Annotated in this window: 76 protein-coding genes and 2 pseudogenes (1 of these 78 only partly in view); 41 read left to right on the forward strand and 37 right to left on the reverse strand. The window is 42.5% G+C overall.

Translation table 11 applies throughout. The annotated features are described in order from the left end of the window. The 7 genes from AAHJ11_RS02530 to AAHJ11_RS02560 form a co-directional block, all read right to left on the reverse strand. Positions 1-157, reverse strand: the 5' end (the start) of a protein-coding gene (locus tag AAHJ11_RS02530) for a GH92 family glycosyl hydrolase (RefSeq protein ID WP_148366376.1). It extends 2,039 nt beyond the left edge of the window; the window shows 157 of its 2,196 coding nt (coding positions 1-157); it begins with the start codon at positions 155-157; its stop codon lies beyond the left edge, outside the window. A gap of 17 nt (positions 158-174) precedes the next feature. Beyond that, positions 175-2,436 (reverse strand): alginate lyase family protein, encoded by a 2,262-nt coding sequence (locus AAHJ11_RS02535; RefSeq protein ID WP_297284693.1) that lies wholly within the window; start codon positions 2,434-2,436, stop codon positions 175-177. A 124-nt stretch (positions 2,437-2,560) separates the two neighbouring features. After that, entirely contained in the window at positions 2,561-4,276 is a 1,716-nt protein-coding gene (locus AAHJ11_RS02540) for a DUF4979 domain-containing protein (RefSeq protein WP_148366239.1), read from the reverse strand. A gap of 30 nt (positions 4,277-4,306) precedes the next feature. Then, entirely contained in the window at positions 4,307-6,130 is a 1,824-nt protein-coding gene (locus tag AAHJ11_RS02545) for a RagB/SusD family nutrient uptake outer membrane protein (protein ID WP_148366237.1), read from the reverse strand. Positions 6,131-6,140: 10 nt separating this feature from the next. After that, positions 6,141-9,467, reverse strand: a complete 3,327-nt coding sequence (locus AAHJ11_RS02550) for a TonB-dependent receptor (RefSeq protein ID WP_148366235.1) — start codon at positions 9,465-9,467, stop codon at positions 6,141-6,143. A gap of 168 nt (positions 9,468-9,635) precedes the next feature. After that, on the reverse strand, positions 9,636-10,613 hold the full coding sequence (locus AAHJ11_RS02555) for a FecR family protein (protein WP_148366233.1): 978 nt from the start codon (positions 10,611-10,613) through the stop codon (positions 9,636-9,638). A 126-nt stretch (positions 10,614-10,739) separates the two neighbouring features. Next, the gene (locus AAHJ11_RS02560; RefSeq protein WP_148366231.1) at positions 10,740-11,288 is read right to left on the reverse strand and encodes an RNA polymerase sigma-70 factor; all 549 of its coding nucleotides are present in this window, start codon (positions 11,286-11,288) and stop codon (positions 10,740-10,742) included. A gap of 254 nt (positions 11,289-11,542) precedes the next feature. Between AAHJ11_RS02560 and AAHJ11_RS02565 the strand changes: the two genes are divergently transcribed. The 21 genes from AAHJ11_RS02565 (at position 11,543) to AAHJ11_RS02665 (ending at position 40,298) form a co-directional block, all read left to right on the forward strand. Further along, a complete protein-coding gene (locus AAHJ11_RS02565; protein WP_008999149.1) occupies positions 11,543-11,824 on the forward strand; it encodes a tetratricopeptide repeat protein in 282 nt (93 codons plus the stop codon). Between the two features lie 34 nt (positions 11,825-11,858). After that, positions 11,859-12,086: a ferredoxin family protein gene (locus AAHJ11_RS02570; protein ID WP_004297419.1), complete on the forward strand. Its 228-nt coding sequence runs from the start codon at positions 11,859-11,861 to the stop codon at positions 12,084-12,086. An 11-nt stretch (positions 12,087-12,097) separates the two neighbouring features. Then, positions 12,098-13,177, forward strand: coding sequence for a 3-methyl-2-oxobutanoate dehydrogenase subunit VorB (locus tag AAHJ11_RS02575; RefSeq protein ID WP_148366229.1), 1,080 nt, complete (start codon positions 12,098-12,100; stop codon positions 13,175-13,177). An 86-nt stretch (positions 13,178-13,263) separates the two neighbouring features. Continuing rightward, entirely contained in the window at positions 13,264-13,437 is a 174-nt protein-coding gene (locus AAHJ11_RS02580) for a hypothetical protein (RefSeq protein ID WP_008999147.1), read from the forward strand. 12 nt (positions 13,438-13,449) lie between these two features. Then, a complete protein-coding gene (locus AAHJ11_RS02585) occupies positions 13,450-14,214 on the forward strand; it encodes a thiamine pyrophosphate-dependent enzyme (RefSeq protein WP_005677852.1) in 765 nt (254 codons plus the stop codon). A gap of 20 nt (positions 14,215-14,234) precedes the next feature. Next, complete coding sequence (locus AAHJ11_RS02590) at positions 14,235-14,777, forward strand: 2-oxoacid:acceptor oxidoreductase family protein (RefSeq protein ID WP_074556452.1); 543 nt, start codon at positions 14,235-14,237, stop codon at positions 14,775-14,777. Between the two features lie 120 nt (positions 14,778-14,897). Then, positions 14,898-16,949: a putative porin gene (locus AAHJ11_RS02595; protein ID WP_195649081.1), complete on the forward strand. Its 2,052-nt coding sequence runs from the start codon at positions 14,898-14,900 to the stop codon at positions 16,947-16,949. Between the two features lie 17 nt (positions 16,950-16,966). Continuing rightward, the gene (locus AAHJ11_RS02600; protein ID WP_148366225.1) at positions 16,967-17,806 is read left to right on the forward strand and encodes a transporter substrate-binding domain-containing protein; all 840 of its coding nucleotides are present in this window, start codon (positions 16,967-16,969) and stop codon (positions 17,804-17,806) included. Beyond that, on the forward strand, positions 17,793-22,028 hold the full coding sequence (locus AAHJ11_RS02605; protein ID WP_413579027.1) for a two-component regulator propeller domain-containing protein: 4,236 nt from the start codon (positions 17,793-17,795) through the stop codon (positions 22,026-22,028). Before AAHJ11_RS02600 ends, AAHJ11_RS02605 begins: the two co-directional genes overlap by 14 nt. Positions 22,029-22,194: 166 nt before the next feature. Further along, the gene (locus AAHJ11_RS02610) at positions 22,195-23,454 is read left to right on the forward strand and encodes a glycoside hydrolase family 88 protein (RefSeq protein ID WP_074637154.1); all 1,260 of its coding nucleotides are present in this window, start codon (positions 22,195-22,197) and stop codon (positions 23,452-23,454) included. Between the two features lie 64 nt (positions 23,455-23,518). Next, positions 23,519-26,008 (forward strand): glycoside hydrolase family 2 TIM barrel-domain containing protein, encoded by a 2,490-nt coding sequence (locus tag AAHJ11_RS02615; RefSeq protein ID WP_234131973.1) that lies wholly within the window; start codon positions 23,519-23,521, stop codon positions 26,006-26,008. A gap of 35 nt (positions 26,009-26,043) precedes the next feature. Then, complete coding sequence (locus AAHJ11_RS02620; RefSeq protein ID WP_297284682.1) at positions 26,044-27,213, forward strand: alginate lyase family protein; 1,170 nt, start codon at positions 26,044-26,046, stop codon at positions 27,211-27,213. 19 nt (positions 27,214-27,232) lie between these two features. Beyond that, positions 27,233-28,435: an alginate lyase family protein gene (locus tag AAHJ11_RS02625; protein ID WP_297284681.1), complete on the forward strand. Its 1,203-nt coding sequence runs from the start codon at positions 27,233-27,235 to the stop codon at positions 28,433-28,435. Between the two features lie 23 nt (positions 28,436-28,458). Beyond that, a complete protein-coding gene (locus tag AAHJ11_RS02630; protein WP_258980202.1) occupies positions 28,459-31,575 on the forward strand; it encodes a SusC/RagA family TonB-linked outer membrane protein in 3,117 nt (1,038 codons plus the stop codon). Between the two features lie 20 nt (positions 31,576-31,595). Next, positions 31,596-33,077 (forward strand): RagB/SusD family nutrient uptake outer membrane protein, encoded by a 1,482-nt coding sequence (locus AAHJ11_RS02635; RefSeq protein ID WP_297284680.1) that lies wholly within the window; start codon positions 31,596-31,598, stop codon positions 33,075-33,077. Positions 33,078-33,096: 19 nt separating this feature from the next. Next, complete coding sequence (locus AAHJ11_RS02640; protein ID WP_234131978.1) at positions 33,097-34,611, forward strand: IPT/TIG domain-containing protein; 1,515 nt, start codon at positions 33,097-33,099, stop codon at positions 34,609-34,611. Between the two features lie 15 nt (positions 34,612-34,626). After that, positions 34,627-36,051 (forward strand): hypothetical protein, encoded by a 1,425-nt coding sequence (locus tag AAHJ11_RS02645; protein ID WP_195649074.1) that lies wholly within the window; start codon positions 34,627-34,629, stop codon positions 36,049-36,051. Positions 36,052-36,092: 41 nt separating this feature from the next. Then, on the forward strand, positions 36,093-37,319 hold the full coding sequence (locus tag AAHJ11_RS02650) for an alginate lyase family protein (RefSeq protein WP_320979056.1): 1,227 nt from the start codon (positions 36,093-36,095) through the stop codon (positions 37,317-37,319). Between the two features lie 518 nt (positions 37,320-37,837). Next, positions 37,838-38,824: a Gfo/Idh/MocA family protein gene (locus AAHJ11_RS02655; protein WP_004325616.1), complete on the forward strand. Its 987-nt coding sequence runs from the start codon at positions 37,838-37,840 to the stop codon at positions 38,822-38,824. A gap of 154 nt (positions 38,825-38,978) precedes the next feature. Beyond that, positions 38,979-39,449 carry a nucleoside deaminase gene (locus tag AAHJ11_RS02660; RefSeq protein ID WP_148366205.1) on the forward strand — a complete coding sequence of 157 codons (471 nt, stop codon included), beginning with the start codon at positions 38,979-38,981 and terminating at the stop codon, positions 39,447-39,449. 42 nt (positions 39,450-39,491) lie between these two features. Further along, a complete protein-coding gene (locus AAHJ11_RS02665; protein WP_259022743.1) occupies positions 39,492-40,298 on the forward strand; it encodes a fimbrillin family protein in 807 nt (268 codons plus the stop codon). A 120-nt stretch (positions 40,299-40,418) separates the two neighbouring features. On the opposite strand, the gene AAHJ11_RS02670 is transcribed toward AAHJ11_RS02665, so the two are convergent. Together AAHJ11_RS02670 and AAHJ11_RS02675 are read right to left on the reverse strand one after the other, a co-directional pair. Further along, positions 40,419-42,062: a hypothetical protein gene (locus AAHJ11_RS02670; protein WP_148366201.1), complete on the reverse strand. Its 1,644-nt coding sequence runs from the start codon at positions 42,060-42,062 to the stop codon at positions 40,419-40,421. A 32-nt stretch (positions 42,063-42,094) separates the two neighbouring features. Then, positions 42,095-43,414 carry a hypothetical protein gene (locus AAHJ11_RS02675; protein ID WP_413579028.1) on the reverse strand — a complete coding sequence of 440 codons (1,320 nt, stop codon included), beginning with the start codon at positions 43,412-43,414 and terminating at the stop codon, positions 42,095-42,097. Between the two features lie 331 nt (positions 43,415-43,745). Between AAHJ11_RS02675 and prmA the strand changes: the two genes are divergently transcribed. Then, a complete protein-coding gene (gene prmA / locus AAHJ11_RS02680; RefSeq protein WP_413579029.1) occupies positions 43,746-44,612 on the forward strand; it encodes a 50S ribosomal protein L11 methyltransferase in 867 nt (288 codons plus the stop codon). Positions 44,613-44,788: 176 nt separating this feature from the next. Here the strand turns inward: prmA and AAHJ11_RS02685 are convergent, their stop codons facing one another. From AAHJ11_RS02685 to AAHJ11_RS02730, 10 genes are all read right to left on the reverse strand, one after another. Beyond that, positions 44,789-45,295 carry a flavodoxin gene (locus AAHJ11_RS02685; protein ID WP_234131984.1) on the reverse strand — a complete coding sequence of 169 codons (507 nt, stop codon included), beginning with the start codon at positions 45,293-45,295 and terminating at the stop codon, positions 44,789-44,791. Between the two features lie 12 nt (positions 45,296-45,307). Further along, positions 45,308-47,344, reverse strand: coding sequence for a thiamine pyrophosphate-dependent enzyme (locus AAHJ11_RS02690; protein WP_195649069.1), 2,037 nt, complete (start codon positions 47,342-47,344; stop codon positions 45,308-45,310). 37 nt (positions 47,345-47,381) lie between these two features. Then, positions 47,382-48,746, reverse strand: coding sequence for a dihydrolipoamide acetyltransferase family protein (locus AAHJ11_RS02695; RefSeq protein ID WP_217723305.1), 1,365 nt, complete (start codon positions 48,744-48,746; stop codon positions 47,382-47,384). 108 nt (positions 48,747-48,854) lie between these two features. Next, on the reverse strand, positions 48,855-49,577 hold the full coding sequence (locus tag AAHJ11_RS02700) for a biotin/lipoate A/B protein ligase family protein (protein WP_148366191.1): 723 nt from the start codon (positions 49,575-49,577) through the stop codon (positions 48,855-48,857). A 19-nt stretch (positions 49,578-49,596) separates the two neighbouring features. Beyond that, positions 49,597-50,940 (reverse strand): dihydrolipoyl dehydrogenase, encoded by a 1,344-nt coding sequence (gene lpdA / locus AAHJ11_RS02705; protein ID WP_234131987.1) that lies wholly within the window; start codon positions 50,938-50,940, stop codon positions 49,597-49,599. A gap of 75 nt (positions 50,941-51,015) precedes the next feature. Beyond that, the gene (locus AAHJ11_RS02710; protein WP_074556443.1) at positions 51,016-51,909 is read right to left on the reverse strand and encodes a glycoside hydrolase family 25 protein; all 894 of its coding nucleotides are present in this window, start codon (positions 51,907-51,909) and stop codon (positions 51,016-51,018) included. A 169-nt stretch (positions 51,910-52,078) separates the two neighbouring features. Then, the gene (locus tag AAHJ11_RS02715; RefSeq protein WP_074556442.1) at positions 52,079-53,725 is read right to left on the reverse strand and encodes a diphosphate--fructose-6-phosphate 1-phosphotransferase; all 1,647 of its coding nucleotides are present in this window, start codon (positions 53,723-53,725) and stop codon (positions 52,079-52,081) included. A 206-nt stretch (positions 53,726-53,931) separates the two neighbouring features. Continuing rightward, positions 53,932-55,311 carry an efflux transporter outer membrane subunit gene (locus AAHJ11_RS02720; protein ID WP_074556441.1) on the reverse strand — a complete coding sequence of 460 codons (1,380 nt, stop codon included), beginning with the start codon at positions 55,309-55,311 and terminating at the stop codon, positions 53,932-53,934. Further along, positions 55,311-58,415: an efflux RND transporter permease subunit gene (locus AAHJ11_RS02725; RefSeq protein WP_413579030.1), complete on the reverse strand. Its 3,105-nt coding sequence runs from the start codon at positions 58,413-58,415 to the stop codon at positions 55,311-55,313. Before AAHJ11_RS02725 ends, AAHJ11_RS02720 begins: the two co-directional genes overlap by 1 nt. 3 nt (positions 58,416-58,418) lie before the next feature. Beyond that, positions 58,419-59,675 (reverse strand): efflux RND transporter periplasmic adaptor subunit, encoded by a 1,257-nt coding sequence (locus tag AAHJ11_RS02730; protein ID WP_321020478.1) that lies wholly within the window; start codon positions 59,673-59,675, stop codon positions 58,419-58,421. A gap of 272 nt (positions 59,676-59,947) precedes the next feature. Between AAHJ11_RS02730 and AAHJ11_RS02735 the strand changes: the two genes are divergently transcribed. Next, positions 59,948-62,164: a patatin-like phospholipase family protein gene (locus AAHJ11_RS02735; protein ID WP_148366183.1), complete on the forward strand. Its 2,217-nt coding sequence runs from the start codon at positions 59,948-59,950 to the stop codon at positions 62,162-62,164. Between the two features lie 244 nt (positions 62,165-62,408). Here the strand turns inward: AAHJ11_RS02735 and AAHJ11_RS02740 are convergent. Next, a pseudogene (locus AAHJ11_RS02740) lies at positions 62,409-62,621 on the reverse strand (carboxypeptidase regulatory-like domain-containing protein); the annotation flags it as partial. Positions 62,622-63,331: 710 nt separating this feature from the next. Here AAHJ11_RS02740 and AAHJ11_RS02745 point away from each other — a divergent pair. From AAHJ11_RS02745 to AAHJ11_RS02780, 8 genes are all read left to right on the forward strand, one after another. Beyond that, complete coding sequence (locus AAHJ11_RS02745) at positions 63,332-63,601, forward strand: hypothetical protein (protein ID WP_074556508.1); 270 nt, start codon at positions 63,332-63,334, stop codon at positions 63,599-63,601. Positions 63,602-63,609: 8 nt separating this feature from the next. After that, positions 63,610-64,164: a 1-acyl-sn-glycerol-3-phosphate acyltransferase gene (locus tag AAHJ11_RS02750; RefSeq protein WP_074556433.1), complete on the forward strand. Its 555-nt coding sequence runs from the start codon at positions 63,610-63,612 to the stop codon at positions 64,162-64,164. Positions 64,165-64,270: 106 nt separating this feature from the next. After that, a complete protein-coding gene (locus AAHJ11_RS02755) occupies positions 64,271-65,047 on the forward strand; it encodes an amidohydrolase (protein ID WP_148366182.1) in 777 nt (258 codons plus the stop codon). A 148-nt stretch (positions 65,048-65,195) separates the two neighbouring features. After that, positions 65,196-67,187, forward strand: a complete 1,992-nt coding sequence (locus tag AAHJ11_RS02760; RefSeq protein WP_074556431.1) for a glucosamine-6-phosphate deaminase — start codon at positions 65,196-65,198, stop codon at positions 67,185-67,187. A gap of 226 nt (positions 67,188-67,413) precedes the next feature. Next, complete coding sequence (locus tag AAHJ11_RS02765; protein ID WP_413579031.1) at positions 67,414-70,323, forward strand: xanthan lyase; 2,910 nt, start codon at positions 67,414-67,416, stop codon at positions 70,321-70,323. Positions 70,324-70,402: 79 nt separating this feature from the next. Continuing rightward, a complete protein-coding gene (locus tag AAHJ11_RS02770) occupies positions 70,403-70,720 on the forward strand; it encodes a hypothetical protein (protein ID WP_074556429.1) in 318 nt (105 codons plus the stop codon). Beyond that, on the forward strand, positions 70,720-70,962 hold the full coding sequence (locus AAHJ11_RS02775; protein ID WP_074556428.1) for a sulfurtransferase TusA family protein: 243 nt from the start codon (positions 70,720-70,722) through the stop codon (positions 70,960-70,962). The genes AAHJ11_RS02770 and AAHJ11_RS02775 overlap by 1 nt, the downstream gene beginning before the upstream one ends. 87 nt (positions 70,963-71,049) lie before the next feature. Further along, complete coding sequence (locus AAHJ11_RS02780; RefSeq protein ID WP_413579266.1) at positions 71,050-72,936, forward strand: YgiQ family radical SAM protein; 1,887 nt, start codon at positions 71,050-71,052, stop codon at positions 72,934-72,936. 286 nt (positions 72,937-73,222) lie between these two features. Here AAHJ11_RS02780 and mfd read toward each other — a convergent pair whose 3' ends face one another. Further along, a complete protein-coding gene (mfd, locus tag AAHJ11_RS02785) occupies positions 73,223-76,597 on the reverse strand; it encodes a transcription-repair coupling factor (protein WP_148366178.1) in 3,375 nt (1,124 codons plus the stop codon). A 314-nt stretch (positions 76,598-76,911) separates the two neighbouring features. Between mfd and AAHJ11_RS02790 the strand changes: the two genes are divergently transcribed. The 4 genes from AAHJ11_RS02790 (at position 76,912) to AAHJ11_RS02805 (ending at position 80,648) form a co-directional block, all read left to right on the forward strand. Continuing rightward, positions 76,912-77,655: a polyprenol monophosphomannose synthase gene (locus AAHJ11_RS02790; RefSeq protein ID WP_148366176.1), complete on the forward strand. Its 744-nt coding sequence runs from the start codon at positions 76,912-76,914 to the stop codon at positions 77,653-77,655. Then, on the forward strand, positions 77,652-78,992 hold the full coding sequence (locus tag AAHJ11_RS02795) for a dihydroorotase (RefSeq protein WP_234131996.1): 1,341 nt from the start codon (positions 77,652-77,654) through the stop codon (positions 78,990-78,992). Before AAHJ11_RS02790 ends, AAHJ11_RS02795 begins: the two co-directional genes overlap by 4 nt. Before the next feature lie 172 nt (positions 78,993-79,164). After that, a complete protein-coding gene (locus tag AAHJ11_RS02800; protein WP_099146416.1) occupies positions 79,165-80,067 on the forward strand; it encodes a vitamin B12 dependent-methionine synthase activation domain-containing protein in 903 nt (300 codons plus the stop codon). 68 nt (positions 80,068-80,135) lie between these two features. Further along, a complete protein-coding gene (locus tag AAHJ11_RS02805) occupies positions 80,136-80,648 on the forward strand; it encodes an RNA polymerase sigma factor (protein ID WP_074637383.1) in 513 nt (170 codons plus the stop codon). Between the two features lie 72 nt (positions 80,649-80,720). Here AAHJ11_RS02805 and AAHJ11_RS02810 read toward each other — a convergent pair. The 3 genes and pseudogenes from AAHJ11_RS02810 to AAHJ11_RS02820 all read right to left on the reverse strand — a co-directional run. Then, positions 80,721-80,765: pseudogene (locus AAHJ11_RS02810) on the reverse strand (hypothetical protein); the annotation flags it as partial. Positions 80,766-81,276: 511 nt separating this feature from the next. After that, positions 81,277-84,144, reverse strand: a complete 2,868-nt coding sequence (locus tag AAHJ11_RS02815) for an AAA family ATPase (RefSeq protein WP_413579032.1) — start codon at positions 84,142-84,144, stop codon at positions 81,277-81,279. Then, positions 84,141-85,394, reverse strand: coding sequence for an exonuclease SbcCD subunit D (locus tag AAHJ11_RS02820; protein WP_320974261.1), 1,254 nt, complete (start codon positions 85,392-85,394; stop codon positions 84,141-84,143). The genes AAHJ11_RS02815 and AAHJ11_RS02820 overlap by 4 nt, the downstream gene beginning before the upstream one ends. 120 nt (positions 85,395-85,514) lie before the next feature. On the opposite strand from AAHJ11_RS02820, the gene AAHJ11_RS02825 reads away from it, so the two are divergent. After that, positions 85,515-86,273, forward strand: a complete 759-nt coding sequence (locus AAHJ11_RS02825; protein WP_004297350.1) for a lysophospholipid acyltransferase family protein — start codon at positions 85,515-85,517, stop codon at positions 86,271-86,273. Between the two features lie 99 nt (positions 86,274-86,372). On the opposite strand, the gene AAHJ11_RS02830 is transcribed toward AAHJ11_RS02825, so the two are convergent. The 3 genes from AAHJ11_RS02830 to AAHJ11_RS02840 form a co-directional block, all read right to left on the reverse strand. After that, positions 86,373-86,849, reverse strand: a complete 477-nt coding sequence (locus tag AAHJ11_RS02830) for a polysaccharide deacetylase (protein ID WP_148366165.1) — start codon at positions 86,847-86,849, stop codon at positions 86,373-86,375. A gap of 165 nt (positions 86,850-87,014) precedes the next feature. Further along, on the reverse strand, positions 87,015-88,769 hold the full coding sequence (locus AAHJ11_RS02835) for a hypothetical protein (RefSeq protein ID WP_148366163.1): 1,755 nt from the start codon (positions 88,767-88,769) through the stop codon (positions 87,015-87,017). Positions 88,770-88,811: 42 nt separating this feature from the next. Continuing rightward, positions 88,812-89,546 carry a DUF4369 domain-containing protein gene (locus AAHJ11_RS02840; RefSeq protein ID WP_074637391.1) on the reverse strand — a complete coding sequence of 245 codons (735 nt, stop codon included), beginning with the start codon at positions 89,544-89,546 and terminating at the stop codon, positions 88,812-88,814. Between the two features lie 157 nt (positions 89,547-89,703). Between AAHJ11_RS02840 and AAHJ11_RS02845 the strand changes: the two genes are divergently transcribed. Genes AAHJ11_RS02845 through AAHJ11_RS02855 form a run of 3 tightly spaced genes read left to right on the forward strand, consistent with a single transcriptional unit; the run spans position 89,704 to position 95,300 of the window. After that, positions 89,704-90,948 carry an anaerobic sulfatase-maturation protein gene (locus tag AAHJ11_RS02845; protein ID WP_074637393.1) on the forward strand — a complete coding sequence of 415 codons (1,245 nt, stop codon included), beginning with the start codon at positions 89,704-89,706 and terminating at the stop codon, positions 90,946-90,948. 32 nt (positions 90,949-90,980) lie between these two features. Then, positions 90,981-93,140, forward strand: a complete 2,160-nt coding sequence (locus tag AAHJ11_RS02850) for a S46 family peptidase (protein ID WP_217721526.1) — start codon at positions 90,981-90,983, stop codon at positions 93,138-93,140. Further along, positions 93,141-95,300 (forward strand): S46 family peptidase, encoded by a 2,160-nt coding sequence (locus tag AAHJ11_RS02855; RefSeq protein WP_195649055.1) that lies wholly within the window; start codon positions 93,141-93,143, stop codon positions 95,298-95,300. Positions 95,301-95,386: 86 nt separating this feature from the next. Here the strand turns inward: AAHJ11_RS02855 and AAHJ11_RS02860 are convergent, their stop codons facing one another. Further along, the gene (locus AAHJ11_RS02860; RefSeq protein WP_004297339.1) at positions 95,387-95,569 is read right to left on the reverse strand and encodes a type II toxin-antitoxin system HicB family antitoxin; all 183 of its coding nucleotides are present in this window, start codon (positions 95,567-95,569) and stop codon (positions 95,387-95,389) included. Continuing rightward, a complete protein-coding gene (locus tag AAHJ11_RS02865; protein WP_217721525.1) occupies positions 95,566-96,693 on the reverse strand; it encodes a glycosyltransferase family protein in 1,128 nt (375 codons plus the stop codon). Before AAHJ11_RS02865 ends, AAHJ11_RS02860 begins: the two co-directional genes overlap by 4 nt. 169 nt (positions 96,694-96,862) lie before the next feature. Between AAHJ11_RS02865 and trxA the strand changes: the two genes are divergently transcribed. Then, the gene (gene trxA / locus AAHJ11_RS02870) at positions 96,863-97,162 is read left to right on the forward strand and encodes a thioredoxin (protein ID WP_004306008.1); all 300 of its coding nucleotides are present in this window, start codon (positions 96,863-96,865) and stop codon (positions 97,160-97,162) included. Positions 97,163-97,179: 17 nt separating this feature from the next. Continuing rightward, positions 97,180-97,644, forward strand: coding sequence for a thioredoxin domain-containing protein (locus AAHJ11_RS02875; RefSeq protein ID WP_234132002.1), 465 nt, complete (start codon positions 97,180-97,182; stop codon positions 97,642-97,644). A 109-nt stretch (positions 97,645-97,753) separates the two neighbouring features. Here the strand turns inward: AAHJ11_RS02875 and AAHJ11_RS02880 are convergent, their stop codons facing one another. The 8 genes from AAHJ11_RS02880 to AAHJ11_RS02915 form a co-directional block, all read right to left on the reverse strand. Beyond that, entirely contained in the window at positions 97,754-98,389 is a 636-nt protein-coding gene (locus AAHJ11_RS02880) for a SagB/ThcOx family dehydrogenase (RefSeq protein WP_413579034.1), read from the reverse strand. Positions 98,390-98,483: 94 nt separating this feature from the next. Next, positions 98,484-99,044 carry an NADH peroxidase gene (locus tag AAHJ11_RS02885; protein ID WP_004297333.1) on the reverse strand — a complete coding sequence of 187 codons (561 nt, stop codon included), beginning with the start codon at positions 99,042-99,044 and terminating at the stop codon, positions 98,484-98,486. A 22-nt stretch (positions 99,045-99,066) separates the two neighbouring features. Then, positions 99,067-99,495, reverse strand: a complete 429-nt coding sequence (locus tag AAHJ11_RS02890; RefSeq protein ID WP_148366155.1) for a Fur family transcriptional regulator — start codon at positions 99,493-99,495, stop codon at positions 99,067-99,069. Between the two features lie 201 nt (positions 99,496-99,696). After that, the gene (locus AAHJ11_RS02895) at positions 99,697-100,191 is read right to left on the reverse strand and encodes a lipocalin family protein (RefSeq protein WP_413579036.1); all 495 of its coding nucleotides are present in this window, start codon (positions 100,189-100,191) and stop codon (positions 99,697-99,699) included. 31 nt (positions 100,192-100,222) lie between these two features. Beyond that, positions 100,223-101,029 carry a DUF1573 domain-containing protein gene (locus AAHJ11_RS02900; RefSeq protein ID WP_320974267.1) on the reverse strand — a complete coding sequence of 269 codons (807 nt, stop codon included), beginning with the start codon at positions 101,027-101,029 and terminating at the stop codon, positions 100,223-100,225. Positions 101,030-101,045: 16 nt separating this feature from the next. After that, positions 101,046-103,136, reverse strand: coding sequence for a S8 family peptidase (locus AAHJ11_RS02905; RefSeq protein ID WP_413579038.1), 2,091 nt, complete (start codon positions 103,134-103,136; stop codon positions 101,046-101,048). A gap of 2 nt (positions 103,137-103,138) precedes the next feature. Next, the gene (locus tag AAHJ11_RS02910) at positions 103,139-104,908 is read right to left on the reverse strand and encodes a BACON domain-containing protein (RefSeq protein ID WP_413579039.1); all 1,770 of its coding nucleotides are present in this window, start codon (positions 104,906-104,908) and stop codon (positions 103,139-103,141) included. Between the two features lie 31 nt (positions 104,909-104,939). After that, on the reverse strand, positions 104,940-107,123 hold the full coding sequence (locus tag AAHJ11_RS02915; RefSeq protein ID WP_413579040.1) for a leucine-rich repeat domain-containing protein: 2,184 nt from the start codon (positions 107,121-107,123) through the stop codon (positions 104,940-104,942). Positions 107,124-107,189: the final 66 nt, after the last annotated feature.

Genomic DNA, 107,189 nt, shown 5'->3' on the forward strand with positions numbered 1-107,189 from the left:
CACATGCTCCCGGAAAAGTATGTCCGTTATCCGCATTGCCTATAAACGGATTCACATATACCGAATAATCGGTATTTACTTTGGGTTGTGTAGTACAACTCAACACTAATAGTCCTCCAACTATATTTAATAATAGGATGGGGATCTTTATTGTCATCTTCATTTGTTTATTGTTCATTTTTCATTCATTTGTGTCCTGAAAAGTAATGTTCCATATCCGGGACCATCACACCATTTAGAGCCCCCCTCAATCGAGATTTTAGACATTACACGCCGGGTATAGGGCATATCCAACCCCTTGCGGGTGACATAGTGGTTGTATACAATCTCAAATATCGGGCGAAAAGCTCCTCGTTCTTTCTCCGAAATCACTTGCCAATCGCAATAACGTCCTGATATATCCGTCCAGACTTTGAAAGGAACCGATTCTCCCAGATTATACTTTACCGTATATTCGTAGCCGGTCAGCAAACGGTTGTCAAGTGCGGCATACATCTTTTCATCACCTTGATTATAGCCTGTTTCGCAAACTTCAGACAGATTACCCAATCCGAACATCACGTGGTCCTGATCGCGTCCACTCTCCTGGCACTGCCCGCTTTCACTGATATAATTTTTAATTGTACCATTATCGTGACCATTATAGTAGAAGTCAACAGCCTGATTATACAAAGATTCATCATCCAAGAAAATGCCAAAAGCCATATATGCTTTCGTTGCAGCGGCTCCCCAGTTTCCGTTTGTATAAGGCTTGGCTTTGAAAAAGGTATCCAGAACCGGAATAAATACCGTACGCAACATGTGCTCCCAGCTTGCAATATCTTTCTTTTCAACCTTGTCATACGTATGCTTGATAAGTTCGGCTGCATTGGCTAACATACTTCCTTGTAAAGAAGCACACAGGGGATCATCATTATCATTGGGGCCAATCAGTCTTAATACAGCGCTATACGCATTCAATATTTCGATTGATTTGCGGGCATGGGCTTCCTTTCCTGTAATCGTCCACATCAGAGCATTCAAATAAGCTGCTTTATGGTCATCTTCGCTCGGTCTTTTTGTATAGCTGTTCACTCCCAAGCGGGCTATAACCTCAAAAGGTCCCTGAAGCTGATAATCGGATGAAGCACAAGGATCGGCCTGCAACAATAAATAAGACTGATAAGCCGGATTTATCTTCTGGTCTACATAATGTCTGATTCGCTCCAGGCTCTCCCGGGTATGTAGAATACCCGGATGGATAAATTTATTCTCTTGTGACAGAGCTTGTTTTGCTTCTATTTTCTTCCACCTCATAAGTGCTTCTATATAGTAATAATCGGCATAAATGATAGAAGCATCTATTTCTTCCCCGGCAGGATAATGCCCGGTAGAATGTAATAGAAAGGAAGAGTTCTTCTTTCTACTCTGATAGTGCTCTGAAGATAAGCTATGAAGCATTTCTTTTGCTAATGCATAATATCGTTCGGATCGTTCCGGATCGTCTTCCAATGTTGACAGTTCCAATAAGGCGGACGCTGTTACCGCAGCAGCCGAAGCATCTTTGGGTATTGCCGGAATATCAGGTGCATCAAAATCCCAGAATGGAATCAGGTCGGCCGGCAAACGACTGATATAAAGATCGGCCACCTTTTCTGCAAATCGCAAGAAATCCTTATCACGGGTTTCACGATACACCATCGTATAGCCATAAATAGCCCATGCCTGTCCGCGTGCCCACATGGAACGGTCACTATATCCCTGGTGAGTGATTCCTTTTATAAGCTTGCCGGATATGGTATCATAAACGGCCACATGATAGCAAGAGCCGTCTTGACGAAAGTGATTTTCTTTAGTTACACGAGCATGTGACAATGCCATATCATAATACTTTTTACCTCCTCCATTTTTTGACGCCCAGAATAATAATTCCAGATTCATCATATTGTCTATGATTGTATTGTGCGGCCAACCATTTTCCGCAACTTTCCACGGCCATGACAGAATAGTCCCAACCCTGGAATTATACAGTTGGGACAGTTCTTCCGCACTTTTGAGAATAACGTCCTTATAATATTTATCCTTTGTCAGACGGTAGGCATTGCCATAACTACAGAATATCTGGAATCCCAGATCATGACTGGTAACTTTATGGGATAAAGGTTCTAACAGTCTGGTGAAATAAACGGCTTTTTCTTTTATCTCCGGTTCCCGGCTATATTCGTAATCATACCATAAAACTCCCGGAAAAAAACCACTCGTCCAATCATCGACACTCACCATATTCCAATGCAACTTATAAGCATCCATGGATCTCGGAATTTTAGAGGAAGCTCCAATTGCTTGCAATGTTTTATGTATCTGCTTATTACAGTAGGTCAGTTCTGTCTCTTGTGCATTGACTGCACACAGAATACACAGACTAGCCCACAAAGAGAATATTCTTTTCTTTATCAGGTTCATATCTATTTACCTATTATTTAAATGGATGTGTATATGACCATGCAATTATAATCAGCCCTGTCAAAAAGGGCTGACCATAATTACATTGTCTTCTTTCTACCTTAAAAACGGAAGGAGATTAATTCTCTTCCAGATAACTGTTCAGTTCATCAACATTTCTAAATGCTTTCATCCATTTGATAGTATAAGGTGATACTCCATCCGGATAAACAAGATCGGCAATCTTCAAGGTAATAGTTATATTGAATGATTTATCTGTGGACAGATATACATTCTTATCATCTTTAAAGAAGTTTCCTTCGCTAAAATTCCAATAGTAGACCGTTCCATAGTCTTTTTCAATACTTGATGCTGTATTCTGTCCCCATTGGTTGCCTACACTATTTTTATAATATCCATATTCGGAAGAGTCGAACGTAAACGCACGGGTAGCCGGCAGTCCTTTTATCACAACTGCAAGAATTGGATAATTACCGATATGCAATGCCAGTTGTCCTCGCTTCACATCACCTCTATACTTTCCGTTACCTTGCAAAGAAGGTGTTACAATGTAATCATCGCCTTCGGCTTTGCCAGTCGCATTATTAGTCACAACCTTCCAATCTGTACCCTTACCGTCAACAGCTCCTTCACTTGGCGGCATTCCACTTTCCGAACGGAACAGTAGCGTTCCATATCCCGGATGGTCACACCATTGTGCCTCCCCTTCCGGAGAAATTCTGGATATCACCTGCTGGGTATACGGCATCTTCAAGCCTTTACGAGTCACATAATGATTGTAGGCTATCTCAAACACGGGACGGAAGCTACCTCTGTCTGCCGTAGAGATGACCGTCCAGTTTGAATATCGTCCGGTAACATCCTGCCAGGTGACAAAAGGAACATCATTATATCCGAGATTATATTTAGCTGTATATTCATAACCCGTCAACAATCTATTTTCCGAGGCGCTATAGAGCGTTTCGTTTTTCTGATTATAAGCAATTTCACACGCTTCCGCCAAATGTCCCAATCCTAACATCGTATGATTCTGGTCACGTCCGCTCTCCTGACACTGTCCGGTTTCACTGATATAGTTTGTCAAACTACCATTGTCATTACCATTATAGAAAAAGTCAACAGCTTCATTATATAAACTTTCATCATCCAAGAAAACACCGAATCCCATAAAAGCTTTGATAGCAGCAGTACCCCAGTTGCCATTCGTATAAGCCGGTTTGGCAAAAAACTCCCTCAAAACCGGAATAAATACATTACGGAACATCTTCTCCCAAGCATCAATATCCGTTTGAGATACAGGTTCATAGGTATATCGAATCAGTTCGGCTGCATTTACTAAAAGAAATCCTTGCAAAGAAGCGCATAAAGGGTCGTCATTGGCATCAGGACCTATCTCACGCAATGTCCCGGCGTAGGCATTCAATATCTCTATCGTTTTCTTTGCATGTGCTTCGTTCCCTGTCAAGCACCACATAACCGCATTCAAATAGGCTGCCTTATGATCTTCTTCACTAGGCGTTTTAGTACTTGCATTAATTCCATCACGTGCAATGACAGTGAAAGGACCTTGTATTGCATAGCTGGAAGAAGCCAAACGGTTTGATTCAAGTTTCCTATAGCAGTCTATAGCCGGAGAAACATTGCCCATCACAAAGTTTTTCATCCGGTTCAAGCTACTTGTCGTATGCAGGATTCCCGGGTGGACAAAGTCCATAGAAGGGCCCGTTTCCGTATAATTCGGATTCGGATTAGCCGGTGGAGGCGTATTATCTTCCTGACATGAAACAAAAGCAAACAATAAAAATAGTATCGGTAAAATATATCTTAGTTTCATATAAGTTTCGTTTTAAAATTCAACATTCGGTTACCAACCGGGATTATTTCCCAATTCACTTCCATTGGATAAAGAATTTAACCATTGCAAAGGAATAGGGCGCAGAATAAATTTATTCTTAAAAGACTCTTCTGTCAGAGTAGTCTTGATTGTACCACCATGAATATTAGATACATCCCAGTTATATTTCAACACACGTTCTGCCAATTTACGAGTACGCTGCAAATCATTCCAACGTGATCCTTCGCCTAATAATTCCTTCGCCCTCTCATCAAGTATATCATCTAATGTTACAGTCCCGCTATAGCCTGTAAGACCTGCAACCGGAGCATTCTTGGCCGCACGTGAAGCAACATAATTAATATATTTGATCGCATTGTCATTATCATTATTCATAACTGCCGCTTCTGCTGCTATCAGACAGGTTTCTGCCAGACGGAACAGATAAATATCACGTGTGCCGGACCCCGATTCATCCTCTTTAAACTCTGTATTTCCATCTTTGAATTTCCAAATAGGAAGGAAAGTACGAGATGTTGAATTTGTCGTCTGATAAGCATACTTATAATAATCGTCATCGGACATATCGCTCGCGTCGCCAGCCGGGAAATTAAAGACCTTGTATCTTACCTTATCTTTATCTGAAGCAGACCATACCTTATATTCCGGATCGGTAGGAACCGGGAAGTAGATAATCTTATCACCTTTTGCAAAAACTCCATCCACAGGAGTAGTACACTGAAACCAGTTTTTGCCAGCGTCTTTTCCATCCACAGAAGTATTCTTGTCTCCATTCAGCGGACTCATATAAGTGACTGATGGGCGTCTGTCTTTCTGCCAGTCATACATGAGATAAGCATATTTAGTAGGAATTGCTTTTACATGCGCACTGGCATTACCATAATAGCTATCTTTCCCTAATCCTAACCAACCGCCGATAGAATATGGCATCATAAACCACTGATTCCAGATATTCGTATTATAGTTCGCCGCATCAGCAAAACCAATCGCAAAAACAATCTCGTCATTCATTTCGTTCGACTGACGATGTACCATAGCATAATCGTCCAATAATTTGTGTCCTGAATTAAGATAGACATCTTCCGCATCTTTAAAAGCATTCTCAAAATCTTTAGCATCTGCATAATCTTCATATCCACGTGTCAGATAAGCTAATGCCCGGATATGTTTGGCTGCAGCTTTAGACATACGGCCATAGCTGGAACCCGTCTGCCGATAAGGAAGCACTGCGATTGCTGCCTCCAGATCTTCAAATATTTGCTTATAAAAAGCGGCACCATCCGCATACTCAACGGTATAAGAAGGTTCTTTCGCTTCATGTATTTCCAACGGGGCCTTTCCCCAGTTTCTAATAATCTCTAATAAGTACCATGCCCGCAATGCCTTAGCCTCCGCTACTCGTTGCGCGAGAGTGTTCGGTTCCATGCCATCCGGATCATCTGTCCGTAGAATCACATTCTCCGAACGGTCGATAGCAGCATTCACATTCTTCAAAGCATTATAATAAGAGCTCCACATGGAATAAACCGTACCATTACTCGACTGATAAGTAGTGGTGTACTGGTTCATCGGAGTAATTTCCGTCGGATAATTCTGTGTAAACACATCTGTCCCCTGTTGAGTGAAAATCTGAAAGTTCGTATTATTATAAATATTCTTCAAGTTTGAATAACACCCTACAATCAAACTTTCATATCCACTTTTAGTCTGATAATATTTATCCGCTGATTGACTGGAATAATTCACTTCATCCAAAAAATCAGAACAAGAACTCATCCCTATACTTATAGTTAATGATAAAAGGACATATTTCAAATATTTTTTGTTTTTCATAAATCTGTTTTTAAAATGAAACATTAACACCTAATAGCGTATTCTTAGTCATACCATCCGTATCTCCGATATTTGTTATATCCGGCTGTTCCGGATCGAGTCCCCTGAATTTCGTCAGGATGAGAGGATTCTGTACTGTCACATAGATACGGGCATTGCTTAACCCCCATTTTGACAGTAGTTTCTTACTCAGCGAATATCCCAATGTGACATAGGATACTTTCAGGAAATCGGTCTTTTCATAAGCAATATTACCTCTGGAACCCATTTGTGAAGGTCGCCCCATTGTATTGGAAGGGTTCTCCGGTGTCCAGTAGTTTGTCCGCAAATTATTAAAGTTCTGACTGTTCCATTCCAATGCAAAGTTTTCAAAGAAACGGTCGTATTGAGTAGCGCCTAACTGGAAATACATGTGGAAAGATAAATCAAAATCACGGTATTTAAACATATTCGTCATACCTCCCGTCCAATCCGGAGTTCGTTTACCATCTATGATATAATCGTCATCAGTAAGTTTTCCGTCATTATTATAGTCTTTAATCTTGAAATTACCCGGTACACACCCATATTTCGCAGCTTCCTCTTCTTCTCCCAACTGCCACACACCAATCGTATTCTGATTCCAGTTAGTATCTACAGGCTTACCGATAAATCTTTTATCCGAATAACGGCCTCTCATTCCTTTCAGATTCACAGAATAGTTACTCAAATCTTCTTCATCGGCAAGACTTACAATCTCATTTTTATTGTAAGCTAAATTAATGGTCGTATTCCATGTAAAGTTCTTCGATGCAATATTTACCGTATTTAGCTGTAATTCAAATCCGCTGTTTCTCACTGAACCCACATTGGAAACTACCGATGAGTAACCTAAATGAACCGGAATATTACGCCCCATCAATAAATCATTCGTTGTCCGGTTATAATATTCAATATTACCGGAAATACACTGACCTAAAAAGCCGAAGTCAAATCCAACATTATATTCGGAAGTACGCTCCCATGTCAATAAGGGATTAGCTATATTAGCGGGAAGATTACCTACAGAAGTAGAAGTACCGAAAGGATAATAAACAGAACCCGAAATGTTCCCTTCAGAAGCGTAAGGGGAAACAGAATTGGCATTACCTGCCTGTCCATAACTCAAACGCAGTTTTAGATTAGACAGCCACTTCGAATCTTTGACAAAGCTTTCTTCTGTAATTCTCCATGCAACAGCCACTGAAGGAAACAGCGCCCATTTATGACCGTCAGCCAACCTAGATGAACCATCATAACGCAAACTAGCCGTCAACAAATATCTGTCTAAAAGCCCGTAGTTGACTCTACCGACGTAAGACATCATAGTCCACTGATTGAAATTAGAACTTAATCCTGTAATTTCTCCTCCATTCAAATTATACCACAACGAATTATATGACAGGTCTTTTGTCGCCCCATATAATCTGTCATACTGATATTTCTGTGCAGAAAAAACTCCGGTAGCAGTAATGGAATGTATCGCCTTCTTCCAAGTATAATTTATAATGTTATCCCAGATCCAACTCAACGAATTATCCTTTGTAGCATTAGCAATTGCTCCTTTGGCCGTACCTTGCTGCGCTTTAGTCCATACTCCGATATAATCGCCCATAGATGTCTGCGTGAAATACGGAGAAAAGGAAGAAGTCAACTCTAAATTTTCAATAGGAGTTATTTTCAGATAGATGTTACTTTGAAGATTTAAACTTTTCACTTGCGAACGCTGATTCTTTGAAGTAATCAGAGGATTGAAAAGATTATTACTCGAATACTTCCAGATTTCTTCACCTGTCACCAAACTGTTCGGATGTTGTGTAGGACGCATACGGAATACATCCCGCAATAAGTCCCAGTTACCTTTTTCACGAATACTGTGAGTAGCATACATACTTCCACCAAAAGACACATGTTTGTTGATAGTTATATCTACCACTGAACGCAAATTATAACGCGTATATTCTTGTGGCTGAATCATACCATCTTCATAATAGTATCCACCGGAGAAACCATATTTTACAGCTTCCGTACCTCCTACTGCCGACAGGCTATGGTTGGTTATAAAAGCAGGATCGGAAATAGCATCCAACCAATCATAATAGTTACCATCTTTTACCGCCTGAAGTTCGGAGGGATCTGTAAATATCTGCTCGTCTCTTTTATAAACATAATTGGGAGCCCCGCCACGAGTTGCTTCTCTGGCAAGCTGTACATATTCATCTCCGGACATCATATCCGGCAGGTTAGTATATGTTCTAAACCCCACATAGCCATTATACGAAATCTTGGGTTTACCGGTCTGGCCTCTCTTAGTTGTAACAATGATAACTCCATTGGCACCACTGGATCCATAAATAGCTGTTGCAGACGCATCTTTCAACACATCTATCTTTTCAATATCATCCGGATTCACAAAGTCCAGATTTCCACCCGGCACTCCGTCAATGACAATCAACGGAGAGGAAGAAGCTGTTATAGAATTAATACCACGGATTTTGATATCATACCCTCCACCCGGTTTGTTATTGGAACGTACAATCGTCACTCCGGAAAGTTCACCCTGCAAAGCACCGGCAGAGTTTGTATTGCCTCCCCTTACCAGATTTGCATTGGACACGGAAGCTACAGAACCTGTCAAATCAGATTTCTTCACAGCTCCATATCCCACAACCACCACTTCACTCAAGGCTTTTGCATTCTCCCGCAACACAATATTCAGTGACTTCTGATCTGTCACCTTAATTTCCTGTGTCATATATCCCAAATAGGAAATTTCAATTACATCTCCGGGAGTTACATTCAAGGAAAAAGCTCCATTTATATCTGTAATGACTCCTTTCTTCGTCTTGGGTATCACAATATTTGCCCCCACAACTGGGAAATCCGTTTCATCTTTTACTATACCCGTCACTGTTCTCTCCGACGGCTTGGCTGAAGCACTTCCACCCACAGCAGTCTTTTCAACCTTTTGCGTCAGAATGATATGACGACCTTTAATGGTATATGATAAATTGGCTTTAGCGGTAATTACTTCAAGTACATCTTTTAATGTGCTGTTTCTTTTATCGATTGTTATTTTTTGTTTCCTATTGATTTCATCTGAATTGTAAAAGAACAGATAATCCGTCTGTTTCTCAACCATTCTTATTACATTCTCCAGATTTTCATTCTTTACCGATATGGATACTTTTTTATCCTGCGCATAAATATTGCTTGTTGTGAGCTGCAAAATAAATAACAACAAAACGGTAAAAGTTATTTTTATGTTTTTTATGCTTCTTTTTGGGGGATACCCGTAAGTCATAGACTGTTTATTCATACATTTGTAAGTTTTAAGATTAAACACTATTCCATTCAAGAGGAAGTTTAATTTTTTGAGATGCAAACATCTCGGAGAGAAGAAAATCGGCCAAAATTTTCTTCTCTCTTTCTTATTATATAAGGTTAACTGCTATTCATTCTGTCGTTCTTAATTTAGATTAGTTATTCAATTTATAATCACATGTTGCTTATTTACCTGATATTGAATTGGAATTGAGACATTTATCACATCCAGAATATCCTTAATGCTTTGTCCCCGATAGAAGGTTCCGGTAAATTTACGTCCTTTCAAGTTATCCGACTGAACCCGGAAATCGACTCCGTAAATATGTCCCAGCCTGTTCAATATTCCGTCTAAACTTTCTTCATGAAAATAATAATAACCGGAAATCCATGATGTATAAAGAGAAGCTTCTACTTTATCTACTTTATAAGTTCCTTTATCTTTATTGTAGACATATTGTTGATTGGGTCTTAAAACAACCGGAGTATTTATATTTTCACTAGTCAAACGAATGGAGCCCTCCAATAAAGTAGTAACAGCAACAGAATCCGACGGATAAGCTTCCACATTGAATTTGGTGCCTAAAGCTTCTATCTCCTGCCCATTCACAACCACGATGAAAGGTTTACTTTTTTGCTTGGCTACATCAAAGAATGCTTCTCCCTCCAAATAAACCACACGTTTATCTTTTCCATAATGAGGATCATAACGGAATTTCGACTGACTGCCCATGCTCACCTGTGTACCGTCTGACAGTATTATCTTATCAGCAACAATTCCATCACCACTCACATATTCGGCTATCGGAGCAGGAGAAGTAGTATTTAACATCAAGAAGATAGTAGAAGTAAGGGCGATGGCGATAACAGCGACTGCCGCATAAGTCTGAATTCTCCGGAAAAGAGTGTATATTTTCTTTGGAGTCTGCTTCTGTTTCTTTTCCAATAAACGTTGCCAGCTCTTATCCATATCAATATCGCTTCCTTTAAACAAGCAAGCATCATAGACCATCTTCGCTTCGAAAAAAATCTTTTTATTTTCAGGTGTTTCATTCACCCAATCATAAAACTGATTGATCTCTTTCTCATTCAACGAACCTTTTAAAAACCCTATTATCAAATCTGAAATCATGTTTTCCATATATAAATAGATAATATTTACCTGTTTTTATATATGTAACGAACCATCGGCAAAAACTACTCACCGACTTCTTTATTTTTTTTAATTATATTTTTCTACGTGATGGAAAACGAGAATTCATGCAGGCTATACGAACATAAATAAATAGACAAAAGCCGTCTGAAGTTCCTTTCGCAAGAAAAGCAATGTTCTATATAATTGATTCTCTACTGTTCGCGTGGATAAATTCAATCTTTCAGCAATCTCTGCTGCCTTAAGTCCCTCCATATATGACAACAAGAAGATCTCGCGTCTTTTTTCGGGCAATTCATTTATTTTCGCCATCACATGTGCTATCAAGTCTTTCCTCATAAATAACTCATCAGCACCGTCGTAAAAGCTCAACTCATCTAATTTGAGCTGGATAGCACGCTTATCGGCAAACTCCTGTTCGAGACTAATACGACGCAAATGATCGATACAGGCATTCCGGACAGCAACAAACAATATATTTTTAACCTCTGATTCAGATAACAGAAAAACTTGTTTATCCCATATTCTAAGAAATACATCCTGCACAATATCTTCTGCAAAGAAAGGAGAAATAAACTTCCCAGCAAAACGCAACAACATGGGCGCATATTGCATATACAGTTTCTGATAATTATTTATATCATTCACATGTTCATCTTTCATTTCAGTATTCTACAAGGCCAAAGTGTATTAATAATCATCATCAGAGAAAACAAAACCAATCATGTTGGTGGTGACAAAAATAGATATATTCTCGTTATAAACAAAAAAGATGAGATCCGTTTTTTCTTTCATCCTGACTATATATTCATAGAATATACAATAAAGTCCAAACGTTGTAAATTTCCGTCTTCATTTGCCCCATTTACACAAATAAAAACTATCTTTGCGTTTCAGAATCCCGAAAGACGAAAGAAATGGAGCAAATAGACAACCTAAAAGAGCTTATCAATCAGGGGGATGTGGACACAGCGATTAAGCAATTGGACCAGCTTCTCCAGGACACTTCTGTCGAAAAAGAGAAAGATACTCTTTACTATTTACGGGGAAATGCCTACCGAAAAAAAGGAGATTGGAAGCGGGCACTGGACAACTACCAGTATGCCATCGAGCTCAATCCGGACAGCCCTGCCGTTCAGGCCAGGAAAATGGCAATTGATATCCTCAATTTCTACCACAAAGATATGTTTAATCAATAATCGAACTCAAAGATAACGTAATAAAATAAAGATTATGGCAAAAATCAAAGGAGCAATCGTAGTCGACACGGAGCGTTGCAAAGGATGCAACCTGTGTGTAGTGGCATGTCCGCTCGATGTAATCGCCCTCAATAAAGAGGTAAATATGAAAGGCTATAACTATGCCTGGCAAGTAAAAGAAGATACCTGCAACGGATGCAGCTCGTGTGCAACGGTTTGTCCGGACGGATGTATTTCAGTGTATAAAGTAAAAGTAGAATAAAAGAAAAGAATATGGCAGAAGAAGTTGTATTAATGAAAGGAAACGAAGCCATCGCCCATGCAGCTATCCGCTGCGGTGCGGATGGATACTTCGGATATCCTATTACTCCCCAATCGGAAGTGTTGGAAACGCTGGCCGAACTGAAACCGTGGGAAACAACCGGCATGGTAGTACTCCAGGCAGAAAGTGAAGTGGCAGCTATCAATATGGTATATGGAGGTGCAGGTAGTGGAAAAATGGTTATGACATCATCCTCAAGTCCTGGTGTAAGTCTGAAACAGGAAGGTATCTCTTACATCGCAGGTGCCGAACTTCCTTGTCTGATTGTGAACGTGATGCGTGGCGGTCCCGGACTGGGAACCATCCAACCGAGCCAGGCAGACTACTTCCAGACTGTAAAAGGTGGTGGTCATGGTGACTACAGACTGATAGCACTCGCACCGGCATCCGTACAGGAAATGGCGGATTTCGTAGCACTGGGATTCGAATTGGCATTCAAATACCGTAATCCGGCTATTATTCTTGCTGATGGTGTGATCGGACAGATGATGGAAAAAGTAGTTCTTCCTGTTCAAAAAGCACGCCGCACGGAAGCGGAAGTAATCGAACAATGCCCATGGGCTACTACCGGAAAGGCGAAAGGCCGCAAACCGAACATTATCACTTCTCTGGAACTGAAACCGGAAGCAATGGAAATCAACAACCTCCGCTTCCAGGCCAAGTATCGTAAAATCGAAGAAAACGAAGTACGTTTTGAAGAAATAAACTGCGAAGATGCAGAATATCTGATCATCGCCTTTGGTTCAATGGCACGCATTGGCCAAAAAGCAATGGAACTGGCTCGTGAAAAGGGTATCAAAGTAGGTATTCTGCGTCCGATCACCTTGTGGCCATTCCCGACAAAGGCAATTGCCTCTTATGCTGATAAAGTAAAGGGCATGCTTGTTACGGAACTGAATGCCGGACAGATGATTGAAGATGTCCGCCTGGCTGTTAACGGTAAAATAAAGGTAGAACATTTCGGACGCCTCGGCGGTATTGTGCCCGACCCGGATGAAATTGTAACTGCCTTGGAAGAAAAAATAATGTAATTAGACGATTTACGATTAAAGTAACTATGGTAAGTCGCAAAATAATCTTAATCGTAAATCGTAAATAAAAAATAGTAAATAAAGCGATGAATCCCGATAAAATAAGAAACGTACTGAATATCCTCTTTATGATATTGGCCGTCGCAGCCATCATCATCTATTTTGTAGCCAAAGAAGATTTCAAAATGTTTATCTACGTATGCGGCGCGGCAATCTTTGTCAAGCTGATGGAGTTTTTTATACGGTTCACCAACAGATAAGGAGAAGAAGTTATGACTAAAGAAGAAATAATCAAACCCGAGAATCTGGTTTACAAAAAACCGACTCTGATGAACGATAACGCCATGCACTACTGTCCGGGCTGCAGTCACGGCGTGGTACACAAACTCATTGCCGAAGTAATAGAGGAAATGGGCATGGAAGATAAAACAGTGGGAATCTCTCCGGTAGGATGTGCGGTTTTCGCCTATAACTATCTGGACATTGACTGGCAAGAAGCAGCACACGGGCGCGCTCCTGCTGTGGCAACCGCTGTCAAACGCTTGTGGCCGGACCGTCTCGTATTTACATACCAAGGCGACGGTGACTTGGCCTGTATCGGTACAGCTGAAACCATACATGCTTTGAACCGTGGCGAAAACATTACGATTATCTTTATCAACAATGCCATCTATGGTATGACAGGTGGTCAAATGGCCCCGACTACACTGGTAGGAATGAAGAGTTCGACTTGTCCTTACGGACGTGACGTGGAACTTCATGGCTATCCGCTGAAGATTACTGAAATCGCTGCCCAATTGGAAGGAACCGCTTACGTAACCCGCCAGTCCGTACAATCCGTACCGGCTATCCGCAAAGCTAAGAAAGCAATCCGTAAGGCGTTTGAGAATTCCATGAGCGGTAAAGGTTCCAACCTGGTGGAAATCGTTTCTACTTGCAGCTCCGGCTGGAAGATGACTCCCGAAAAAGCAAACAAATGGATGGAAGAACACATGTTCCCATTCTATCCGCTAGGTGATTTAAAAGATAAAGAATAACGCTAAAAGTCAACAGAACAATGAAAGAAGAAATTATTATAGCAGGCTTCGGTGGACAAGGCGTATTGTCTATGGGTAAGATTCTGGCATATTCCGGTCTGATGGAAGGCAAAGAAGTGAGCTGGATGCCGGCTTATGGTCCTGAACAACGAGGTGGAACGGCCAACGTTACAGTTATTGTAAGCGACGACAAGATATCTTCACCGATTCTAAGTAAATATGATGCTGCCATCATTCTGAACCAGCCTTCACTCGAGAAGTTCGAAAGCAAAGTGAAACCCGGCGGTATCCTGATTTATGACGGTTACGGAATTATCCACCCTCCTACTCGCAAGGATATCAAAGTATATCGTATTGACGCAATGGATGCAGCCAACGAGATGAACAATGCCAAAGCATTCAACATGATCGTACTTGGCGGTTTATTGAAACTTCGTCCGGTTGTAACTTTGGAGAATGTGGTTAAAGGATTGAAGAAAACCTTGCCGGAACGCCACCACCACTTGATTCCTATGAACGAGGAAGCTATCAAGAAAGGGATGGAGTTAATCCGTGAGGTTTAATAAATTAAAAATTAAGAATTGAGAATTAAGAAATAATTGCTCGCCAAGTAAAGGATGCAACATATTTTTCAATTCTCAATTCTCAATTCTCAATTAAAGTAAGTATCTTTGCCTCCAATTATGAGACGAATCTTACTATTATATATATTACTTTCCGTTATAGGTTTGACGACTGTTCAGGCACAGTTCGATAATGGTCGCCAGAGAGTAGACGAAAACGGATACGACCAATACGGAAATCAGGTAGACCCTGCCATGATTCCGGACAGATTGGATAGTGCAAATGTCGAAGTACAGGGATTGCCTCCAAAATTGTATATGTGGCGTATCAAAAACCAGTTGGGCGACCGGACCATAGTACCGGCAGATACAGCCTTTCATCATTTCCAGAATTCAAACCTGACCGAAGGACTTACCGGACATTACAATTATCTGGCCAATATGGGTTCTCCCCGTATGTCACGCATCTTCTTTGACCGCCGTGACCCGGAACCGACTATTTTCATGGAGCCTTTCTCCAGTTTCTTTATTCGTCCTACGGAATTTAATTTTACCAACAGTAACGTACCTTATACGAATCTGACGTATCACAAAGCCGGTAATAAAGTGAACGGGGAAGAGCGTTTCAAATCTTACTTCTCTGTCAATGTAAACAAGAAACTGGCTTTCGGCTTTAATATAGATTACCTGTACGGACGAGGATATTACAATAATCAGAATACGGCGTATTTTAACGCAGCTGTTTTCGGTAGCTATATCGGCGACAAATATCAGATGCAAGCTATATACAGCAACAATTACCTGAAAACAAACGAAAACGGAGGTATTGAGGACGACCGCTATATCACTGCACCGGAAGAAATGGCGCAAGGTCAAAGAGAATATGAGTCAACCAATATTCCTACCGTACTAAATGCAACGACCAACCGTAACCATGACTTTTATGTCTTCCTGACCCAACGATATAATCTGGGATTCAGTCGTGACATACCACAGGCTGAAAATGACACCACTCCCGCCAAACAGGAGTTTGTCCCCGTTACCAGTTTTATACACACCATCCAGGTAGAACGGGCACGGCATACCTTCAACTCGAATGATGATATGCGCGAGAAGAATTATTATCAAAACACTTATTTAGACCCAGATAATCCTACGGCCAGAGACAGTACCACCTATGTAGGAATCAAGAATACCATAGGTATTGCTCTATTGGAAGGCTTTAATAAATATGCCAAAGCCGGATTGACGGCATTCGCTTCCTATAAAATCAGCAAGTATACATTGATGAATATGGAAGGAAATCCGTTGCCCGACAAATACAACGAAAATGAAATATTTGTTGGAGGAGAATTATCCAAACGTGAAGGAAATGTACTTCATTACCATGCTATCGGAGAAGTGGGATTGGCAGGAAAAGCCATCGGACAATTTAATGTAAAAGGAGATATTGACCTGAACTTCCCGTTATGGAAAGATACCGTCAGTCTGATAGCCCGTGGTGAAGTCAGCAATAAGCTTGCTCCTTTCTATATGCGCCATTATCATTCCAAGCATTTTATGTGGGACGACGATATGGACAAGGAATTCCGTACCCGTATTGAGGGGGAATTGAGCATTGCACGTTGGAGGACACGCCTGAAAGCAGGAGTTGAAAACATCAAGAACTATACTTACTTCAACCAAGAAGCAACACCGGAACAGAACAGCGGAAGTATACAGGTATTATCTGCAAGTCTTAATCAGGACTTCAAGTTGGGAATCTTCCATCTGGACAATGAAGTGACCTGGCAGAAATCCAGTGACCAGACTGTACTTCCCCTACCTGATCTCTCGCTATATCATAACTTCTATATGCAGTTCAAACTGGCGAAGAAAGTACTTAGTGTGCAATTGGGAGCCGACGTGCGTTATTTCAGCAAATACAATGCACCTGCCTATATGCCGGCCATTCAGAATTTTCATCTGCAACCGACAGACGACCAAGTACAGATAGGAGGTTATCCGATTGTGAATGTATATGCAAATTTACATTTAAAGCGTACACGTTTCTATGTAATGATGTATCACGTGAACCAGGGCATGAGCAGTCCGAATTACTTTTTGTCTCCGCACTACCCCATCAACCCACGTGTGCTGAAATTCGGTCTTTCATGGAATTTCTATGATTAACAAAAACTATACGGCTTATGGTATCACGCCCCAAATTGAGACTGTTCAGATATTTAGTGCCAGTGATTGTTGTATTGGCATTTATCTCCTCTTTCCGTCAATGCGGCAAGCAGGAAAAACCTGCGGGACATCCGCGTGATTATGCTGCCATTGCCAAAGAGGGTATCATACGTGTAGCCACTGAATATAATTCCATCAGTTTTTATGTAGACAGTGACACTGTTTCCGGTTTTCATTACGAACTGATCCAGGCATTCGCCCGGGACAAAGGGCTCAAAGCCGAAATAACACCTATCATGAGTTTCGAAAAGCGGTTGGAAGGATTAAGCGAGGGACGTTATGATGTGATTGCTTATGGCATATTAGCCACCAGCAAGTTAAAAGACTCTCTGCTTCTCACCTCTCCCATTTTCCTCAACAAGCAAGTGCTGGTGCAACGCAAAGAAACTGGAGAGAATGATTCGCTCTATATCCGTACCCAGCTGGATTTAGCCCAGCGAACACTTCATGTCGTAAAAGGTTCTCCTTCTATTTTGCGTATTCAGAATTTAGGCAATGAGATCGGAGACACGATCTATATCAAAGAGATTGATAAATACGGTTCCGAACAATTGATATCAATGGTAGCGCATGGAGACATCGACTATGCCGTTTGTGACGAAAGTATCGCACTGGCAGCAGCAGATTCGTTGCCGCAAATAGATATTAATACAGCTATCAGCTTCACGCAGTTCTACTCATGGGCAGTCAGCAAACAATCCCCCGCCTTACTCGATAGTTTGAATACATGGCTGGATAAATTCCAAAAGGAAAAGGAATACCAAAAGATTTATAAGAAATACTATGATAAAGAATAACCTTATTTCTATTACACAAAAACTTCGATTCCACATACGTTCATTTTCTTTTATTGCTTTCCTGATTCTCCTGACTATCTGCTTTCCACGGACCCATGCCGCAGAAAGCGGGATATTCAATTTCTCGAATATCAATCTCAAGAATGGCTTGTCGCAACTATCAGTCCTTGCCATTGCCCAAGACTCCAAAGGGTATATCTGGTTTGCCACCCGCAATGGATTAAACAAATACGACGGGGAGAAATTTACTGTATACAAGCATGATAACGATGATCCTCATTCATTGTCGGACAATCATATCACCTGCCTGTTGCCGGACGATGCAAATGACGGATTGTGGGTAGGCACCAATAACGGGCTTAATTATATCAATCTCAAAACCAATCAGATTACCAAATATCAAACGGACGATTATCCAAGCATGGCAGGAAACAACATTGCCGTTCTTCAATTTGACCAGTCCGGAAATCTGTGGGTTGGTACCCGAACGGGGTTATGTATATGGTACCCCCGTTCCGGGGAATTCAAGAAGAAATATTCCGACCATATCCCGGAGAATGAAGCAATCATGCAGCTTTATATTGATGCAGAAAAACGGCTTTATATTGGTACCCACCGTCACGGATTATTTATCTGTACGCCTGAAATGGAGTTGATTCAGCAACTCAATAAAAGCACACTGCCTGCCCTGTCGGACGACGCAATCAGTTGTATTTTCGAAGACTCCCGACATCAGATATGGATAGGAACAGAAACCAGGGGACTGAATAAATGGAACCCGAAGACCAAAGACTTATCCATCTACAATCAGAAAAACAGCGGACTGACAAATGACTATATCCGTTGCATCACCGAGCAGGACCAGAAATTGATTATCGGGACGTTTGACGGACTTAGTATTCTGGATTTAAGAAACGATGATATATCCAAGTACAACCGGTTCGATGCCAACCAGAACAGCCTAAGTCATTTTTCCGTCCGCAGTATCTACATCGACCGGGAAAAAACGCTCTGGGTAGGTACCTACTCCGGTGGTGTGAACTACTATAACCCGCTCAATAACCGATTCATCTTTTACCATCCGGTAGAGAATAACAACCAGAAGTTATATAATATCTTTGGCACGATGGTGTATGATTCCACTTCATTGTGGATTGCAACAGAGGGAGGAGGATTAATGCAGTTCGATCCCATCACCAAGAAATATACCAACTTCCTGATTGAACAGACATCCCAAGGATTGTTCAACAAGAACATCATCAAATCCCTGTTACTGGACGGAGATTACATCTGGTGTGGCACAAGTACCGGAGGAGTCTATAGATTCCATATTCCCTCCAGAAAGTTCACATTAGTATATTCATTCGACCGGGAAAAAAATATAGCTATCTATACTTTTTATAAAGATGCAGAGAATAATCTATGGATTGGAACGACAGCCGACAAAGGACTGGTGAAACTGTCTCCGGACGGAAAAATCACGAATCAGTTCCCGTATGGCAAAGAGAAAAAGGAGTTTGTCAACTTCACCAGCCTCCGGAGTTTCCTGCCACTGAATGCCCATACCTTTCTGATAGGAACCCGGTCGTTCGGGCTCTACGAATATGATATGCAAAAAGGAACGGTGCTCCGTTGCAATATGTCAGAGACAAATCCCAATCAGAAACTCGAAAATAACTACATCACTTCCATGGTGCGCAAAGCGAACGGTGAAATCTGGTTCAGCACTTTCGGAGGGGGAATATACCTGTATAAACAAGGAACAGGCGTCGTCAAACATATTGGCAAGAAAGAGGGGCTACCCAATAATGAGGTATATGCCATGGTGGAGCACAATAATAACTTATGGATTAGTGTCGATAAGGAAATAGCCGAGCTGAATACCAAGACCGGGCAGATACGTAGTTATGACTGTTTTGTCGGTTCTGAAACGTTGGAGTTTACACCGCAGGGAGTCATCAGTCTGCCCCACGGTGAGATCTACTTTAGCGGAAGCAATGGTTTCCTTTCTTTTACCCCCGGCTCTCTCCTAAAGAATAACACCATGCCGCCGGTAGTACTGACCCAACTGACCGTAAACAATAAGGTTATCACACCGAATGATGATACTCATCTGCTGGATAGTGCCCCGGATGATACACAAACATTGGTACTTGCCTACAATCAGAATAATTTTTCCATTGCATACAGTGCCTTGAACTACATTCTGCATAAACAGAACCAATATGCCTATAAACTCTCCGGTCACGACGAAGACTGGAATTACGTAGGTAGTCGTAAAGAAGCATTCTATACCAACATCGCTCCGGGAAAATATACATTCCAGGTCATAGCATCCAACAATGACGGCGTATGGAATGAAACCGGAAAGAAAATGGAAATCATCATTCGCTCTCCGTGGTGGGGAACGCCACTGGCCTATATTCTCTATGTCCTATCCGCATTGGGAATCATGTTTACTATCGGCTATTATATGTACAGTAAGCATAAACTGGAACTGGACTTGCGCATGAAGCAAATGGAAAAACAACGCATGGAAGAATTCCATCAGACAAAGCTACACCTGTTCACCAACTTCTCGCATGAGTTACGTACTCCACTGACACTTATCATCAGTCCGTTGGAAGAGTTGATGAAACGGGCAGAAGTTCCCCAGTTTATCAGAACACAACTGGAAATGATTCTGAAAAATGCCCGCCGATTATTACTTCTCGTCAATCAATTGATGGATTTACAGAAGAACCAGAGTGGTAATCTTACTCTCCAACTGTCTCAAAGCGACCTGAATGCTTTCCTGCTCGAAATATTCTATACATTCAGGCAGATTGCCGAAAGCAAACGGATTCACTTTGAATATCAGCCCCCTCAAGGTGAGGTGACAGCCTGCTTCGATCAGGGCTTACTCGAAAAAGCTGTTTTCAATTTATTGTCGAATGCTTTCAAATTCACAGTACCGGGAGATACGATCACTCTGCGTTTATTGCTGATTACAGATATAGACACTCTCCGCCAAGAACATAGCGACTGGCTATCGGAACATTCTCCGCTTATCACCTCCCATCAGGGAAGTTATTTAGTGATTCAGGTAGCAGATACGGGAAAAGGAATTCCAGAAGATGAACGTACCCAAATCTTCACTCCCTTCTACCAGGTTGGTCACACGACAGGTAGCGAGAATATGAATGGCACAGGTATCGGATTAAGCCTGACTCAATCTGTTGTTCATCTGCATCACGGAGAAATTGGAGTCACAGCCAATACCCCCAAAGGAAGCGTATTCACTATCCTATTGCCAAACCACACCATGACAGAAGAAGAGGTAGCGGATGCCGTTGTTCTCCCGGAAGAAACCAATGAACAAGTAGAAAAAGGTATGTCCGGAGCCATTGATTCCGAAAATACCGTTTCCGGAGCCACTCCATCCCTACCCGGCAAAACAGTTCTATTGGTAGAAGACAACGAAGAGATACGAAGTTACGTAAAAGGACACTTGGAACAATATTACCATGTACTGGAAGCCGACAATGGTTCGGATGCTTTTGAAATTATCCTGAAAGAATTTCCCGACCTGGTGGTGACGGACATTATGATGCCCGGTATCGACGGACTGGAACTTTGTTCACTTATCAAGAACAATTTGCAGACAGGACATATTCCCGTTATTCTACTCACTGCCCGCACGATGGTGATGCATGTCAAAGAAGGATTCTTGTCGGGAGCAGACGATTATGTGGTCAAGCCATTTAATATTGATGTCCTGCTGGTACGTATCTACAATCTTCTGGCGCAGCGGGAGAAGCTAAAATCCGTATATAGCAAAAATTTCTCCCTGCAATCCATGGGAATTGAAGTGGAAACGACCTCCGCCGATGAGAAATTCATGCAGAAACTATTCAAAATCATTGAAAAGTATCTCACTGACCCCGATTTGAAAGTAGACAAAATCTGTGAAGAGATGGGATTCAGCCGGAGCAACCTTTACCGGAAACTGAAAGCTATCACCGACCTGCCGTTGAATGACCTTATCCGTCATAAACGTTTGGAAATAGCTACACAAATGCTGAAGCAAACAGAAATGAACATTACCGAAATTGCAACGGCTACGGGATTCAGTACTCTTGCCTATTTCACGAAATGTTTCAAATCAGCTTACGGTGTTTCTCCATCGGAATATCAAAAGTCACATTCAGGCCATACAGATATTGATACCATCCGGAAATAGCCGATTTACAAAATCGTCCCAAACAATAAAAAATGTCCCAACAAGGCTTACAGAGCGGATTTTTTTATTTGTTTGGGATGAAAATGCAAACATCTGGCATCATTAGACAAACCGATTCTACTCTGTTTCCATACATTTGCAATGTTGTTCTACTTAATATAATCATATGGAAACAAAGATTAAAAACTACTTGTTGGTCTTCGGACTTGGAATCATCACACTTACCAGTTGTAATCACTCTAAAGAGCAAGATATCGTTGCTTCTAACTTCGCATTTGCCGAACAGCAATTAAAATACGCACTGACTCAAATAGACGAGGCACGTGCCAATGAATCACAAGAGAGTAGAGAAAAGAGAGAAAACAAAGGCTGGGGGGAATTAACCAATCCCCGCAGTATCAAACCGGACGGTTCACTGGAACTGGTTGTTTCTAAAGACTGGACCAGTGGATTCTTCCCCGGTGAGCTTTGGTATCTATATGAGTACACGCACAATCCATATTGGAAAGAGCAGGCGCAGAAACATACAGAAATTCTGGAACGCGAAAAAAATAACGGAAAAACACACGACATGGGCTTCAAGATGTATTGCAGCTATGGAAACGGTTATCGTCTGACCGGAGATTCCACTTATAAAGATATTCTGTTGCAATCCGCACGCACCCTGATTACCCGTTACAAACCGGTAATCGGCTGTATCCGTTCCTGGGACCACCATGCAGACAAATGGCAATTCCCCGTTATCATCGATAATATGCTGAATCTTGAACTTCTGTTCTGGGCATTCCGCGAAACAAACGACTCCACCTATTATAATATAGCAGTCAACCATGCACTCACTACCATGAAGAATCACTTCCGTGAAGACAACAGCTGCTATCATGTAGTAGATTACGATACCATCAACGGAACGGTACGCAGCAAAATGACGCATCAGGGATATTCCGACGAATCGGCATGGGCACGCGGACAAGCATGGGCCTTATACGGATACACCATGTGTTATCGTGAAACCGGCAGACCCGAATTCCTGCAACAGGCGGAGAAAGTAGAGAAATACATCTTCAGTAATCCGACCCTGCCGGCAGACCTGATTCCTTATTGGGACTTCAACGCACCCGGAATACCGAACGAACCCCGTGACGCATCCGCTGCATCCTGTATGGCATCCGCTCTTTATGAACTAAGCACATACGTTCCCGAAAAGAAAGAACAATACAAGCAGGAAGCCGATAAGATTCTCCAGAATCTGACGCATAGCTATCGTGCGCAACTGAACGGGGATAAAGGATTCTTGCTGCTGCACAGCACAGGTTCCAAACCACACGACAGCGAAATAGATGTCCCGCTTTCATACGCCGACTATTATTTCCTAGAAGCCTTGCTCCGCAAAGCTAAATTGGAAAAGGAAGAAAGTCTTTTCTAAATCTTCCGGCAACTCTCACGATCACATCACTTTACTATTTATCCTTATTAGTACATTACTAATTATGAAAAGATTATCTTCCATATTCATCCTGTTCATTCTGCTGATACTCCCGTTAAATGCCATGATTCCGACTCAACAAAGAATCCGGCTGACAGACTCATGGGAATACCTGAAAGGTGACTTGGGAAGCATTTGGGAAGCAATACGTCCCGCCGACCCCGGTTCTTCCGAAGCAGTGCCTATCTGGCAACAGGTTACCCTGCCCCACTGTTTCAATGCAGAAGATGCAGTAGACCCGGATATCAATTATTATCAGGGCGCAGGATGGTATCGCACGCAGCTTTCTATCAAGAATCCATATCTCAATGGACGCATCCTGCTGGAGTTTGAGGGAGCAGGACAAAAAACGGAAGTGTATGTCTATACATATAAAGTAGCCAGTCACACAGGAGGCTACGACGGTTGGAGTGTCGATATCACCGAAGCTGTTCAACAAGCCCTTGCCAACCCGGATTGCGCAAAACGCTTCAATGGCAGAATTCCATTATCCGTTCGTTGCGATAATACCAGAGATACGGAGATGATTCCGTCCGACCTGTCGGATTTCAACTTATACGGTGGTCTTTACCGCTACGTGAATCTGATTTACCAGCCCGAAGTGTCCTTCAGTAATATACAGATAGAAACCCCTGTAGAGAAAGATATGAAAAGCGCTTCTCTAAAGATACAAGGAACATTTCATAACCCGAATGATATTCGCCAGGCAAGCATTCACCTTTTATTAAAGGCGCCTAATGGAGAAAAGGTATGGGAACAGACAACAACGATTCTTCCGTTGGGAACAAATCCTCTGTTCGAAACAACGATTAAGAATCCGATTCTGTGGAGTCCCGACCAGCCTCAACTCTATACCTGCGAACTGACATTGACTACTCCTCAAAGCAAACAGACTATTACAGAATCCGTCGGATTCCGTCACTTTGAATTCATTGAAAACGGACCTTTCCGGTTGAACGGAGAACGCCTGCTGTTAAGAGGAACCCATCGGCATGAAGACCATGCCGGAGTAGGCGCCGCTATGACAGAAGAACAAATGGAAGCGGAAATGAAACTGATTAAAGAGATGGGAGTCAACTTTATCCGTTTGGGACATTACCAACAATCGGACATCATTCTCCGTTTATGCGATCAGTTAGGCATTTTGGTATGGGAAGAAATCCCCTGGTGCAGAGGTGGACTGGGAGGAGAGAAATATCAGGCACAAGCCCGCCGGATGCTGACCAACATGATTACCCAGCACCACAATCATCCCTCCGTCATCCTTTGGGGATTGGGAAATGAAAATGACTGGCCCAATGATTTCTCAACATTCGAACAATCGGCCATCCGTGCTTTCATGAAAGAGTTGAATGACTTGTCACACCAACTCGATCCGTCACGTATGACTTCCATCCGCAGATGTGATTTCTGCAATGATATTGTAGATGTCTACTCTCCCTCCATTTGGGCAGGCTGGTATCGCGGACAATTCACAGACTACAAGAGCATTTCGGAGAACGAGATGAAACGGGTGAAACATTTCCTGCACGTAGAATGGGGAGGTGACTCACATGCCGGACGTCATTCCGAATATCCTTTCAACCCGCTACAGGCAATTACGAGTGGAAACAGTGCCGACGAACGGGCAGGCGACTTCGCCCTGCAAGGCGGAGATCCCCGTGCTTCCAGAGATGGCGACTGGTCGGAAACATACATCGTAAAACTATTCGACTGGCACTTGAAAGAGCAAGAAACAATGCCTTGGCTGACAGGAACCGCCTTTTGGGTATTCAAAGATTTCTCCACCCCTCTCCGCCCCGATAATCCGGTGCCATACGTCAATCAGAAAGGAGTGGTAGAACGGGATCTCACTAAAAAAGAAGCCTACTACGTCTTCCAGTCTTACTGGACTAAACAGCCTATGATTCATATTTACGGTCATAACTGGCGGACTCGATGGGGCAAAGTGAACGAAGAAAAAGAGATTCTAGTATATTCCAACTGTGCAGCAGTAGAGCTGTTCGTGAACGGCGTCAGTCAGGGAGTCAAGCAACGCAACAGCCAGGACTTTCCGGCAGCGGGACTTCACTGGAACTGCCTACTGAAAGCAGGAGAAAATAACATAAAAGCGGTCGCTGTGAAAGGCCCTGGTAAAGGTAACATGAAAGCAGCCATTACGGATGAAATAAGTTTCAACTACCAGACAGAAGAATGGGGCAATCCGAAACAACTGAAGTTGAAGACATACCCCGATAAAGGTTCTATCGTATGGGTGGAAGCCCAGCTGACTGACGACAAAGGGATCCCCTGCCTGGATGCTGCAAATGTAATCTCATTTGAAGCTGCGGGCGACGGAAAACTGATTCAGAACTTAGGAACATCCACCGGTTCCCGAAAAGTACAGGCTTATAATGGCAGAGCTGCGATTCGCGTTGACTTGAACGGTACATGCCAGATAGCCGTAAAATCACCGGGCATTCAAACTGCTTTCATCGAAGTGAAAGCTGAATAGCAGTGAAAGCTGAATAAGAAAAGGAGAAAAGTACCATGAGAAAGACAATAGTTTCAATAGGTTTCATTATATTCTTTGGCACTGCTACGGCAGTTGCCGGAGAAAACACAGCCGAACAGATCCGTCACCTTTTAGAAAAAGAAACGATACAACGGGCAGATGCCGCGCTTCATGAGAAACCGGTCACAGTGACCGCTACCCGCGCGACAAGAAGTGCCGGAGGTATCCATGACTTCTATTCGGAGGGTGACTACTGGTGGCCGAATCCGGAAGCTCCCGACGGTCCTTATATCCGCCGGGACGGAGAAACCAACCCGGAGAATTTCACAGCACACCGGCAGACCATGATTCGCATGAGCCAACTGGTAGGCGACCTTACTTCCGCCTGGATACTTACGGGTAAACAAGTATATTCCGATGCAGCCATGCAACATATCCGGGCATGGTTTATCACCCCGGATACACAGATGAATCCCAATCTGCTGTATGCACAGGCCATCAAGGGAGTAGCGACAGGACGAGGAATAGGAATTATCGATACGATTCACCTGATCGAAGTAGTGCAGTCGCTCCGGCTTATGGAAGCGAAAGGGATAATTGACAAGGAAGAACTGGGGACTATCAAACAATGGTTCTCCGATTATCTGACCTGGATGTCCACACACCGTTACGGAATCAAAGAAATGGAAGCGAAAAACAATCATGGTACCTGCTGGGTCATGCAAGTCGCTGCCTTTGCGTTGTTCACGGACAACCGGGAAATGATTCGTTTTTGCACGGAACGCTATAAAACAGTACTTTTACCTAATCAAATGGCTGCAGACGGCAGTTTCCCTTTAGAACTGGAACGCACCAAGCCCTATGGTTATTCTCTTTTCAACCTTGACGCAATGGCCACTATCTGCCAACTGCTCACTACCGAAGAAAAAAACATATGGAACTATACCACACCGGATGGCAAAAACATCGATAAGGGTATCGCTTGGCTTTATCCATACGTAAAAGACAAAAGTAGCTGGAAGAGACAACCCGACATCATGTTCTGGGAAGAATGGCCGGTGGCGCAACCGTTCCTGTTATTCGGCACATTACATCATTTCAACAAAGAATATTTCAAAACATGGATGCAACTGGAGCATTTCCCCACCAACGAAGAGGTGGTACGTAATCTTCCCATCCGTCACCCGTTATTATGGATTCAATAAACTAGAAAATCAATAGAATATGAAAAACTTATTAGTATGCACATTATTGTTCGCCTCTGCTTTCACACTGAACGCACAGGTAGCCAACACCCGCATCTATGCCGCGGAAAAATTAGCCAAAGTAAAAGAAAAAGCCGATTCACCTCTATATGCCCCTGCCGTCAAAACTCTTTTAAGAGATGCCGACAAGGCTTTGAAGATGACTCCGCCGTCCGTAATGGACAAAACAATGACAGCAGATAGCGGAGACAAACACGACTATATGAGCATGGGCCCTTACTGGTGGCCGGATCCATCCAAACCGGACGGTTTGCCCTATATCCGTAAAGACGGACTAAGAAATCCGGAATTGGATAAGCTCGACCGCAACAAACTGGGAGATATGTCGAAAGCAGTCACCACACTGGGACTTGCCTATTACTTCTCCAGTGATGAGAAATATGCGCAAAAAGCCGTAGACTTCCTGAATGTCTGGTTTCTGGATGCCAAGACAAAGATGAATCCGAACCTCACTTACGGACAAACCATCCCCGGAAAGAATAAAGGCATGGGACGTGGTGCAGGTATGATTGATATTTACTCATTCACAGAAATGATTGACGCCATGACATTGATGGAGAACTCGAAAGCATTTACTCCCAAAGTAAAGAAAGGGATGAAAGAATGGTTCACGCAACTAGTGGAATGGATGCAGACCAGTCCCGTAGCTGCCGAAGAACAGAGAGCAAAGAACAATCACGGTCTGGCTTATGACGTGCAACTGACAGCTTATGCTCTATATACAGGCAATCAAGATCTTGCAATGAAAACCATTCAGGAATTTCCCGAAAAGCGTTTGTTCGCGCAGATAGAACCGGACGGCAAGCAACCGTTGGAACTTGCACGCACCACCGCCCTAGGATATACCATCTTCAATCTGGGACATATGCTCGATATGTGTTCGATCGCCTCCACTTTGGGACAGGATATTTACACCGCCACCAGTCCGGACGGACGTTCCATTACGGCAGCACTGAAATTTCTGATTCCATATATCGGCAAACCACAGAGCGAATGGCCTTACCAACAAATCAAGGAATGGGACAAGAAACAGGAAGAAGCTTGCTGGATTCTTCGCCGTGCCTCCTTCTTTGATCCGAAAGCCGGATATGAAGCCATCGGCACTCAATTCCGCAAGACACCTGCCAACAAAAGAATTCATTTAATCTATAGTTTAGAATAAGAAACACTTAAAATACTAATCAGATGAAGAACAAATTTATTCATTACCCTTTGGTAATGGCATTGATGCTGTTATTCTGTGTTCCGTGCGTTACCGTCACTTATGCACAGTCGTTTACCGTCACCGGAACAGTGACCGACAGCCAGGGTGGAATCCCCGGAGCGAATGTGAAAGTAAAAGGTGGTACCGCAGGTACAATCACCAACATGGACGGTCAGTTTACGTTGAGTGTCCCCTCCTCCAAGTCTATCCTGGTGGTTTCATACATCGGATACATCCCACAGGAAGTTGCCATCAACGGTAAAAACAAATTGGATATTCACCTGCTGGAAGATACCAAGACACTGGATGAAGTGGTAGTCGTAGGTTATGGTGTGCAGAAAAAGTCTCACTTGACGGGATCTGTGTCCAAGATGGATATCAACAACCTGACAGATATTCCCGTGACCCAAGTAGACCAGTTATTACAAGGTAAAATTGCCGGTGTCAATATCCAGAACTCTACTTCCGAAGCGGGAGCCGCCCCACAAATCCGTGTGCGTGGTATGGGTTCTATCAGTGCCGACAGTTCTCCGTTGATTGTCATCGACGGCTACCCCACACCGGACGGTCTTTCCACACTCGATATGGCGGATATTTCTTCCATCGAAGTATTGAAAGATGCCGCTTCGGCAGCCATCTACGGTTCACGTGCCGCCAATGGCGTTATTTTGGTTACTACCAAGACAGGAAAAGCCAGTAAACCAAAATACAGCGTGAAAGCCTCCACTGGTTTGAAATGGGCTTATAAGTTACATCCCATCATGAGTTCACAGGATTATTGCAGCATGATCGGATATGAATCGGTATTGAAAAATAAAACAATGTCACAGACAGAGGAGGCTTTCGGCCTCATTGATAACTACACCGACTGGCAGAAAGAGGGATTGAACAGCAGTCCGCAGATTCACCAGGTGCAGCTCTCCGTATCGGGTGGCAAGAATGACATCACTTATTATATTTCGGGCAACTATGCACAGGAAGACGGTATCATGCTCAACAGCAACTATACCCGCCTGAACCTGCGTTCACGCATCACTGCCAAACTATCCAAGCGGGTAGACTTCAGCTTGAATCTGGCACCGTCGTACACCAAGACAGAAACTCCTGCCACCAACTTCATGGATTTCTATCGTACGCCCTCTTTCATGCCTGTACGCCATACAGCCGCCACCTCCGCACTGACCGGCAAACCTATCGGTTCGTATGCACGAGGCAGCGACTTCAGCAATGTCACTTATACCCGTGAAGACGGAACCACTTTCACCCCGACCAGCAGTCCTTTCGGTTCGAGCAACAACAATCCGCGTTCACTGATGGATACGGAAGAACGTTTCCGCGAGGATTACAACCTGCAGGCGAATGCCTCTTTCAATGTCCAACTGATGAAAGGACTGGTATTCACCACTTCCAACGGCTTCTTTATCAAGTATCGCCAGAACAATCAATATCGCGATTATGCAGCGAAGAAAGATGAAGAATCTGCTATGGGTACTTATACCAACCGTCTGTATATCGACTTATTGAGCGAGAACACGTTGAACTATACCGGAAAGACAGGGAAGCATGACTACTCCGTACTGGCCGGCTACACAGCGCAGACTACTTCTGAAAGAACTGCCGGTATCGTCGGACTGGGCTTCCCCACCGACTATATCCATACATTGAATGCCGCAACATCTTTCGACCTTGACGGAACTTACACCCAGAAATACCGTACGGCAATGATGTCCCTATTGGCACGTGCCACATACAGTTATGATGAGAAATACCTGTTCTCTGCCAGTATCCGTACAGACGGAAGTTCTCTCTTCGCCGACGGGCATCAATGGGGCTACTTCCCCTCGGTATCTGTGGGATGGCGTGCTTCGGAAGAGTCTTTCCTGAAACAATTCGGTTGGCTGAACCTGCTGAAAGTCCGTGCCAGTTTCGGTGTGACGGGTAATAACAGTATTCCCGCCAATTCATTCTATGACCTGCTCTATCCCAGCAACTATGCATTGGGAGAGGGAAACGGCAACCTGATCTCCGGACTCGCCAAAACTAGCGAAACCAAAGGTAACAACCGCATCACCTGGGAACAGACTTACGAATACAACGCCGGATTTGACTTGAGCATCCTGAACAACCGCATCAACCTGACAGTGGACGGATACTACTCCATCACCAAACAGTTATTATTCAAACAGCCGGTTCTTTCTTTCACCGGATTCAATAACTACTGGAATAATATCGGACGCATCCGCAACAGTGGTATTGAGATAGAACTGAACACTCATAATATCCGCACCAAGAATTTTGAATGGGAAAGCTCATTCAATATCTCTTCCAACTTCAACAAGTTACTGGAACTTTCGGGAGAAGAACGACTGATCTCTACGGGTGAACGTAACGAAACATATCTGGCACAGGTAGGCAAGAGAGCCATTTCTTTCTTCGGCTACAAGACAGACGGCATTTACAAAAGTCAGGAAGAGGTGGACGCTGTTCCCCACTTGGCCAGCGCCGTACCGGGCAGTCTCCGGATTGTAGATATCAACGATGACGGAGTGATTAATGACAAAGACCGTACAGAAATAGGCAACCCATTCCCGACAGCAACATGGGGATTCACCAATACACTGACCTGGAAAGGATTCGACCTTTACGTCATGATTCAGGGAGTTCACGGACTGGATGTATTCAACGGTGACGGTTACTTTACCGAAACCAAGAAGTTCAACCGCAACTACGTGAAAAACCGCTGGATCAGCGCAGACTACCCGGGTGACGGAAAAACTCCCTCTTTCGCAGCAAACGGCGGTGTCGCCTGGGAATTTACGGATTACCTGATCGAAGACGGCTCGTATGTGGCATTGCGCAACGTGACTTTAGGTTATAAGTTCAATAAGAAGCAATTGAAAAAGATCGGAATCAACTCACTCCGTCTCTATGCTTCAGGACAGAACCTGTTCTATATCTGGTCCAAGGACTACCGTGGTATTAATCCGGAAGCACGCAAGACGAGTGGTTCTTACAGTTCTCCCCTTATCAACGGTTACCAGTCCGGAGGGTTCCCCCTGCAATCGACAGTCACTTTCGGATTCGAACTTAATTTCTAACTCCTTAAAGACAAATAACAATGAAACTAAAACATACATTCATCGGTATTCTCTCGACCTGTGCGTTGGGACTCGCCTCCTGCGACTTGAACATCATGCCAGATTCTTACATAGCCGATATCAACTTCTATAAGAATGAAGCGGAAGTGAATACTGCTGTCATCGGCTGTTACGGAGGTATGCACAATCCGTTAAATATAGAATGGGCGCTGACGGAACTCCGCTCGGACAATACCCGCATGAACAGCACCCGTTCCAGTAATGACGCATTCATGCAACTGCTGGCACTGGACCTCGGAACAATGGACGCCAGCAACCCGAATATCCGTACTTACTGGGAGGCTACTTATCAGAACATCAATAACTGTAACTCGATACTGGTTCCCGAAGTGTTGAACGTAGTGGAGGACGAAAAGAAGCGTGCACAATTCGAGGGTGAAGCACTCTTTATCCGTGCTTATCATTACTTCAATCTGGTGCGTCTTTTCGGTCCCACCTTTCTGGTGACGGAAGAGATCAGTATGGAAGAATCATTAAGAAAAAACCGCAGTTCGGTACAGGCTACCTACTCACAAATCATCGACGACCTGAAACGTTCTGTCACGGACTTGCAGGATGTTACGTATAGTTCCAATGACTTGGGACGCGCCACGGTACTGGCAGCCAAGTCACTACTGGCAAAGGTTTATCTTACCCTCGGACAGTATGAAGATGCCAAACCGTTACTAAGCGATGTAGTGACTGTTAAAGGCGAAACGCTGAATGTCAAATATGCCGATGTGTTCGACACGACCAAAGAAATGAACGATGACATTATCTTCACTGTACGCTACAAAAGCGGCAGTCTGGGTATCGGTTCTCCGTTTGCCAATACATTTGCACCGCAGAACAGTGGCGCGAATGTAATCACCGGTAGCGGTGACGGTAAGAATTACCCGACGAAAGAAATATCCGCTGCTTACAGTAAAGAGGATTTAAGAAAGGACGTCAGCATGGCAGACAGTTATTATGATAAGAGCAAAGAGATGGAAGCACAGGTTGCTTATGTCAAGAAGTTCCTTTCAGAAGTATCTGTACGATACGATGCTGAAAATGACTGGCCCATTATCCGTTACGCAGATGTGCTGCTGATGTATGCGGAAGTATTGAACGAAGTAGACGGTCCTTCTGCCGGATTGAAATACCTGAATCTGGTACGTGAACGTGCCGGACTAAGCAAAATCGAGAGTAACGCTGTGACTACCCGTAACGTATTCCGTACCTATCTTGAGAAAGAACGTCGTTTGGAACTGGCTTTCGAAAATCAACGCTGGTTCGACCTCTTGCGTTGGGGCAAGGCCATAGAGGTGGTCAACAAGCATATTCAGGAAACGGAATGGGATTTCTATGCTGGCTATACCCAACAGATCAACAAGTTGCAGGATTACCAATTGATACTGCCGATTCCACAAAGCGTGATCGACAACAATCCGGGCGTCATCACACAGAACCCTAACTATTAATACTAAAAGACACTGAATCATGAAAAATAAATTCTATAGCCTATTCATCTTCTTCGTTCTCACTGCGCTGGCAGGTTGCAACGAAAAAGAATCGACTGATGTCACCGAACAGGGTGATCCTCAAATTATAGAGTTCACCCCGACGAGCGGTAAGTTCGGACAGGAAATCACTGTCAAAGGAGAATTCCTGCGCGATATACAAAAAGCAACGATTGGTGGCGTAGAAGCTACGATACGCTATAAGCTCTCTCAACAGGAGATTGTTATTGTAGTTCCCGCCAATGCCGGAAACGGGAAAATCGTTCTTAGTACGAAAGAAAAAAAGACGGAAAGTGAGCAGTCATTTACGATTGTATATCCGGTTCCCCAAGTGAAGAATGTTCCTGCCGGGGCGCACGTGGGAGATCAGATTGAAATACAAGGTGAGAATCTGGACATCGTGTCTAAAGTTTGTTTCGGCGATAAAGAGGCTTCCATCTCCTATCAGTCCGAAAGAGAAATTGTAGCAACCATTCCTTTCGTCATCACGGATGCCGCTCCTATCTCCCTCTATTATCTTGACTCTACAGGAGAGCAGTTCACTCAACCGGAGGGTCCTGCTTTTGAGATCATCAAAGATATTCCGACCATTGACGCAATGGCAGAACGGGTGACCGAGGGAAGTCTGATTACCCTCAACGGAACTTTCCTGAATCTGATTGAAAGCATCCATTTCGGGGATGAAGTGAAAGTGACTAACTTCGTTGAGAAAACTGCCAACAGCATTGTATTCCGTGTTCCGGAATTGCCGGAGAGTGCTACTGTGGACGTTCTGGCCAAATATTATGAGGGAACAGGCAGTCTGACGCTACGGAATGACTGTTATGTATTTATTCCGAGAGTATTCAGCTATCCGAATCTGAAGATGGGCGCACACCGCAATGAAGATTTTGGTAATATGATTAACGGAACTACCGGACAGGTTTCCACCACTTGTATCCTGAAAGATGTTGATTCCCGTGCCCTGATTGATTTTGCAGCGGTACACAACAGTAATAATGACTTTGCATTGAACGGTCCGCAGAACATAAAGGCTAATTTGAGAAATTATTGGTGTAACGGTACTCCATTACCTCCATTGAAGAGTTCTTCTACGGAAGCCGAAGTCAACGAAAACTTTGGTGAGTTTACTTCTACTGTCACCAAACTTCTTGTACTTCAGGAAAGCAAAGGATATGGCGAACTGATTAGAAACATTAAAGAAGGAAACATCGAAGAAATATCTCCTACCGACGAGATTACCAAAGCATTATTCAATATTGACATGGATGCGGAAGGCTCCAACTCGGTACGCAGCCGTCAGAAAGCGGAAGCGGAGGATAAGGAAGCATCGAATATATACAAGGCAGGCAGTGTCGTTGTGTTCAAGAACCTGAAGAAGAATAAATTCGGTATTATGATTATCCGTTCTGTCAATGTAGACTTTGACGCTGTTAAGGCGACGAATGATGCCAATGCAACGATTACTTTCGACCTGTATTACCAACGTTACTAAAAAAGACGAAAGACAATGAAAAGACAATATAAATTTACCGCATTATCGGCAGTCCTGTTCTGCCTGATAGGTTTGTTGTACGGATGTACCCGTGACAATGAAATCATAATTCCGGAAACATCTGTCAATCCACCGGCTACGGATTATTCCGTAGCAATCGGTGACGAGGTTACCTTTACCGGACAGAATATGCATCTGATCTCTAAAGTGGCTTTTGACAATCAGGTGGTCAACATCACTACCGAGCCATCCAACCGTTCGCAAACCACACTGATAGTGGCGGTGCCCGATAATTTCGAAGTGACACAACATATCTCTGTCGTTGCCACTTACAATTCTGTACACAAACTGACTTTGAGTGATGCTTTCGAAGTGGTAGTGCCGGGTGTCACCACTGATGTGAGTTCTGCTACTATCGGAGATAAGATCACACTTACAGGAAAGAATATGCACCTGATTACTAAGGTAAACTTCGGAGATCAAGTGGTATCTTTCGATCCCAATCCAGACCGTTCGCATACTTCACTGATGGTAACTGTGCCCTCTACTTTCGATATAACTAAAAAGGTTCAGTTGAGCGTTACGTATACCACCCATACCGTGAATGTATCTAATGATTTTGAAGTAATCGTGCCACCGGTTATTCCTACTGTCACCACTGTTCTGGAAGGAGAAGTGGGCACAGGAGCCACTATTACGCTGGCCGGAACCAATCTGAATATTATCAAGAAACTAATGGTAAACGGACAAGCATACGAGTTTACAGCTACCGCTACCAGTCTTTCTTTTAAAGCTCCCGAAGACATTACCGAAAATTTAGTAATCGACAATGTAGTATTAGTGTATGACAATGTGCTGGGGGATAATCAGGAACTATCTGTATCGGGAAGCGTAACAGTGAAACCGACACCTACCCTGCCATACATCCTTTGGGAAAATATCGAACTGGGAAGTCATGGAACGGAGAATGCTTTCTTTGATGTTACGAATGGACGGACGATGACTCCATGCGATGTAGTCGAACATAAGGAATGGGTTACTTTCGCAATGGATAATACTAGCGGTGCGCCCACAGCGCGTCTGTTGAATCCGGCCAATATCGGAACCAATCTTCTGAACAGTCAGTTTTGCAATGGTACAGCTTTGAATCTGAATGATTATGCCATCTGGAAAGAGCCTACGCAGACAACCCCGTTCAAGAAAGTCACGGATGACGCACTGATTGCCAAAGTGACAAATGGTGAAATCACCAATATTCGGGATGACATCGGAGATGTGAAAGCGTCTGATATCAAAACAAATACTCCGACTATTGCAGCAGGAGAAGTGTATTACTTCTATCATAAGGAGAAATTCGGATTGATCTGGGTGAAACAACTGAATATTCAAACAGACAGAAAGCTGAATACCATCATTATGAATGTATATTACGAGAAATAGGCAATACAATAAAACGAGTACCCCAAAAGTTATATTATCCCATGAATCTACGAGCGAACTACTCCAAGAGAATCCGTTTGTCACTGGCTTTCAGTATTGTTGCAATGACTGTTTGCGCCCAGAGCATCTGGAATGCAGAACATTTGGAGCAAGTGAAAAAGTCTCTCAACCAACCCGCATACAGCGCCACTTATCAGAACTTGCTAAAGCAGGCAGACAAGGCTTTGAACGCCCACCATCTTTCTGTTATGATGAAAGATAAGACACCACCAAGCGGAGACAAGCACGACTACTTGAGCCAGGCACGCTATTTCTGGCCGGACCCTACCAAGCCGGACGGTAAACCTTATATCAGCCGTGATGGTGTGTCCAATCCGGAACTGGATAAACTGGACCGTAACCGCTTGGGAGAAATGGCAAATAATGTCACTACACTTGCACTTGCGTGGTATTTCAGTGGCAAAGAACAGTATGCACTAAAAGCAACCAAGCAGATTCGTGTCTGGTTTCTGGATAAGAAAACCTGCATGAATCCACATCTGAAATATGCACAGGTTGCGCCCGGACATAATAATGATCTTGGCCGTTGCTATGGTGTGATAGATACTTATTCGTTAGTGGAAATGCTGGATGCCGTCCAGCTTCTTGAAAAATCCCGTTCGTTCACCTCGAAAGATTCAGAGCAGCTAAAAAAATGGTTCGGGCAATTACTGGACTGGATTCTGACTAGCGAACAAGGAAAAGAAGAAGCCAGCCGCCCCAACAATCATAGTACTGCTTATGATGCACAAGCCATCGCATTTGCACTCTATACAGGCAATCATAAAGTAGCCGAACGGATACTTCGGGAAGTTCCCGAGAAGCGGGTATTCAAACAGATTGAACCGGGCGGCAAACAGCCCGAAGAATTACGCCGGACATTGGCTTTCGGATATTCAGAATTCAATCTGCAACATCTGATAGATATTGCGACTATGGGAGAAAAAGCCCATGTACCTGTTCTTTCCGTCAGCTCTGCCGACGGACGAAGCATTTACAAAGCTGCCGATTTTCTGAAGCCATATCTTGGTAAGGGAGTCAAAAAATGGCCTTACAAGCAAATCAGCGAATGGAACAGTAAACAACAGGAATTATGTAAAGACCTGTATCGACTGTATCTGCTCGATTCCACTCGCACCGATTATTTAAAGGCATATCAGCAGTTCCGAAAAAAGAACTCCAAAGAGCTTTTCAATCTTCTTTTCCTGAAAGAGAAAGATGCATTGTAAAAAAGGAGAATATACTCCGGAAGCCTACCCATCCAATCCGGTGGAATAGAGAAATAAAAAGCAAATAAAGCCTCAAAGACTTGACTTTCGCTTCCGAATATCGTATCTTTACAGAGTTAATGATAAAGTAGCTTCAATTAAACTACACGCAAAGGAGGGAATTGTGATTCCCTCCTTTCTTTTTATATATCAAAGGAAAAATCATATTCATAGAGGGGAAAGTTCCCCCACCCCGGCTTTCCCTTCTGTTTTGCCCGGTATTCTTTCTCCTTCAACCCGGGGCATAGCGGTCTTCACCTTGCTTCTTACCGGAATTAGAGTGTGCGTTGCCATCTTTTAGAGGCTCTGTTTTCACCAAACAGACCGTCTGTTCAGATAAAGCAGAGCCTCTATTGAAGTAAAACGTAATGTCTGTTTTCCCACTGTCTCTGCCAAGTTAATAATCAATAAAGTTGCTCTTGACAAAAAATAGCTTTATCTTTGGGGAGTTGTTAAAGCAGACACAATAGGTATATATTATGAGTGAAAAGATTATCAAATGGGGCTTTATTGGTTGCGGAGAAGTAACCAAGACAAAAAGTGGTCCCGCTTTCCAGAAAGTAGAACATTCGGAAGTCGTAGCCGTAATGAGTCGTGACGGTGCGAAGGCGAAAGCGTATGCCAAAGAGAGAGGAATCAAAAAATGGTATGACGATGCACAAGAACTGATCGATGATCCGGAAGTAAATGCTGTCTACATTGCCACTCCTCCTTCTTCACATGCTACGTATGCCATTATGTCCATGAAAGCAGGCAAACCTGCTTATATTGAGAAACCAATGGCTGTGACGTACGAAGAATGTACACGCATCAACCGCATATCCAATGAAACGGGAGTTCCTTGTTTCGTAGCTTACTATCGCCGTTATCTCCCCTATTTCCAGAAAGTAAAGGAATTGGTAGAGAACGGGACTATCGGTAATGTCATCAATGTACAGATTCGTTTTGCCCAACCGCCACGCGATCTGGATTACAATCGCGATAATCTTCCCTGGCGTGTGCAGGCTGACATTGCCGGAGGTGGCTACTTCTATGACCTTGCTCCGCATCAGATTGATTTGTTGCAGGATATGTTCGGCTGCATCCTCGAAGCAAGTGGTTATAAGAGTAATCGGGGTGGACTTTATCCTGCTGAAGATACATTAAGCGCCTGTTTCCAATTTGATAACGGATTGGTTGGTAGCGGTTCCTGGTGTTTCGTAGCCCATGACTCTGCCCGCGAAGACCGTATTGAAATTATCGGTGACAAGGGAATGATTTGTTTCTCTGTTTTTACTTATGAACCTATAGGCTTACATACCGAAAAAGGACGGGAAGAAATCTGCATCGGTAACCCGGAACACGTGCAACAACCTCTCATTCAAGCAGTGGTAGATCACCTATTGGGTAAGTCCGTTTGCTCCTGTGACGGTGAAAGCGCAACGCTTACTAATTGGGTAATGGATAAAATTTTAGGCAAACTATAACCCCAAAAAGCAAAAAAAGTATCATTCTTCTCCGCAGTTTACCGATACTGTAAAAAAATTAATAGGGATATTCCATTGTATATTGTTAGTTTTTTCTATCTTTGTATAAAGAAGAGAAGGAAAAAATGAAACTAACAATATACTTTTTTGTACCATGACTAAAGAAGCCTTAATGAGGAAAGCAATCGAGCTTTCCAAAGAGAATGTTAAAAATGGTGGAGGTCCTTTCGGTGCTGTGATTGCCACGAAAGAGGGGGAAATAATTGCAACAGGAGTGAATCGTGTTACGGCATCTTGTGACCCAACTGCTCATGCCGAAGTGAGTGCAATACGTGCCGCAGCTGCCAAACTCGGTACTTTTAATCTTAGCGGATACGAAATCTATACTTCCTGCGAACCTTGTCCCATGTGTCTCGGTGCTATTTACTGGGCACGTTTGGATAAAATGTACTATGGAAACAATAAGACCGATGCCAAGAATATTGGCTTCGATGACTCTTTTATTTATGACGAACTGGAACTGAAGCCTGAAGACAGAAAGCTTCCTTCCGAAATCTTATTGCATAACGAAGCCCTTACTGCCTTCAAAGCCTGGGCGGCCAAAGAAGACAGAGTAGAATATTAAAAAAAACCTCTCACTATTATTAACCTATTAATTACCCCTCAAATGAAAAGAAAAAGCCTTTTATTTGTTATGGCATCAGTATGCCTGTTCAGTTGTCAACAACAAGACGAACTGCAAGACCCCAGTAAAGAAGGTATCAACTTTCTTACTACTGTCGACAATGAAAGTATCACTGACGCTGTTACTCGTAGCAGCAGTAACCTGTCACTTCCTTTAAAAAGTAGTTTTTCAGCCGGAGACGTCATTTCAATGTCTGTTTCCGAGCAGGAATATCAGCCTTTTATCTTGGGAGTAGATAACCAAAATTGGAGCGAGACAGCTACAGATTCGGAAGCTGTAACTTTCTATGCTCATTATCCTGAATTGTCCGGTGATGTAACGACTAGATCCCTCTTTAGTCGCTACCGTGACATCAAAGGCGGTTTAGAATATTTGTTCGGCACAGCCCAAGCCCGCAAAGGTTCTAGCAATGTAGCCCTTACATTCAAGCGAATGACTGCGCCCGTTATTCTACTTGATGAAAAAGGCAACCCGTACGAAGGTAAAGCAATCGTTAAACTTTTCCTGAAGAACAAAGGTGTGCAGGATCTTTTCAACGGTAAAATCGAAGCTGACAAGAATGCAACCCCGGAATATATCAGTATCCGGAAAATTTCAGAAGGTATCCTGACTAACTTGATTCCACAAATAATCAAAGCTGGTGAGAAGATTGGTTCTGTAATCGTAGACGATAAGGAAGAACCTATCATCGCAGATCAGGATATTACCATAGAAGCCGGAAGTCCTGTTACGATGAGACTTTACGGAGGTCGCGGAATTATTGATGAACGGACTCCGTTACGCAGATAAAACAAAAGAATAACAGCGATACTAATAAAAATCCCCGGAACCGCTGTAGACACTCAGCATTCCAGGGATTTTTTACACACAAAAGTTATTATTGAAATTGAAAACTGTCTCTTTATTAGATTAGAAGCGCATACCTACGGTTAATAGTACTTGACTACGTTTATTGGTAACCTTAGTTGCATTTGGCACAATGATTGTTTCAAAGTTTTCTCCTGTTTCATTATAGAAAGGATAAAAGTCCTCCTTATAAGTATGGAACTGATAAGCTAAGTCAGCATAGAAAACAGCTCCTTTATATCCCAGTCCTACTGTATAATTATTGGTTGCTTTCAAGTTAGAGAATTCTGTACTTGTACTGATACTGTTAAGTGCAATTCTCTTAAATGTATCGTCATACATTGCTGCTGTCACATAATTATATCCTAAACGGAAAGAGAATTCAGGTGCAAATTTAATTTCAGCACCAACGCGTAATGTATGTACTCCTTTCAATCCCGTTTTTATTTGAGATGTTTCATTCTCCATTTTCAGACCATCATCATATTTCAGTTTGGCTGAAGAATAATCACTATATTCATATTCTGCTCCTAATGCTACAGAACGACCAATGGTATACCCCAAGCTTAAATTATATTTCCAAGGAGTTACTAATTGATATTTAGTTTTTGATTCACCAGGGAATTCCATCGTATCATATTCAAACAATTCATCCTTTTCAATGATTCCGTTACTATTCATATCAATATCAGAAGTCATGATGGCGGAAGTTCGGTCTTCCAAATTAAACCATGTAGGTGTGTGTATTGCAGCACCGATACGGAATGAAGAGGATTCAAATGGACGTACAATCACTCCTAACTTAAAATCAACTCCCGTTCCACTTGTATCAAACCAATTCTCTAAAGAATAAGTTGAAACATCTCCCTCATAACTTTCCCTATAAATAGAATTTCTTGAATAATCTACACTATAAGCTCCTATCGTAGCACCCAAATAAATGCGATCATAAAAGTTTAGCGCAACATTAAAGTCATAGGAATGTAACCCACCTCTTTCTTTAGATGTATAGGCTCCCTGCACCGGCAAATAAATAGGTTCACCTCCCTCACCCACCATATAGCCTACATTGCTGGCATATTGATCATTATTTTCACCATTATCGCCCACTGCTCCAATCACTCTAGTCCGAAGAGCCATAGCGCCTAACCACGGTGCAGCATCGATACCTCCATCAGTAAAAGCGGCATTAGAGCTCAAATATCTTTCAGTAAGCCCATGGGATAAAGTAGCAAAAAAGTCACTTTGTGACAATGGTCCTTCCGAATCTTCTATCAGTCCATTCATTACCATATTTTTATCAAAGGACTTTACCTTACGATAATTAAAACCAAAGTTCACAAACCGCAAAGGTGTCTCATTTCCGATACGGCTTGATATAACAAAACCGATATTATCAAATGAACCAAACAACTTATCTTGTTCATTTTTGCTGCCGTTCATAGTAGACTTCATTCCAATATTACTGAAACCAAATGAAGTCATTACGTCACTACTTCTGTATATTCCGATACCTGCCGGATTGGTCCCCATAGTTGATATGTCACCGCCTAGTGCTCCCATGGCCCCTCCCATGCCGACAAATCGTGCAGTTCCATTCAAATCATTCCCCATAAACCGGGCTGCATCGTATAAGCTCTGTGCACTTACGATAGTACTACCAACCAAAGTACACAGTATCACTATTGTAAATCTTATATTTTTCATAAATATATCTTATTAATAATACCCAATCATTATCATCTTCTTCGACTTCCACCGCCACCAGAGGAACCGCTAGAACGAGAACTTCCACCACCACTTGAGTAACCACTCGAGCGAGACGATGAAGACTGACTCGGTGAGTAGCTGGAACCTGATGAAGAACGACTTGGAGAATAAGTGGAACTAGAAGAAGAACGGCGACTACTACTATTATCCGGTGAATAACTCCGTGGAGTCGTAGAACTTCCACGGTTATATGTAGAAGAAGAACGACTGCTACTGCTATTCGTTGTTCCATAAGTTCTGCGAGAAGAAGAGTTGGAACGACTGTTATCATATGTCGAACTGCTACGTGTACTGCTCGGACGAGTGTAGGTAGAACTCCTGCGGGAAGAGTTTGAGCCTGTGGTAGTCCCTACTCTTGTATTCGTACGATTACCTACAGTTCTTCTGGAAGAAGAATCATAAGTTGTGCCGCGGCGTGCAGATTGGCTTACACCTTCTCCATTTGTACGACGTGTACCAACTGTTGTACCGATTCTGCGGTCACTACTTGTTGGGTAAGAAGAACGGCGTGCACTTCCAACACTGTTTCCAAAGTTAGAACGACGATTATTATAATAGGTATTACGTGCCCAATGGTTTCCACCTCCGCCCCAACCCCAGCTAGGACCACCGTGCCAGTGGTGGTGATGTCCCCAATAACCGCCGCCATACCAGCCACCCCAGTAGCCGCCATACCAGCCGCCCCAATAACCCGGAGAATATCCCCAAGCGTAATAAGGACGATTCCATCCCCAGCCGTAAGAGCCATAACGCCAATCCCACCAGAGCGGATTACTGAATGTCGGGAATGCATAAGCATACATACCATCGGTATATACGTTCCAGTCCCATGAATTCGGACCGTAAACTACATCCCAATACAACGGACTGCTGATGCTGATAGCAAAACGCGGATTGCGGAAACGGATGATACGTTCAGCGTATTCATAGTCGTCTTCTGTACCATTGAATTCACCTGTCACCCATTCTCCGTCCAAATCCGGATTAGATTTTTCTTTTATATATAAGGTATCATTATCCATTACGAATTCATTATCACGTGCATCGTAACGGCGGTTATATTCATCCACATCCCGTGTTCTTCCCTTACGGTCCTGAACCACTACTGTAGTACCCGGTGAAGTATAGATGTTGGTCACCTGTTTCTTCGGTTCCTTCTTAACCGGAGTTTCTTTCTTCTCCTGTTTGTCTTTTGAAGGAATGAAGTAAAGGTCGTCATCAACGCTTTGTGCCATCAAGCCTATCGGGAGGCACAAGGCAAATAGCAAGAAATAAACAATCTTTTTCATATCATCTCGGTTTATGTAATTACTTAAACTTATTCACGTTACAAAGATAAGGAAGAGATTTTTCGTTCGAGGGAGATTTTCCCCAAAGGATAATAGGGAAATCCCTATTTCACTACTTTTATAGAGAAAAAGAGGTGTTTGATTCTATCGAAATACGTCTATTTAACTTATGATATCAAAGGTATGGTAAACTTCACATACGATATATACAAATCAAAGAAGTCCATTTGGAGCTTTTGTTGATAGCAACATATACTTCATTAAAAAACTTCGTCAAGACTTCGTTTTTGAGTATCTTTGCCCCATCATTATTCAGATAAAAAGAAAGATTATGAAATATTTTGAGTTTTCATTTCAGACACATCCTTGCACCGAAACGGTGAATGATGTATTGGCTGCTGTATTAGGCGAAGCCGGATTCGAAAGTTTTGTTGAAAGCAAAGGCGGATTGACTGCATACATCCAACAATCCTTATGTGACGAAACTGTTATAAAAAATGCGATAGATGAATTTCCTATACCCGACACAGAAATCACCTATACTTATATTGAAGCAGAAGACAAGGACTGGAACGAAGAATGGGAAAAGAATTTCTTCCAACCTATTATCATTGGCAACCGCTGTGTGATTCACAGTACTTTCCATCAGGATGTTCCCAAAGCGGAATATGACATTGTTATCAACCCGCAAATGGCTTTCGGCACCGGACACCACGAAACGACAAGCCTTATTATTGAAGAATTACTGGACAACGAACTGAATAATAAATCCCTGCTGGATATGGGTTGCGGAACTTCAATTCTTGCCATTCTGGCACGAATGCGAGGTGCACGTCCTTGCACGGCTATCGATATCGACGAATGGTGTGTACGCAACTCCATCGAAAATATCGGATTGAATCATGTAGATGACATTGTGGTTTCACAGGGAGATGCTTCGTCACTGACCGGAAAAGGACCTTTCGATGTCATCATTGCCAATATCAACCGGAATATATTACTGAATGATATGAAACAGTATGTTGCCTGTATGCATACTGATTCTGAAATCTATATGAGCGGATTTTATGTAGACGACATTGACTCCATCCGGAAAGAAGCCGGAAAAAACGGACTGACTTTTGTCCATTATAAAGAGAAAAATCGTTGGGCAGAGGTGAAGTTTATTTATAAAGGGGCAACCGAAAATCATGGTTGATATACGCTATTAATAAACACAAAACTCTTGATTGATATAAAAAAAATAGTGACGCTATATGACAATGATACCGTCAGTATCCCAATCATATACCGTCACCATTTTTATTGGATAGCGTCACTATCTCGTAGAAGAGAGAAGATCAGATTATTATGAACGAGGTCTTCACATAGTTGTTACGCGAACTCCCTCTTTATCTGTTGGCACCATTCCTTTATTTTCTCTTCCGCATGTTCAGACTGATTATCCAAATCAACAACCAGACCACACCATTGCCCGCCACGCAAAGCTTTGGAACGTTCGAAAGTGTAACCCTCGGAAGAAGTAAAGCCGACTAGCGTAGCTCCATCCTCTTCAAATACCTCCGCCAACAATCCGATGCCATCCGCAAAGTTTTCCGGATAACGTATCTGATCTCCTAACCCGAAGATTGCAACTTTCTTTCCTTTTAAATTCATTGTCCGTAACTCCGGCAACAATTCATCCCAATATGTAGGAAGTTCTCCGTCAAACCAAGTTGAAGCACCGACAATGAAACAGTCATAAGCCTCAAAGTCATTTTGCCAAGCCTGTTCAATAGGCACTGTTTCTATCTTTTCCTTACTAAATTCTTTCTGTATTTTCTCTGCCACCCAACTCGTTCTTTCAGCTTTGGTAGCATAAAATAAGCCTATCTTTTTCATAATCCACACTATTTAATATTCCAATAATTTCCGGGCAGCCTCGTATATCTTGGCCTCATCCGGCAGAATTTCCTTTTCCAGAATCGGATTAAAACCGACAGGAGTAAAAGTAGACCCCACACGCTGCACCGGTCCATCAAGATAACGGAACATTTCCCCACTAATCATAGCAGCAAGTTCCGCACCAAAACCGGAGAAAACTTTATCTTCATGAACGACCAATGCCTTGCTCGTTTTCTTGACCGATTCGAATATCGCCTCTTTATCCAACGGAATCAAGGAGCGAATATCAATGACTTCCACTTTCCAGCCACCTTCTTTTTCCAATCGTTCTGCTGCGTGCAGGCAGAAATGGGTGGTATTGCCATAGGTAATAATGCTCAAATCTGTTCCCTCACGACGAACACGTGCTTTCCCGAAAGGTACTTCAAAATCTTCCGGCACTACTGCCGCCGCTTCTACCGAATTATACAATGCTTTCGGTTCGAGGAACAGCGTAAAGCCTTTGGATCGCATACTGGTACGAAGTAATCCGGCAGCATCATCCGCAAAAGATGGGCAGACAATACGTGCCCCCGGTAAAGTGGTCAAAGCTCCCTCCAGGTTTTGAGAATGATACAAGCCTCCACCGATATAACCACCGGAAGCCAGACGCAGAGTTATATTCGGAGCAAATTTCCCATTGCTACGCCAGTACTCATGTGTACACTCCACGTATTGCTCTATGGCAGGCCAGAAATAATCGGCAAACTCCGCTCCCTCAATCACCACATGAATTTTAGGATCAAAACGACTCATTCCATTGGCGGTGCCTACAATATAATCTTCCGCAATCGGTGCACTGAATACACGGGCTTCGCCGAATTCCTGTTGCATACCTTTGGTTACATTAAACACGCCTCCTTTTTCCCTGTTTGCCACATCCTGCCCCCAAATAAAGGTATCGGGATTATGGCGGAATTCAGCTTTCAATGTTTCATTAATGGCATTGACCAGAAAAGTCTTCTCCCCTTCCGCCTCATGTGTACCGTCTTTATATTTCTGTGGCTGATAAGGTTCGGGCATTACAAAGTCATAAATGCTTTTAGGATCGGGATCGGGAGCAGCCAAAGCCTTCCGGTTGGCAGCAGACAATTCTTTCTTTGCATCAGCTTCTATTTGTTGCAGTTCTTCCTCGGTCAGACGTTTATAACGCAGCAGCATCCGGCGGAACTTCATCAAGGGATCAGCATCTTTCACATATTCCAATTCATTCTCATCCCGATACAAGGTGTGTTTATCTGAATTGGAATGCGAACCGATCCGGACACAATTCGCTTGCACAATAACCGGATTACGGGTACTGATAGCATATTCCCGTGCCTCGGTCATAGCATTCATCGAATCGAATACATCCTTTCCGTTGCAATAGATAATCTTCAAGTTCTTGAAGCCCGAGAAGTTCTCGGCCACTTTACGGTTGGCAGTCTGTTCCGATTTGGGTACGGAAATACCATACCCATTATCTTGTATTACAAAAATCACCGGAAGACGTTCGAGACTGGCACCATTGATAGCTTCGTAAACGAATCCTTCGGAAGTAGCCGACTCTCCGTGAGAAGTGATAGCCACGCCTTTATGTCCATAATATACCATTGCTCTGGCCACACCTGCTGCGTGAAGGTCGTGTGTACCAGTAGCAGAGGAGATATTTTCAATGTGCCATTCCGGTTTCGCGAAATGGTTCGACATGTGACGTCCTCCGCTACCCGGGTCCGTCGCTTTGGAAATACCGTTCAGGATCACTTCTTCAGCAGTCATTCCGGCAGAAAGCACGGTTAACATATCCCGGTAGTATGGGAACAGGAAATCTTCACCGAGGGTGAATACCTGACCGACGGCAAGTTGAATACCATCATGTCCTGCATAGGGAGCATGATAAGACCACCCCAATGATTGCAACAGGTAAGACGGTGCCTTTTCGTCCAAGGCACGCCCCAATGTCATCAGATGATACCACTTTTTCAGGGTTTCTACATCTGTAGTCTTTATATCATATTTCTTTTTCATGAGTAATGAAGTTCTTAATGAATGAAACAATCAGTTATCAGCCTTTCCAATTTTCGAGATAGTCGGCTATAAAATGCAGGAAGTTACCTCCCAACATTCCGTCTACTACCCGATGATCGTAAGACAAAGACAAGTACATTTTATGCCGGATTGCAATCGTATCACCCTCCGGAGTTTCTACAACAGCAGGTTTCTTCTCAATATACCCTACTCCCAAGATAGCTACTTGCGGCTGATTAATGATTGGCGTACCGAACAGGCTCTTGAATGTACCAAAATTGGTTATCGTAAATGTGCCCCCATCAATATCTTCCGGCATTAATTTGTTATCCCTTGCTTTCAAGGCCAGAGAATCGATAGCAACAGCCAACCCGTTCAGATTCAGATGATCGGCATCATGTACCACAGGAACAATCAGGTTTCCATCATTCAAAGAGACGGCAATACCGACATTAATATGCTTTTTGAAAAGAATATTATATCCATCTACCGATACATTCACCTGTGGATAGGCAGCCAATGCTTTTGCCACGGCTTCTGTTATCACAGGCATATAAGTCAGTTTCACTCCTTCGCGACGGAAGAAAGCATCTTTATTTTTTTCACGCCAACGCACCAATTTGGTGACATCTACTTCTACCACATTGGTCACGTGAGGAGATACTTTCTTAGACATAACCATGTGGTCGGCAATAATCCGGCGGACACGATCCATCTCTCTGACTTCGACTCCAGGCATTGCTACAGGAGCAGACGATTTAGATAAAGTGGCAGCCGGCTGGGCAGCAGCGGCAGATGTAGCCGGAGCAACCTTCGGACTTGCCTGTTCAGTAGAAACAGCAACTGATGGTTTGCTTGCGGCCGGGGCAGCAGATGCCGGCTTCGGTTCAACGCTACCTCCTCTTTTCTTCTTTTCAATATAATCTTTTATATCTTTCTTACTCAATCGCCCTTCATAACCGGTTCCTTGTATAGCATCCAGCTCTTCTTTCGGAATCTTAGCTTCCCGCGCCAACTGAATCACAACAGGAGAGTACCAACGTTCTTCCTCTGCAACAACAGGTTTCGATGCAGTATTCGCTGATACGTTCTTAGCAGTTTCCGCTGACGATGGTGATGTTTCAGAAACATTTACCGGCTCCGTTCCAGAAGATTCTTCGCCATCCAAATCAATTATAGCGACTACGGTTCCTACAGCAACAGTATCACCTTCCTTATATAAAATCTCCACCACTTTTCCCGCTACGGGAGAAGGGATCTCCGCACTTACTTTAGCAGTATTCACTTCAAAAAGCACATCGTCTTCCTGAATCATGTCACCCACCTTTACAGACCAAGAGACGATGGTCCCTTCGGTTATACTCTCGCCCAACTTAGGCATTTTTATTTCGAATTTCGACATAGACAGTTAATTTATTATTCAACCTTGAGATATTACAACAACGGGCTGAAATAGAAAGTTTTAAGTTAAGTAAATTTTAACCGGATACTGACAAAGCCAGTCCGGACATCAACGACTATATATCCACTCTTTCTGAATATATTTCTCTTTCCGGAGCTGATTGACAGCCTCTATTTCCTTCCCGTTAAAAGCACTGACAGATTGGGACTTACTGAAATACTGAAAAGCCTTCTCTTTAAAATCAGTTACAGTTCCCTCCGGCAAGTGACTCCGAATATTGGTTACCTCACTCCGAACGGAAGGAACAGCATATACTGACGATAAAGTTTCATCATCAACCATCGGTTCCGGATTCAAAGCTTTATACAAGGCAGTCAGATCCGTATCATACAACAGAGTGCAATGATACAACACCCGATTCTTATGTACGCATTGCGCACTCCCTGATATTTTCAATCCATTCAAATAAATCCCCAATCGTTCATCTCCTTTTACCATCAGGCCTATAGAATTCAAGAAATTCAATGTCCGCTGCAAATAAGTAACAAATTCCGGCAGACGGGGAGCCGTTTCTATAAAAGTCAGATTGACATTACCCAAATCATGATACACCGCTCCCCCACCCGAAAAACGACGGGCAATATGTACTCGTCCCTGTTCCGCCCATTTCTTATCGACTTCCGACCGCAACCGCTGATGCTTACCTATTACCACAGAAGGAGTATCCTGCCAAAGCATGAAAATATCTTCATTTCCCTGCTTCAACAGATATTCCTCTGCTGCCAAGTGAAAGTAAATATCAGTAAACGGACTATAGATACATCGAATCATAGATCAAGCGGAATAAGAGTTAAAACATTATTTCGTGATAAATCTCTCCGACCGTAGGATGCGGAAACACAGTCTTCTGGAATTCCTCCACCGTGTACCCTCTCTGAATAGCAATACCTGCTATCACAATAAGTTCTGATGCCGGATTTCCCAACATGTGACAACCGATAATCCTCCCGTCTTCATCCTGGATCAGCTTACAGAGTCCGTTTCCCTGTTCATTCTCCGCAACGAACCGTCCGGAATAAGCCATCGGTAATTTTGAAACACGGTAAGGAACTCCTGATTTTACCAGTTCTTCTTCTGTCTTTCCCACTCCCGCCACTTCAGGGTTGGTATAAACGACTCCCGGAACACAATCGTAATTCATACGGTCTTCCACTCCTAAAATATGATTGATAGCGACTTCCGCTTCACGGATAGCGGTATGCGCCAATAAAGAATAGCCTGTAATATCACCACACGCATATACACGAGGATGCGAAGTCAACAGATGTTCGTCTACTTTCACCCCATTCCGATGCAGTTCTATATTCAGCTTGTCCAGTCCTACCTTGGATAGATTTGCCTTACGTCCTACACTAAGCAAGATCTTCTCCGCTTCAATAGTAGACGTCTTGCCTTCTTTTTCTATCACAACTCCATGAGGATTTACTTCCACCACTTTCGTATTCAAATAGAAAGTGACTCCACGTTTGGCATATTCGGCACGAAGCATACCGCTGGTTTCCTTATCCATCGCTCCCAGAATCTCCGGCATCATTTCTACCACATGCACTTTCACACCCATACTGTTGAAAAAAGAAGCAAACTCCATCCCGATCACCCCGCCACCAATAATGACCAGCGTCTTTGGAAGTTCCTTTATTTCCAATGCCTCCTTGGAAGTCCAATAACTGATTTCTGACAGTCCCGGTATAGGAGGAATCACTGTATCAGAGCCGGTACATACCAGCAAATATTTCACGGAATAGGTTTCTCCATCACAAATGATTTGTATTTTCCCATCTTTTTCTCCTTCTATCAGAGCTTCCTTTTCTACAATAGTCACTCCGTAAGAACTCACAGTCATCTTCACACCGCCCGTCAACATTTTTACTGTTTTATCTTTACGGCTCATAATCTTGGATAAATCGAACGAAGGAGATTCGGCAGAAACGCCATATTTGGAAGCATTCTTGATGCTATCCAGTATTTTAGCAGAATATAACAAAGTTTTAGTAGGAATACACCCCTCATTGAGACATACTCCACCCATTGCCTTTTTCTCAAAAAGAACGGCCTTTAATCCGTTGGCCCCTGCCCGTTCGGCAGCTGTGTACCCGGCCGGACCACCACCAATAATAGCTATATCAAAGTTCATAATCGTATCTTTTAAGTAATAATACGATTATAACAAATATGAGAAGAGATAAGTTGTAGGGAAAAGAAATACCCGTTACTTAATTGTCAGCTTTTTAAGTTCCTCTAACGAGCCATTGAATACATTCAAATCTACGTCTTCTTTAATACCGGGAACACTTCCCACATCCGTATGTTGCCAAAAGTGCCATTTTCCCTGATACCTTACAGAGTCCACATAATAATGGGCAATCCAATAAGGGTATGCATTGAAGATAGAGTCGTCCAGATAACGGGTTTTAAATTTATAAGAGGTATAAAGAATAGGCTTCACCCCATAATGAGATTCCACCCGGTCCAGCCAGCGTTTGATGCCTTGCTGTAATTCCTTTTTCTCTTTTCGTCCGGTCACTTCCACATCGAGAACCGGAGGCAGGTCACCGGAAACAAGTTTTACCGTGCGAATAAAGAAGTCCGCCTGTTTCAAAGCATCCGTGCTCGGAATATAAAAATGATAAGCGCCACGGATAAATCCATGATTACGGGCATTGGCAAAGTTTGCCTCAAATGTAGTATCGTTATGATCTCCTCCTTCTGTTGCCTTCATAAAGACAAAATGCAAAGGAGTAGCCGTCTCTTTATTCTGCAACAGCTTCTTCCAATCAATCTTTCCCTGATAGTGAGAAATGTCAATACCATGAATATCATATCCGTCAGGGATGCAGACACCGTATTCCTTTAAGCCATGGCAAGGTTTCCATCGATAAGCATAAGGACGGATAAAGAAATAATAGAAAGCTGCGGAGAAACAACCGACAATCATCACTGCCAGCATATTACGGAGCCAGGTAGGCATCACAGTTCGATGCTTCACCTGTTCCTTTTTTGAGGTACGGGAAGTTTTGGAAGAAGAGGTCGTTCCCTTTCTTTTAGTGGTGGAAACAGTTCTTTTCTTCTGTACGGCAGACATCGGGTTGTTGCGTTGCGGCATTTACTTTAAACGATCAATATTTTTAGAGATAGGCACGGATTACACGGAATACACGGTTTATTAAGAAATAACTAAAAAACCGTGTTAATCCGCGTAATCCGTGCCTGAAAGAACCCTTCATTGCAGCTGTTATTGCAACTATTACATTAACAACTGCTCTGAAGTGTATTTATTTAGCTTGTTCCAGTTGCAAAGTCTTAGTTGCCTGGTCGCAAACTTCTGTAGGACCGAAGTATTGGATCGGACCCGGATATACATAATCCGTTTCGATAGCCCAACGTTCGCGTTGTGAAGCAAATGCTTTGAAAGGAGCACCATCCAGTTTTACCAATGCTTTCTGGATAACCGGCTTCATTTCACCGTGACGACGTTCCATGTTCATCATCATGGTAATAGGCACACCACCAGCAATCCATTCAGCAGCAGGAGCTGTTGTGTTACGTACAGAAGACATATAACCAGTCTTACCGTTAGCAATCAACATAGAAGCTGTGTAACCCAAAGAGTAGCAATAGTCAGCGTCAAAGTTTGACGGAGCAGCACAACGTCCTTCATAACCGAAGAAGTGGTGTTGAGCAGCAAATTTACCAACATACTTGCCTTCTTCTTTCCATGCAGCCAACTTAGTAGCTACCATTTCAGACAACAGTTTTTCAGTTTCGATCAATGATACCTGAACGTTTCCATGCGGGTCACGATCCAAAGTCAACTGACGGGCAACACCTTCCGGCAGACTTGCATAGATAGCAGAGTTTTCCGGAGAAAGTTTGCGGATGATATAATCACGTTGGTGAGATTTCTTAATCTGACCGAATTCTTCAGCATTAGCAGCCAGGAAGTCATTCAATTCAGCAATCAGACGTTTCATGGCAGGAATGAACTCAACCAGTCCTTCCGGAATCAATACTGTACCGAAGTTGTGTCCTTGTGCTGCACGGTCTGCTACCACTTTAGCGATGTAAGTCACTACATCATCCAAAGACATATCTTTTGCTTCCACTTCTTCTGAAACGATACATACGTTAGGCTGTACCTGCAAAGCACATTCCAGTGCAATGTGAGAAGCCGAACGACCCATCAATTTGATGAAGTGCCAGTATTTACGTGCAGAGTTACAGTCACGTTGGATGTTACCGATTACTTCAGCATAAGTCTTACAAGCTGTATCGAAACCGAAAGAAGTTTCAATCATATCGTTCTTCAAGTCACCGTCGATTGTTTTCGGGCAACCGATTACTTGTACGCCATACTTTTTGGCAGCATAGTATTCAGCCAATACGCAAGCATTTGTGTTAGAGTCGTCACCACCAATGATAACCAGTGCCTTGATACCCAATTCTTTGATGATTTCATAACCCTTTTCGAACTGGCTTTCAGCTTCCAGCTTCGTACGTCCGGAACCGATAATATCGAAACCACCCGTATTACGGTATTCGTCGATGATATCAGCAGTCAGTTCCATATAGTTGTGATCTACCAGACCACCAGGACCCAAAATAAAACCATATAATTTGTTTTCCGGATTCAATTTCTTGATACCGTCGAACAAACCGGAGATTACATTGTGTCCGCCCGGAGCCTGACCACCGGAAAGAATTACACCTACGTTCATAGCAGGAAGAGCAACAGCTTCACCGGCTTCGAATGTAATCAACGGCATTCCATACGTGTTCGGGAATAATGCTTTGATAGCTTCCTGATCGGCTACAGATTGAGTAGCAGCACCTGCTACAGCCTTAACAGCTCCTGATGCCAATGCTTTCGGAAGTTTGGGCTGGTAAGCAGCCCTTGCGATTTGCAATGCACTTTTAGTCATTTTCTTTAATTTTTTATTTAAAGGTGTTAGTAAGTTTCTTGTCAAACTTGAAAAGCGTTGCAAATTTCGCACTTTTTTCCGAATTATGAAAATTCTTCTTCTGTTGTTTTTAAGACAAAAGGAAGAAGAAAGAAAAATTAAGGCTATCTCCCGACGTGGGAGATAGCCTTTACGTTTTCTTCAGCGAGCTAATTTATAATATAATTCTAGGGATTCTGCTCCCAGCCTCCGCCAAGAGCCTTATAAAGTTGAACCACCGCAATCAACTCGTCACGAATGGCATTACTCAATCCGATTTGGGCATCAAAGTATCCACGTTGGGCATCCAATACATCCAGATAGTTGATGACCCCATTGATGTACTGCAATTGTGCCAGGTCCATGTAGCTCTTGGCCGAACGTTCCAGATTGGCACGAAGTTCGTATACTTCCTTGATCTTGTTGAAGTTGACAATCGCGTTACGTGTTTCTTTGAAAGCTTCCAGTACGGATTTCTCATAACTATGTACTTCAGCCTCATAAGCAGCCTTCTTCGCTTTCAATGCCGCACGGTTCTTTCCCCAACCAAAGATAGGAGTTAATAAAGCTCCTTCCATAATTGCGTAGGGAGATTTCAGGAGTTCCGACAAAGAAGTACTTTCACTACCGAAACCGCCTGTCAAGGCAAGACGCGGGAACATATTCGTATAGGCCACTCCCACTTTTGCATTGGCAGCAATCAGTTTCTGCTCTGCCTGACGAATATCGGGACGGCGTTCCAACAAAGTAGACGGTAATCCTACGGGAAGTGTTTCCGGAGAATTAAATTCCTGAAGCAAACGGGAACGGGCTATCTTATTAGGATATTCACCCGCAAGATAAGCAATATCGTTTTCTTTCAGAGAGATTTTACGTTCCAAGTCAGGAACCAGAGTGGCCGTACGTGCCAACTCCACTTGTGCCTGTCGATAGGAAGTCTCGGAGGTCAATCCACCGGCAAACCGGATACGTGCCAGACGTACCCCTTCTTCACGGGCTTTCAACGTCTGTTTGACAATATCAAGCTCTGTATCCAAAGCTACCAGTTCATAGTAAGCCTGCGCCACTTCAGCCACAATCGTCATCTGCAATGCACGTTGCGCCTCAATAGATTGCAGATACTCGGCAATGCTGGCCGAACGTGCCCAACGTAGATTTCCCCAAAGATCGAGTTCCCATGAAACAAGAAATTGTGCTTCAAAGGTATCTGATCTCTTGAAAGCGTCTCCTCCATGATTCTCAAGTTCACGTTCCCCTGTCACTTTTCCTTTAATGTCCGGAAGCAATGCCGCCGTAGAAATTCGTTTCTGTGCAGCCATTTCTTTCACACGGGCAGCAGCAATCAGCATATCTTTATTATGATCCAATGCACGCTCTATCAGACTTCTCAATGTAGCATCCGTATAAATATCCCTCCAGTCCTGAGCACCGAAGCTGACCGAATCCTGTGATCTTTCCAAGCTGTCGGGTAAATGAAGATCAGGACGGACATAGCTTTTCCCTACCTTGCAGGAAGTCAGTACTCCGGCAAGTAACAGAATAGCAATATATAGTTTCTTTCGTTTCATTATTTCTTATGTTTTAAGATTTTCGACTTTGTTTTATACACCATCACAAAGAAGAACGGCACAAGAATGATACCAAATACGATGGCAAATATCATTCCGAAAAATACACCTGTACCGATTGCCTGCCGGCTTGCCGAACCCGGACCACTTGCCAGTACCATCGGAAGCATACCGAGCACAAAGGCAAGAGAGGTCATCAGAATCGGACGGAAACGCAATTTGGCTGCGTATATGGCCGACTGCACCAAGTCTTCACCTTTATCTACCTGCACCTTTGCAAACTCTACAATCAAAATCGCATTCTTAGCGGCAAGTCCGACCAACATAACCAAGCCAATCTGGAAATAAACATCGTTTTCCAATCCGCAAACCCAGACTCCCAAATAGGCTCCCAAAGCAGCCACAGGTAAAGAAAGCAATACGGCAATAGGCACTGTCCAACTTTCGTATTGTGCGGCAAGGAAAAGGAAAACGAACAAGAATACCAGTGCCATCACCATACCTGTCTGACCTCCCGCCTGCTTCTCCTGATAGGAAAGACCGCTCCATTCCAGACCGATATTATCGGGGAGATGATCTTTGGCAATCTGTTCCATGATCTCCATCGCCTGTCCGGAACTATATCCTTGCGCAGCTGCTCCACGAATAACGGCCGTAGTAAACATATTGAAACGTTTGATACTTCCCGGTCCTGTGGTATATGATGCATTTCCCAGAGAAGTCAACGGTACCATCGCTCCATTGGAGGCTTTTACGAAAAATAAATTAATATTGTCTTTATGTTCCCGGTAAGGAGCTTCCGCCTGAATATAAACCTTATATATACGGTTGAACATATTAAAGTCGTTCACATACACCGAACCGGTATAAGCCTTCATGGTAGAAAACACATCAGCCAAAGGCACACCCAGCATCTTCACTTTGTCTCGATCCACATCAAAATAGAGTTGTGGGATTTCCGACTGCAAAGAAGATGACAAGCCGGCCAGCTCTTTACGTTTGGATGCATAGTACATTAATGTATCTGCTGCGTCTACCAAATTATCAAAAGTGGCTTCTCCGCGGGCTTCCAGCTGCATCTCAAAACCTCCCGAACTACCCAGTCCCGGAATCACCGGAGGGGTGGACAGATAGACTTTACATTCCGGATATTCCTGAAGATGTTTTTCCACCGTATGCATGATTTTCTCAATAGTAGTACTCTTCCGATCTTCCCAAGGTTTCAGGATCACCGTCAGTTCAGCACGTCCCTGGTTACTTCCGACACGCGGACTACTTCCCGTTACATTCTGTATATACTCAATGTACGGGTTCTTTTCCAGATAAGCAATGGCACGCTCTGTCACGATACGGGTACGTTCCAGAGTAGCTCCTTCCGGTAGTTCTAATTCAATCTTGAAATATCCCTGATCTTCTACAGGTAAGAAACTGGTCGGAATAATACGATGAATCAACATGATAGCAATCAACACCATACCAAAAGCACTCAAAACTCGACGAGGATGCTTAATTGTACGAGTTACGGCAGCTACATACTTATTACTACCGATACCCAGCCATTCATTAATCTTCCGGAAAACGATATTCTTTTTCTTCCCGCTATCCGGTTTCAGAATCAGCGAACACATCACCGGACTCAATGTCAGAGCCACTACCGTAGAAATAAGTACGGACACTACAATTGTCACCGTAAACTGGCGATACAACTGTCCTGTAATCCCACTTAAAAAGCTAACCGGGACGAACACAGCCGCCAATACCAGTGAAGTGGCAATCAAAGCACTGGAAAGTCCGTTCATCGCTTTTTTCGTAGCTTCATAAGGGCTTAGGTGCTCCGTTTCCATGATATGTTCTACACCTTCCACCACCACAATCGCATCATCCACCACAATACCGATGGCAAGAATCAATCCGAGCAATGTCAGGATATTCAGTGAGAAACCGAAAATCAGCATGAATCCGAAAGTACCGATCAACGAAATAGGCACCGCCACTACCGGAATCAACGTTGCACGCCAGCTCTGCAAGGATAGATAAACCACCAGAACCACCAAAACCAACGCTTCAAACAACGTCTTATATACTTCATGAATAGATTCGGAAATATAGGTCGTCATATCAAACGGAATCTCATAGCTCAATCCCTCCGGGAAGTTCTTGCTAATCTCATCCATCGCCTCTTTTACTCTCTCGGCCACTTCCATCGCATTGGCACCCGGTAACATATAAATACCAAGCACGGCAGCATTCTCACCGTTGATACCACTCTCTGTATTGTAGGAAGAAGCTTCCAGCGATACACGTGCCACATCTTTCAATCGAATGATAGAACCATTTGCATTAGCACGCACTACGATATCTTCAAATTGTCCTACACTGGAAAGACGTCCCTGTGTCGTGATAGGAATCGTGACATCTAATCCCTGTACAGGCTGTTGTCCCAGCACCCCCGCTGCCGATTCACGATTCTGATCTTTCAATGCATTCTGCAAATCCTGTACGGTCAGTCCGAAGTTTGCCAACTTATCCGGCTGCGCCCATATCTGCATGGCATAATAACGGCTACCGATATTGGATACACGTCCCACTCCGGGAATACGGCGAATCACATCGAGCACATTGATAGTAGCAAAGTTACTCAAGTAAATCTCATCGAACTTTGGGTCAGTAGAAGTCAGACAAAGCGTCATCAACTGACTGGGAGCCTGTTTCTCTACCGAAATACCATTCTGAATCACTTCCGCCGGCAAACGGGATTCTGCCAGTTTCACACGGTTCTGAATCTCAACAGCTGCCAAATCCGGATCAGCAGATACATCAAAAGTAACTGTTGCCGAAAAACCTCCGGAGTTAGAACTATTTGATTCCATATAAAGCATCCCCGGAGTACCATTGATTTCCTGCTCAATCGGAGTAGCTACTGCCTGTGATACAGTAAGTGCACTCGCACCCGGATAGGAAGCACTGATCTTCACCACCGGAGGGGTAATCTGTGGGTATTGATCCACCGGAAGCATCGTCAGACCGATAATGCCGACAATCACAATCACGATGGAGATTACAGCCGAAAAGACCGGCCTATCTATAAAAAAAGTAACTTTCATCGTTTATTCTCCTTTCGCGTTATCCTTCATTCCGGTAACATTTTCTTTCGCCCCGGCCACTTCATTTTTTGTCGCAGTTATACTATCCTGGGCCTCTGCATCCGATTGGCTCACCCGTACTTTCATACCTGGAGTCAACTTATGGAATCCTTCCACAACAACCATTTCTCCTTCTGCCAATCCTCTTTCTACCACCACATTATTCCCGACTTCCGGTCCTAATTCGATAAAACGCTTTTCTACCGCATTATCTTTACGCATGGTATAAATATAAGCTCCTCCCTTTTCGATGGTAACGGCTTTCATCGGAACAACGAGTGCTCCTTCACGAACATCCAGCAACAATTTCACCTTTGTAAACTGCCCCGGCAATAATACCTGTTTCGGATTAGGCATTTCTGCACGTACGGAGAAAGTACCGGTTTGAGGGTCCACCTGCGGTTCGGCAAAATCCACGTATCCTTTGAATGGATAAACCGTGTTATCCGCCAATGTAATGGTAATATTGGGCTGCCAGGAACGGGTAGAGTCCTGTTGTCCCAAATTAATATTTCTTTCTTTACTCTTCAGATAATCGAGTGCTGTCATACTAAAATCAACCAACACCGTATCACTCTTCACAATAGTAGCAAGCAACGATTTTCCCCCGGGTCCTACTAACGTACCCAAATCCACATTTCTTTCACTAATGTGCCCCGACAAAGGCGAACGGACAATGGTATAGCCCAACTCCAGTTCAGCCTGTGCCAGATCCGCCTCACTCATGGCTACCGTTGCCTCGGCACTTTCATAAGCAGCTTCCGCATTATCCAAATCCAACTGGCTTGCAGCATTCTGCTCAAACAACGGACGGATACGTTTTAAATCACGCTCCGCCTTCAAAGCCTGCGCTTCGTCTTTTTTCAACTGCGCCCTGGCCTTATCAGCTTTGGCACGATACTGGTCCTGATTAATGACAAACAAAACCTGATTCTTATTGACATATGTCCCCTCGGCAAAAAGCATATTTTCCAGATAGCCTTCCACCCGGGCACGGACTTCGACGAACTGCTGGGCGCGAATACGCCCTACATATTCCCCGTATATCTCTACATCATCTTTCACTACCGGTTCCACAATGACTGTCGGCATTTCCGGTGCAGCCTTCTGAGGTCGGGTCAGTATCCAATATACACCCAACACAACTACCGCACAGATTATAGCAGCAATGGTTCTCTTTCTCCTCAGTTTCAACTCATGTTTCGAAAAGAATAATCTCATATCGAATCTTATTATTTAATTTAACTTATGTTTGTTCTTTACTCCTATATGCAATTCACATACCAAAAATGCGTCGCAGACATTATTAACTTACAATCAAAGCATTACAAATTCTTCTTCTTTTTGCAAAAGTGTGGAAATCCGCTGTATTGTGTAGAAATTATCCACATTTCCGACTTTTGGAACATTTTTTTTAATTCCCATTTCAACAACTAAACAAATTATGCTCTACATTTGTATTATATTAAACATCAACACTAGACCATGTCCTAATGAAAAAACAAATCTTTTCAACATTAGTTTTATCAATTGGCTTATTATTGCCTTTTTCTTTGCATTCTCAGGAGCAAAGAAAAAAGGTAGGTGTCGTACTGAGCGGCGGGGGTGCCAAAGGAATGGCACACATCAAAGCACTGCAAGTGATCGAAGAAGCCGGCATTCCTATCGACTATATAGCCGGTACCAGTATGGGAGCTATCGTAGGTGGTCTTTATGCCATCGGCTATACTCCGGAACAATTGGACAGTATGGTACGGAAGCAAGATTGGACGTTCCTGTTGAGTGACCGTATCAAAAGAAGCGCCATGTCATTAACAGATCGTGAGCGATCTGAAAAATATACAGTCTCTATCCCTTTCACCAAAACTCCCAAAGATGCCGCTACCGGAGGAATCATGAAAGGAGAGAATCTGGCCAATCTGTTTTCAGACCTTACCGTGGGATATCATGATTCTATCAATTTTAATAAACTTCCCATTCCTTTTGCCTGTGTGGCTGCCAATGTTGTCAACGGAGAGCAAATCGTATTCCATGACGGAATACTTTCTACTGCCATGCGCGCCAGTATGGCCATCCCCGGTGTATTTACTCCGGTACGGCAAGACAGCATGGTGTTAGTGGACGGTGGTATTGTAAACAACTATCCGGCGGATGTAGTGAAAGCAATGGGGGCTGATATTATTATCGGAGTAGACGTGCAAAACGCTCTCAAAAAGGCCGACAAGCTCAATAGCGTCCCCGACATTCTGGGACAGATTGTAGACATTACCTGTCAGTCTAATCATGAAAAGAATGTAGACCTCACAGATACTTATATCCGTGTCAATGTAGAGGGATATTCATCCGCCAGTTTTACTCCGACTGCTATTGATAGCTTGATGCGAAGAGGTGAAGAAGCGGCAAGAGACCAATGGGATTCGTTGCTTGCCTTAAAAAAGAAAATAGGAATAGCCGAGGATTATACTCCCAAACAACACGGCCCTTATTCTTCCCTATCCAATGCGCGTACTGTTTATGTGACCGACATTTCATTTTCGGGTGTAGAAGTGGATGACAAAAAATGGCTGATGAAGAAATGCAATTTGAAAGAAAACAGTAATATCTCCACTCTACAAATAGAACAGGCCTTGTATCAGTTACGCGGTAGCCAATCCTACTCAAGTGCCAGTTATACATTGAAAGAGACACCTGAAGGCTATCATCTCAACTTCCTGTTGCAAGAAAAATATGAAAGAAGAATCAATTTGGGCATCCGTTTCGACTCGGAAGAGATCGCATCGTTGTTGGTCAATGCAACGGCAGACCTCAAAACTCATATTCCTTCCCGGTTGGCTCTTACCGGTCGGTTGGGTAAACGATATGCCGCCCGCATAGACTACACGTTGGAACCCATGCAACAACGTAATTTCAACTTCTCGTATATGTTCCAATACAACGATATCAATATTTACGAAGAAGGTGACCGTGCCTATAATACAACTTACAAATATCATCTGGCCGAATTCGGTTTCTCTGATGTATGGTACAAGAATTTCCGTTTCGGACTCGGTCTTCGTTTTGAATATTACAAATACAAGGATTTCCTGTTTAAGAAACCTGAAATCTCCGACCTGAAAGTAGAATCGGAACATTTTCTAAGTTATTTTGCCCAAGTACAATATAATACCTATGATAAAGGACGTTTCCCTTCTAAAGGAAGTGACTTCAGAGCTGCCTATTCGCTCTATACGGATAATATGGCACAATACAACGAACATGCTCCATTTTCAGCACTGAATGCTTCGTGGGCAAGTGTCATTCCAGTGACCCGCCGCTTCTCTGTCATTCCTTCCATTTATGGACGTATCCTGATCGGAAGGGATTTTCCTTATCCATTACAAAATGCTATTGGCGGTGATGTCCCCGGTTTCTATATTCCACAGCAATTACCTTTTGCCGGGGTTACCAATCTGGAATTAATGGATAACACCATTATGATCGCCTCTATTAAATTCAGACAACGGATGGGAGCCATTCATTATCTCACATTGACAGGTAACTACGGGCTAACGGATAGTAATTTCTTCGATATATTGAAAGGGAAGCAATTGTTCGGTGTTAGCGCAGGTTATGGTATGGATAGCATCTTCGGACCATTGGAAATATCATTAGGATATTCTAATCAGACAGATAAAGGAAGTTGCTTTGTGAATTTAGGATATTATTTCTAATGGATTACAGTATTTCCAAAAAGCAAAAGAGGAGACCGCTTCACAGTGACCTCCTCCCTCTATACTCTATATGAATATGCTAAAAAGGGTTTATTGAAAAAAAGAAGCATATTCAAAAGGGTTTTATTAAAAAATATTACATAGCGATTCAATGAATCGCTTTAAAATCATATCAACAATCTTCACAGACAGTTGATATGTATGGGAAATATGTATCAAATTATATTTTGGTACATGGATCAATTTACATGCTACCACCTTTACCACCACTATGTGTCGGGTTATAAGTTACCGTCTTATATTGCTGGTCAGCACCTGTATAACGTTTTGCAGAGATAGATATCGTTTTTGTCTGCCCGTTATAGATGACTGTTGTAGTCAATGTAGTTGTACGAGTCTTGGCATAACAAGCATAATCCATCGTAGTATAGCCATTTACATTTACCGTATTATATAACACACAATCGAGAACAACCGAAATGAAAGCAGAGAAAAACATCGACAATTACAGTAATAGAAGAGTTTTGGCCTTTAGCGAAGGGGCAAATTCTTTTTTTAACAGGATATATAAATCATAGGGCAAAAACGAAGGTATCCAAAGAGGGCTGTACAAAGCGCTGAAACGCCCACCAGTAAAGGGGGAAAAGCCAACGAAAACCAGTAGAGTAGAGAAGAGAAGAGAAAAGTATTATTTCTGTTATAAATAATAGCAATAATATAGGGCAGAGAAAATGGCTTTAGCTGCTACCGCTGTCGGTTCGGATCACTTCGTCGGTGCCGTTTCTGTACCCGCGTCCCTCATGAGTTATTCGTCCGGCAGATGACCGGCTTTCGTCTGGCAGGTTGTTGATGCTCGTCCGGTGGGTAACGGACATTCACACGGTAGATAACGTACGTTTGTCCGTTAGGTAAATTCTATATTATTTTTCGGGTTACCGCTTCACTAAAAAATAATATTTGGCTCATACATAACCAAAATACTATTCAGGATCACAATCAAACCTGTTATTCCATCAATAATAGCCTGTGAAATTATTTAAATAAAGGGATAGAGTTAAGAAGATGAAGGCCTGAATAATGTTTTTCCCTATATTATTCGCTAGAATCAAAGAAAGTGCCTATCTTTACCGCAAATATTTTTATTATTCACCATTAAATATAAAGATTATGGCAAGTAGAAGAGAACTCAAAAAGAACGTAAACTATATCGCAGGAGAATTATTCACCGAGTGTTTAATTAACAGCATGCTTATCCCCGGCACAGACAAAGCGAAAGCTGATGAACTGATGGCAGAGGTACTGAAGATGCAGGATGAATTTGTTACTCGCATCAGCCACACAGAACCGGGCAACGTGAAAGGTTTTTATAAGAAATTCCGTGCTGATTTTAATGCAAAGATTAACGAGATTATTGAAGCTATCGGAAAATTGAACTAAAAGCAGAAATGAAAAAAGCAATTTATAGCTTTATCTATTACCGCCTGTTAGGGTGGAAGACAAACGTTACGGTGCCTAATTATGATAAATGCGTGATATGTGCCGCTCCACACACAACAAATCTTGATTTATTTATTGGAAAACTATTTTATGGTGCTATAGGCCGTAAGACAAGTTTCATGATGAAAAAAGAATGGTTTTTCTTTCCACTCGGAGTTTTTTTCAAAGCTGTTGGCGGAATTCCCGTTGACCGCAGCCGAAAAACTTCGCTAGTAGATCAGATGGTTCATAATTTTGCTAAATATAAAAAGTTTAATTTGGCTATCACTCCCGAAGGAACCCGCAAAGCGAATCCAAACTGGAAAAAAGGATTTTATTTTATAGCCTTGAAAGCCCAGGTTCCTATCGTTCTGATTGGCATTGATTACAGCAAGAAAACAATCTCTGCAACGAAAGCCATCATGCCATCAGGAGATATTAATAAGGACATGAAAGAAATCAAACTTTATTTCAAAGATTTCAAAGGAAAACATCCGGAGAATTTTGCTCTTGGAGAAATATGATTTTAAGTATTAAGTAATAAGTATTAATCGTAGCTTCTGACATACCTATCCGCACGGTTTAATACTTAATACTTGACACTTAATACTTATTTAACACTTAGTTAGTATGGAGTCTATCCGTATTTCCATCATACAAACCGATATTGCTTGGGAAAATAAACAAGAAAATCTCCGTTCGCTCCACGAAAAGCTGCAAAGTCTTCGTGGAATAACGGAGATGGTTGTTTTACCGGAGATGTTTTCCACCGGATTCAGCATGCAGAGTAAAATGCTGGCAGAGCCGAACTCCGGAGCGACCATTACAACACTCAAGCAATGGGCTGCCCAATTTCAGCTAGCCATTTGTGGAAGTTATATAGCAACTGAAAACGACCAGTTCTATAATCGGGCCTTCTTCCTGACACCGGAAGGAGAAGAATTCTATTATGACAAACGTCACCTGTTTCGTATGGGAAGGGAGGCTGAACATTTTTCGGCTGGTGATAAACGACTTATCATCCCTTACCGTGGATGGAATATCTGCCTGCTGGTTTGCTATGATCTCCGTTTTCCTGTATGGAGCCGAAACGTAAACAACGAGTACGACCTTTTAATATATGTAGCCAACTGGCCTATCCCCCGCCGTCTGGTTTGGGACACTCTACTCCGGGCACGTGCCTTGGAAAATCAATGCTATGTATGCGGTGTCAACAGGGTAGGCATAGACGGATATCAGCTTACATATAATGGAGGAAGCAGAGTTTATTCTGCTTTCGGAGAAGAAATAGGCTCATTTCCAGATGAAAAGGAAGGAATAGCTACTGTGAGCCTTAATCTGAATACTCTTAACCAATTCAGAGAGAAGTTCCCGGTATGGAAAGATGCAGACGAATTCCATCTGTAACATTGGCAAAACAACAAATGTTAAAAACAGATTATTGCAGCAACAATACCTATAACTCGGTAGTTAATTATATAGACTTCTTTTGTATCTTTGTCGTGAAAATACAGTCGTAAGGACGCTAATCTTACATAACTTAATTAACAACTTTATGAAAACAAATCTTAGTTCTCAAATCAGTCTCCACCGGGTCTCCCCCAGATACTACAGACCGGAGAATGCATTTGAAAAATCAGTCTTGACAAGACTCGAGAAAATCCCTACGGACATCTACGAATCCGTAGAAGAAGGTGCTAACTATATTGCGCGCGAAATAGCACAAACCATACGCGAAAAACAAAAGGCAGGACGTTTCTGTGTATTGGCACTTCCCGGAGGTGACTCACCCAGCCACGTATATACCGAACTTATCCGTATGCATAAGGAAGAGGGACTTAGCTTCCGCAATGTGATCGTATTTAATATGTATGAGTATTATCCGTTGTCTCCCGATGCAATCAACAGCAACTTCAACGCTTTGAAGAGTATGTTGCTGGACCACATCGACATTGACAAGCAGAATATATTCACTCCCGATGGAAGCATTGCCAAAGATACTATCTTTGAATATTGCCGCCTGTATGAACAACGCATTGAAAGCTTCGGAGGTATTGATATTGCTTTGTTAGGTATCGGTCGTGTAGGTAACATTGCGTTCAACGAACCGGGTTCCCGACTGAACTCTACCACTCGTCTGATTTTGTTGGATAACGCATCACGCAATGAGGCATCCAAGATTTTCGGAACGTTGGATAATACTCCGATCAGTTCTATTACAATGGGAGTAGCCACTATTCTTGGTGCAAAGAAAGTGTATCTGCTTGCCTGGGGTGAGAATAAAGCAGCTATGATTAAAGAATGTGTGGAAGGTGCGATCACTGACACAATTCCTGCTTCTTACCTGCAAACTCACAACAATGCGCATGTAGCTCTCGATCTTTCGGCAGCCATGAACTTAACACGTATCCAACGTCCTTGGTTAGTCACTTCCTGCGAATGGAACGATAAGTTAATCCGTAGCGCTATTGTTTGGCTGTGTCAGCTGACCGGCAAACCGATTCTGAAATTGACCAATAAAGATTATAACGAAAACGGGTTAAGTGAGCTTCTGGCACTTTATGGTTCTGCATACAATGTAAATATCAAAATTTTCAATGATTTGCAGCACACCATTACCGGATGGCCGGGTGGCAAGCCTAATGCTGATGATACCTATCGTCCGGAACGCGCAAAACCATATCCGAAACGTGTAATCATCTTCTCTCCGCATCCGGATGATGATGTTATTTCCATGGGTGGTACACTTCGCCGTTTGGTAGAGCAGAAACACGAAGTACACGTAGCTTACGAAACTTCCGGTAATATCGCTGTAGGTGACGAGGAAGTAGTTCGTTTCATGCATTTCATCAATGGATTCAACCAACTCTTCAATAACAGTGAAGACTTGGTTATCAATGAAAAATATACAGAAATACGCAATTTCTTGAAAGAGAAGAAAGACGGTGATATGGACAGCCGTGATATTCTGACTATCAAAGGTCTGATTCGTCGTGGTGAAGCCCGTACGGCTTGTACTTATAATAATATACCGTTGGAACGTTGCCATTTCCTTGATCTGCCATTCTATGAAACAGGTAAGATTCAGAAAAACCCGATCAGTGAAGCAGACGTAGAAATTGTACGCAACTTGCTCCGTGAAATAAAACCTCACCAAATTTTCGTTGCAGGTGACCTAGCCGACCCACATGGAACTCACCGTGTATGTACAGACGCTGTATTTGCTGCTGTCGATCTTGAAAAAGAAGAAGGTGCCAAATGGCTGAAAGACTGTCGTATCTGGATGTACCGTGGTGCGTGGGCTGAATGGGAAATCGAGAATATTGAAATGGCAGTGCCTATCAGTCCGGAAGAACTTCGTGCAAAACGTAACTCTATCCTGAAACATCAGTCGCAAATGGAAAGTGCTCCGTTCCTGGGTAACGACGAACGTTTGTTCTGGCAACGTAGCGAAGATCGTAACCGTGGTACAGCTACTTTGTACGATCAGTTGGGACTGGCTTCTTACGAAGCAATGGAAGCATTTGTAGAATATGTTCCATTATAAGAGTAATCATTCTTAATTAAGAGAATATAAAACAATGAAAGAAGAGTGGGAAGTTTCGATACTTCTCGCTCTTTTTTGTTTATTTTTGCGGGAGAATTCACCACAGAGGAAAGGAGGACACAGAGTTATTATGAACAACCATTTTATATCGCTATATCGCTTCATAGATTTAACCTCTGTGTCCTCCTTTCCTCTGTGGTGAAAATGAAAATAAAAGCATTGAATGATGAAAAAGATAATAGTGTTTCTTCTATGCCTCATTATAGGCGCAAACTACCTTTTCGCTCAAGACATTGAAAGAAATGTAAAAGAGCGGCTGACGGATTACTTCAACCAATATACCGCAACAGCCAAAATCAGCACTCCTAAACTGAATAGCTTCGATATTAATTACGACCGTAAGACGATTGCAATCTATGCATCGGAGAGCTTCGCCTATCAGCCTTTCCGACCGGAAACTGTAGAAAATATTTATAATCAAGTAAAAGAGTTGCTTCCGGGTCCCGTTCATTATTACCAGCTCACCATTTATGCGGATGGGAAACCTATTGAGGATTTGGTACCTAATTTCTACCGGAACAAGAAAAAGGATAAAGGACGGTTATCCTTAAATGTAGATTATAAAGGAGCTCCTTGGGTGAAAAACACTTCACGTCCCAATGAAATCTCACGCGGACTACAAGACCGCCACATTGCAATCTGGCAAAGCCACGGCAACTATTTCAAAAATGACAAAAACGAATGGGGATGGCAACGCCCCCGATTGTTCTGCACCACAGAAGATATGTTCACTCAATCTTTTGTCCTTCCTTATGTGATTCCAATGCTGGAAAATGCAGGAGCGATTGTTTACACTCCCCGCGAACGGGATACACAAAAGAATGAAATCATCGTAGATAATGATACTCCCAGCGCTTCTCTTTATTTGGAAGTGGGTGGTAAAAAGACTAATTGGACAAATGCTCCGGTAAGAGGATTTGCTCAAAAGAAAACAATCTATAAAGAGGAAGAAAATCCTTTCACTGACGGGACCTGTCGTTTTATTCCAACAGAGAAAAAGAAAAAGAAGAATAAAGACCAGGTATTTGCCGAATGGGTGCCTACTCTACCGGTAACAGGCAAGTATGCAGTTTATGTTTCCTACCAGACATTGCCCAACAGTGTAAGCGACGCCAAATATCTGGTATTCCATAACGGTGGAGTTACCGAATTTAAAGTAAACCAAAAGATAGGTGGAGGCACATGGGTTTATCTCGGCACTTTTGAATTCGACAAAGGGAACAACGACTACGGCATGGTGGTTCTTAGCAACGAGAGCAGCGAACATGGAGTTGTATGTGCCGATGCAGTACGTTTTGGAGGAGGAATGGGTAACATTGCCCGTGGAGGAAGAATCAGTGGGCTACCGCGTTACTTGGAAGGAGCACGCTACTCTGCTCAATGGGCGGGAATGCCATACGAAGTATATGCCGGACGAAAAGGTGAAAACGACTATATAGACGATATCAACACACGCTCTAACGTTATCAATTATTTATCGGGCAGTTCCGTCTATAACCCACAACAGTCGGGTCTGGGCGTACCTTTGGAAATGACGATGGCATTGCACAGTGACGCCGGATGCAGCAAAACAGACGAACTGATCGGATCACTCGGCATTTACACCACCGATTTCAATAATGGCAAACTGAATGCAGGAACAGACCGGTATGCCTCACGTGATCTGGCAGACATTCTGCTGACACAGATTCAGAAAGATATTTATTCAAGCTACAGCTTGCCGTGGACACGCCGCAGCATGTGGAACCGGAATTATAGTGAAACACGTCTTCCAGCTACGCCTTCTACAATTATTGAACTACTCTCCCACCAGAACTTCGCAGATATGCAGTTAGGACATGATCCGAACTTTAAATTTACAGTGGGACGTGCCATCTACAAAGGAATTTTGCAATTCATTACCAGCCAGCATGATAAAGAATACATCGTTCAGCCTCTGCCTGTGAGCAATTTCGCCATTCAATTCGGAAAGAAAAAGAATACATTAGAACTTTCATGGAAAGGCGAAGACGATCCGCAAGAACCGACTGCACGACCACGGGAATACATTGTATATACCCGCATCGGTTATGGAGGTTTTGACAATGGCACTTTAGTCAGCAAAACGTCCCATACCGTTAAGATAGAACCGGGACTTGTTTATTCATTCAAGGTAACTGCTGTAAACCGGGGCGGGGAAAGTTTTCCTTCTGAAATCCTCTCCGCTTATAAAGCCAAACGTGAACAGGGAAAAGTAATCATCATCAATGGCTTTGACAGAATCAGCGGTCCGGCGGTCGTTAACACTTCTGAAAAAGCTGGATTCGATCTAATGCAAGATCCCGGCGTTCCGTATATATCGAATATTTCATTTTGCGGAGCACAAACCAGTTTCGACCGTACACAAGCCGGTAAAGAAGGAAAAGGAAGTCTGGGGCATAGTGGAAGCGAATTAGAAGGAATGAAAATTGCAGGAAACACGTTCGACTATCCTTTTATTCACGGAAAAGCGATTCAGGCAGCCGGAAAATATAGCTTCGTATCATGCAGCGACGAAGCGGTAGAGAACGGATTAGTTACGTTAGAAGATTATCCGGTGGTAGATTATATTTTGGGACTGGAAAAAGAAGATCCTGCAAGTAAAGCATATTACAAGACATTCTCTTCGGCTATGCAACGGATTATGACCAGCTATTGCCAAGCGGGAGGTAACCTGTTTGTCAGCGGTGCTTATGTAGGAAGTGATATGAGTGGAACACAAGGAAACCGGGAATTTACGGAGAAGATACTGAAGTATGGTTATCAAGGTAGCCTGACGGATAAGAGTTCGAATCAGATTAAAGGATTGGGCCGTACTATTACAATCCCACGTCTGCCTAATGAAAGCAGCTATGCTGTGCCTGCTGCGGATTGTATTGTTCCCGTAGATACTGCCTTCCCCGTATTTACGTATGCACCCGGCAATCTGAGTGCAGGTATTGCCTACAAAGGAAACTACCGTACTTTTGTATTGGGCTTTCCTTTTGAAAGCATCCAGTCCGAAGCGGACCGGGCAACCATTATGGCAGGCATCCTGGGATTCTTTACTCAAAAATAAAAAATATCTTTTTTTTTAATCCGTTTTTCATTTTAAATTCTATCTTTGCTACTATAATAACCTTTAAAACTAAAAAACAATGTATACTATACAAGCAAATCCCAGTGGTACACGCAGCATAGAAGTATCTAATGAAAACTTGAGAACGATTGAAAAATATGCTCTGTTCCGTCATCTTATCGACAGTACCGGTATTGTAGATGAAGCAGTTTTGGATAAGTTGAAACTTAATGTCCGTTCCCTTATCGCCAGCCAGGAGGAAGATAGCAAAGACTTGCTGGACCTTTGTATCGACGTGATTTATCACAATAATATGAAGGCATTCGGCTTGCAACAGCTCATCAAGCTCTATCTTACCTGGCTCTCCAGTCCGGAAGCGGAAGAAGAGGAGGAATAATGATTACGGTAGATACCTGCGGAATAACAGCATACAGTCCGCTGATTCCTGCAATAAAAGCGATGTGCACTGCCTCTCCGGGTGAAACGATAGAGATTATCATGAACCATGCCGATGCGTTTCAGGATCTAAAGGAATATCTGTCCGAGCAAGGTATTGGTTTCCGTGAAATCTATGACGGTGAACAAATGACATTACAGTTCACAATCAACGGGAAGTTAAAAAAATATCCTAATAATTGAAAGAAAACATCCTAATGAACGAAGTGAAACATCTCAATGAATAAAAAAATCATTGGGATGTTTTTTTATTATCCGTATCTTTGCGGCATGAAAGAATATCGATTGACCGACTGGTTACCCACTACTAAGAAAGAAGTAGAACTTCGAGGATGGAATGAATTGGATGTCATTCTATTCAGTGCTGATGCATATGTGGATCATCCTTCTTTTGGTGCTGCCGTTATCGGACGCATTCTCGAAGCGGAAGGTTTGAAAATAGCCATCGTTCCCCAACCTAACTGGCGTGACGACCTGCGTGACTTCAGGAAGTTGGGACGTCCACGGCTATTCTTCGGTATCTCCGGCGGATGCATGGACTCGATGGTTAATAAATATACCGCCAACAAACGACTACGCAGCGAAGACGCCTATACTCCGGACGGCCGACCGGATATGCGTCCGGAATATCCTTCCACGGTTTATAGCCAGATACTAAAGAAACTCTTTCCGGATGTTCCGGTAGTCATCGGAGGAATCGAAGCCAGTTTAAGACGGTTGAGCCATTACGATTATTGGCAGGACAAAGTGCAAAAGAGTATTTTGTGCGACAGCGGGGCAGATCTGCTCATTTACGGAATGGGGGAAAAGCCTCTTGCAGACCTGGTGAAGAATATGAAAAGTCTGCTCACCGCTGAAGAACCTGTACTGACGAGCAGCAAATTCAGAACAATTATCGGTTCTGTACCCCAAACAGCCTATCTTTGTCGTGCAACAGAATGGACATCTGCGGAAGATGACCTTCAACTTTATTCACACGAAGAATGTCTGGCAGATAAAAAGAAACAGGCTAGTAATTTCCGACATATCGAAGAAGAATCCAATAAATATTCGGCTTCACGAATCACACAAGCAGTAGGAAATAAGATAGTAGTTGTCAATCCTCCCTATCCTCCGCTGAGCCAGAAAGACCTCGATCATTCGTTTGATCTACCATATACCCGCCTGCCTCATCCAAAATACAAAGGGAAACGGATTCCGGCATACGATATGATTAAATTTTCCATCAACATTCACCGAGGATGTTTTGGTGGCTGTGCATTCTGCACCATTTCCGCCCATCAGGGAAAGTTTATTGTCAGCCGAAGCAAAGAGTCTATACTGAAAGAGGTAAAAGAGGTTATTCAGTTACCCGATTTCAAAGGATATTTAAGTGATTTGGGAGGTCCTTCCGCTAATATGTATCAGATGAAAGGGAAAGAGGAAGCTATTTGCAAGAAATGCAAACGACCGTCATGTATTCACCCGAAAGTTTGTCCGAATCTAAATACCGATCACCGCCCTCTACTGGATATTTACCATGCTGTGGATGCCTTGCCCGGAATCAAAAAATCGTTTATCGGTAGCGGTGTACGCTATGATCTGTTACTTCATCAAAGCAAAGATGAAGCTATCAACCGTAGCACTGCCGAGTATACCCGCGAATTAATAGTCAATCATGTGAGTGGCCGGTTAAAAGTAGCTCCGGAACACACCAGTGACCGGGTATTATCCGTAATGCGCAAACCTTCTTTTGAGCAATTTGAAACATTCAAGAAGATATTCGACCGTATCAACCGGGAAGAGAATCTGCGTCAGCAACTGATTCCGTATTTTATCTCTTCGCATCCCGGATGCAACGAAGAAGATATGGCGGAGCTTGCCGTTATCACTAAACGTCTGGACTTCCACCTGGAACAAGTACAGGACTTCACTCCTACTCCGATGACAGTGGCTACCGAAGCCTGGTATAGTGGATTCCATCCATACACGCTAGAACCGATCTTCAGTGCCAAAACCCAACGGGAGAAACTTGCACAACGCCAGTTCTTTTTCTGGTATAAACCGGAAGAACGAAAAAACATCATCAATGAGTTGAGACGTATCGGACGTTCAGATTTGATAGACAAGTTATACGGAAAAGGAAAGGACATGGAAAGAGGGAAAGGAAAAAGATAGAATGAAATAAATTATAAATCAAGCATAAGGCATGATTATGAATCAATTATAACTTGTGATTCTATTGGCTACTTTTAAGTTAGCGCTCTCCAATTGATATATATTTGATTACCTAGTAAGTTTTCGTTTGACTATAGTCAAACGATAGTTCAATTATTGTCGGGCGTTAGTTCAACTTAAGTCAAACGAAAACTCATTAGGCAATCGAAAAAATAATATAGGTAAGAGAAAGAAATAAAAGCTACATAGTGATGAGTTGTTGCCAATAATAGCATCTTCAACTCATTTATGCTTCCTTTACCGGCAAAGCCACAATCTCCTGCAACACACTGACTGCCGTTTCCACATTAGTAACATCCTTAATCAGCATACTCCGTCTGCCGTTCTGTTCACGCAAATCACAACGACGGGTATATTTCATCATATAGTCTATCACTTTACCAAAAGCCTTACTTTGATAGAACGGACTATCCGGATTGGAAACAAAGAACAAGGTCATCCGCCCACCTTTCAGGAAGATTTTCTCTGCACCCAAACGGGCTGCAAGACGGCGTAGAGGCACAATACGGAGTAGTTCTTCCGTTTCCCGGGGAACCGGTCCGAAGCGGTCTTCCAGACGAGCACGGAAAGCTTCCACATCTTTGTCCAATGTCAGCCCATCCAGTTCACGATATAGCAACATGCGTTCGCTGCTGCCAGTTACGTAGTTGGCGGGTAATAATAGTTCGAGGTCGCTTTCTACCTGACACTCGTCTACAAACTCTTCTCCACTAATTTGTCCTTCGCCTTTGATTTCATCCGCATACAGTTCTGCAAACTCATCTGTCTTCAACTCATGGACAGCTTCGGTCAGAATTTTCTGATATGTCTCATATCCCAAATCGGCAACAAATCCGCTTTGTTCGGCTCCAAGTAGATTTCCGGCTCCACGAATATCCAAATCCTGCATGGCAATATGAATACCACTTCCCAAATCACTAAAGTTTTCAATCGCTTGAAGACGTCGCCTTCCTTCGGCTGTCAAACTACCCAACGGAGGAGCCAGCAGATAACAAAAAGCTTTCTTGTTGCTACGTCCTACCCGTCCACGCATCTGATGGAGATCACTCAATCCAAAGTTTTGCGCCTGATTGATAATGATAGTGTTGGCATTCGGAATATCAATACCACTTTCGATGATTGTAGTTGCCAAGAGTACATCATAGTCGTAGTTGACAAAATCCAGAATAATCTTCTCCAGCTCTGTCGGTTCCATCTGTCCATGTCCAATTGCTACACGGCAATCCGGGATATGACGTTCGATCATCGCTTTCAATTCCGGCAAGTTCGCAATCCGGTTATTGACAAAGAAGACTTGACCGTTGCGGCTCATCTCAAAATTGATGGCATCCGTTATCACTTCTTCATTAAAAGTATGCACTTCGGTCTGAATCGGATAGCGGTTGGGTGGCGGAGTAGAAATCACACTCAAGTCGCGTGCACCCATCAATGAAAATTGAAGGGTACGGGGAATTGGAGTAGCAGTCATCGTCAGTGTATCCACATTTACTTTCAACTGACGCAGCTTTTCTTTGACAGAGACTCCAAATTTCTGCTCTTCGTCCACAATCAACAATCCCAAGTCTTTAAACTGGACATCTTTTCCCAAGATACGATGGGTACCTATCAGAATACCGACATCTCCCTCTTTCAATCCCTTCAATACAGCTTTGGTCTGTGCGGCAGTACGTGCGCGGCTTAAATACTCCACCCGGCACGGTAACCCTTTCAGACGCTCACGGAAAGTCTGAAAATGCTGGTAAGCAAGCACTGTTGTCGGAACCAAAACGGCCACTTGTTTATTATCGGCAACGGCTTTGAAAGCCGCACGGACCGCTACCTCGGTTTTTCCAAATCCTACATCTCCGCAGACCAGACGATCCATCGGACGGTCACTTTCCATATCCGCCTTGACATCAATCGTCGCCTTGCTCTGATCCGGTGTATCTTCATAAATAAAGGATGCTTCCAACTCACGCTGCAAAAAACTATCGGGACTATAAGAGAAACCTTTTTCCTGACGACGCTGCGAATACAATTTAATCAAATCGCGGGCAATATCCTTGATTTTACTCTTCGTACGTTCTTTCAGTTTCTCCCATGCACCTGTACCTAATTTGTTAAGGCGGGGAGCCTCTCCTTCTTTACCTTTATATTTGGAAACCTTATGCAGGGAATGAATAGAAACGAACACCACATCTTCATTTTGAAACACCAGTTTCAAAACCTCTTGCGTAGTATCACCATTCGGAATACGTACCAAGCCGGAAAAACGTCCGATACCATGATCCGTATGCACCACATAGTCTCCCGGAGTAAACTGATTCAGTTCTTTCAAGGATAGTGCCACTTTTCCCGAACGGGCTTTATCACTTTTCAGATTATATTTATGGAAACGATCAAACAACTGATGGTCTGTGAAGATACAGAGCTGCAGTGTGTTATCTACAAAACCTTCGTGAATAGTACGTTCTACGGGAGTAAAATTAATCTTATCACCTCGATCTTCAAAAATCGCTTTGATACGATCTGTTTGCTTCATGCTGTCACTACAGATATAAAGCGAATAGCCTTTTTCCAGATAATCCTTGAAAGAAGAAGCTACCAGATCGAAATTCTTATGAAAGATAGGCTGGGCAGATGTATTGAAAGTAACGCTGGCATTGGGCGTTCCGGTCGGTTTATTACCAAATTCCAACCGGCGGAAATCGAGTGCCCGTACAGTAAACTCACTGCCGTCTATCAATTTCCCTTCCAATGTAATGCCACCATTCTCTTCGGCCTCCTGAACGGCTATTGCCTGTGGCGTCAGCGCCTCATCGTGTACTACCTGGATTCGCTCGCGCAACCAAAGAAAATCGCGCATCGCCAAGGTAGTCTCTTTCGGGATGAAATCCAGAAAAGAAGTCGTTACGTCACCTGTCACCGCCAAATCGGGAACAATAGACACTCCATCTTTCTTCTCACGGGATAATTGGGATTCCACCTCAAAGGTACGGACACTTTCCACTTCATCACCAAAGAAATCAATACGATAAGGATATTCCGAAGCAAAAGAGAAAACGTCGATAATACTACCGCGAACAGCATATTGTCCCGGTTCATATACGTAGTCTACATATTCAAAACCATAACTATGCAACACATCGGTGATGAAAGTGGTATCCACTTTCTCTCCTACATTCAGCTTCAGCGTTTTATTACTCAATTCCTTGCGCGACACCACTTTCTCCGCCAATGCATCCGGATACGTAACGATACATAATCCCTCTTCCCCCTTTTGCAAGCGGCTAAGTACTTCTGTGCGCAAAATCTCATTGGCCGCATCTTTTTGTCCATACTTGATGGAGCGACGGAATGAAGATGGAAAGAACAAGACTCTTTCCGTACCTAATATCTGCGTCAAGTCGTGATAGAAATATCCGGCTTCTTCAAGATCACCTAAAATAAATACAAACGGGCAACCACCCTCTTGCACCAGTACAGAAGAAAAAAGAGAAGCGGCGGATGCACACAGTCCTCCGCAAAAAACAGTCTGAACGGAAGTGTCCTTCAACAAGCGCTTCATTACTGCCATATTGGGGTGGGCAGCATATTGTTGTTGCAACTCAGTTATTGTCATACCTATAAAATTTCCCCGCAAAATTACAAAAAAGATTGGGAGTATACACCCAAAGAACAGAAGTATTATAATAAGGTATCTGCCGGACATTACTTAGATGTGGGGCGAGTGCTGTTAAACCGTGGGCTAAACATCCGTGAGCCGTGGGATGAGCACTGCTAAGGCGTGGGCTTACCCCAAGCGAGGTGCGGGCTTAGTTCCGACAACATGCCGTCTTATTCCGAATGGGGGTATGAAACACGTTAAATTTTCCTTAGTTCAGCTATAACTAAAGGAAAAGAACTACTTTTGTTTCTAAATTTTATAGTATCTATATGCAGACATCGGATAGCATTGTAATTATCCCCACCTATAATGAACGGGAGAACATAGAAAATATCATCCGTGCCGTTTTCGGCCTTCCCCAAGTATTCCATATTCTGGTCATAGAAGACGGCTCTCCGGACGGGACGGCAGCCATCGTAAGAAAACTGCAACAAGAATTTCCCGAACGGCTTTTTATGATTGAACGTAAAGGAAAACTGGGACTGGGCACTGCCTACATTACCGGATTTAAATGGGCACTGGAGCACGCATACGAGTATATTTTTGAAATGGATGCAGACTTCAGTCATAATCCGAATGATTTACCCCGTTTGTATCAGGCTTGTTCGGAACAAGGAGGAGATGTATCTATCGGTTCCCGTTATGTCAGTGGAGTGAATGTAGTGAATTGGCCGATGGGACGGGTATTGATGTCATACTTCGCCTCTAAATATGTGCGGTTTATCACCGGAATACCTGTACATGACACCACTGCCGGATTTGTTTGCTACCGCCGTCAGGTATTGGAAACGATCGATTTAGATCATATTCGTTTTAAAGGATATGCCTTTCAGATTGAAATGAAATTCACTGCATCCAAGTGTGGTTTCAAAATCATCGAAGTTCCCGTTATCTTCATTAATCGTGAATTAGGGACTTCTAAAATGAATAGCAGCATCTTTGGAGAAGCCATATTTGGTGTGATAAAATTAAAAGTAAATAGTTGGTTCCATAAATTCCCACAAAAGAAATGAAACGTACACTGATTCAAAATGCCGTTATTGTCAACGAAGGAAGAAAAGTTCTGGGTTCAGTAGTAATCGAGAATGAAAAGATAGCCGAAATATGGGTCGGTGAAGAAAACGCAACTGCCCCCTGTGACGAGATAATAGACGCAACCGGATGTTATCTTTTGCCGGGTGCCATCGACGAACATGTGCATTTTCGCGATCCCGGACTGACTCATAAGGCAGATATCACCACAGAAAGTCGTGCTGCGGCAGCAGGAGGTGTCACCTCTATCATGGATATGCCCAATACCAATCCGCAAACTACTACATTGGAGGCTTTGGAAGAAAAATTTATTCTGTTGGGTGAAAAGTCGGCTGTCAACTATTCCTGCTATTTCGGAGCAACGAATAATAACTATACCCAGTTTGCACAACTGGATAAACACCGGGTTTGTGGAGTGAAGCTATTTATGGGGTCAAGCACCGGCAATATGCTGGTAGACCGGATGGCCAGTCTGCGTAATATATTCGGTGGAACTGATCTGCTCATCGCTGCTCATTGCGAAGATCAGGGAATTATCAAAGAAAATACGGATAAATATAAGAAAGAATACGGAGACGATGTACCTTTGGCTCTTCATCCGCTCCTTCGTTCGGAAGAAGCTTGCTATCGTTCATCCGAACTGGCAGTGCAGTTGGCACGTGAGACAAACGCCCGCCTGCACATCATGCATATTTCCACAGCTAAAGAGTTGAGCCTGTTTTCTAATGTACCTTTGGTACAAAAAAAGATCACGGCAGAAGCCTGTGTTTCTCATCTGCTCTTTACGGAAGAGGACTATCAGACACTGGGTGCCCGCATCAAATGCAACCCTGCCATTAAGACAGCGCAAGACCGGAAAGCTTTGCAAGAGGCTGTCAATAGCGGTTTGATTGATGCCATTGCCACAGATCATGCCCCACACTTACTTAGCGAAAAAGAAGGCGGTGCCTTAAAAGCAATGTCCGGAATGCCGATGATTCAGTTCTCACTCGTCAGTATGTTGGAGTTGACAGAAAAAGGAGTGTTTACTATCGAAAAAGTAGTAGAAAAGATGGCTCATGCTCCTGCGCAGATGTATGAGATACCAAACAGAGGATTCATTCGCAAAGGCTATCAGGCTGACTTGGTATTAGTCCGTCCCGGAAGCGAATGGACGGTAACAACCGATTGTATTCTAAGCAAATGCAAATGGAGTCCATTAGAGGGACACACATTCGACTGGAAAGTAGAGAAAACATTTGTAAACGGACATCTGTTATATAACAACGGAGAAATAGACGAGACTTATCGCGGACAGGAATTGTTCTTTGAGCGATAAATAATATTTCAGGCACGGATTACACGGATTTATTTCACGGTTTTTAGAAATATGACTATATAAAACAACAGCGTAATCCGTGTAATCCGTGCCTAAGAACATCAATATCCTGAAGGAAATCTTGCCTGGCACTACGTTACCGCCATTAAACTCCTATTTAATTGCATAATTTATGATTTTATCTTATAAAATACATACAGTCACTCCCTACATCAACTGGATTTACTTTTTCCACGCATGGGGTTTCCAACCGCGTTTTGCAGCCATCGCCAACATTCACGGATGTGATGCCTGCCGTGCTTCGTGGCTGACAACTTTCCCGGAAGAAGAGCGTAATAAAGCTTCCGAAGCAATGCAGCTATTCAAAGAAGCCAATCGGATGCTCGATCTGCTTGACCGGGATTATGAAGTAAAGACCATCTTCAAGCTTTGCAAGGCAAACTCTGACGGGGATAACCTGATTATTGAGAAAGAAAAAGACCGGTTCATCACCTTTCCTTTACTGCGCCAACAAACGCCGAAAAGAGATGGTAGTCCTTTTCTTTGTCTAAGCGACTTTATCCGTCCGATTTCTTCCGGCATCCCGGATACCATCGGTGCTTTTGCTTCTTCCATTGATGCGGACATGGAAGGATTGTACGAACAGGATCCTTATAAACACCTGCTTGTCCAAACTCTCTCCGACCGACTGGCAGAAGCAGCAACAGAAAAGATGCATGAATATGTACGCAAAGAAGCATGGGGATATGCCAAAGACGAGAATTTAGGCATAGCGGATTTACTGGTCGAGAAATATCAAGGCATCCGACCTGCTGTCGGCTACCCGTCCTTACCGGATCAATCTGTCAACTTCCTGTTGGATGAACTATTGGATATGAAGCAGATAGGCATTTCACTAACCGAAAACGGAGCTATGTACCCGCACGCTTCTGTTTGCGGACTTATGTTCGCGCATCCTGCTTCCGAATACTTCTCCGTCGGAAAGATTGGACAAGACCAACTCGAAGATTATGCCCGCCGCCGGGGAAAAAGCATCGAAGAAATGTGTAAGTTTCTGGCAGCCAATCTTCAATAGTCCTTATTCTCCTGTGATTTTTCTCCTTTTCTCACGACTAACTAACCAGAAAAGTAATCATAGACTCCATGAGAGAACAAACAACAGAGGTCAGCGCCCCTATTGAGCAAGAGTTTTTGTCGGTGATCCGCGAATATGAACGAGTGATCTATAAGGTATGCTATCTGTATGCCAATCCCAATGCTCCTCTCAATGATCTGTATCAGGATGTGGTATTAAACCTTTGGAAAGCCTATCCCAAATTCAGAAAAGAATGTAAGGTTTCCACCTGGATTTACCGTATTGCCCTCAACACTTGTATCAGCTTCTATCGTAAAGAAAAGAATGTGCCGGAAATAGTCAGCCTCACCAAAGATACCGACTGGGCCATAGAAGCACACGACCCGATCAACGAAATGCTGAAACAGCTCTATCAGATGATCAACCAACTGGGACAGCTCGACAAATCAATTATCCTGCTTTATCTCGAAGACAAAAGTTACGAGGAAATAGCAGAAATCACCGGACTGACGGTTACCAATGTAGCGACCAAACTAAGTCGTATCAAAGACAAACTTAAAAGAATGAAAAAGGAGGAATAAGATATATGGAACTGGAAGAACTGAAAAAATCTTGGAATGCCCTGGATGAACACTTGAAAGACAAAAAGTTCATTAAAGAAGAAGAGCTTGAAAAGCTGATAAGGCATGCGGACAAAGGTATCCACGCCATTGCCAGCCTGAACATCAAGCTTATCCTGATTTCTCTGCCGATACTGATCTTATTTTTAGCGGAGGTACTGTTGCACAACAGATTGAACCCGATCTATATCATTATCATTTTCGCATGGATTCCTGCTCTTTGCTGGGATATCGTCACCACCCGTTTCCTCCAACGGACACAAATAGACGAGATGCCTTTGGTAGAAGTAATCAGCCGCGTGAACCGTATCCATCGATGGACCATCAGGGAACGATTGATTGCTATTACCTTCCTCCTAGTCCTGGCTATACTTTCATTTATCTACTGGCAAGTGTGGCAATATGGAATGGGTATGATAGTTTTCTTCATCCTGTTATGGGGCGGAGGACTAGGCCTGATCTTATGGATTTACCGCAAGAAGTTCTTAAATCGTATCCACGAAATCAAGAAGAATTTAAGCGAACTGAACGAATTAATGTAAAAGAATCTAAGCTGAATAATTCATATACAGTAGGCTAAGGAGTGTGCTTACCCCACCACGGTAAGCACACTTTTTCCATTCACTTTTTTATGTACCTGCACCTGAACAGAAATCCGTTCACTCATCTCCTGCACATGAGAGATGACTCCTATTTTCCGTCCCTGCATCTGTAATTGCTCCAATGCTTCCATGGCTGTACGCAAACTTTCCGCATCCAAAGAGCCGAAACCTTCGTCAATAAAAAGAGATTCAACTTTCAGATTATTACTTGACAAGGAAGACAAACCTAAAGCTAGTGCCAAAGAAATCAGGAACGATTCACCTCCTGAAAGAGAGTATACAGTCCGTATTTCATCACACATATCGCAATCTATTACCTGAAGTGCCAACGTATCGGGCACCTGTTGTAGCTTATAACGTTTAGAGAGATAAGATAAATGTTTATTGGCATGAAGCAGCAGCAAATTCAAAGTGTAACTTTGAGCAATCACTTTAAATTTCGCCCCATCCGCACTGCCAATCAGTTTATTCAATTTTGCCCAACGTTCGGCAACCGTCTGTTTCTCTGCCAGTTCCTTCGCAATCTGTTCCACAGTCAGTTTATTCTTTGCTTGTTGTAGCAGGCGGGCTTCCATGGTAGAAAGGGCACGTTCGACATTCATATTTTCTTCTTGTTGCTTCTTTATTATTTCGGGAAGCAGTTCGGGAGACTCTATCTTTTTATACTGTTCCTGCAACTCTCCTATAGCCAGTGCAATTTGCTTCATCTCTCCTTGCAAACCGGAGAGCCGGTTGTGTACCGCCTCTACTTCTTTACGCGCTTTCTCCAAAGCGAGATTCAGCTCTTTCTCTCTTTTTGCTACGACAGCTTCCGCTTCATCCGCACTTTTTCCTTTCAATAGCTGCGAACGTTCCTGACGAAGCACATTCAGCGCTTTTTCTATCACTTCAAATCTCTTTAGCTCGGCCGAAGCAGCATTCTGTAAAATTACCAGCTGTTCTTTGGCTGACGATACTTTCTGCATAGCCAAACGACAGAGAGAAACATTCTCACGGAGGGCTTCACAATGTGCACGCATCTTTTTAATTTCTTCATCGCCGCGCTGCCATTCTGCGTAAAGATTGCGATATTCCAAAATACGTTCTGACAGTTCCGCCAAACGGTGTTGTATCTGCTCTTCGTTTCCGGCTTCAATCCCTGCTTTATATAATGTTGCCAACTGTTCTCCGATTTGTCCGTCCACCGTTTTTTGATGTGCCAAATCACGTTGCAGGGCAATGCTCCGGTTATTCATCTGCTGACAGTTGGCTGCTGCTGCATTATACTCCTGCTCTATACTCCGGAAAAGAGTATCTACCACCTCCTGCCCCTGATGATAAGGATGCGCTGTGCTTCCGCAAACCGGACAAGCCTCCCCTTGCTGTAATTGTCGGCGCAATGCTTTTACATCTTTTCCCACTGCCATACGTGCATTTTCGTAAAGACGTTGAGTAACTTTCAATGCGGTTTCTTGCTCCGTCAATTGTTTCAGACAATCGGCCACTTCTTTCTCTAGTCTTTCTATTTCCGTCTTTGCTTTCGTCTGCGTTTCCGTTAATTGCCGGATATTCTGCTGACGAGTCAACTCTTTTTGCAACTTCACCTGTTCTTCGGCCAATAACGGATATCCGAAAGAATTTAAGCGCAATAAACGTTCCTCATTCGTACTTGTAGCGGCAGCCAGTTTGCTTTCTTCTTGCCGTAGAATCTCTTCCACCTGTTCAAGTTGCAGTGCTTCTTCTATCCCTACATGGCTTAATAAGCGGTTCAGAGAAGAATAAGACACTTGTAATTGTTCCGCAGCCACCCGCATTTTTTGTTCCTGCTCCGCCACCTGCCTGTTAGCCGCCTGTAAAATCTGCTGCGACTGTGTATAACTGCTTTGCTGTGATTGTATCTGTACATCCAATTGACGCGCTTTCTTCAAGTCCGGCTGTATGGCCTCCCATTGTGCCTTAAAATGCACCAATCCTTCCTCTTGGGAAGCTAATGCACTCTGCAGTACTTTCTCTCTGGCCTGTTCCTCCTGTTCTTCCTGCTGCTTTTTCTTCCAAAGTTCTTCCTGTATTTTTAATGAACGAACCACATTCAGTTGTTCATTCTGTTCTGCCAGCAGTTTAATCCCTACTGCACGCTTTTCAGTCGATAGTTCTTTCTCTTTTTGCAGAGCAAGCAGCTCTTCTTCCGGCATCAGTTCGATCACATTCATTCGATTCTGAATCAAGGTCACCTCTTCTTGTGCCGCCTTATTCCGGGCATAAACCTCTTGAGAAATCCGGGAATAAACACCGGTTCCTGTCAACTTCTCCAGTAATTCTGCTTTCGCCGCCCCTTTTGATTTCAGAAATGTAGCAAAATCATTTTGTGCCAATAATACTGTACGGGTGAACTGTTCATACGTCAGGCCAACCAACTCCACCAACTGAATCAACAACTCTTTCTTGGTACCTTGAAATTCTTTCTCCGTATCCAATTCTTTCACTTCCAGCGTTTGTGGCTGCAAAGAACCGTTTATCTTGTTTCTTGTCCGCCTCACCGACCAACGAGAACGGTAACGCCGTCCGTCAATACCTAAAAAATCGACTTCCGCATAACCATCACTTGTCCCCCGGCGCAACAAATTTCTAACATCAGACTGATTAATCTGATTATCTCCCACATCTGCCAGGTTCACATTTTCCACTGAAGTAGCGAAGCGGGGAGCCTTATCATACAATGCCAGACATAATGCATCTAATAAAGTAGACTTACCTGCACCGGTAGGTCCTGAAATGGCAAAGATACCTGCAGAATATAATGGTTCTGCCATAAAATCCACTTCTACCGTCCCTTCTATCGAGGTCAGATTCTTCAATCGTATAGCTAGTATTTTCATTCTTCTTCCTCCTCCTCTTTACGGGTAGCAGCCAAATAGGCCTCTTCAAACAAACCTGTCAGTTCTACAGGCATTTCCACCTGATAAATCTTCTCAAAGGCAGACTGTGCAATCTGTAAGGGAGACATCTCCTGCAACCCCCTCTTCCAGTTTTCATTTTCTTTCACCGTATTTCCGATATCAGTGTGATAGGTAGAAACAATACGCGCCAACCGATAGTTTTTATCTGCCAGTGCCTCTTCAATCTCCTGTCGAAGCATGGGTTCCGGTTCCTCCAACAATACCTTTACTTCCAGATATGGGGCTACGGCTTCTGTCTCGGGTAGTTCCTTCAAGGCTTTCAAGATAGCTTCCGGTGAAACGGGTTCTCCATTCGGCACACTCACCAAAGGTATTAATTTCGGGCATTCCAACCGTTCAATATCCACCGCACAGCCTCCGTCGAAAGTCACCATCACGACTCCATGATGATAATGTTTCTCGGCAAAAGACATCGGAATGGGGCTTCCGGCATATCTCACATTCTCTCTTCCGGACACTCGTTGCGCTTTATGTATATGTCCTAATGCCGTATAAGCTATCTGTTCGGAAAAAGCTTCCGGAGATACACACTCCAACCCGCCAATCACGGTACGCTCGCTATAATCCTTCTCTGCAATCTCCGATCCTGTGGCCTGCAAATGACCGATGGCAAGAATCGCCTGATTCTCCGTCCTTCGCTTCCATAATCTTTGCAAAAGTTGTGCATAAAGTTCGCGAACTCCTTCCGCATACGGATTACCTTCCGTTTGCACGGCCGGATAATCTCCCTGACGCAGAAAAGGAACTGCCATGCAAAGCAATTCTACTTCCCCTTGCCGGTTCTTCAGTTCTACAGTCAGATGGTCATAATCGATCTCTCCGCCTTCGAGCTTGCGAACTACCCCTCTGACTTCCGTCCGCATAGCTTGCAACAGAGGCAAAGGAGCTTCCAGGCGTGCTGCCGAATCATGGTTGCCGGCAACAATGACAATCTGCAAATACGGATTCTCTGCTGTCACCCGATAAATAAACTGATAATACATGCTTTGGGATGCAGCGGAAGGGTTGGAAACATCAAAAACATCTCCGGCTATAATCAATGCATCAATCTCTTTCTGACGAATTTCTTCTGCCAGCCAATTCAGAAAAACTTCATGTTCTTCCGTGCGATCATAACCAAAAAAGGTTTGTCCTAGATGCCAGTCGGCAGTATGCAATATACGTATCATAATTTTGTAACTATCTCTAATAACAAGAGGCAAAAATAACACAATCGAAAAGATTATATCACATCTGCCCCTCTTTTTTACCAATAATCATGTATATTTGCAGGATAAAAATCCAACCCTATGAAGATATTGTATTATATTTATCAGATTTGCATCGCTTTGCCTATTTTATTAGTGTTGACCATCCTCACGGCAATCGTCACTATTGTAGGTTCTCTCTTGGGAGGAGCCCACATCTGGGGATATTATCCGGGGAAGATTTGGTCACAATTAATTTGTCTGTTTCTGTTGATTCCCGTGAAGATTGAGGGACGTGAAAAGTTGCATGACAAAACTTCCTATATTTTCGTACCTAATCATCAGGGTTCATTCGATATTTTCCTTATTTATGGCTTCATCGGAAGAAACTTTAAGTGGATGATGAAAAAAAGCCTGCGTAAACTGCCGTTTGTAGGAAAAGCCTGTGAAAGTGCAGGACATATCTTTGTAGACAGATCCGGCCCTAAAAAAGTATTGGAAACAATCCGGCAGGCAAAAGACTCATTGAAAGATGGGGTTTCTCTCGTTGTCTTTCCTGAAGGAGCGCGTACATTTACAGGACACATGGGATACTTTAAGAAAGGAGCCTTCCAGTTGGCGGATGATTTACAGCTGGCGGTTGTACCCGTCACCATTGACGGCTCGTTCGAAATTCTGCCACGCACAGGCAAATGGATACACCGTCATCGCATGATTCTGACTATTCATGAACCGATTCCGCCCAAAGGGAAAGGAATGGAAAATATCAAGGCAACCATGGCAGAGGCTTACGCTGCGGTTGAAAGTGCCCTGCCGGAACAATACAAGGGAATGGTGAAAAACGAAGATCAAGACCGATAATCAGTACATAATATTTATATAAATATGAGGATGCTCACGCACCCCCATATTCCTAACCAGTTTTATGCATCAAACTATTAAATTAAGAAATTCAGATATTTAGATGTTTTGCAAGGTTATGGTTTGGTTTGACATCATTTGTAATTCTTGAAAAGTCAAATTAAAACTTTTATAAATTTCCTTTTCTAAATTCTCTAATGGGAAAGATTCATTTCTGACGCCATTAATCTTCCCTCTAAACCGATTGTTATAATGCTTGCGGAATGTATCCGGAGTAACCAGACCTCCCAAGCCATAATCCCCCACTACAATCACCGGCTTTCGGCGCAAGACCCCTTCGTAAGCGGTAATTCCCGCACCAATAATCAAGTCGGCTTCTTCAATCAGTTTACCGATTTCACTCTCGGAGGATATATAATCCACCTGATACTCTGAATATTTACTTAATAGAACTCCTATCCTTAACCTGGTGCGAGAATTAGCTATTCCGACAACAATGCTGACTTTTTGTTCTATTAACTGCAATTCGTCACCTCTCAAAGAAGAGGCGGCAGATAATTCATTAGGATTTTTCATATAGCTATTTGGTTTTTGTTGTGTCAAAAGTACGGCATGCATCCGAAAACACAAAAAAAGTCACCCGGACAAAATCAGCGCGCCTGATTTTCCGTAAACACCTACATTTCAATAAAATACAGACTATCGTTCTATTAATGACCCGGACAATTCATTTTTTATTTATCAAAAGTCCCTTAAAAACACATTCAAATCTTCTTGTGGAGAAATGCCTAATCGACCTTTCAGCCTCCCTTTTGCTTTAGTGACAGAATCGGAAGAGGTCTGAAAAATACGTGCCAGTTCTTCATTGGTCAGTCCAAATTTAAGAAAGCAACAGATCTCAAGATCATGTTTAGTCAATAAAGGAGTTTTGTCAAGCAACCGGGTAACGTAATTAGAATAGAGTAAATCAAACAGGCTAAACAATTTATAGCGTTCTCCATTAGACAATTTGCCTCTTAATGTTCCCTCTTTGATAGCAAGCAGCAGACGAAAAGCGGATATGTACTGTTCAGAAGAGGGTCCGACAGTTAATTCTCCTCCCAGTTCTTTCAACAGTCCCGATAAGGTTTTGTTCTGCATACTCAAAAGAACAATCTTTCCATTCAACTCGCCTACCTTCATTCGATTTTCTTCCAGTATGCGGTTCTCTTCCAGTACTTGATCTTTCAACTCCTGAATTTCTTCCATCTCCTGCTGGTATCGCTTTATCTCCTCTTCATTATCTCTAATCTGGGATTCGATTTCGGCAATCTTCTTCCTGTGATTCTTACTTTTGTAGTAGTAATAACACATATAGAAGGCCACAATCAGGAAAATAACCGTACCGCAAAATATAAAAACCGTACGATCCACTTTCAGTTGTAAATTATCATTCCGGAGCTTCTCGTTCTCGTACTGCTTTTGCAGTTCTGTTATCAGCTCCTGCGAATCGACTTCATCCAATACATTCACGATAGAGTCCGCTTTTTCATGATAGATAATCGCTTCCTCAAAATTATCAATATCTTTTTCCAGAAAGTATAAATTGTTATATGCGTCAATACGGGTATATTCTTTAGAAGAATTGATACTCATCTTAAAATATTTCCGGGCGTTCTCTACATCGCCCATCTGTATATACAAATAACCGAGAGACATACACTCCACGTATTTCCTTTCTTCATCCGTTTCTTTTTCATAAGCAGCAAGAAAATAGCGTTCTGACTTTTTCAGTTCTCCCATAGAACGGCACAGTATCCCCAACTCATGTAAAATGGAAACTTCAGACGAATATTGCTTTTCCCTGGCTAGTGCTAAAGCATTAATATAATAGAAATAACAGCTATCCCATTTATTCTGAAACAAATAAGCCCGGCCTATATTTTGCCCGGCTCTGACAAGACTCAAAGAATCTTTCAACTCTTCATAGATTGTATATGACTCCCGAAAATTCTCCAACGACTCCTGATACAATTTCTTTTTCCGGTTAATCATCCCTATCTCATCAGTAGCCATTGCAAACATCTTACAACATTGAATATTCCCGAACATTTCTTTTGCCGAAGACAGGAATGTCAAAGCCTCTTCATCTTTGCCCAGTTCACGCAACACTCTTCCATAATAATACTGTGCTTTAGCACGTGTTGCGGAGTCACCACGCTCTACAGTATAGTAATTCAGTGCCAGTGCAATCAATGAGTCAGAAGTAAACTTCACATAGTTCCGATCCATCGCCTGCGTCAATAAAAGTGCATAATCCGCCTGCAACTTTCCACGTAGTTTTTCAGTATGAGGTATTGACTTTAATAGATACAGAGCTGTATCCGGAAGAGATTCCATGCACATTTCGATCCTCCGGAATGCCACATCAGGGGCCTCCGAATCTCTATGACAAGAAACCGATAAGACTAAAATAAAAAAGAAAGCGGCGTATACCGGAACAGTAGTCGTTTTCACTTTACTTGAGTTTTGTGCAAAAATACACAAAAAACTCAAGTATTACTTATTTGTTGAAGCATTTTGTTCCAATCGTTGATGTTCTTCTATCAACTTCATGTTTTCTCTTGCTTTAGACAGGAATTCTCTAACCAGCTTATTATCTTTAAAAGAATAAGGAGCATCCTTGATTATATCATCAATTTGCGGAGTCATAATCGGATAAGGCAAAGAGCTGCAGAGCATCATAAACACACTGGGTCCCAGCACATTTTCATAATTATCGGAGATGAACGTTTTTACATACTGATTCATCGCTTTCATCAGTGAGTCTCCTTCCACCACCAACTGACCGTGAATTTCATCCAGATCGCCTCCATCCAGTACCATACGGGTTTCCTTCTGCTCCAGTTCACCAATGCTTTCTTCCAATTGGTTTCTTTTGCTGATAAACTCATACAGTGCATTATTTAAAGATGTTCCGACTGCCTTGAGGTCCGTATTGCTAATGGTAACTGTTATCTTCCCACTTTCCAGCACAATCGGCATAATGCTTTCTTCATCCATGTAAAGTGTCACCATCTGTACGGAATCTATTTTCCCTTTCATTGAGAACAGACCATGCACTACTTCAGCTGAATCCAGCTTCACCCACTCTCCATCCCGAAGGGATTTAAGATACAGCATCTTTCCATCCAGACTATTCACTGAAGAGGTTCCTTCAATCTTGTACTTACTGGTGCAGGAAGCAAAAAACGGAAGCAAAAGTAAAAAAGGCAAAATTTTATTCACGTTCATCTATTCATTAAATTCTGGGTACAAAGGTACAACTGATTCAGAATTCAAAGAAACATTTTATCAATATTTAAATCTTGTAAGACTCTTTTCTTTAATAATCCTTATAAACATAGGTACAAGGCTCTTTTTTTCATTTAGTTTATCTAATTTTGCAGTCATGAAAACATCAACATTTGCCCCTTTTGCCAAACCGCTTTATGTAATGGTAAAGCCTGTAGGTGCCGTATGTAATCTAGCATGCGATTACTGCTATTATTTGGAAAAGGCCAACCTATACAAAGACAATCCGAAACACGTAATGAGCGATGAACTTCTGGAAAAGTTTATCGACGAGTACATTAACTCACAAACCATGCCACAGGTGCTTTTCACCTGGCACGGAGGAGAAACGCTGATGCGGCCGCTCTCCTTCTATAAAAAGGCAATGGAACTACAAAAGAAGTATGCCCGCGGACGAACGATCGACAACTGCATCCAAACCAACGGAACCATGCTCACCGACGAATGGTGTGAATTCTTCCGTGAAAACAATTGGCTGGTAGGAGTCTCTATCGATGGTCCCCAGGAGTTTCATGACGAGTATCGTAAAAACAAAATGGGAAAACCCTCTTTTGTGAAAGTGATGCAAGGCATCAATCTTTTGAAAAAACATGGGGTGGAATGGAATGCGATGGCAGTCATTAATGACTTCAATGCCGACTACCCACTAGACTTTTACCATTTCTTTAAAGAAATCGGTTGCCAGTATATCCAGTTCGCTCCTATCGTTGAACGTATTCTCTCACATGAAGACGGTCGTCACCTCGCTTCTCTTGCAGAAAATAAAGCCGGAACTCTTGCTGATTTTTCGATCACCCCGGAACAATGGGGTAACTTCCTTTGTACTCTTTTCGACGAATGGGTGAAAGAAGACGTAGGCAAATACTACGTACAAATATTCGATTCGACTTTGGCGAATTGGATGGGCGAACAACCCGGTATATGCACAATGGCAAAGACCTGTGGTCATGCCGGTGTGATGGAATTCAACGGAGATGTTTATTCTTGCGACCACTTTGTATTCCCCGAATATAAATTAGGTAACATTTACAGTAAAACTCTGGTGGAAATGATGCATAGCGAACGTCAGCACAATTTCGGGAACATGAAATATCAGTCTCTCCCCACTCAATGCAAGGAATGTGAGTTCCTGTTTGCCTGCAACGGAGAATGCCCGAAAAATCGTTTCAGCCAAACGGCCGAAGGCGAACCGGGGTTAAATTACTTATGCAAAGGGTATTATCAGTTCTTTAAGCATGTAGCTCCTTACATGGACTTTATGAAAAACGAACTAATGAATCAACGCCCGCCTGCTAATATCATGGAAGCACTGAAAAACGGAGATTTAAAAATTGAATACTAACCAATCATATATTGTAATTTTATCATTTAATAATGAACAGATTAAGACTTTATCTATTAGCGCTGACCGCGCTTTTTGTATGTTCCGTTAGAGCGGATGAGGGTATGTGGCTATTGCAACTGATGCAACAGCAACACTCCATAGACATGATGAAAAAACAGGGATTAAAACTGGAAGCACAAGACCTATATAATCCGAATGGCATTTCTCTTAAAGATGCTGTAGGTATATTCGGAGGAGGGTGTACCGGAGAAATTATCTCACCCGAAGGTTTGATTCTAACCAATCACCACTGTGGCTACGCTTCCATCCAACAACATAGTAGTGTTGAACACGATTATCTGACTGACGGTTTCTGGGCTACTTCCAGAGACAAAGAGCTCCCTACTCCGGGACTGAAATTTACATTTATCGAACGTATCGAAGATATTACGGATATTGTCAATGCTAAGATTGCGGCGAAAGAAATCACCGAATCCGAATCATTCAGCAATATATTCCTTCAAAAGCTGGCGCATGATCTTTATTTTAAAAGTGACCTGGCAGACAAAAAAGGAATTGTTCCGCAAGCTCTTCCGTTCTATGCCGGAAATAAATTCTATCTTTTCTACAAGAAAATATATCCGGATGTACGTATGGTAGCCGCTCCCCCCTCTTCTATCGGTAAGTTTGGCGGTGAAACAGACAACTGGATGTGGCCGCGTCATACCGGCGACTTTTCCATGTTCCGTATTTATGCAGATGCAAATGGTGAACCGGCAGAATACAGCGAGAGCAACGTCCCACTGAAAACCAAGAAACATTTGTCTATCTCTATCAAAGGATTGAAAGAAGGAGATTATGCAATGATTATGGGATTCCCCGGAAGTACGAGCCGCTACCTGACTGTATCAGAAGTAAAAGAACGTATGGAATCGGAGAACGATCCACGTATCCGTATTCGTGGTGCACGTTTGGCTGTCCTGAAGGAAGTAATGAATGCCAGTGACAAAATCCGTATTCAGTATGCTAACAAGTATGCAGGTTCCAGCAACTATTGGAAAAACTCCATCGGCATGAATAAGGCCATCATCGATAATGATGTATTGGGAACAAAAGCTGCACAAGAAGCCAAATTCGCAGAGTTTGCAAAAGCACAAAACAATGCTGAATATGCAGCAGTAGTGAAGAATATTGATGACCTGGTAGCTAAGACAACTCCTCTCAACTATCAGTACACCTGTTTGAGAGAGACTTTCTTCGGAGCTATCGAATTTGGCAATATTATGTTGGCTAAAACACGCGAAGCATTGCTTGAGAAAAACGATTCTGTAATCGAAGCACGCATGAAAGCCTTGGAAAGCACTTACGAAAGCATCCATAACAAAGATTACGATCATGAAGTAGACCGCAAGGTAGCGAAAGCCTTGTTCCCCTTATATGCTGAAATGATTCCGGCAAACCAACGTCCTTCTATTTATAAGGTTATTGAGCAAAAATATAAAGGCGATTATAACAAATTCGTTGATGATATGTATGACAACTCTATTTTTGCCAACCGGGCAAACTTCGAGAAGTTTACAAAGAAGCCTTCAGTGAAAGCGATTGACAATGATCTGGCACTGCAATACTGCCAGTCTAAATACGACTTGATGGATACACTGGCTTCCCAACTCAAGGATATGGATAAAGAATTGGCTTTGCTACACAAAACTTATATCCGTGGTCTGGGTGAAATGAAGTTGCCTGTACCTTCTTATCCGGATGCAAACTTTACCATTCGTCTGACCTATGGTAACGTGAAACCTTATGATCCGAAAGACGGCGTACACTACAATTACTATACGACCACTAAGGGAATTCTTGAAAAAGAAAATCCGGAAGACCGTGAATTCGTTGTACCTGCCAAACTGAAGGAACTGATTGAAAAGAAAGATTATGGCCGTTACGCTTTACCGAATGGTGATATGCCAGTCTGCTTCCTGTCGACCAACGACATCACCGGTGGTAACTCCGGTAGCCCGGTACTGAATGAAAACGGAGAACTGATCGGTTGTGCTTTTGATGGCAACTGGGAATCATTAAGCGGTGACATCAACTTCGACAACAACCTGCAACGTTGTATTAATTTAGATATCCGTTACGTCCTGTTCATTCTGGAAAAATTAGGAAACTGCGGACACCTGATCAACGAAATGACAATCGTAGAATAAATGAGAAAACAAATCCTATTTGTCCTATTTTCACTGGCAACTCTTAGCATCCACGCCGACGAAGGCATGTGGATGCTAACCGATCTGAAAGCACAGAACGCCGTTGCCATGCGCGAACTTGGTCTCGAAATTCCGATAGAGGAAGTATACAACGCAAATGGTCTTTCTCTAAAAGACGCTGTTGTACACTTCGGAGGAGGATGTACGGGAGAAGTTATCTCTTCCGAAGGACTGGTACTGACTAACCATCACTGTGGTTATGGAGCTATCCAACAACATAGTAATGTAGAACATGACTATCTGACAGATGGTTTCTGGGCTATGAACCGTGATGCGGAACTTCCTACTCCGGGATTAACCGTCACTTTTATCGACCGGATTCTCGATGTGACCGACTACGTCACCGAGCAACTGAAAAAAGATCCGGACCCGGATGGTGTTAATTATCTATCTCCAAGTTATCTTGGTAACGTAGCAGAACGTTTTGCCAAAGCGGAGAATATAGAAATAACTCCTGCAACAAAGTTGGAGCTCAAGGCTTTTTATGGAGGAAACAAATATTATCTGTTCATCAAAACAGTATACAGTGATATTCGTATGGTAGGGGCTCCTCCTTCTTCCATCGGTAAATTCGGAGCTGATACCGACAACTGGATGTGGCCTCGTCACACAGGCGACTTTTCTCTCTTCCGTATTTACGCGGACAAGAATGGAAAACCGGCAGAATATTCTAAAGACAACGTTCCTCTGCAAGTGAAAAAACATCTGAAGATCAGCCTCGCCGGAGTTCAGGAAGGAGATTTCACCTTTGTCATGGGATTCCCCGGACGTAACTGGCGGTATATGATTGCCGACGAAGTGGAAGAACGGATGCAAACGACCAATTTCATGCGCCAGCATGTACGCGGAGCCCGTCAGAAAGTACTTATGGAGCAAATGCTGAAAGATCCGGCAGTGCGTATTCATTATGCAAGCAAATATGCTTCTTCGGCCAATTATTGGAAAAATGCCATCGGCATGAATGAAGGACTGATACGCCTCAATGTACTGGATACCAAACGTGCACAGCAAGAAGAACTGTTAGCCCGCGGCCGTGAAAAGGGAGATGATTCGTATCAGAAAGCCTTTGATGAGATTCGCTCTATTGTATCTCACCGACGCGATGCGCTATATCATCAGCAGGCTATCAATGAAGCATTAGTCACTGCCCTTGATTTTATGCGTATTCCTTCCACGACAGAATTGGTTACCGCTCTGAAATCGAAAGATAAAGAGCAGATAAAAGAAGCAAAACTAAAACTGAAGAAAGAAGGAGATAAGTATTTTGCTTCTGTCCCCTTCCCGGACGTAGAACGGATGGTAGCCAAAGAAATGTTGAAGACTTATGCCAACTACATTCCGGCAGAACAACGAATCAACATCTTCGAAATCATCAATTCCCGTTTCAAGGGAAGTATTGACGCCTTCGTTGATGCCTGTTTCGAACATTCCATTTTCGGCAATCCTAAAAACTTTGAGAAGTTTATCAAGAAACCAAGTTTATATAAAATAGGATATGACTGGATGGTATTATTCAAATATTCTGTTACCGACGGAATCCTGAAAACAGCCATTGCCATGAAAGAAGCCAATCAGAACTATGACGCAGCTCATAAAGTATGGGTGAAAGGCATGATGGACATGAGACAGGAAAAAGGAATGCCGATTTATCCGGATGCGAACTCTACTTTACGGTTGACATACGGCCAGGTGCTTTCTTATGAACCGGCTGACGGTGTGGTTTATGACGCTCATACCACCCTCAAAGGTGTGATGGAAAAAGAAGATCAAGGAAACTGGGAATTCGTAGTGCCTCAAAAACTAAAAGAACTATATAACTCCCAGGATTATGGACGTTATGGCAAAAACGGTGAAATGCCTGTCTGCTTTATCGTAAACACCGACAATACAGGAGGAAACTCCGGCAGCCCGGTATTTAACAGCAAAGGGCAGTTGGTAGGAACTGCTTTCGACCGCAACTTTGAAGGCTTAACAGGCGACATTGCTTTCCGTCCTTCATCGCAACGAGCCGCTTGCGTCGATATCCGCTATACCTTGTTTATCATCGATAAATATGCGGGAGCCTCTCATATCATCAATGAACTTAGCATTGTTGAGTAAATTGAGAGTTGAGAATTAAAAATTGAGAAATAAAAGTTATGCCATCTGGCATCATATTTCTCAATTTTTAATTCTCAACTCTCAATTTATATAAATTCTTCCACCATATACATCTCGTCAATCATCTCATTCATTATATTCTGTAAATTCTGAACTGCTTCTTCAGGAGATTCCCCATAAGCATTACATTGCATATTTACAGTCAACCAGGCATAATAGCCACCATCTGATGCGCGTTCAAGCACATAATCCGTTCTGTTTAGCTTCATATTGGTAAATAATTAGTGAATGTTGGTATTGAAGTTATTTCTGAATGTGAAGCTGCCGGTTTCTCCAGTTCACGGATCATCCGACGTTCACAGCTGCGAACCCAATAAACGAAATGACGGTTCGGAGTATATTCTCCTGCAAAGCGAAGCAGCGGCTGCAAATCAAAGGAATCACTGATTATTCCTGCCCCCGCTTTCATTGCATCATAGGCATTGCAGTCTTGTTCAATATGTGCCGGAACCATTAATACAGGTTTTCCAAGATACATTGCTTCGCAAATGGACTCGAAGCCTGCCGTACTGGCATAAGCCTTGCAACCCGCCATCGCATTAAGAAACTTCACATCATCTATTTGATGGAAACTCAATGTTTCGTCAATCCGTGTCACCTCTTCGGCATCCGATCTATCCCAGAAAAAAGTTAAAGGAAGTCCCGGATGCTTTGCATGAAAGTTCTCTACGCTATCGGCAAACCCGGAATTAACCATATATCCATGAATATAATCACCCTCTTCCGGACGGATAGCTGTCACTTCCGGACGAATCAATGGAGGAACGGTCACTATTTGATTCATATCATCCTGTTCCATTTCCAGAAAAGACAAAGCCAGTTTCTTCGAAGATCTTAGAGCGGTCATCCGGGTAAAGAAACGCAGCATCCATAACTGGCACGAATTTTTATCCGGAAACTCGAAATCACGATGTAAAAACAAATACTGATGTCCAACACAAATATACGGAACGGAGGGACGGAAGAGTGCATAGGTAAGTCCGGTTAAAAGTTCGTAGAAGTTGATGACGACTTCCGCCCCTGTCTCCCTGATCCGCTGATTTATATAATACATGCTACGAAGATACTCCGGTAATCTTAATAAATTGTATGCAACGCTTTTCGTCAGGTTCGCCCGTTTATTGTCTGCTGCAGGCAGAAAGTTCGGACTAATGAATCGCTTCACCGGTGCATGAATACTCCGATTGAAAAATCCCGGCAAAGTACGTGTCGAACTTTTCCCGACCAAGACTTCCACTACTTCATGCCCATTGCGCAATAACATTTCTTCGAGGGTGATTGCTTGTGTAAAATGCCCTCTCCCCTCACCTTGAACAATAAATAAGAATTTCATAGTTCCATTATTTTTAGATACGCAAAGTTCCCTCTTTCACATTACAAGATGATGACTCCCTGATTACTATTTCATGAACAAAATCTGCTTTTTCTCGTTATATTAATAAAATAGAAAATCTATTTGCGGTCTTCAAAGACTGCTTTTTAACTCTAAGAAAGAAAAGATTATGGAAAAATTTGAAGATTTAATACAGTCACCAGTGCCCGTTTTAGTTGATTTCTTTGCAGAATGGTGTGGACCTTGCAAAGCAATGAAACCGGTTTTAGAAGAACTAAAACTTATTGTGGGAGATAAAGCACGTATTGCAAAGATAGACGTTGACCAGCATGAAGACCTGGCTACTAAATATCGCATACAAGCTGTACCGACCTTTATACTGTTTAAGAATGGAGAGGCTGTCTGGAGACATTCCGGTGTAATCCATAGTAGCGAACTACAAGGGGTTATCGAGAAGCATTATACATAAAAAGATAATAATAACGAATGAAGAAAGTATTAGTAATGGTAGCCCTCGTCATGATAAGCGTGATTGTATACGCATTCAACGACAGTAGGGAAACTAATCAAGGTGAAAAAGAGGTAACAGGTAACGGTGAAGTCGTCGTAATGGACAAAGAAATGTTTCTGAAAGACGTCTTCGATTATGAGAAATCAAAGGAGTGGAATTATAAAGGTAATAAACCCGCCATCATCGACCTATATGCAGATTGGTGCGGACCATGTCGCCAGACAGCTCCTATCATGAAAGAATTGGCAAAGGAATATGCCGGAAAAATTGTCATCTACAAAGTCAATGTAGATAAACAAAAAGAACTGGCAGCTTTATTTAATGCAACAAGTATTCCATTGTTTGTATTCATTCCCATGAAAGGAGATCCACAGCTTTTCCGTGGAGCTGCTGACAAGGCAACTTACAAAAAAGCGATTGATGAATTTCTCTTGAAGTAAAGAAGAAAATATAGTGACGCTATCCGGTCGGGATAGTAACGCTATACTAGGAAAAGAGTGACGGTATCCTTGCGGGATACCGTCACTCTTTTATATATCTTGCCAATCCTTATTTGAAGTATCCCACAGGATGATTCATCATTGGCATTTGGCTATCTTTCAATTTCAAAACCTTCTTCAATTGTTCATTGTCCATCGAGGCGCGTGGCACTGTTGCTATGTTAGCAGCGGAACAGAATATTGAAATATTTTGAGAAACGATGCCGGAATCCATAGCACCCATCAACTGGCTGCGTGCACTCTGCGCATCTCCAAACCTGGAAAGATCACTGATTAACACCAAAGACACCGGAGCTGTTTTCACAAATGCCTGTCCACCGGCTACTGCTCCACGATGATCTCCTTCAGCAACCAGAGTCAACTGGTGATTTTTAGCATCATACAGATAACTCCCTTCAGGTAACACTACATATACATCCACATCCTGCTTATTCAACGCTGACGGAGCTGTTCTCATTCCAGCCTCCTTACGGTTTATCCCATTAGCAGCCCATAACAAATCAGACAGATCCGACAAACTCAATGATTTAGAAGCATACTCGCGAGTTGAATGTCGTTCAGACAATGCCTTCATCACCACACCGGTACGGTTTAAATTAGGCTTCGGCAATTTAATCACTTTATCAGCAGCAAAAGCAGCAGCCGAAAGCATTAAACAAACTAACAATAGTTGTACTTTTCTCATAACTGTGGTATTTAAAAATTGATAGACAAATATAAATAAAAAAGGTCTGTATTCGTTGCAGAATACAGACCTTTTAAGAGTTTATTAGGCTTAATTATTTCTTATCACCGAAATAACGGTTGTACAATCCTTCAAAACCTTTACCGTGACGAGCTTCGTCTTTGCACATTTCATGTACAGTGTCATGGATAGCATCCAGATTCAAAGCTTTAGCACGAGTTGCGATACGTTTTTTATCTTCGCATGCACCTTGTTCAGCATCTTTGCGTTTCTGCAGGTTTGTTTTAGTATCCCACACGCAGTCGCCCAACAATTCTGCAAACTTAGCAGCATGTTCAGCTTCTTCCCAAGCGTAACGTTTGAAAGCTTCAGCTACTTCAGGATAACCTTCACGGTCTGCCTGACGGCTCATAGCCAAATACATACCAACTTCAGTACATTCTCCCATGAAGTGATTGTTCAGGTCCTTAATCATTTCTTCGTCACAACCTTTTGCCACACCAATAACGTGTTCGTCAGCAAAAGACAATGCGCCACCTTCTACCTCAACCACTTCTACGAATTTGCTAGCAGGAGCTTTACACAAAGGACATTTTTCAGGAGCTGCGTCACCTTCATGAACGTAACCGCATACAGTACATCTAAATTTTTTCATTTTCTTCTCAATTTTAAATTAATTAGTCAATACGTGTTTCTTTATCTTTACTTAAGCAATTCTTGCAAATACCTTTATAATAATAATGAACTTCTGATACCTGATGACCATCCATGTCTACATTCTCCACTTGTTTTATGGCTTCCGGGCATTTCAAATCATAAATGTGTCCACAACGCCTGCACAAAAAATGAGAGTGTACGGAAGTGTCAGCATCAAAGTTCGTATTCTTCTCATCAATCGTAAGCATCAAGGCCGCTCCTTGTTCAGAAAACAATTTCAGAGTATTGTAAACCGTAGTTTTTGAAAGTGTCGGCATCGAAGGAGATAGTGCAGTATATATATCATCAGCTGATGGATGAATCGGATTATCCATCAGATATTCCATGATAGCGATACGCTGCATGGAAGGCTTGATATTATGCTCTAATAATCGTTCGTATGGTTTCATTATATCTTCCTTCTTTTCAAAGTTGTATTCATTACAAGTATAAATTTAATGCAAAGATAAATACTTCTTTAGAATAAACAAATAATTTATGAAAAAAATTATCTAAATAAATCATCATAGCTACAAAAGCAGATATAAAAAAATCCGGATGATAAACTGAATGTAGTTTATCATCCGGATTTCTATAATACAATTCAATGATCAGTGAGATACAGCCCGAGTTCCAACTACAATATCAGCCGGCACTTCACCACAACGAGTGTAAACACGCACTTCTTCAGCATCATCTTCAGCAGTCCAAATCATTGATTTATCATCCAAGCCGGTAATAACATATATATGTTCCCATCCATCATTTGTGCTCAAGGTATAATCGTATGTTCCACTGATAATATCTTTTGAATCATCATTAATACCTAAATTGAAAGCACCACTAACACGTTCTGACACGGCACTGTTTAAATTAGTATACATCATGAATGCACGTTTTCCATCTTCAGCTTTACGATTAAACGTAATATAAGAATAACGCGGCTCATCTATTTTCTCACCGTTCCATTCGGTAAGACGCCATGTTCCTGCTATATTGGCATAATTCACTTCCATTGATTCCGGAGCTAATTCATCGTCATCCCCACAAGAGGATATGCAAAATAGAAGTGTAAAAAGCGTTATCATTCTGAAAAGAGTTTTCATATTCTTCTTTTTTATTAGTTCATTATATTATTCATTTCTGTAAGGAAACTTTCACACGAATAGTACGTTCCGAAGGTTTTGAATCAATTCCCTCTATAACAACAGGAAACGTAAAATCATCTTTCACAACAGAAGGCAGTAATCTACCATCTATTGTTATGACAATATCTGCCTCTTTACCCGGTTCAACAATTTCCGGTTCGGTACGAAACTTTGCGTACCGAGGAATTATCAGTGCTGAAAGGCGTAAAGAAGTCCGACTACTATTAACACAAACCAAACGTTCAACGCGAGTTGCGCTACGTGGCAGTCCATGGAATAGAATAGTCGTTTGCCTTAATCTCAATACATTTCCCATTGAATAGGGATAGTTCCTCCACTCATTAGAAGTAGGAGTTACTTCCCCGGACAATGTGATTTTTTCAGTAGGATATTTCTCTGAAAGATTGGTATAAATAAATGCTTTTTTATTCAGCTTCCCGACCTGTTCGAACGGATTAAAGGTCAATTCTATTATCCCTTTTTCTCCTGGTTTCACAGGATTTCGAGTAAATGAAGCCGTTGTACATCCACATGAAGTGGAAACTCTTGTTAATATAATCGTTTCTTTACTTGCATTGCAGAAATAAAAACGAGAAGTAACAGGCTTATCATCTTCTGACAAACGTCCAATATTAATTGTTGCTGCGTCAAAACATAAAGCTCTTTCCCCTTCCAATAAGGACGGGTTCATTATCGAATCTACTTCTGCTCGGGAGGCTAACCTCCCCTGTGCCATTGCTGACACAGAGGTTGCTAGTAACATCAAACTATATATCCACATTACTACTTTCATCATATCCACTTACTAATTTCTACATCCAACTACTATTTTTACGTACCGTGATATAGAATTCCTTCGTTTTTCCTCCTCCTGTTACAGTTGCTTTCGTCGAACCAGCTTTTAAGCCTGTTATAACAAAAGTTTTACCATCCGTAGTTTCCATAGTTGCCACTGTTTTATCAGCTACGTTACCAGTAAATGAAAGCCTCTCTCCATTTTCAAAGAAACGGGTATAATTTACTGTAGCAGTACCGTTTACCAACACGAAAGTATTAGGAACTTTCGTGTTCATATCCACTCCGGCACCGCCGGCAATAGCATTCAATAACTCGGCAGCACTAATTAACCCGGAACCCATTTTACCAACATATGCGCTCCGTTCCATCTGCATCTGCGACATAGAACCAGCAGCAGAGTAGTTCATCCAGAATGTTTTTGTTTCTCCTATAAAATAGTCCTCTATTTTTGCACTGACAGATTTATACACCAAGTCACGGAAATCTTCTGCACGGAAATGACGATGTTGTTGAGCTGCATATGAAAGTCCCAATGCAATAACACCTGAAACATGAGGACAAGCCATAGAGGTACCTTCCATATATCCGTATCCTTCTTTTTCTCCATCCGATTCATGTTTATCTCGGTCAACAGCCAATGGAGGTAAAGTCGAATATATCTTACCCAAATCACTTCTGTGATATTCACTATCTCCACCGGGAGCTGAAATATCAATGGCATCTCCGTAGTTTGTATATGCAGAAGGAGTACCATCAGCAGCGACGGCAGCTACAGAAACATAATCAGAATAAGCCCCTGGATATCCCGGCATTGCAGCGTACTCATTACCACCGGCAAAAACAGCAATACCACCATCAATGACTCCATTGGGAGAACCTGCATTGTGAATAAAATAATCTAACGCCTCTTTTTCAAGCGGACAAGTAGTTAACCATTGTTTATCATCAGTATATCCGGGAGAATAATTCAACGGATTGGCTAATCCTGAATTATATCCCCAACTACACTGCAACACTACTGCACCATTATCAGCAGCATATTTTATGGCTTTCGCTTCCTGATACAAAGTAGAGCCTGCATCTCCGGCAAACACTTGGCATGACATGATTTTCACTCCGCTATTAGGAGTCCCGTCACCGCCTGCGATACCACAAACACCGATACCGTTATTATTCACTGCAGCAATTGTTCCAGCTACATGCGTTCCGTGTCCGGTATCATTTACATCATCATAGGAAATAAATCCCATATCGTTCACAAAGTTATAGCCATATTTATCGCCATTATAACCATTATTATCGGCATCGGTCCGCGCACCAAATGTTTCCTCCGGATTTTCCCACATATTCGCCTGCAAGTCAGCATGATCCCACATTACACCTTCATCCAGTACAGCAACGATAATTGAAGGATCGCCAGTACATTTTTGCCATGCTTCTTTACAACCGACATCTACTCCCGGTACAGCTTGAGCTACAAGATCACTATTATCAGCCTTCACTCCGTCGAGAATCGTTCCATCATTGATATACCCCCATTGTAAATCCCAATAAGGATCAGTAAAATCTTCATCCGAAGCAACAGCACGTGTCTTTGCTCTCTTTCCAAGCGCATCAGCAGTCAGATATGTTGGTTTATCCGCTGGATCATAAGCTCTTTTGATACAATGGCTATATTCTATTTTAGCCACTTCATTCAACTTTGACAGGCTCTGAGCAACTTTCTCTATATCAACAGCCTTGTCAAAATGAATCACATACCAAAGATGCAATCCGGATTCACGGGTAAGCTCCTCTTTCCGGTTATCCACCGGAAAGATTCTTTCAAATTTATAAGTACCAATATTATCAAGTACATCATCTATCGAGGAAATACCAGAACGAGTTGCCACGCCGCCCATAGCCCGCGTAGCAAGTTGATCGAGCGTAGTAGTTACTTCCTGTTTAAATTTCACCATAATCTCACCTACATTGGCACCATCAGGAGAGTTAATAACCGGAGCTTCCGGTCCTTCAGGTATAACATCTCCTACAAGACCATTGTCCGTACACGCACCAAATGTTACTGCAAATGCAGTCATTAAAATTAAATATATCTTCTTCATACTTATTCTACTTTTTCAGGTCTACGCATAGGATACCACTGATAATATTTCTCCAAATTTGCAGGAATAGCATCCGAATCAAATCCGACAACCTTTCCCGTCTTATCTATTCTTCCATCTTCTTGAATATAAATGAAAGTAAAAGGATCCCATTTTGAATAATAAGGATGGTTGGTAATCCAATCAGGCACAGTTCCACTCAAGAAGTTCAGGTTAATTGCAAATACTTTAGTATGAGGTAATACTCTTGGAGTCTTTGCCAAAATCCCGTTCTCTCCTGTTACATCCTCAAAGCCTTTATCTCCTCCCCATGCTACTTTCAACGTATCGCCCAAGGCGGATTCTCTAACATCGTTCAAAGTATAGCAAGGAACATCTTTCATATCAGGTAATTGTCCATAAATCAAGTTACCAGTCAGACTGAGTCTCTCCAAATTATTCCATTTTAATAATTTCTTAAATGCAGCCGTATTTTTATCATAACTGCTATTCAGATTAATCACTAATCCTAAATGCTCCCTTGTATCTGTCTGCAAATTAGTAACAGCAGAATAACGTTGCATATTAGTAAAGCCCAAAGATTTTAACTTAGGGAAGTTTTCAGGAGTCAACACCTCCGGTATTTCCTCAAAATTATTACTGCCCAAATCTAACGTCTCCAACGATTTTAGATTTTTAAATTCATCCGGCAATTTAGATATACCGTAAGCTGCTACCGTCAAATTCTTCAAGTACTCCAGATTACATACTGAAGAACCTAGTTCCAAATCATATAATAACATGGTGTTCTCATTACCATAGAAAGTCAATGACTCTACATAAGTCAATTTGGCGACTTCTGACGGAAGACTTTCTTTAGTTGCCAACATTCGGAATTCTGCAGAACGTACACGACCAAGTAATTCAGGTTTTGCCTTCACTTCAGGATCTTTCTTTTCCCATAATTTGATACCAGTCCAATAGTCCAGTTTTTCACTTGTATCCCAAGATGTCATACTGCGTACCTTTTCACGAATTATAATCAATGCTATTGAATCTCCCTCGCGAGTATCTTTAATTTCAGGAGCAGCTTCCTGTTTAACCAATAATTCTGCAGTCTGTGTTTGCTCCTTATCTTCCTCATTCAGCGGTAAGAATTTAACTTTCATATTTCGCTTTTGGGGATCCGTGTTCATGTTCCAAGTAAAACGAACCTTAGTAGTACGGGGACGAGCACCGGCAGTCAAATTTTGTTCATAGATATCATTCTGAATCCACGTCTTAGCAGCAGCATTCAATGCAAATGTATTTCCTTCTTCAGCTTCTTCTTCATACTGAATCCTGAAGGGAACATTTGCTGTTACAGATAGATAAAAAACGCGTTTGTCCAATGCCTCCATATTCGGAATTTCGACTTCCTCTTTACTAATGCCAATCATTTTTCCGTAACCAGTCTGGTGTACCTCTAATTTCTGAGCAGCAGCACCTTCCGGCATAAATGTAATTGCAGCATGTCGCACTTTGTTACTTAGTGTTGTATCTACCACAATTGTACATTCAGCAGAACCGATCCCATTTGCCGGCATAACTTGTACCCAAGGTTGATCCACCTTAGCGATCCATTTTGTCCCTGCAGCGACATTTACTTTTTCAGTTCCTCCTTCAGCACCCAAAGTTATTTCTTCGGTGTCAATTGATAAACCAGAAACAGCATTATCGTCAGAGTCATCGCAAGCAGCGAATATGCACATACCGGCAACAATGCTGAAAGCTATCTTTAATAACGATTTCATATTCAAATTTCTTTTTATTATCATAAACTTATCATTCTAAATCCAAAGCATCACAGCCACGAATAGCCTGTGTACGATCATAAATCAATAATAAATAACCGGACTTGATATAATTACAAGCAGCTGATACATCAATCATTAGGTTCGGATTATCTTTGATTTCAACTATTCTAAACCCTGTCAGACTTTCTTCTACCTTTCGGAAATCGTTACCACCTAAATACACTGCTAGCAAACTCGGACATTGAGATATACCTGTCGGCCAGACAGAGACAGTACGGTTACCCTGCTCGTCACGTTGATTCCTAAATGCGTATACATTCAAGTGATCTACATTTAACGGACCTGTGGCGACTTTTTCAAAACTATTATTACTTAAATCAATACCATAAAGGTAAGGTACTTTTGTCGCATCAAAATCATCCGGTAACTTTTTCAATTTATTATAGCTTAAATCCAAACTCTGCAAATAATTAGTATACTTTCCATCTAAAGCCCCCTTGGGGAAGTCTGTAATACCATTACCAGCTAAGGCTAATGTGGATATCTGAGAATTTGTTTTGAACAAAATGCCTGGGAAAGTCTTTAACTTATTATAAGCTAATGACAAAGTCGATGCATTAATTCCCTTAAAGGCGTCATCTCCAGTCCCATTTTCCCCTGCAAATCCTGTAATTTCATTGTACGAGAAATCTACTGAAGACATGACATACACTGATTTAGCATTGAAAATATTAGGAAACGTCGTTATCTTATTATGAGCAAATGAGAAAGATTCAACATCCTCATATCCACAAAAATCATTCGGTACCTCCGTTATCTGATTATAGTCCATAGTCAACTGCACCAGATTCACATCCTTACCCAACGGATATACTTTGGTGATTTTGTTGTTATTGCAATCCAATTTCCCAAGTTTCTTCAGGTTTTTAAATTCCACCGGAATTTCTGTCAAATTGTTATTACCCAGATAAAGCATCTGAATGGTCTTAGATGCCGGACTCTTTTCATCAGCTAATTTTTTCAATCCCCCCAACAATACAGCTGACTCGAGTTGAGGATTATTAGCCAAATTCAACAACTCTAAATTTGGTAGATTACAAATTTCTGTCGGAAACTGTTTCATTGAAGGACAGTTATAAATTTCGACATCCGTCAAAGATTCAAGTTTAGACAAGTCAGTGCCTTCCTCAAACCCTTCAAATTTACCATTGGCAATAAAGAATTGACGTAAATTAGTTAATTTACTAATTGATGCTGATATTTTGCGAATACCATTCGTTAATCTTCCAGGAGAAACATCTTTCAGAGAAATTCCAGAACGAGTTTGAATCTGACTGCCAGATGACTGAACCGGATATCTCAGATTGGGTTTCTGCTCTGTATTGACTTTATCTATAACCTGTAATAAAGGTTCCGAGAAGCCCATTTTCTTCCAATCTCTTTTCAAGTCCTTTCTCAAGAATGTTTCATAATAATCAGCACGAACAACCTTTTTCTCTTCGACACTCATATAAGCCTTCAGATTTTTTTCCAAATATCCACCAACTTGATCCGAATGTGTACCAAATGTCAGAACCTGTAATTTTTCCAAATCACCGATTGCATCAGGAACATCTCCTTTAGGCCCGAATGAACCTAAATTCAGGGATACAACGCGACCTTCCGTATCTAATTCCACACCCGGTTGATCACCCCATAGATCCATATCCTTATCAAAATTCCAGTTACATCCAACAGTATGCGAAATACCGATATAGCTCCAGTGTTCTCCATCTAAAGCATCCCAGATAGCTTTTAAGGCTTTATAATCTTTCAACTTTGGTGAGTTAGTTCGCATATAAACAGGAACCTCAACCTCTGTTGTTTCATTATCCTTCACTACAAACTGGTTTTCCTTGATATTACCCACATTTACTTCAATAGACTTTTTATTTCTATCCAGTAAAGTATACTTTGAAATTTTATATGTTCCGGCCTTCAAATAAAGCAGAGAATCACTAACTGAAACAGAATAAATATATGTTTTTTTCTCACCATCTGCTGTAGTAATCTCTTTTCCTTTTTCTTGATAAGTAACAGGAATCTCTTTTAAAGGAGGTATTATTTTACCCGTCAAATACAGATCTTTTACCTCTATTGTCACATATTTGACATTTTCCAATAAATAAGCAGCATCACCAGCAGCACGGGTCGTAGTGGTAATATCCTTCACTAAAGTAAATTTTACACTACCACGTTCTACTACGGGAGACGGGTTAAGTTCCGATCAGAACATTGT

This window comes from Bacteroides sp. 90-K9/2 (assembly GCF_047310725.1).
GTDB classification, from domain to species: domain Bacteria; phylum Bacteroidota; class Bacteroidia; order Bacteroidales; family Bacteroidaceae; genus Bacteroides; species Bacteroides vicugnae.

Bases quoted from the DNA above. Each gene is read 5' to 3' on its own strand.
- AAHJ11_RS02540 (WP_148366239.1), bottom strand. From the start codon at position 4,276: ATGAAACTAAGATATATTTTACCGATACTATTTTTATTGTTTGCTTTT.
- AAHJ11_RS02545 (WP_148366237.1), bottom strand. From the start codon at position 6,130: ATGAAAAACAAAAAATATTTGAAATATGTCCTTTTATCATTAACTATA.
- AAHJ11_RS02550 (WP_148366235.1), bottom strand. From the start codon at position 9,467: ATGAATAAACAGTCTATGACTTACGGGTATCCCCCAAAAAGAAGCATA.
- AAHJ11_RS02555 (WP_148366233.1), bottom strand. From the start codon at position 10,613: ATGGAAAACATGATTTCAGATTTGATAATAGGGTTTTTAAAAGGTTCG.
- AAHJ11_RS02560 (WP_148366231.1), bottom strand. From the start codon at position 11,288: ATGAAAGATGAACATGTGAATGATATAAATAATTATCAGAAACTGTAT.
- AAHJ11_RS02565 (WP_008999149.1), top strand. From the start codon at position 11,543: ATGGAGCAAATAGACAACCTAAAAGAGCTTATCAATCAGGGGGATGTG.
- AAHJ11_RS02570 (WP_004297419.1), top strand. From the start codon at position 11,859: ATGGCAAAAATCAAAGGAGCAATCGTAGTCGACACGGAGCGTTGCAAA.
- AAHJ11_RS02575 (WP_148366229.1), top strand. From the start codon at position 12,098: ATGGCAGAAGAAGTTGTATTAATGAAAGGAAACGAAGCCATCGCCCAT.
- AAHJ11_RS02580 (WP_008999147.1), top strand. From the start codon at position 13,264: ATGAATCCCGATAAAATAAGAAACGTACTGAATATCCTCTTTATGATA.
- AAHJ11_RS02585 (WP_005677852.1), top strand. From the start codon at position 13,450: ATGACTAAAGAAGAAATAATCAAACCCGAGAATCTGGTTTACAAAAAA.
- AAHJ11_RS02590 (WP_074556452.1), top strand. From the start codon at position 14,235: ATGAAAGAAGAAATTATTATAGCAGGCTTCGGTGGACAAGGCGTATTG.
- AAHJ11_RS02595 (WP_195649081.1), top strand. From the start codon at position 14,898: ATGAGACGAATCTTACTATTATATATATTACTTTCCGTTATAGGTTTG.
- AAHJ11_RS02600 (WP_148366225.1), top strand. From the start codon at position 16,967: ATGGTATCACGCCCCAAATTGAGACTGTTCAGATATTTAGTGCCAGTG.
- AAHJ11_RS02605 (WP_413579027.1), top strand. From the start codon at position 17,793: ATGATAAAGAATAACCTTATTTCTATTACACAAAAACTTCGATTCCAC.
- AAHJ11_RS02610 (WP_074637154.1), top strand. From the start codon at position 22,195: ATGGAAACAAAGATTAAAAACTACTTGTTGGTCTTCGGACTTGGAATC.
- AAHJ11_RS02615 (WP_234131973.1), top strand. From the start codon at position 23,519: ATGAAAAGATTATCTTCCATATTCATCCTGTTCATTCTGCTGATACTC.
- AAHJ11_RS02620 (WP_297284682.1), top strand. From the start codon at position 26,044: ATGAGAAAGACAATAGTTTCAATAGGTTTCATTATATTCTTTGGCACT.
- AAHJ11_RS02625 (WP_297284681.1), top strand. From the start codon at position 27,233: ATGAAAAACTTATTAGTATGCACATTATTGTTCGCCTCTGCTTTCACA.
- AAHJ11_RS02630 (WP_258980202.1), top strand. From the start codon at position 28,459: ATGAAGAACAAATTTATTCATTACCCTTTGGTAATGGCATTGATGCTG.
- AAHJ11_RS02635 (WP_297284680.1), top strand. From the start codon at position 31,596: ATGAAACTAAAACATACATTCATCGGTATTCTCTCGACCTGTGCGTTG.
- AAHJ11_RS02640 (WP_234131978.1), top strand. From the start codon at position 33,097: ATGAAAAATAAATTCTATAGCCTATTCATCTTCTTCGTTCTCACTGCG.
- AAHJ11_RS02645 (WP_195649074.1), top strand. From the start codon at position 34,627: ATGAAAAGACAATATAAATTTACCGCATTATCGGCAGTCCTGTTCTGC.
- AAHJ11_RS02650 (WP_320979056.1), top strand. From the start codon at position 36,093: ATGAATCTACGAGCGAACTACTCCAAGAGAATCCGTTTGTCACTGGCT.
- AAHJ11_RS02655 (WP_004325616.1), top strand. From the start codon at position 37,838: ATGAGTGAAAAGATTATCAAATGGGGCTTTATTGGTTGCGGAGAAGTA.
- AAHJ11_RS02660 (WP_148366205.1), top strand. From the start codon at position 38,979: ATGACTAAAGAAGCCTTAATGAGGAAAGCAATCGAGCTTTCCAAAGAG.
- AAHJ11_RS02665 (WP_259022743.1), top strand. From the start codon at position 39,492: ATGAAAAGAAAAAGCCTTTTATTTGTTATGGCATCAGTATGCCTGTTC.
- AAHJ11_RS02670 (WP_148366201.1), bottom strand. From the start codon at position 42,062: ATGAAAAATATAAGATTTACAATAGTGATACTGTGTACTTTGGTTGGT.
- AAHJ11_RS02675 (WP_413579028.1), bottom strand. From the start codon at position 43,414: ATGAAAAAGATTGTTTATTTCTTGCTATTTGCCTTGTGCCTCCCGATA.
- prmA (WP_413579029.1), top strand. From the start codon at position 43,746: ATGAAATATTTTGAGTTTTCATTTCAGACACATCCTTGCACCGAAACG.
- AAHJ11_RS02685 (WP_234131984.1), bottom strand. From the start codon at position 45,295: ATGAAAAAGATAGGCTTATTTTATGCTACCAAAGCTGAAAGAACGAGT.
- AAHJ11_RS02690 (WP_195649069.1), bottom strand. From the start codon at position 47,344: ATGAAAAAGAAATATGATATAAAGACTACAGATGTAGAAACCCTGAAA.
- AAHJ11_RS02695 (WP_217723305.1), bottom strand. From the start codon at position 48,746: ATGTCGAAATTCGAAATAAAAATGCCTAAGTTGGGCGAGAGTATAACC.
- AAHJ11_RS02700 (WP_148366191.1), bottom strand. From the start codon at position 49,577: ATGATTCGATGTATCTATAGTCCGTTTACTGATATTTACTTTCACTTG.
- lpdA (WP_234131987.1), bottom strand. From the start codon at position 50,940: ATGAACTTTGATATAGCTATTATTGGTGGTGGTCCGGCCGGGTACACA.
- AAHJ11_RS02710 (WP_074556443.1), bottom strand. From the start codon at position 51,909: ATGCCGCAACGCAACAACCCGATGTCTGCCGTACAGAAGAAAAGAACT.
- AAHJ11_RS02715 (WP_074556442.1), bottom strand. From the start codon at position 53,725: ATGACTAAAAGTGCATTGCAAATCGCAAGGGCTGCTTACCAGCCCAAA.
- AAHJ11_RS02720 (WP_074556441.1), bottom strand. From the start codon at position 55,311: ATGAAACGAAAGAAACTATATATTGCTATTCTGTTACTTGCCGGAGTA.
- AAHJ11_RS02725 (WP_413579030.1), bottom strand. From the start codon at position 58,415: ATGAAAGTTACTTTTTTTATAGATAGGCCGGTCTTTTCGGCTGTAATC.
- AAHJ11_RS02730 (WP_321020478.1), bottom strand. From the start codon at position 59,675: ATGAGATTATTCTTTTCGAAACATGAGTTGAAACTGAGGAGAAAGAGA.
- AAHJ11_RS02735 (WP_148366183.1), top strand. From the start codon at position 59,948: ATGAAAAAACAAATCTTTTCAACATTAGTTTTATCAATTGGCTTATTA.
- AAHJ11_RS02745 (WP_074556508.1), top strand. From the start codon at position 63,332: ATGGCAAGTAGAAGAGAACTCAAAAAGAACGTAAACTATATCGCAGGA.
- AAHJ11_RS02750 (WP_074556433.1), top strand. From the start codon at position 63,610: ATGAAAAAAGCAATTTATAGCTTTATCTATTACCGCCTGTTAGGGTGG.
- AAHJ11_RS02755 (WP_148366182.1), top strand. From the start codon at position 64,271: ATGGAGTCTATCCGTATTTCCATCATACAAACCGATATTGCTTGGGAA.
- AAHJ11_RS02760 (WP_074556431.1), top strand. From the start codon at position 65,196: ATGAAAACAAATCTTAGTTCTCAAATCAGTCTCCACCGGGTCTCCCCC.
- AAHJ11_RS02765 (WP_413579031.1), top strand. From the start codon at position 67,414: ATGAAAAAGATAATAGTGTTTCTTCTATGCCTCATTATAGGCGCAAAC.
- AAHJ11_RS02770 (WP_074556429.1), top strand. From the start codon at position 70,403: ATGTATACTATACAAGCAAATCCCAGTGGTACACGCAGCATAGAAGTA.
- AAHJ11_RS02775 (WP_074556428.1), top strand. From the start codon at position 70,720: ATGATTACGGTAGATACCTGCGGAATAACAGCATACAGTCCGCTGATT.
- AAHJ11_RS02780 (WP_413579266.1), top strand. From the start codon at position 71,050: ATGAAAGAATATCGATTGACCGACTGGTTACCCACTACTAAGAAAGAA.
- mfd (WP_148366178.1), bottom strand. From the start codon at position 76,597: ATGACAATAACTGAGTTGCAACAACAATATGCTGCCCACCCCAATATG.
- AAHJ11_RS02790 (WP_148366176.1), top strand. From the start codon at position 76,912: ATGCAGACATCGGATAGCATTGTAATTATCCCCACCTATAATGAACGG.
- AAHJ11_RS02795 (WP_234131996.1), top strand. From the start codon at position 77,652: ATGAAACGTACACTGATTCAAAATGCCGTTATTGTCAACGAAGGAAGA.
- AAHJ11_RS02800 (WP_099146416.1), top strand. From the start codon at position 79,165: ATGATTTTATCTTATAAAATACATACAGTCACTCCCTACATCAACTGG.
- AAHJ11_RS02805 (WP_074637383.1), top strand. From the start codon at position 80,136: ATGAGAGAACAAACAACAGAGGTCAGCGCCCCTATTGAGCAAGAGTTT.
- AAHJ11_RS02815 (WP_413579032.1), bottom strand. From the start codon at position 84,144: ATGAAAATACTAGCTATACGATTGAAGAATCTGACCTCGATAGAAGGG.
- AAHJ11_RS02820 (WP_320974261.1), bottom strand. From the start codon at position 85,394: ATGATACGTATATTGCATACTGCCGACTGGCATCTAGGACAAACCTTT.
- AAHJ11_RS02825 (WP_004297350.1), top strand. From the start codon at position 85,515: ATGAAGATATTGTATTATATTTATCAGATTTGCATCGCTTTGCCTATT.
- AAHJ11_RS02830 (WP_148366165.1), bottom strand. From the start codon at position 86,849: ATGAAAAATCCTAATGAATTATCTGCCGCCTCTTCTTTGAGAGGTGAC.
- AAHJ11_RS02840 (WP_074637391.1), bottom strand. From the start codon at position 89,546: ATGAACGTGAATAAAATTTTGCCTTTTTTACTTTTGCTTCCGTTTTTT.
- AAHJ11_RS02845 (WP_074637393.1), top strand. From the start codon at position 89,704: ATGAAAACATCAACATTTGCCCCTTTTGCCAAACCGCTTTATGTAATG.
- AAHJ11_RS02850 (WP_217721526.1), top strand. From the start codon at position 90,981: ATGAACAGATTAAGACTTTATCTATTAGCGCTGACCGCGCTTTTTGTA.
- AAHJ11_RS02855 (WP_195649055.1), top strand. From the start codon at position 93,141: ATGAGAAAACAAATCCTATTTGTCCTATTTTCACTGGCAACTCTTAGC.
- AAHJ11_RS02860 (WP_004297339.1), bottom strand. From the start codon at position 95,569: ATGAAGCTAAACAGAACGGATTATGTGCTTGAACGCGCATCAGATGGT.
- AAHJ11_RS02865 (WP_217721525.1), bottom strand. From the start codon at position 96,693: ATGAAATTCTTATTTATTGTTCAAGGTGAGGGGAGAGGGCATTTTACA.
- trxA (WP_004306008.1), top strand. From the start codon at position 96,863: ATGGAAAAATTTGAAGATTTAATACAGTCACCAGTGCCCGTTTTAGTT.
- AAHJ11_RS02875 (WP_234132002.1), top strand. From the start codon at position 97,180: ATGAAGAAAGTATTAGTAATGGTAGCCCTCGTCATGATAAGCGTGATT.
- AAHJ11_RS02880 (WP_413579034.1), bottom strand. From the start codon at position 98,389: ATGAGAAAAGTACAACTATTGTTAGTTTGTTTAATGCTTTCGGCTGCT.
- AAHJ11_RS02885 (WP_004297333.1), bottom strand. From the start codon at position 99,044: ATGAAAAAATTTAGATGTACTGTATGCGGTTACGTTCATGAAGGTGAC.
- AAHJ11_RS02890 (WP_148366155.1), bottom strand. From the start codon at position 99,495: ATGAAACCATACGAACGATTATTAGAGCATAATATCAAGCCTTCCATG.
- AAHJ11_RS02895 (WP_413579036.1), bottom strand. From the start codon at position 100,191: ATGAAAACTCTTTTCAGAATGATAACGCTTTTTACACTTCTATTTTGC.
- AAHJ11_RS02900 (WP_320974267.1), bottom strand. From the start codon at position 101,029: ATGATGAAAGTAGTAATGTGGATATATAGTTTGATGTTACTAGCAACC.
- AAHJ11_RS02905 (WP_413579038.1), bottom strand. From the start codon at position 103,136: ATGAAGAAGATATATTTAATTTTAATGACTGCATTTGCAGTAACATTT.
- AAHJ11_RS02910 (WP_413579039.1), bottom strand. From the start codon at position 104,908: ATGAAATCGTTATTAAAGATAGCTTTCAGCATTGTTGCCGGTATGTGC.